Origin of the sequence: Kineococcus sp. R86509, from assembly GCF_042466365.1 — a bacterium.
In the GTDB taxonomy this organism is placed as follows: Bacteria; Actinomycetota; Actinomycetes; order Actinomycetales; family Kineococcaceae; genus Kineococcus.
The window spans coordinates 1,261,710-1,375,501 of record NZ_JAXHCE010000001.1 but is presented as its reverse complement, the minus strand read 5'-3'; the positions used below and the strand labels follow the sequence as shown (position 1 = coordinate 1,375,501).

113 protein-coding genes, 4 tRNA genes and 1 pseudogene (2 of these 118 cut by a window edge) are annotated in these 113,792 nt (G+C 73.0%); 55 read left to right on the top strand and 63 right to left on the bottom strand.

Features of this window, described 5'->3' with window-relative positions:
• The 4 genes in view from SJY07_RS06505 to SJY07_RS06490 are tightly spaced (at most 41 nt apart) and all read right to left on the bottom strand, a layout consistent with a single transcriptional unit that may run on beyond the window.
• Positions 1-1,629, bottom strand: partial view of a family 20 glycosylhydrolase gene (locus SJY07_RS06505; protein ID WP_380157852.1) — the 5' portion only. Its footprint begins 165 nt before the window's first position; 1,629 of the gene's 1,794 nt are visible here — the first part of the coding sequence; its start codon is at positions 1,627-1,629; its stop codon lies off the left edge, out of view.
• A 41-nt stretch (positions 1,630-1,670) separates the two neighbouring features.
• Positions 1,671-2,546 carry a carbohydrate ABC transporter permease gene (locus SJY07_RS06500; RefSeq protein WP_380157851.1) on the bottom strand — a complete coding sequence of 292 codons (876 nt, stop codon included), beginning with the start codon at positions 2,544-2,546 and terminating at the stop codon, positions 1,671-1,673.
• On the bottom strand, positions 2,546-3,532 hold the full coding sequence (locus SJY07_RS06495) for a carbohydrate ABC transporter permease (RefSeq protein ID WP_380157850.1): 987 nt from the start codon (positions 3,530-3,532) through the stop codon (positions 2,546-2,548). The genes SJY07_RS06500 and SJY07_RS06495 overlap by 1 nt, the downstream gene beginning before the upstream one ends.
• Before the next feature lie 39 nt (positions 3,533-3,571).
• Positions 3,572-4,864, bottom strand: a complete 1,293-nt coding sequence (locus SJY07_RS06490) for an extracellular solute-binding protein (protein WP_380157848.1) — start codon at positions 4,862-4,864, stop codon at positions 3,572-3,574.
• 224 nt (positions 4,865-5,088) lie between these two features.
• On the opposite strand from SJY07_RS06490, the gene SJY07_RS06485 reads away from it, so the two are divergent.
• A complete protein-coding gene (locus SJY07_RS06485) occupies positions 5,089-6,261 on the top strand; it encodes an ROK family protein (RefSeq protein WP_380157846.1) in 1,173 nt (390 codons plus the stop codon).
• A gap of 12 nt (positions 6,262-6,273) precedes the next feature.
• Complete coding sequence (locus SJY07_RS06480; protein ID WP_380157844.1) at positions 6,274-6,858, top strand: GNAT family N-acetyltransferase; 585 nt, start codon at positions 6,274-6,276, stop codon at positions 6,856-6,858.
• 21 nt (positions 6,859-6,879) lie between these two features.
• Here SJY07_RS06480 and SJY07_RS06475 read toward each other — a convergent pair whose 3' ends face one another.
• The 6 genes from SJY07_RS06475 to SJY07_RS06450 all read right to left on the bottom strand — a co-directional run bounded on the left by SJY07_RS06475 (position 6,880) and on the right by SJY07_RS06450 (position 11,302).
• Positions 6,880-7,386, bottom strand: a complete 507-nt coding sequence (locus SJY07_RS06475) for an HNH endonuclease signature motif containing protein (protein WP_380157843.1) — start codon at positions 7,384-7,386, stop codon at positions 6,880-6,882.
• A 244-nt stretch (positions 7,387-7,630) separates the two neighbouring features.
• The gene (locus SJY07_RS06470; RefSeq protein WP_380157841.1) at positions 7,631-8,047 is read right to left on the bottom strand and encodes a hypothetical protein; all 417 of its coding nucleotides are present in this window, start codon (positions 8,045-8,047) and stop codon (positions 7,631-7,633) included.
• A gap of 82 nt (positions 8,048-8,129) precedes the next feature.
• Positions 8,130-8,333: a hypothetical protein gene (locus tag SJY07_RS06465; RefSeq protein WP_380157839.1), complete on the bottom strand. Its 204-nt coding sequence runs from the start codon at positions 8,331-8,333 to the stop codon at positions 8,130-8,132.
• Positions 8,334-8,514: 181 nt separating this feature from the next.
• On the bottom strand, positions 8,515-9,468 hold the full coding sequence (locus SJY07_RS06460; RefSeq protein ID WP_380157837.1) for an LLM class flavin-dependent oxidoreductase: 954 nt from the start codon (positions 9,466-9,468) through the stop codon (positions 8,515-8,517).
• A 9-nt stretch (positions 9,469-9,477) separates the two neighbouring features.
• Positions 9,478-10,686: an MFS transporter gene (locus tag SJY07_RS06455; RefSeq protein ID WP_380157835.1), complete on the bottom strand. Its 1,209-nt coding sequence runs from the start codon at positions 10,684-10,686 to the stop codon at positions 9,478-9,480.
• Positions 10,676-11,302: a LysE family translocator gene (locus SJY07_RS06450; RefSeq protein ID WP_328295073.1), complete on the bottom strand. Its 627-nt coding sequence runs from the start codon at positions 11,300-11,302 to the stop codon at positions 10,676-10,678. The genes SJY07_RS06455 and SJY07_RS06450 overlap by 11 nt, the downstream gene beginning before the upstream one ends.
• A gap of 199 nt (positions 11,303-11,501) precedes the next feature.
• Here SJY07_RS06450 and SJY07_RS06445 point away from each other — a divergent pair, with 199 nt between their 5' ends.
• Positions 11,502-12,068 (top strand): manganese efflux pump MntP family protein, encoded by a 567-nt coding sequence (locus tag SJY07_RS06445; protein WP_328295074.1) that lies wholly within the window; start codon positions 11,502-11,504, stop codon positions 12,066-12,068.
• Positions 12,069-12,213: 145 nt separating this feature from the next.
• Entirely contained in the window at positions 12,214-13,356 is a 1,143-nt protein-coding gene (locus tag SJY07_RS06440) for a glutathione-independent formaldehyde dehydrogenase (protein ID WP_328295075.1), read from the top strand.
• A gap of 6 nt (positions 13,357-13,362) precedes the next feature.
• On the opposite strand, the gene trmB is transcribed toward SJY07_RS06440, so the two are convergent.
• Complete coding sequence (gene trmB, locus SJY07_RS06435) at positions 13,363-14,073, bottom strand: tRNA (guanosine(46)-N7)-methyltransferase TrmB (RefSeq protein WP_380157832.1); 711 nt, start codon at positions 14,071-14,073, stop codon at positions 13,363-13,365.
• 108 nt (positions 14,074-14,181) lie between these two features.
• Here trmB and SJY07_RS06430 point away from each other — a divergent pair, with 108 nt between their 5' ends.
• Together SJY07_RS06430 and SJY07_RS06425 are read left to right on the top strand one after the other, a co-directional pair.
• Positions 14,182-14,922 (top strand): sugar phosphate isomerase/epimerase, encoded by a 741-nt coding sequence (locus SJY07_RS06430; RefSeq protein ID WP_328295077.1) that lies wholly within the window; start codon positions 14,182-14,184, stop codon positions 14,920-14,922.
• Positions 14,919-16,016 (top strand): Gfo/Idh/MocA family protein, encoded by a 1,098-nt coding sequence (locus SJY07_RS06425; protein WP_380157829.1) that lies wholly within the window; start codon positions 14,919-14,921, stop codon positions 16,014-16,016. The genes SJY07_RS06430 and SJY07_RS06425 overlap by 4 nt, the downstream gene beginning before the upstream one ends.
• Before the next feature lie 21 nt (positions 16,017-16,037).
• Here SJY07_RS06425 and SJY07_RS06420 read toward each other — a convergent pair whose 3' ends face one another.
• Positions 16,038-16,652 (bottom strand): TetR/AcrR family transcriptional regulator, encoded by a 615-nt coding sequence (locus SJY07_RS06420; protein WP_380157827.1) that lies wholly within the window; start codon positions 16,650-16,652, stop codon positions 16,038-16,040.
• A 67-nt stretch (positions 16,653-16,719) separates the two neighbouring features.
• On the opposite strand from SJY07_RS06420, the gene SJY07_RS06415 reads away from it, so the two are divergent.
• Together SJY07_RS06415 and SJY07_RS06410 are read left to right on the top strand one after the other, a co-directional pair.
• Positions 16,720-17,190: a histidine kinase gene (locus SJY07_RS06415; RefSeq protein WP_380157825.1), complete on the top strand. Its 471-nt coding sequence runs from the start codon at positions 16,720-16,722 to the stop codon at positions 17,188-17,190.
• Between the two features lie 31 nt (positions 17,191-17,221).
• The gene (locus SJY07_RS06410) at positions 17,222-18,070 is read left to right on the top strand and encodes a DUF4097 domain-containing protein (RefSeq protein WP_380157823.1); all 849 of its coding nucleotides are present in this window, start codon (positions 17,222-17,224) and stop codon (positions 18,068-18,070) included.
• 9 nt (positions 18,071-18,079) lie between these two features.
• Here the strand turns inward: SJY07_RS06410 and SJY07_RS06405 are convergent, their stop codons facing one another.
• Both SJY07_RS06405 and SJY07_RS06400 read right to left on the bottom strand, forming a co-directional pair.
• Positions 18,080-20,281 carry a SpoIIE family protein phosphatase gene (locus SJY07_RS06405; RefSeq protein WP_328295082.1) on the bottom strand — a complete coding sequence of 734 codons (2,202 nt, stop codon included), beginning with the start codon at positions 20,279-20,281 and terminating at the stop codon, positions 18,080-18,082.
• 361 nt (positions 20,282-20,642) lie between these two features.
• Entirely contained in the window at positions 20,643-20,768 is a 126-nt protein-coding gene (locus SJY07_RS06400) for a hypothetical protein (protein WP_380157821.1), read from the bottom strand.
• A gap of 284 nt (positions 20,769-21,052) precedes the next feature.
• On the opposite strand from SJY07_RS06400, the gene SJY07_RS06395 reads away from it, so the two are divergent.
• Positions 21,053-21,604: a hypothetical protein gene (locus SJY07_RS06395; protein WP_380157819.1), complete on the top strand. Its 552-nt coding sequence runs from the start codon at positions 21,053-21,055 to the stop codon at positions 21,602-21,604.
• A gap of 46 nt (positions 21,605-21,650) precedes the next feature.
• Positions 21,651-22,565 (top strand): manganese catalase family protein, encoded by a 915-nt coding sequence (locus SJY07_RS06390; protein ID WP_380162192.1) that lies wholly within the window; start codon positions 21,651-21,653, stop codon positions 22,563-22,565.
• A gap of 65 nt (positions 22,566-22,630) precedes the next feature.
• On the opposite strand, the gene SJY07_RS06385 is transcribed toward SJY07_RS06390, so the two are convergent.
• The 3 genes from SJY07_RS06385 to SJY07_RS06375 form a co-directional block, all read right to left on the bottom strand.
• Positions 22,631-23,824: a zinc-dependent alcohol dehydrogenase gene (locus SJY07_RS06385; RefSeq protein ID WP_380157817.1), complete on the bottom strand. Its 1,194-nt coding sequence runs from the start codon at positions 23,822-23,824 to the stop codon at positions 22,631-22,633.
• On the bottom strand, positions 23,824-24,336 hold the full coding sequence (locus SJY07_RS06380; RefSeq protein ID WP_380157815.1) for a hypothetical protein: 513 nt from the start codon (positions 24,334-24,336) through the stop codon (positions 23,824-23,826). Before SJY07_RS06380 ends, SJY07_RS06385 begins: the two co-directional genes overlap by 1 nt.
• 107 nt (positions 24,337-24,443) lie before the next feature.
• A complete protein-coding gene (locus SJY07_RS06375; protein ID WP_380157813.1) occupies positions 24,444-24,632 on the bottom strand; it encodes an ATP-grasp fold amidoligase family protein in 189 nt (62 codons plus the stop codon).
• 558 nt (positions 24,633-25,190) lie between these two features.
• Between SJY07_RS06375 and SJY07_RS06370 the strand changes: the two genes are divergently transcribed.
• The 5 genes from SJY07_RS06370 (at position 25,191) to SJY07_RS06350 (ending at position 28,851) form a co-directional block, all read left to right on the top strand.
• Entirely contained in the window at positions 25,191-25,361 is a 171-nt protein-coding gene (locus tag SJY07_RS06370) for a hypothetical protein (RefSeq protein ID WP_380157811.1), read from the top strand.
• Positions 25,362-25,402: 41 nt separating this feature from the next.
• Positions 25,403-25,660: a hypothetical protein gene (locus tag SJY07_RS06365; protein WP_328295088.1), complete on the top strand. Its 258-nt coding sequence runs from the start codon at positions 25,403-25,405 to the stop codon at positions 25,658-25,660.
• Between the two features lie 100 nt (positions 25,661-25,760).
• Positions 25,761-27,986 (top strand): diguanylate cyclase domain-containing protein, encoded by a 2,226-nt coding sequence (locus tag SJY07_RS06360; RefSeq protein ID WP_380157808.1) that lies wholly within the window; start codon positions 25,761-25,763, stop codon positions 27,984-27,986.
• A 155-nt stretch (positions 27,987-28,141) separates the two neighbouring features.
• Positions 28,142-28,561 (top strand): Hsp20/alpha crystallin family protein, encoded by a 420-nt coding sequence (locus SJY07_RS06355; protein WP_380157806.1) that lies wholly within the window; start codon positions 28,142-28,144, stop codon positions 28,559-28,561.
• A gap of 11 nt (positions 28,562-28,572) precedes the next feature.
• Complete coding sequence (locus SJY07_RS06350) at positions 28,573-28,851, top strand: hypothetical protein (protein WP_328295091.1); 279 nt, start codon at positions 28,573-28,575, stop codon at positions 28,849-28,851.
• Between the two features lie 60 nt (positions 28,852-28,911).
• On the opposite strand, the gene SJY07_RS06345 is transcribed toward SJY07_RS06350, so the two are convergent.
• Positions 28,912-31,233, bottom strand: a complete 2,322-nt coding sequence (locus SJY07_RS06345) for a putative bifunctional diguanylate cyclase/phosphodiesterase (RefSeq protein WP_380157804.1) — start codon at positions 31,231-31,233, stop codon at positions 28,912-28,914.
• Between the two features lie 153 nt (positions 31,234-31,386).
• On the opposite strand from SJY07_RS06345, the gene SJY07_RS06340 reads away from it, so the two are divergent.
• The gene (locus SJY07_RS06340; RefSeq protein ID WP_328295093.1) at positions 31,387-32,985 is read left to right on the top strand and encodes a GAF domain-containing protein; all 1,599 of its coding nucleotides are present in this window, start codon (positions 31,387-31,389) and stop codon (positions 32,983-32,985) included.
• Between the two features lie 28 nt (positions 32,986-33,013).
• On the opposite strand, the gene SJY07_RS06335 is transcribed toward SJY07_RS06340, so the two are convergent.
• Both SJY07_RS06335 and SJY07_RS06330 read right to left on the bottom strand, forming a co-directional pair.
• Positions 33,014-33,595, bottom strand: coding sequence for a phosphoesterase PA-phosphatase (locus SJY07_RS06335; protein ID WP_380157802.1), 582 nt, complete (start codon positions 33,593-33,595; stop codon positions 33,014-33,016).
• A 49-nt stretch (positions 33,596-33,644) separates the two neighbouring features.
• The gene (locus tag SJY07_RS06330) at positions 33,645-34,043 is read right to left on the bottom strand and encodes a hypothetical protein (protein ID WP_380157800.1); all 399 of its coding nucleotides are present in this window, start codon (positions 34,041-34,043) and stop codon (positions 33,645-33,647) included.
• A 167-nt stretch (positions 34,044-34,210) separates the two neighbouring features.
• Here SJY07_RS06330 and SJY07_RS06325 point away from each other — a divergent pair, with 167 nt between their 5' ends.
• On the top strand, positions 34,211-35,290 hold the full coding sequence (locus SJY07_RS06325; RefSeq protein ID WP_380157798.1) for a LacI family DNA-binding transcriptional regulator: 1,080 nt from the start codon (positions 34,211-34,213) through the stop codon (positions 35,288-35,290).
• A 500-nt stretch (positions 35,291-35,790) separates the two neighbouring features.
• Here the strand turns inward: SJY07_RS06325 and SJY07_RS06320 are convergent, their stop codons facing one another.
• From SJY07_RS06320 to SJY07_RS06305, 4 genes are all read right to left on the bottom strand, one after another.
• Positions 35,791-36,153, bottom strand: coding sequence for a hypothetical protein (locus SJY07_RS06320; RefSeq protein WP_380157796.1), 363 nt, complete (start codon positions 36,151-36,153; stop codon positions 35,791-35,793).
• 246 nt (positions 36,154-36,399) lie between these two features.
• A tRNA-Lys gene (locus SJY07_RS06315) sits at positions 36,400-36,472 on the bottom strand.
• 107 nt (positions 36,473-36,579) lie between these two features.
• On the bottom strand, positions 36,580-36,753 hold the full coding sequence (locus SJY07_RS06310; protein WP_380157794.1) for a hypothetical protein: 174 nt from the start codon (positions 36,751-36,753) through the stop codon (positions 36,580-36,582).
• A 124-nt stretch (positions 36,754-36,877) separates the two neighbouring features.
• Positions 36,878-37,045, bottom strand: a complete 168-nt coding sequence (locus SJY07_RS06305; RefSeq protein WP_328295102.1) for a hypothetical protein — start codon at positions 37,043-37,045, stop codon at positions 36,878-36,880.
• A 138-nt stretch (positions 37,046-37,183) separates the two neighbouring features.
• On the opposite strand from SJY07_RS06305, the gene SJY07_RS06300 reads away from it, so the two are divergent.
• Positions 37,184-37,819 (top strand): hypothetical protein, encoded by a 636-nt coding sequence (locus SJY07_RS06300; RefSeq protein ID WP_380157792.1) that lies wholly within the window; start codon positions 37,184-37,186, stop codon positions 37,817-37,819.
• Between the two features lie 61 nt (positions 37,820-37,880).
• Here SJY07_RS06300 and SJY07_RS06295 read toward each other — a convergent pair.
• Both SJY07_RS06295 and orn read right to left on the bottom strand, forming a co-directional pair.
• Positions 37,881-37,956, bottom strand: a tRNA-His gene (locus tag SJY07_RS06295).
• A 100-nt stretch (positions 37,957-38,056) separates the two neighbouring features.
• Complete coding sequence (gene orn, locus SJY07_RS06290; RefSeq protein ID WP_328295104.1) at positions 38,057-38,677, bottom strand: oligoribonuclease; 621 nt, start codon at positions 38,675-38,677, stop codon at positions 38,057-38,059.
• Positions 38,678-38,743: 66 nt separating this feature from the next.
• On the opposite strand from orn, the gene SJY07_RS06285 reads away from it, so the two are divergent.
• The 4 genes from SJY07_RS06285 (at position 38,744) to SJY07_RS06270 (ending at position 43,872) form a co-directional block, all read left to right on the top strand.
• The gene (locus tag SJY07_RS06285) at positions 38,744-39,838 is read left to right on the top strand and encodes a PrsW family intramembrane metalloprotease (RefSeq protein WP_380157789.1); all 1,095 of its coding nucleotides are present in this window, start codon (positions 38,744-38,746) and stop codon (positions 39,836-39,838) included.
• A gap of 70 nt (positions 39,839-39,908) precedes the next feature.
• Entirely contained in the window at positions 39,909-41,852 is a 1,944-nt protein-coding gene (locus SJY07_RS06280; protein WP_380157787.1) for an ArnT family glycosyltransferase, read from the top strand.
• Positions 41,853-41,955: 103 nt separating this feature from the next.
• The gene (locus tag SJY07_RS06275; RefSeq protein ID WP_380157785.1) at positions 41,956-43,428 is read left to right on the top strand and encodes a malate:quinone oxidoreductase; all 1,473 of its coding nucleotides are present in this window, start codon (positions 41,956-41,958) and stop codon (positions 43,426-43,428) included.
• Positions 43,429-43,431: 3 nt separating this feature from the next.
• Positions 43,432-43,872, top strand: coding sequence for a YdeI/OmpD-associated family protein (locus SJY07_RS06270; RefSeq protein ID WP_380157783.1), 441 nt, complete (start codon positions 43,432-43,434; stop codon positions 43,870-43,872).
• Here the strand turns inward: SJY07_RS06270 and SJY07_RS06265 are convergent.
• Positions 43,869-44,276, bottom strand: coding sequence for a TIGR03618 family F420-dependent PPOX class oxidoreductase (locus tag SJY07_RS06265; protein ID WP_328295109.1), 408 nt, complete (start codon positions 44,274-44,276; stop codon positions 43,869-43,871). The genes SJY07_RS06270 and SJY07_RS06265 overlap by 4 nt on opposite strands.
• Before the next feature lie 257 nt (positions 44,277-44,533).
• Between SJY07_RS06265 and SJY07_RS06260 the strand changes: the two genes are divergently transcribed.
• The gene (locus SJY07_RS06260; RefSeq protein WP_380157780.1) at positions 44,534-44,749 is read left to right on the top strand and encodes a methylated-DNA--[protein]-cysteine S-methyltransferase; all 216 of its coding nucleotides are present in this window, start codon (positions 44,534-44,536) and stop codon (positions 44,747-44,749) included.
• On the top strand, positions 44,719-45,699 hold the full coding sequence (locus SJY07_RS06255; protein ID WP_328295111.1) for a GNAT family N-acetyltransferase: 981 nt from the start codon (positions 44,719-44,721) through the stop codon (positions 45,697-45,699). Before SJY07_RS06260 ends, SJY07_RS06255 begins: the two co-directional genes overlap by 31 nt.
• Before the next feature lie 7 nt (positions 45,700-45,706).
• Here the strand turns inward: SJY07_RS06255 and SJY07_RS06250 are convergent, their stop codons facing one another.
• Positions 45,707-46,576: a DUF5666 domain-containing protein gene (locus SJY07_RS06250; protein WP_380157778.1), complete on the bottom strand. Its 870-nt coding sequence runs from the start codon at positions 46,574-46,576 to the stop codon at positions 45,707-45,709.
• 157 nt (positions 46,577-46,733) lie between these two features.
• On the opposite strand from SJY07_RS06250, the gene SJY07_RS06245 reads away from it, so the two are divergent.
• Positions 46,734-47,429, top strand: coding sequence for a response regulator transcription factor (locus SJY07_RS06245; RefSeq protein ID WP_380157776.1), 696 nt, complete (start codon positions 46,734-46,736; stop codon positions 47,427-47,429).
• Positions 47,430-47,432: 3 nt separating this feature from the next.
• Complete coding sequence (locus SJY07_RS06240) at positions 47,433-48,797, top strand: ATP-binding protein (RefSeq protein ID WP_380157774.1); 1,365 nt, start codon at positions 47,433-47,435, stop codon at positions 48,795-48,797.
• A gap of 6 nt (positions 48,798-48,803) precedes the next feature.
• Here the strand turns inward: SJY07_RS06240 and SJY07_RS06235 are convergent, their stop codons facing one another.
• Complete coding sequence (locus tag SJY07_RS06235) at positions 48,804-49,259, bottom strand: low molecular weight protein-tyrosine-phosphatase (RefSeq protein WP_380162190.1); 456 nt, start codon at positions 49,257-49,259, stop codon at positions 48,804-48,806.
• A 156-nt stretch (positions 49,260-49,415) separates the two neighbouring features.
• Between SJY07_RS06235 and SJY07_RS06230 the strand changes: the two genes are divergently transcribed.
• A complete protein-coding gene (locus SJY07_RS06230) occupies positions 49,416-51,647 on the top strand; it encodes a peptidase M6 (RefSeq protein ID WP_380157772.1) in 2,232 nt (743 codons plus the stop codon).
• Between the two features lie 59 nt (positions 51,648-51,706).
• Here the strand turns inward: SJY07_RS06230 and SJY07_RS06225 are convergent, their stop codons facing one another.
• Together SJY07_RS06225 and SJY07_RS06220 are read right to left on the bottom strand one after the other, a co-directional pair.
• A complete protein-coding gene (locus tag SJY07_RS06225) occupies positions 51,707-53,401 on the bottom strand; it encodes a sodium:solute symporter family protein (protein WP_380157770.1) in 1,695 nt (564 codons plus the stop codon).
• Positions 53,398-53,691, bottom strand: coding sequence for a hypothetical protein (locus tag SJY07_RS06220; RefSeq protein ID WP_328295118.1), 294 nt, complete (start codon positions 53,689-53,691; stop codon positions 53,398-53,400). The genes SJY07_RS06225 and SJY07_RS06220 overlap by 4 nt, the downstream gene beginning before the upstream one ends.
• Before the next feature lie 206 nt (positions 53,692-53,897).
• On the opposite strand from SJY07_RS06220, the gene SJY07_RS06215 reads away from it, so the two are divergent.
• Entirely contained in the window at positions 53,898-54,122 is a 225-nt protein-coding gene (locus SJY07_RS06215) for a hypothetical protein (protein ID WP_380157768.1), read from the top strand.
• Between the two features lie 9 nt (positions 54,123-54,131).
• On the opposite strand, the gene SJY07_RS06210 is transcribed toward SJY07_RS06215, so the two are convergent.
• The 5 genes from SJY07_RS06210 to SJY07_RS06190 form a co-directional block, all read right to left on the bottom strand.
• Complete coding sequence (locus tag SJY07_RS06210) at positions 54,132-55,019, bottom strand: methyl-accepting chemotaxis protein (protein ID WP_380157766.1); 888 nt, start codon at positions 55,017-55,019, stop codon at positions 54,132-54,134.
• A complete protein-coding gene (locus SJY07_RS06205) occupies positions 54,998-55,120 on the bottom strand; it encodes a hypothetical protein (RefSeq protein WP_380157764.1) in 123 nt (40 codons plus the stop codon). Before SJY07_RS06205 ends, SJY07_RS06210 begins: the two co-directional genes overlap by 22 nt.
• Before the next feature lie 258 nt (positions 55,121-55,378).
• Positions 55,379-57,961, bottom strand: coding sequence for a hypothetical protein (locus SJY07_RS06200; protein ID WP_380157762.1), 2,583 nt, complete (start codon positions 57,959-57,961; stop codon positions 55,379-55,381).
• A 27-nt stretch (positions 57,962-57,988) separates the two neighbouring features.
• Positions 57,989-58,681: an esterase/lipase family protein gene (locus SJY07_RS06195; protein WP_380157760.1), complete on the bottom strand. Its 693-nt coding sequence runs from the start codon at positions 58,679-58,681 to the stop codon at positions 57,989-57,991.
• On the bottom strand, positions 58,678-59,481 hold the full coding sequence (locus tag SJY07_RS06190; protein ID WP_380157758.1) for an alpha/beta fold hydrolase: 804 nt from the start codon (positions 59,479-59,481) through the stop codon (positions 58,678-58,680). The genes SJY07_RS06195 and SJY07_RS06190 overlap by 4 nt, the downstream gene beginning before the upstream one ends.
• 59 nt (positions 59,482-59,540) lie before the next feature.
• On the opposite strand from SJY07_RS06190, the gene SJY07_RS06185 reads away from it, so the two are divergent.
• On the top strand, positions 59,541-60,098 hold the full coding sequence (locus tag SJY07_RS06185; RefSeq protein WP_380157756.1) for a hypothetical protein: 558 nt from the start codon (positions 59,541-59,543) through the stop codon (positions 60,096-60,098).
• A 49-nt stretch (positions 60,099-60,147) separates the two neighbouring features.
• Here SJY07_RS06185 and SJY07_RS06180 read toward each other — a convergent pair.
• A tRNA-Arg gene (locus tag SJY07_RS06180) sits at positions 60,148-60,223 on the bottom strand.
• Positions 60,224-60,508: 285 nt separating this feature from the next.
• Between SJY07_RS06180 and SJY07_RS06175 the strand changes: the two genes are divergently transcribed.
• Positions 60,509-60,934 (top strand): hypothetical protein, encoded by a 426-nt coding sequence (locus SJY07_RS06175; RefSeq protein WP_328295126.1) that lies wholly within the window; start codon positions 60,509-60,511, stop codon positions 60,932-60,934.
• Here the strand turns inward: SJY07_RS06175 and SJY07_RS06170 are convergent.
• Positions 60,931-61,830 (bottom strand): NAD(P)H-hydrate dehydratase, encoded by a 900-nt coding sequence (locus SJY07_RS06170; protein WP_328295127.1) that lies wholly within the window; start codon positions 61,828-61,830, stop codon positions 60,931-60,933. The genes SJY07_RS06175 and SJY07_RS06170 overlap by 4 nt on opposite strands.
• Positions 61,830-62,588, bottom strand: coding sequence for a histidine phosphatase family protein (locus SJY07_RS06165; RefSeq protein ID WP_380157754.1), 759 nt, complete (start codon positions 62,586-62,588; stop codon positions 61,830-61,832). Before SJY07_RS06165 ends, SJY07_RS06170 begins: the two co-directional genes overlap by 1 nt.
• Positions 62,589-62,744: 156 nt before the next feature.
• On the opposite strand from SJY07_RS06165, the gene SJY07_RS06160 reads away from it, so the two are divergent.
• The 4 genes from SJY07_RS06160 to SJY07_RS06145 all read left to right on the top strand — a co-directional run bounded on the left by SJY07_RS06160 (position 62,745) and on the right by SJY07_RS06145 (position 70,677).
• On the top strand, positions 62,745-64,433 hold the full coding sequence (locus SJY07_RS06160; RefSeq protein ID WP_380157752.1) for a PP2C family protein-serine/threonine phosphatase: 1,689 nt from the start codon (positions 62,745-62,747) through the stop codon (positions 64,431-64,433).
• A gap of 35 nt (positions 64,434-64,468) precedes the next feature.
• Complete coding sequence (locus SJY07_RS06155) at positions 64,469-68,149, top strand: hypothetical protein (protein WP_380157750.1); 3,681 nt, start codon at positions 64,469-64,471, stop codon at positions 68,147-68,149.
• Positions 68,146-68,346: a hypothetical protein gene (locus tag SJY07_RS06150; protein ID WP_380157748.1), complete on the top strand. Its 201-nt coding sequence runs from the start codon at positions 68,146-68,148 to the stop codon at positions 68,344-68,346. Before SJY07_RS06155 ends, SJY07_RS06150 begins: the two co-directional genes overlap by 4 nt.
• A gap of 243 nt (positions 68,347-68,589) precedes the next feature.
• The gene (locus SJY07_RS06145) at positions 68,590-70,677 is read left to right on the top strand and encodes a putative bifunctional diguanylate cyclase/phosphodiesterase (RefSeq protein ID WP_380157746.1); all 2,088 of its coding nucleotides are present in this window, start codon (positions 68,590-68,592) and stop codon (positions 70,675-70,677) included.
• Between the two features lie 8 nt (positions 70,678-70,685).
• On the opposite strand, the gene SJY07_RS06140 is transcribed toward SJY07_RS06145, so the two are convergent.
• Positions 70,686-71,390 carry an SAF domain-containing protein gene (locus SJY07_RS06140; RefSeq protein WP_380157744.1) on the bottom strand — a complete coding sequence of 235 codons (705 nt, stop codon included), beginning with the start codon at positions 71,388-71,390 and terminating at the stop codon, positions 70,686-70,688.
• A 92-nt stretch (positions 71,391-71,482) separates the two neighbouring features.
• Between SJY07_RS06140 and SJY07_RS06135 the strand changes: the two genes are divergently transcribed.
• Positions 71,483-71,704, top strand: a complete 222-nt coding sequence (locus SJY07_RS06135) for a hypothetical protein (protein ID WP_380162533.1) — start codon at positions 71,483-71,485, stop codon at positions 71,702-71,704.
• Between the two features lie 14 nt (positions 71,705-71,718).
• Here SJY07_RS06135 and SJY07_RS06130 read toward each other — a convergent pair.
• The 5 genes and pseudogenes from SJY07_RS06130 to SJY07_RS06110 all read right to left on the bottom strand — a co-directional run.
• A pseudogene (locus tag SJY07_RS06130) lies at positions 71,719-71,859 on the bottom strand (FmdB family zinc ribbon protein); the annotation flags it as partial.
• 85 nt (positions 71,860-71,944) lie between these two features.
• Positions 71,945-74,914, bottom strand: a complete 2,970-nt coding sequence (locus SJY07_RS06125) for a phosphodiester glycosidase family protein (RefSeq protein ID WP_380157742.1) — start codon at positions 74,912-74,914, stop codon at positions 71,945-71,947.
• A 21-nt stretch (positions 74,915-74,935) separates the two neighbouring features.
• Entirely contained in the window at positions 74,936-76,429 is a 1,494-nt protein-coding gene (locus tag SJY07_RS06120; protein ID WP_380157740.1) for a potassium/proton antiporter, read from the bottom strand.
• Positions 76,430-76,468: 39 nt separating this feature from the next.
• Complete coding sequence (locus tag SJY07_RS06115; RefSeq protein ID WP_380157738.1) at positions 76,469-77,437, bottom strand: glycosyltransferase family 2 protein; 969 nt, start codon at positions 77,435-77,437, stop codon at positions 76,469-76,471.
• A gap of 89 nt (positions 77,438-77,526) precedes the next feature.
• Positions 77,527-78,162 carry a 5-formyltetrahydrofolate cyclo-ligase gene (locus tag SJY07_RS06110; RefSeq protein WP_380157736.1) on the bottom strand — a complete coding sequence of 212 codons (636 nt, stop codon included), beginning with the start codon at positions 78,160-78,162 and terminating at the stop codon, positions 77,527-77,529.
• A gap of 168 nt (positions 78,163-78,330) precedes the next feature.
• On the opposite strand from SJY07_RS06110, the gene galU reads away from it, so the two are divergent.
• The 8 genes from galU (at position 78,331) to SJY07_RS06070 (ending at position 85,018) form a co-directional block, all read left to right on the top strand.
• Complete coding sequence (gene galU / locus SJY07_RS06105) at positions 78,331-79,263, top strand: UTP--glucose-1-phosphate uridylyltransferase GalU (protein ID WP_380157734.1); 933 nt, start codon at positions 78,331-78,333, stop codon at positions 79,261-79,263.
• Between the two features lie 13 nt (positions 79,264-79,276).
• The gene (gene glp, locus SJY07_RS06100; protein WP_380157732.1) at positions 79,277-80,557 is read left to right on the top strand and encodes a gephyrin-like molybdotransferase Glp; all 1,281 of its coding nucleotides are present in this window, start codon (positions 79,277-79,279) and stop codon (positions 80,555-80,557) included.
• Positions 80,557-81,030: a cyclic pyranopterin monophosphate synthase MoaC gene (moaC, locus tag SJY07_RS06095; protein ID WP_328295140.1), complete on the top strand. Its 474-nt coding sequence runs from the start codon at positions 80,557-80,559 to the stop codon at positions 81,028-81,030. Before glp ends, moaC begins: the two co-directional genes overlap by 1 nt.
• Positions 81,023-81,523, top strand: coding sequence for a molybdenum cofactor biosynthesis protein B (locus SJY07_RS06090; protein ID WP_380157730.1), 501 nt, complete (start codon positions 81,023-81,025; stop codon positions 81,521-81,523). The genes moaC and SJY07_RS06090 overlap by 8 nt, the downstream gene beginning before the upstream one ends.
• A complete protein-coding gene (locus SJY07_RS06085) occupies positions 81,520-82,122 on the top strand; it encodes a GNAT family N-acetyltransferase (RefSeq protein ID WP_380157728.1) in 603 nt (200 codons plus the stop codon). The genes SJY07_RS06090 and SJY07_RS06085 overlap by 4 nt, the downstream gene beginning before the upstream one ends.
• Before the next feature lie 111 nt (positions 82,123-82,233).
• Complete coding sequence (locus SJY07_RS06080) at positions 82,234-83,043, top strand: hypothetical protein (RefSeq protein WP_380157726.1); 810 nt, start codon at positions 82,234-82,236, stop codon at positions 83,041-83,043.
• Positions 83,044-83,134: 91 nt separating this feature from the next.
• A tRNA-Ala gene (locus SJY07_RS06075) sits at positions 83,135-83,207 on the top strand.
• 248 nt (positions 83,208-83,455) lie between these two features.
• Positions 83,456-85,018 carry a sugar transferase gene (locus tag SJY07_RS06070; RefSeq protein ID WP_328295144.1) on the top strand — a complete coding sequence of 521 codons (1,563 nt, stop codon included), beginning with the start codon at positions 83,456-83,458 and terminating at the stop codon, positions 85,016-85,018.
• A gap of 15 nt (positions 85,019-85,033) precedes the next feature.
• Here SJY07_RS06070 and SJY07_RS06065 read toward each other — a convergent pair whose 3' ends face one another.
• The 4 genes from SJY07_RS06065 to SJY07_RS06050 form a co-directional block, all read right to left on the bottom strand.
• Positions 85,034-86,239 (bottom strand): hypothetical protein, encoded by a 1,206-nt coding sequence (locus SJY07_RS06065; RefSeq protein ID WP_380157724.1) that lies wholly within the window; start codon positions 86,237-86,239, stop codon positions 85,034-85,036.
• A gap of 173 nt (positions 86,240-86,412) precedes the next feature.
• Positions 86,413-86,874, bottom strand: coding sequence for an acyltransferase (locus tag SJY07_RS06060; RefSeq protein ID WP_380157722.1), 462 nt, complete (start codon positions 86,872-86,874; stop codon positions 86,413-86,415).
• A gap of 14 nt (positions 86,875-86,888) precedes the next feature.
• Positions 86,889-87,740 carry a glycosyltransferase gene (locus SJY07_RS06055; protein WP_380157720.1) on the bottom strand — a complete coding sequence of 284 codons (852 nt, stop codon included), beginning with the start codon at positions 87,738-87,740 and terminating at the stop codon, positions 86,889-86,891.
• 58 nt (positions 87,741-87,798) lie between these two features.
• Complete coding sequence (locus SJY07_RS06050) at positions 87,799-88,725, bottom strand: hypothetical protein (RefSeq protein WP_380157718.1); 927 nt, start codon at positions 88,723-88,725, stop codon at positions 87,799-87,801.
• Between the two features lie 210 nt (positions 88,726-88,935).
• On the opposite strand from SJY07_RS06050, the gene SJY07_RS06045 reads away from it, so the two are divergent.
• From SJY07_RS06045 to SJY07_RS06030, 4 genes are read left to right on the top strand one after another with little or no spacing between them, the layout of a single operon-like run.
• Positions 88,936-89,775 carry a hypothetical protein gene (locus SJY07_RS06045; protein ID WP_328295149.1) on the top strand — a complete coding sequence of 280 codons (840 nt, stop codon included), beginning with the start codon at positions 88,936-88,938 and terminating at the stop codon, positions 89,773-89,775.
• 7 nt (positions 89,776-89,782) lie between these two features.
• Positions 89,783-91,132 carry an O-antigen ligase family protein gene (locus SJY07_RS06040; RefSeq protein WP_380157717.1) on the top strand — a complete coding sequence of 450 codons (1,350 nt, stop codon included), beginning with the start codon at positions 89,783-89,785 and terminating at the stop codon, positions 91,130-91,132.
• Positions 91,129-92,202: a glycosyltransferase family 4 protein gene (locus SJY07_RS06035; protein WP_328295151.1), complete on the top strand. Its 1,074-nt coding sequence runs from the start codon at positions 91,129-91,131 to the stop codon at positions 92,200-92,202. The genes SJY07_RS06040 and SJY07_RS06035 overlap by 4 nt, the downstream gene beginning before the upstream one ends.
• Positions 92,199-93,197: a polysaccharide pyruvyl transferase family protein gene (locus SJY07_RS06030; RefSeq protein ID WP_380157714.1), complete on the top strand. Its 999-nt coding sequence runs from the start codon at positions 92,199-92,201 to the stop codon at positions 93,195-93,197. Before SJY07_RS06035 ends, SJY07_RS06030 begins: the two co-directional genes overlap by 4 nt.
• On the opposite strand, the gene SJY07_RS06025 is transcribed toward SJY07_RS06030, so the two are convergent.
• The 5 genes from SJY07_RS06025 to SJY07_RS06005 all read right to left on the bottom strand — a co-directional run bounded on the left by SJY07_RS06025 (position 93,176) and on the right by SJY07_RS06005 (position 97,288).
• Positions 93,176-94,063, bottom strand: a complete 888-nt coding sequence (locus SJY07_RS06025) for a glycosyltransferase (protein WP_328295153.1) — start codon at positions 94,061-94,063, stop codon at positions 93,176-93,178. The genes SJY07_RS06030 and SJY07_RS06025 overlap by 22 nt on opposite strands.
• The gene (locus SJY07_RS06020) at positions 94,056-95,660 is read right to left on the bottom strand and encodes a lipopolysaccharide biosynthesis protein (RefSeq protein ID WP_380157712.1); all 1,605 of its coding nucleotides are present in this window, start codon (positions 95,658-95,660) and stop codon (positions 94,056-94,058) included. The genes SJY07_RS06025 and SJY07_RS06020 overlap by 8 nt, the downstream gene beginning before the upstream one ends.
• A 144-nt stretch (positions 95,661-95,804) precedes the next feature.
• On the bottom strand, positions 95,805-96,896 hold the full coding sequence (locus SJY07_RS06015) for a nucleotidyltransferase family protein (protein ID WP_380157710.1): 1,092 nt from the start codon (positions 96,894-96,896) through the stop codon (positions 95,805-95,807).
• Between the two features lie 59 nt (positions 96,897-96,955).
• Positions 96,956-97,114, bottom strand: coding sequence for a lasso RiPP family leader peptide-containing protein (locus SJY07_RS06010; protein ID WP_380157708.1), 159 nt, complete (start codon positions 97,112-97,114; stop codon positions 96,956-96,958).
• 24 nt (positions 97,115-97,138) lie between these two features.
• Positions 97,139-97,288 (bottom strand): hypothetical protein, encoded by a 150-nt coding sequence (locus SJY07_RS06005; RefSeq protein WP_328295157.1) that lies wholly within the window; start codon positions 97,286-97,288, stop codon positions 97,139-97,141.
• 190 nt (positions 97,289-97,478) lie between these two features.
• Here SJY07_RS06005 and SJY07_RS06000 point away from each other — a divergent pair, with 190 nt between their 5' ends.
• Entirely contained in the window at positions 97,479-98,369 is an 891-nt protein-coding gene (locus tag SJY07_RS06000; protein ID WP_380157706.1) for a hypothetical protein, read from the top strand.
• Here SJY07_RS06000 and SJY07_RS05995 read toward each other — a convergent pair.
• Genes SJY07_RS05995 through SJY07_RS05975 form a run of 5 tightly spaced genes read right to left on the bottom strand, consistent with a single transcriptional unit; the run spans position 98,323 to position 103,032 of the window.
• Positions 98,323-99,513: an asparagine synthase-related protein gene (locus tag SJY07_RS05995; RefSeq protein ID WP_328295159.1), complete on the bottom strand. Its 1,191-nt coding sequence runs from the start codon at positions 99,511-99,513 to the stop codon at positions 98,323-98,325. The genes SJY07_RS06000 and SJY07_RS05995 overlap by 47 nt on opposite strands.
• A complete protein-coding gene (locus SJY07_RS05990) occupies positions 99,510-99,917 on the bottom strand; it encodes a hypothetical protein (RefSeq protein ID WP_328295160.1) in 408 nt (135 codons plus the stop codon). The genes SJY07_RS05995 and SJY07_RS05990 overlap by 4 nt, the downstream gene beginning before the upstream one ends.
• 1 nt (position 99,918) lies before the next feature.
• Positions 99,919-100,194 carry a PqqD family protein gene (locus SJY07_RS05985; RefSeq protein ID WP_380157703.1) on the bottom strand — a complete coding sequence of 92 codons (276 nt, stop codon included), beginning with the start codon at positions 100,192-100,194 and terminating at the stop codon, positions 99,919-99,921.
• Between the two features lie 43 nt (positions 100,195-100,237).
• A complete protein-coding gene (locus SJY07_RS05980) occupies positions 100,238-102,133 on the bottom strand; it encodes an ABC transporter ATP-binding protein (RefSeq protein WP_380157701.1) in 1,896 nt (631 codons plus the stop codon).
• Positions 102,134-102,147: 14 nt separating this feature from the next.
• Positions 102,148-103,032: a glycosyltransferase gene (locus SJY07_RS05975; RefSeq protein WP_380157699.1), complete on the bottom strand. Its 885-nt coding sequence runs from the start codon at positions 103,030-103,032 to the stop codon at positions 102,148-102,150.
• Positions 103,033-103,116: 84 nt separating this feature from the next.
• Between SJY07_RS05975 and SJY07_RS05970 the strand changes: the two genes are divergently transcribed.
• Positions 103,117-104,118: a glycosyltransferase gene (locus SJY07_RS05970; protein WP_380157697.1), complete on the top strand. Its 1,002-nt coding sequence runs from the start codon at positions 103,117-103,119 to the stop codon at positions 104,116-104,118.
• Complete coding sequence (locus SJY07_RS05965; RefSeq protein ID WP_380157695.1) at positions 104,115-105,278, top strand: glycosyltransferase; 1,164 nt, start codon at positions 104,115-104,117, stop codon at positions 105,276-105,278. Before SJY07_RS05970 ends, SJY07_RS05965 begins: the two co-directional genes overlap by 4 nt.
• Before the next feature lie 21 nt (positions 105,279-105,299).
• On the opposite strand, the gene SJY07_RS05960 is transcribed toward SJY07_RS05965, so the two are convergent.
• Positions 105,300-106,535 carry a glycosyltransferase family 4 protein gene (locus SJY07_RS05960; RefSeq protein WP_380157693.1) on the bottom strand — a complete coding sequence of 412 codons (1,236 nt, stop codon included), beginning with the start codon at positions 106,533-106,535 and terminating at the stop codon, positions 105,300-105,302.
• Entirely contained in the window at positions 106,532-107,164 is a 633-nt protein-coding gene (locus tag SJY07_RS05955; RefSeq protein WP_380157691.1) for a dTDP-4-dehydrorhamnose 3,5-epimerase family protein, read from the bottom strand. Before SJY07_RS05955 ends, SJY07_RS05960 begins: the two co-directional genes overlap by 4 nt.
• A gap of 123 nt (positions 107,165-107,287) precedes the next feature.
• Between SJY07_RS05955 and rfbD the strand changes: the two genes are divergently transcribed.
• From rfbD to SJY07_RS05935, 4 genes are read left to right on the top strand one after another with little or no spacing between them, the layout of a single operon-like run.
• Entirely contained in the window at positions 107,288-108,157 is an 870-nt protein-coding gene (gene rfbD, locus SJY07_RS05950; RefSeq protein ID WP_328295168.1) for a dTDP-4-dehydrorhamnose reductase, read from the top strand.
• A gap of 54 nt (positions 108,158-108,211) precedes the next feature.
• Positions 108,212-108,697 (top strand): hypothetical protein, encoded by a 486-nt coding sequence (locus SJY07_RS05945; protein WP_328295169.1) that lies wholly within the window; start codon positions 108,212-108,214, stop codon positions 108,695-108,697.
• Complete coding sequence (locus SJY07_RS05940; RefSeq protein WP_328295170.1) at positions 108,694-109,827, top strand: HTTM domain-containing protein; 1,134 nt, start codon at positions 108,694-108,696, stop codon at positions 109,825-109,827. Before SJY07_RS05945 ends, SJY07_RS05940 begins: the two co-directional genes overlap by 4 nt.
• Positions 109,824-111,275 carry an NAD(P)/FAD-dependent oxidoreductase gene (locus SJY07_RS05935; RefSeq protein WP_328295171.1) on the top strand — a complete coding sequence of 484 codons (1,452 nt, stop codon included), beginning with the start codon at positions 109,824-109,826 and terminating at the stop codon, positions 111,273-111,275. Before SJY07_RS05940 ends, SJY07_RS05935 begins: the two co-directional genes overlap by 4 nt.
• A gap of 1 nt (position 111,276) precedes the next feature.
• Here SJY07_RS05935 and rfbA read toward each other — a convergent pair whose 3' ends face one another.
• Complete coding sequence (gene rfbA / locus SJY07_RS05930) at positions 111,277-112,152, bottom strand: glucose-1-phosphate thymidylyltransferase RfbA (protein WP_328295172.1); 876 nt, start codon at positions 112,150-112,152, stop codon at positions 111,277-111,279.
• Positions 112,153-112,173: 21 nt separating this feature from the next.
• Between rfbA and rfbB the strand changes: the two genes are divergently transcribed.
• Complete coding sequence (gene rfbB, locus SJY07_RS05925) at positions 112,174-113,163, top strand: dTDP-glucose 4,6-dehydratase (protein WP_328295173.1); 990 nt, start codon at positions 112,174-112,176, stop codon at positions 113,161-113,163.
• Positions 113,164-113,244: 81 nt separating this feature from the next.
• Here rfbB and SJY07_RS05920 read toward each other — a convergent pair whose 3' ends face one another.
• A protein-coding gene (locus SJY07_RS05920; RefSeq protein ID WP_328295174.1) for a glycosyltransferase crosses the window boundary here: on the bottom strand, positions 113,245-113,792 show its 3' portion. The gene runs 394 nt beyond the window's last position; the window shows 548 of its 942 coding nt (coding positions 395-942); its start codon lies off the right edge, out of view — the gene reads right to left on this strand; its stop codon occupies positions 113,245-113,247.

Genomic DNA, 113,792 nt, shown 5'->3' with positions numbered 1-113,792 from the left:
GTCGCTCTCGCGGGCCTGCAGGACGCGGACGGCGAACTCGCTGAGCCGCAGCGCCTGGGTGAGTTCGCGCAGCACGACGTCCCCGTCGGAGGCGGCGGGTTCCGCGGTGCGCAGGTCGAGCAGGCAGTCGGTGAGGATCCGCTGCGCGGCGGTCAGGGCGTCCGCGCTCGGCACGGCCCACGGCGCCAGGTCGTCGGTCTCGCGCAGGGCGAGGACCAGCGGCGAGGCGTTGAGCACCGGGGTGCCGAGGACGTGGCAGACCTTCCCCGCCCGCACGAGGACGTCGCCGGTCACCCCCCGCGGGTCCAGCAGCAGCCGCTCGTCGAGGACCTCGGCGACGTCCAGGTCGCGGTTGCTCTCCAGCGACCACGACACCGCGCCGCCGAACAGCACCGGGCCGAAGGCGACCGACGGCGGGTCCCAGTGCCCGTGGTCACCCCAGGAGGTGTTCAGGTACCCCTGCGCGGAGTTCGCCAGGCCGACCTCGGCCGCGTCGACCATGTTCCCCAGCGCGTTCTCCCACCGGCCGAGCAGCGAGTTCCAGTTGCTGGCGCCCGGGGCGACCCAGAACGGGATGCCCGCGTCGAGCAGCAGCTTGGCGCGGTCGCGGAACCCGTCGCGGAGCTTGGTGACGTCGACCCCGAGGCTGCGCCACTCCTGGACCTGGTCCGGCTGCGCGGCGTCGACGACCTCGGCCAGCAGACCGGGGGAGTCGTACTGCCAGACGACGGGGATCGCGCCGGCGGGGACCTTGTCCATCAGTTCGGGGTGGTCGCCGAAGACGTCGGCCCAGAACTCCACGGTGTAGCCGCGGTCCAGCCAGGGCTGCATGACCTCGGTGACGTAGTCGAAGTACACCGTGCCCAGGCCGACCTCCTCGGCCCGCTGGCGGCTCTTGCCCTGGCCGAGTTCCCACGGTTCGTCGGCACCGATGTTGATGCGCTTCGTCCGGAAGTTCGGGGTGACGTCCTCGAGGAGCTCCTGGACGAACGCGGCGTTCTCGGAGGTCGGTTCGACGGTGCTCGGCGGGCGGTGCTGGCCGCGCATCGTGAACCCGTCCTCGTTCTCGGCGCGCTTGAGGTGCTCGGGGACCTTGAGGAACCGTTCCATGTGTCCGAGGGTGTTCTGGTTGCAGACCAGTTCGATGCCCTTGGACGCGCACAGCGCGTCGAGCCACTGCAGGTCCTCCGCGGTCAGCGGGGAGGCGTCCTGCCAGACGGCCTGCTGGCCCGTGAACGCGTAGGTGTGCTCGGTGTAGAGCTCGAGGGAGTTGATGCGGGCCAGGTCGAGGACCTCGACCCACCGGGCCAGGGTGCGGCGGGTCGGTACCCGGTCGCGGCTGACGTCGAGCATGAAACCGCGGACGGGGAAGTCCGGGTGGTCGGTGATCGAGTAGCTCGTCGTCGCGAAGTCGCGGTCCGCGCGCAGCTGGTCGAGCGCGGCGAGGCCGTAGCGCAGACCCGCGGCGTCGGAGTGGGTGAGCGTGACCCCCTCCGCGGAGGTCTCCAGGGAGAAACCCTGAGCCGGGACCGAGGCGTCGAGGACGACGCGCACGGGTGCGTCGATTGCCGGGCCGACGCCGGTCTGCACCGACAGCGTCTTCGGGCGGGGGAAGGGGGTGACAGGCACGGGGGAGCTCCAGGTCGTGGGTGGTTCGGGGAAGGCGGGCGTCAGCCCTTGACGGCGCCGGCGACCATGCCCTTGGTCATGGCGTTCTGGACGAGGATGAAGACGATGAGGACGGGCACGGCGACGAGGGTCGAACCGGCCATCACACCGGCCCAGTCGGTCTCCTGCAGGTTGGAGGAGAACGTCTTCAGCCAGACCGGTAGGGTCAGCCGGTCGCCCGAGGCGAGGATCACGAAGGCGAGGGTGAACTCGTTCCACGCGACGAGGAAGCCGAAGACGCCCGTCGCGACGAGACCGGGCCCGAGCAGCGGGACGGTCACCCGGAAGAACGCGCCGAACCGCGAGCAGCCGTCCATCATGGCCGCCTCCTCGAGCTCGACGGGGACCCCGTCGACGAAACCCTTCAGCATCCACACCGTGAACGGGACGATGAGGCCGACGTAGAGCAGCGACAGGCCCGGCACGGAACCGAGCATGCCCCAGCCGTCGAGCATCCGGTACTGGGAGATGAAGAGCGCCTCGGCCGGGATCATCTGCACGACGAGGACCCCGACGAGAACCGCCCGGCGACCGACGAAGGAGAACCGGCTCAGCGCCACCGAGCCGAGGACGGCGGCCAGCAGGGAGACGGCCACGGCCAGGAACGTCACGGCCGCGCTGAAGCCGAGCGATCGCCAGAACAGGGAGTCGTGGAAGATCTGCTGGAACGCGTGCACGCTCGGGTGGATCGGGGCCAGCAGCGGTGGCGTGTCGCGCAGCCGGTCGGCCGGCATGAGCGCCGAGTTGATCATCCAGTAGATCGGGAAGGCCCAGATGAGGGCGAGCACGATCGCCACGACGTTCCACACCGCGCGGTGCTTGTTCTTGGCCGACCGCGTCGTGTCGAACAGTCGGGGGTTGTCCGTGGCCGTTGCCATCAGAGGTCTCCCTGCTTCATGAGGGTGCGCATGTACCGGAAGGTCAGGACGAGGACGAGGAGCAGCATGACGGTGGCCAGGGCGGAGGCGACGCCGTAGTTCCCGCCGCTGATGCCGGTCTCGTAGACGTAGGTCCCGAGCAGGTTCGTGGCCTTGTTGTTGCCCGCGCTGGACTGCAGGACGTTGATCTGGGTGAAGACCTTGAGGTCCCAGATGATCTGCAGCATGAAGAGCAGCAGGACGACCGGCTGGATGATCGGGAGCACCACGGAACGCAGCCGGGTCCAGCCGTTGGCGCCGTCGAGCTGGGCGGCCTCCAGGACCTCCTCGTCGACCTGGTTCAGGGCCGCGTAGGTGGACAGCGTCACCAGCGGCGCCGACGTCCAGATGACCGCGATCGCGGCGATCGCGAAGAAGCTCCACGGGCTGCCCGCGAGCCAGGAGTAACCGCGGAAGCTCTCCAGGCCCATCGAGGTGAGGATCCAGTTCAGCAACCCGTAGCGCGGTTCGACCAGCCACTTGTAGACGGTCAGGGCCGCGAGCGGCGGCATGGCCCAGGCGAGGACCAGGGCGATCTGCAGGGCGATGCGCGGGACGACCGAGAGTTGCTGCATCAGCACCGCGAGCGCGATGCCGACCCCCATCGTGAGCACGGCGCAGACCGCGCAGAACGCCACGGAGCGCGCGACGACGGTCCAGAAGTAGGAGTCCGTGAGGATCTGGGTGTAGTTGTCGAGACCCACCCACGTGGGCGGACGGCCGAACTGCTGGGCCAGCCCGAACTCCTGGAAGGACATGATGAACTGCTTGACCATCGGGTAGCCGAGGGAGACGACCACGAGCACGACGGGCAGGACCAGCAGGAGGTACGGGACCACCAGCGAGCTGCGACGACGCCGCGGTCGGGACCGACCCCGGCCCGGGGCGGGAACCCCCGGAGCGAGGGTCGGTGCGCTGCTGACGCCGGCGCTGAGCTGATCGGACACCACGGTTCTCCTCCTGCTGGTCCTCGAGATCTCTTCGGGTCAGCTCTTGTTGAGCGCGTCCGCGATGGTCTTGTCCACGTCGGCGGCGACGGTCTTGACGTCCTCGCCCTTGGCGATGCGCACCCAGAAGTCGCGGGGGACGTTGTTGCCGTCGAGGACGCCCCACTGCGGGGAGTTCGGCGTGAGGACGGAGTTCTCGATGATCTCCTGGGCGATGGAACCGGTCGGGCCGGTCAGCGCGGAGGCGAAGGAGGTGCGGCCGGGGATCCAGCCGCCGATCTTGGCCATGTCGGTCATGAAGTCGTCGCCGTACATCAGCTTCATGAGCGACTTCGACAGGTCGACGTTGTGGTTGTTCGCCGAGATGCCCAGGCTCGAACCGCCGGAGAACGTCTTGCCGATGCTGCCCGGGGTCAGACCCGGGAGAGCCAGGACGCCGACCTTGTCCGCGTCCCACATGGCCTGGTCGATCTTGGCCGAGGCGACGTTCAGGGCGCTGTACATGCCGATCTTGCCGTCGTTGAACAACTGGTACGCAGCCTGCACGTTCTCGTTGGAGTCGAGGGCGTACTTGGTGGCGTTGAGCATGAGGTCCTGGACCTGGGCCAGGGCGGCCTGCGAGCCGGGGTCGGACAGCATGCCCTTCCAGGTGTCGCCGTCCTTCTCGGCGTACTGGCCGTCGTGGGTGAACAACCAGCCCTCGTTGGTGTGCGGGTCGGCGCCGGGGAAGTAGATGCCGGAGAAGTCCGGGTTCTTCTCGGGGTTCGCGGTGTTCAGGGCCTTCGCGGCGGCGACGAGTTCGTCGAGGCTGGTCGGGACGGCGATGCCGGCCGCCGCGAACAGGTCCTTGCGGTAGTAGTACACGCGGGCCCCGGCGTACATCGGGGTGGCGTAGAGCTTGCCCTCCCACGAACCGGCGTCGATGAAGCTCTGGATGAGGTCGCTGCCGCCGAGTTCGTCCTCCATGTCGGAGATGTCGAGCAGGGCGCCGACCGAGGAGAACAGCGCGACCTGGGTGTTGCCGAACTCGACGACGTCGGGGCTCTCGTCCTTGCTGGCGAGGCTGGTCTGCAGCTTGGAGACGATGCCGTCCCACTGCTGGACCTGGATGTTCAGGGTGGCGCCGGCGTTCTCGGCCTCGAACGCCTTCTTCAGCGCGGCCTGCGTCTCGTCGGGGACGGAGTCCTGCATGAACCAGACGGTGAGGGACTTGCTGTCCCCCCCACCGCCGGAGGTGCCGGAGGAGGAGCTGTCGCCGCCGCAGGCGGCGAGACCGCCGAGGAGGGCGGCGCCGGAGGCGCTGGCGAGCAGGGATCGCCGGGTGAGGTTCATGGGGCGGCAACCTTTCGAGGTCCGGAGCGACGGTGCAGGACGGTGTTGGCGGTCGAGCAGGTGTGCTGGACGGGCGACGAGCGTTCGACTCTGCGTTGAGTCTCGACACCCCGGCGTTCGCGTGACAAGTGTTAGGACACCTGCTTAACAAGAATGTAACCCTCCCTGCCCATCTCGTGAAGGGGGACTTGCCGGGAGATTCGTAGGTAGGGGAAACTAATCGGGTGACCCTCCCCGCGGTGCCCGTCCCGACGCCGCACCCGACGCGGTGGCGCGCCTCCGCACGGGGCCTGCGGCCCAGCGCGAAGGTCCTGCCCTCCCACGCCCGCGCGCACAACCGCTCCGTCGTGCTGGGGCTCCTCTTCCACGAGGGGCCGGTGTCGCGCGCCGACCTGGCCCGGGCCACCGGCCTCACCCGGGTGACGGTCTCGGAGATCGTGGCGGACCTGCTGACCGACGGGCTCGTCGCCGAGCTGGGCCTGCGGCCGGAGGGACGCGTCGGCAAGCCCGCCATGATGGTGGGGTTGCGCTCGGCGGAGCACCACGTCGTCGCCGTCGACCTGCAGCGGCTGCCCGCCGCCCGCATCGCCGTCCTGGACCTGTCGGGGGCGATCGTCAGCGAGAGCACCACCGACTTCACCGGCCTCCGCGGCGAGGACGCCGTCACCGCCCTCGACGGACTCTGTCGCGAGGTGATGGCCGCCGCGGGGCAACGAGTCGTCGGGGTGGGGATCGGGACCCCCGGCATCGTCGACGAGACGGGGGGCGTCGTGGAGTCCTCCCGGCTGGGCTGGACGGGCCTGCCCCTGGGTCAGCGCCTGTCCGCGTCCCTCGGGGTGGGCGTCCACGTCGCCAACGACGCGGACACCGCGGCCCTCGCCGAGTTCACCTACGGCGAGGCGTCCTCGTCCGGGTTCATGACGGTCGTCGTCGGTCAGGGCGTCGGGGCGGGACTCGTCCTCGACGGCCGTCTCGTCCGCGGGCACCGCCTCGCGGCGGGGGAGATCGGACACCTCACGGTGGACCCGAAGGGCGAACCCTGCGAGTGCGGTCGGCGGGGCTGCCTCGAGACGATCGTCGCCCCGACCTACCTGGCGCGGACCCTCGAGGGGCGGAGCCCGGCCCGACGGCGGACGGCGCTGCGTGACGCCGGTCGTCGCCTGGGTGCGGTGCTGGCCCCGATCGTCGCCGCCCTCGACCTCGAGGAGGTCATCCTCACCGGGCCGGGAGAGCTGCTCGACGGCCCCCTCCTCGAGGCGGCCCGCGAGACCGTCGACGCCACGTGCCTCCCCTCCGACGCCGGAGCGCCGCAGGTGCGGATGGCGGAGCTCGGCGCCAACGGCGTGCTGCAGGGCGCCGCCGCCCTCGTGCTCTTCGGCGAGTTCGGCTTCAGCTGACAGGCTGGGGCGGTGAGCGAACCCCTCGAGGCCGTCACCTGGCCGCTGCACACCGAGCGACTCCTGCTGCGCCGCGCCACTGCCGCCGACGAGGACGCGCTGTGGAGCTACCGCCGCCTGGTTGAGGTCAGCCGCTGGGGGTCGTGGCACGCGCAGGACCGCGCGGACTTCCACGCGATCCTGCTCCCGAGGTTGCGTGACCAGCTCGTCGTCGAGCACGAGGGTCGTGTCGTGGGCGATCTCATGGTCAAGGTCGAGGACGCGTGGGCCCAGCGCGAGGTGCGCGACCGTGGCCGGGATGTGCAGGCGGAGCTCGGGTGGGCCCTGGCGCCGGCTGCGACCGGCCAGGGGTTCGCCACCGAGGCGGTGCGGGAGGTGATCCGAACGTGCTTCTCGGACCTCGGCCTGCGCCGTGTCACGGCCAACGCCTTCGCGGACAACGAGGCCTCGTGCCGGCTCGCCGAGCGGGTCGGGATGCGTCGGGAGTCGTACTGCGTCGGCGAATCCCTGCACCGTGACCTCGGGTGGGTCGACAGCGTCGGGTACGCCCTGCTCGCGAGCGAGTGGGTGGGACGCACGTCCGGCCCCGCAACGTGATCGCTGCGGGGCTGTCGTGTCTCAGAACGGGGGATGGTCGGGCAGGCTCGGCCAGAGTTCGGTGGGTTTCCCGCTTCGGGCCGCGATCCGGGCTAGCTGGGCTCTGGTGGCTTCGAAGACGTACTGGGTCTTGAAACGGTGGTGGCCCCGGCAGTACGCGCGGAGGTTGTTCGCGGTGGTCTGACCTTCCGGCCAGGGGATGGCGTGGTCGAGGTCGCAGTTGACGGCGGGGACGTGGCAGCCGGGAGCCTGGCAGTACTCATCGCGGGCGGTGATGAAGCGGCGCATCGCGTCGGTGATGGCGTAGGCCTTCGCACCGATGTCGATGACGTCACGGGTGCCGGGAGATTGGACGACCTTGCGCCACATCGCGCCGGTGGTGGTGGCGAGTTCGCGGGCGACGTGGGCCGGGACCGCTCCGAGGCCGTCGACGGTGGCTTCCTCGTCGTCGAGGCCGAGGAGGGTGGTGGCGTCGATGCGGACGTGGACCTGGACCGACGTCGCGGGGCGGTGGGTGCGCTCGATCACCGCGGGTGAATCAGCGGTGGCAGGTGCGCTGGGATCCGAGAGGGCTGGGACGGCGCGGTCCATGGCGTCGGTGAGCATGTCGACGATGACGTCGCGGACGCGTTGGCCGTGGGAGCGGGTGTCGAGGAGGCCGGCTTTCTTGGCCGCGTCGGCGGCCTGGTCGGCAGCGGCGTTGGTGTGGGCGACCAGTCGCAGGGCGAAGGCGGTGGGGGCGGTGAACCCGAGGTGGCTGTTCAGGCCGTCCTCACACGGGGTGTCCGATGCCGCGGGGGTCGTCGTTCTTCTCCAGGACGACGGATTCGTAGCCGGGCGTCAGTTCCCGGACTTTCCGGGAACACTTGATACCTAATTTCCGCCCGGTCAGGCCGGTTTGGGCGTGGTGGACGGCGTCGGTGAGGTAGTCGTCGAGGGCGGCCGCGTAGGCGTCTCCGTGCAGGAGTTTCTCGCCCTCCTCGGCGGTGGTGTCGATGACGCGTCCGTCGGGGTCGATCTCTTCGGTGAGGGTGGCGGTGCGCGCGCTGAGGCGTTCGGCGTGGTCTTCGATGGTGCGGGCCTGGTAGCGGGTGACGGTTGCGTCGGCGACGGCTTGCCAGAGGGCGCGGTGGTCGTGGCCTCGGCGCCAGGCGTTGTGGATGGTGGCGCGGGCGCGGTCGAAGTCCATGCCTTCGTCGCGGGAGTACTCCTCGGCGACGAGGTCGACGGCGGCTTCCCAGCGGTCGAACCCGGTTCCTGGAGCCAGCGCGCTAGCGCTGGAGGATGGTGACCCCGTGGTCTTGGAGTTGGTCGAGGTCGGGGTGGGGGGAGTCGTGGACCATGGTGACGGCGTCGGCGACGCCGAGGTAGAACAGGGCGTGGGCGGCGTCGGCGAAGCGGCGGTACTTGCCTGGGAGGCCGAAGGCGACCCCGGTGGGGTCCTCCTCAGTCCGCTCCGCGAGCGCTGCCGTCATGTCTTGATTCTACCGCGTTCGATCCTTTCGAACAAGACAAACGCATTGTGCTGCAACGCTTTCACTGAGTCATGCAGATGCTGGCCCTTGATGGATCCGGCGCTCGACCTCTAGACGGCGAACCGCTGTGCAGAGGCGAACAGCACGGGCCGGTGCCGGAGCGTCCCGACGATTCCGCCGCCTACTGCTGGAGCGGCAGGATCGTGGCGAGGGAGTCCAGGGCGCCCAGACGGTCCTCGCCGACGGGGAAGAACGACACCTCGTCCAGCCCGGCGGCCTCGAGTTCCGCGATCCGGGAACGGATGCGTTCGGGCGTTCCGACGAGGGCCAGGTCGTCGACCCACTCGTCCGGCAGGCGGCGGGTGAACTCCTCGGCGTCGGCGCACTCGGCGCGCAGCGCGTGGAGTTCCTCGGCGTAGGCGGAGGGGGCGACGTGGGCGGCGGCGTCGGGGGCACCGACCCACACCAGGCCGGGGCGCACCAGGTCGCGCGCCCGGGCGGGGTCGGCGTCGACCGCGGTGAGTTCGTAGCCGATCAACCGGTGGCCGGGCGCGTCGCCGATCTGGGAACGGGCGGCGCGGGCGTACTCCGGCGTGACGGGTTCGGCGAGCAGGGTCGCGTCGAGGTGCTCACCGGAGATCGCGAGCGACTTCGGTCCCCGCACGCCGGCGGCGACGGCGGGGGGCACGGCCGGCGGTGAGTCGAGGCGGACGCCGTCCAGGTGCACGTAGCGGCCGTCGAGGGTGACCGTCTCCCCGTGCAGCAACCGTCGGACGGCGGTGGCGTGCTCGGTGAACGACGTGAGGGGGCTGGCCCCCCACGCCCCGGCCTGGCGCATCCAGCCGGGGACCCCGTGGCCCAGGCCGAGGGTGAAGCGGCCGGGGAAGAGGTCGGCGAGGGTGGCCGCCTCCATCGCCGTGAACACCGGGTTCCGCGCCGCGGCGGGGGCGATGCCCAGCCCGACGTGGATCCGGCTGGTGATCGCCAACGCGGCCGCGGCCTGGGCGAACCCACCCCGGAACCCGAGGTCCTCGATCACCCAGAGGGTGTCGAACCCGAGCTCCTCGGCGCGGCGGGCGAAGGGCAGGACGTCGGCGACGGGCAGGTCGCGGGGGAGGGTCACACCGGTGTGCACGCCCCGAACCTACCGGTCGGCGGGTCGGGCCACGGACCGGGCGAAGAACGCCGAGATCGCGACCATGACGAGCACCACGAGGATCGCGGACCGCAAGCCGGCGTGCTGGCCGACGAACCCCAGCACCGGCGGTCCGACCAGGAACGCGGTGTAGCCCGCCGTCGCGACGGCGCTCACCCGGCGGGCCGCCCCGACCGGGTCGTCACCGGCGGCGGAGAGGGCGACGGGAAAACCGAGGGCCGCTCCGAGACCCCACAGGAGCACCCCGGGCACGGCCACCGCGATGCCCGGGGCGAAGGAGACCAGCCCGATCCCGACGACGGCCGAGCACGCGGAGGCCAGCACCACCGGCGTCCGGCCGAACCGGTCGAGGAACCAGCCGCCGCCGAACCGGCCGACCGCCATCGCGCCGCCGAAGGAGGCGAACACCAGCGCTCCCGTCGTCGCGCTCAGCCCGAAACCGTCGACGACGATGAGCGGCAGCCAGTCGCCCGCCGATCCCTCGGCCAGCGCCATCCCGAGCACGATCACCCCGATCGCGATCGTGCGGGTCTCCCGCCACACCCCGAGGAAGCTCCGCGCCGCGTCCGCGAGGGCGAAGGGGTGCGCGCCGCGTGGTTCGACGCCGGTGGCGGCGGGGAGCCCACGCACCAGCCACACCGTCGTCGCGGTGGTCAGCACCGCCATCCCCAGCAGGTGGACGAGCACCGGGAGGTGGGTCGCCGTGGCCAGCAGTCCCAGCAGCGCGCCTACGCACAACGCGAGGCTGTAGGCACCGTGCAGGCTCGGGACCACGGTGCGCCCGACAACGGCCTCCAGAGTGATCCCCTCCACGTTCAGCGCGATCTCCCCGGACCCCATCCCGAAGCCGATGGCCGCGAGTCCCAACGCCACCAGCCAGCCGAAGCCCACCGTGGCCCCGACGGCGACGACGGCCGTCCCGCAGGAGAGCGTGAGCAGTCCGGTGCGGACGACCGCGCGGGCGCCCGACCGTGCGACGTAGCCGCCGCCGATCGCGATCCCGACCATCGAGCCGACGGACATGCCGGCGATGACGACACCCATCTGCGCCGTGCTGGCGTGCACGAGGTCGCGGATCGCGGGGGTCCGTGACGCCCAGCTCGCCATCGTGAGTCCGCTGCACGCGAAGGCGGCCACGAGCGACGCTCGCCAGCGCGTGGTGCCGAGGCCCTGCTGCGTCGCCACGTCAGCGGGCACTGACGACGGTGCCGACGCCGAACGCGGTGAGGACCGCGGCGCTGATCCGGTCCAGCGCTCTCGTGACCCGTGGGCGGCGGATCCAGCCGACCGCACGAGCGGCGACGTGCGCGAGCACCGTGAGGTAGGTCAGGGCGACGACCGCCTCGAGCGCGCCGAGCAGCAGGGTGGCCCGGACGGTGTTCCCCGCCGGGACGAACTGGGGGACGACGGCGAGGAAGAACAGGCCCACCTTGGGGTTGAGCACGCAGGAGACGAGGCCGGAACGCCAGGCCCGGGCCAGTCCCGCCCCGTGCTCACCGTCCACCGCCGGACCGTCGCCGCGGGCGGTCCGGCGGCTCTGGACGAACGTGCGGATCCCCAGGTGGACGAGGTAGAGCCCGCCCAGCACCTTGACCACCTGGTAGGCCTGCGCCGACCGTTCCAGCAGCGCCGCGAGACCAACCGCGACGGCGGTGGCCCAGACCATCGCCCCCACCGCGGACCCGAGTGCGGTCGCCACGCCGGTGCGGGCACCGTGCAGGCTGTGCCGCAGCACCAGGAACGTGTTCGGCCCGGGGGTCAGTTCGAGGAGCAGGCACAGGGCGCAGAACGCCAGGACGGACTCGAGTGTCACCGCCTCATCCAACACGGCCCGGAGGGGCGTCGGCCACCAGCAGCTGCAGGGTCACGCGGTGATCGAGGTTCGGTGCGGCGAACTCCCGAGGGCGGTGGTTCCGTCGTCCGGTGGCCGGGACACCGGTCGGGAGAGTTCATCAGCCCGTGGAACCCGTTCGGCTGCAAGGGAATCCGGCCTGTTGTGCCATGCTGGCGACGTGTCCCTGCTGACGTTGCTGCTCATCGCCCTCGGTGTCTCGGCCGACGCCTTCGCCGTCGCCCTGGGCAAGGGGCTGCACCTGCGCAGGCTCACCCGGCGCGACGCGATCTCGATCGCGCTGGCCTTCGGGATCTTCCAGGCGCTGATGCCGGTCGTCGGGTACCTGCTGGCGCGCAGCTTCCGCGGCTACATCACCGCGTGGGACCACTGGATCGCCTTCGGTCTGTTGAGCCTGATCGGCGGCAAGATGCTGTGGGAGGCCATCACCTCCGGTGCCGACGACGAGGCGGACGCGGAGGGGATCGAGCTGCGCGAGCTCCTCGTCCTGTCGTTCGCGACGAGCATCGACGCCCTGGCCGTCGGCATCAGCTTCGCGTTCCTGGACGTCTCGATCGTCCCGGCCTCGATCCTCATCGGGGTCGTCACGGCGGTGATCTCGCTGCTGGGCGTGCACATCGGCCACCGGGCCGGGGTGAAGTTCCGCAGGCCCGCCGAGATCGCCGGCGGCCTCGTCCTCATCGCCATCGGGGTGCGGGTCCTGCTGGACCACCTCGGCGTCCTCTGAACGGGGTGGCTGCGCGTTCAACGAGCGTTCCCCGGAGTCCGCTCCTACGGTCGAGGAGCACCAGGACGACCGCGGAGTCCTCGAGACCCGGTGGACTCCCTGGTGCCCCAACGCGCAGCACCGCACCACCACCCAGGAGGTTCCAGTGAAGGCACTCGTCTACAACGGCGCGTTCGACGTCTCGGTCCAGGACGTCCCCGACGCCCGGATCGAAGCACCCACCGACGCCGTCGTCCGCATCACCTCGACGAACATCTGCGGTTCGGACCTGCACATGTACGAGGGACGCACGGACATGGAGACCGGGCGGGTGCTCGGTCACGAGAACATGGGGATCGTCGAGGCCGTCGGCGCCGGCGTCGACCGCATCAAGGTCGGGGACCGGGTCAGCCTGCCGTTCAACATCGGTTGCGGCACGTGCGAGACCTGCGTCGAGGGGAAGACCGGGTTCTGCCTGCGCGCCAACCAGGCCGGGACCGCCGGTGCCGCGTTCGGGTTCGCGGCGATGGGGGAGTACGCCGGGGGGCAGTCGGAACTCCTGCGGGTCCCGTGGGCCGACTTCAACGCCCTCGTCCTGCCCGCCGGGACGGAGAAGGAACTCGACTACACGATGCTGTCGGACATCTTCCCGACCGGCTGGCACGGGGTGCAGCTGTCGGGCTTCCAGCCCGGTGACTCCGTCGTGGTCTGGGGTGCCGGCCCCGTCGGGCTGATGGCGGCGCACAGCGCGCGGATCGCCGGTGCGGCGGAGGTGTTCGTCGTCGACGCCAAGCCCGACCGGTTGAAGCTCGTGGAGAAGGCGGGTGCCACCCCGATCGACTACTCCGCCGGGGACCCCGTCCAGCAGATCATGGACGCCACCGGGGGCCGGGGGACCGACCGAGGGGTCGACGCCATCGGCTACCAGGCCCACGACACGAGTGGGGAGGAGGACGCGTCGATGGTCCTCAACCAGCTCGTCCAGGTCGTGAAGGCGACCGGCGGCATCGGCGTGGTGGGCATCTACCTGCCGCAGGACCCGGGGGCCAAGGACGAACTGTCCCGGCAGGGGAAGATCGCCTTCGACTACGGGACGTTCTGGTTCAAGGGTCAGACGATGGGCACCGGCCAGTGCAACGTCAAGGCCTACAACGTGAAGCTGCGCAACCTCATCACGGCCGGTGTCGCGACCCCGGGGTTCATCGTGAGCCACGAGCTCGACCTCACCGCCGCGGCGGAGGGGTACCAGAAGTTCGACCAGCGCGAGCAGGGCTGGACGAAGGTCGTCCTGCACCCCTCCGGCGTGTGAGCTGACTCAGACCGGGCGGCGGGCCAGCAGGTCCGTCACCCGGTGGCCGAGGCGCAGGCCGCGGGCCTCGAACCCGGTGATCGGACGCCAGTCCGGACGCGTGTCGATGCCCGCGGTCTCCACGACCAGACCCGGTTCCGCGGAGAGCACGGCGAGCATCTGCTCGGCGTAGGGCTCCCAGTCGGTCGCGCAGTGCAGGAGGCCGCCGGGGGCCAGGCGGTCCGCGACCAGGGCCGCGAAGTCCGGGCCGACGAGGCGGCGCTTGTGGTGCCTGGGCTTGGGCCAGGGGTCGGGGAAGTAGACCCGGACGCCGGCGAGGCTTCCCGAGGGGATGCGCTGGTGCAGGAACTGGCGGCCGTCGGCCTCCAGCACCCGCACGTTGTCCAGGCCGCGCTCGTCGAGCCCCAGCAGCAGACCGGCCACCCCCGGGGTGTGCACGTCGGAGGCGATGACGCCGGTCCCCGGGTCCGCCTCGGCCATCGCCAGCGTGCTGGCCCCCATCCCGAACCCGATCTCGAGGACCACGGGAACCTCCGCCCCGAAGAGGGCGGCCAGGTCCAGCAGGTCTTCTCCCTCGGGGACCGCGTAGCGCTCGGCGAGGTTGTCCAGGGCGACCTGGCGGGTGATGCCCATCCGGCCGCGGCGGATCTTGTAGGAGCGCTTCGTGTCGTCCGGGGGACCGGGCGTCGCAGAGGCGTCGGTGGGGGTCGAGGGCACGGCTCCATCATCCGGCATCGGGCGGCCCACCAATACCTTCCACTGGAAAGTTCGACGTGTACCATCAGGCGCGAGCCATCACCGTCCACAGAACGAAGGAGTCCTGAGGTGTCCCGGAAACCCTCCGTCCAGCTGTACTCGGTCCGCGAAGCGGTCCAGTCCGACCTGGCCGCCGCCGTCGCCCGTCTGGCCGAGATCGGCTTCGAGCAGGTCGAGCCGTACGGCTTCCACCAGCGCACCGCCGACTACGCGGCAGCGTTCAAGGCCGCCGGCGTCAGTGCCCCGTCCGGCCACGCGGCCGTGATCGACTCCGAGACCCCGGAGGCGATCTTCGAGGCCGCCAACGCGCTCGGGATCACCACCGTCATCGACCCGTTCGTCCCGACGCAGCGCTGGCAGAGCGCCGACGACGTGGCGCGCCTCGCGGAGCGGGTCAACACCCTCAGCGCCCTGGCCCACGAGTACGTCCTGGACTTCGGCTACCACAACCACCAGTGGGAACTGGAGAACACCGTCGACGGCCGACCGGTGCTGGAACTATTCGCCGACCAGCTCGAACCCGCCGTCGTGCTCGAGGTCGACACCTTCTGGGCCACCGTCGGCGGCGCCGACACCCCGGCCCTGCTGAAGGCCCTGGGGGACCGCGTGCGGTTCATCCACGTCAAGGACGGCGCCAAGAGCACCGACACCTCGCTGCAGCAGCCCGCGGGTCAGGGTGACGTCGACGTCGCAGGCATCCTCGCCGCGGCTCCCCAGGCGCTGCGGGTCGTGGAGTTCGACGCCTACGCCGGCGACGTCTTCGACGGCATCGCGCAGTCGCTGGCCTGGCTGAAGGAGAACGACCAGTGAGCCGCGTCGGTGTGGGCATCATCGGGGCGGGGAACATCTCCACCCAGTACCTGGAGAACCTCACGAAGTTCCCCGACGTCGAGGTCCGCTTCGTCGCCGACATCGCCCTGGACCGCGCGGCCGCGCAGGCCGAGGCGTTCGGGGTGCAGGCGTCCGGGACGGTCGAGGAACTCCTCGCCCGCGACGACGTCGAGATCGTCGTCAACCTGACGATCCCGGCGGCGCACGCCGAGGTCGGCCGTCAGGTCATCGCCGCCGGCAAGCACGTCTGGAGCGAGAAGCCCCTCGCCCTCGACGCCGAGTCCGGGCTGGCGCTGCTCGCCGACGCGCAGAAGGCCGGCCTGCGGGTCGCCTGCGCGCCGGACACCGTGCTGGGCGCGGGGATCCAGACCGCGCTGCGCGCCATCGCCCGCGGCGACATCGGCGAACCGCTGTCGGCGACGACGATGTTCCACGTCCCGGGGCCGGAAGCCTGGCACCCGAACCCGGACTTCCTCTTCGCCCACGGCGCGGGTCCGCTCTTCGACATGGGGCCGTACTACGTGACGACCCTGGTGCACGCGTTCGGGTCCGCGAGCCGGGTCCAGGCCGTGTCGTCGCGGTCGGTGGCCACGCGCACCATCGCGACCGGCCCGCGGGCGGGGGAGACGTTCCCCGTCGAGGTCCCGACCCACCACGCCGCGCTCATCGAGTTCGACGGTGGGCAGTCGGCGCAGTCCACGTTCTCCTTCCAGCACGCGCTGCCGCGGATGGGGTTCGTCGAGGTCAACGGGACCGAGGGCACGATCGTGCTGCCCGACCCGAACACCTTCGAGGGTGATTCCACGCTGTGGCGCAACGGTTCCCAGGAACCCGAGACGGTCACCGCCGTGGGTTCGACCTTCGGGCGGGGTTCCGGTGTCCTCGACCTCGCGCGGGCCATCCGCACCGGTGGCACCGAGCGCGCCTCGGGTGCGGTGGCCGCCCACGTCCTCGACGTGCTGCTCGCCGTCCGCGACGCGGCCGCCACCCGCAACGCCGTCGAGATCACCTCGACGGTCGCGCCCGTCGCGCCGCTGGCCGAGGACTGGGACCCCTCGGCGTCGACCCTCTGACGTCGAGCCCCTGACCCTGTCCTAACCCGGCAGGAACCGTTCCAGCAGTTCCAGGGAACGGCGCACGTCGACGGTCTCCGGGTCCAGCAACCACTGGACCTGGAGACCGTCGGAGGCGGCGATGACGAGCGATGCGGCGTCGGCCGCGTCGATGTCCGCCGGCGTGCGTCCGGCGGCCTGGGACTCCCGGATGCGGTGGACCAGGTCCTCCCGGACCCTCCGGAACCGTTCGTCGATGAACTCCCGGGTCGCGGTGTGCTGCCGCTGCAGCGCGTCCGCGGTCAAGGTCGAGTAGAGCTGCACCAACCCGGGAACCTCGCGGTTGCGGTCCGCACTGCGGGCGATGTCCTCGACGGCACCGACGCCGTCCTCCTCGGGTTCACCCTCGACCCGCTGTTCGTGGGCGCGGTAGACCTCGATGAGGAGTTCGTCCCGCGACGCGAAGTAGTGCCGCAGCGCCGTGTGGGAAACCCCGATCGCCTCCCCGACCGAACGCATCGACGCGCCGTCGACCCCGTGTTCGGCGAAGAGTTCGATGGCCCGGTCGAGGATCTGCCGGCGGCGTTCGACGCCCTTGCGGTACGGACGGACCGGGGTGCGGAGTTCGACCCCGGCGTCGTCCGTGCTGTCTGCCACGCGGACATGCTACGGCGACGGCAGGTGGGGTCTTGCGGTGGTGTCATCGTAGTGTCACCATGACGTCATGGAGCTCGATCCCTACGTCGACAGCGTGCGTGAGAACCTCCTCGCCTCGGCCGGGATCGGGGGCGAGGAGCTCCGGGTGCCGGTAGAACGGCTCGCCGCGGCGTTGGACGCCGCGGTCCGGCTGGCGCTGCTCGAGGCGCTCAGCGACGCCGTCGGCGAGGTCTCCCGGGACCTCGTCCCCGGCGGGGTCGAACTCCGGTTGCGCGGGCGATCGCCCGAGTTCGTCGTGACGTCGCCCGTCGCGACCCCCACCACCGCTCCCGTCGCCGCTCCCGTTACCGAGGAGACCGGCGACGAGGGGGCGACCTCCCGCACCACGCTGCGCCTGCCCGAGAACCTGAAGGTCCGGGTGGAGTCGGCCGCGGCCGCCGCGCACCTCAGCGTCAACTCCTGGCTCGTCCGGGCCATCGGTTCGGCCGTCGACGCGCCGGCGTCGAGCGGTGGTTCCTTCCACGGCTGGGTCGGATAGCCGCCCCCGCCCCCACTCCCGGAGGTGCAGTGTGTCCACGTACGAAACTCCCGACGCCATCGCAGCGTTCATCGACGTCGGGGTCGCCCGCGTCGTGATCGTCGCCGGAGACCTCCCGCGGACCCGCGTCGAGGTCGCCCCCAGCGATCCGCAGCGTCCTGCCGACGTCGCCCTGGCGTCGGACAGCCGCACCGAGTTCAGCGACGGCCGCCTGCGGGTGGTCGTCCCGCGGCGCAACCGGGTCTTCGGCCGCACCGAGTCCGTCGACGTGCACGTCGAACTCCCGACGGGTTCCGCGGTCGCCCTGCGGTCCCGCTACGGCGACGTCGTAGTGCGCGGATCGTTGGGCCGCAGCCGGTTCGAGGTCTCCTACGGGGACACCACGATCGAGCGGACCGGGGACCTGCACCTCCAGACCCCCCACGGGGTCGTCGAGGTGGGGACCGTGGACGGCGACCTCGACGCACGGACCGGTCACGGCCGGACCCGCATCGGGCGGGTCACCGGCACGACGACCCTGCGCGGGACGCACGGCGACGTGGAGTTCGGGACCGTCGAGGGTCCGCTCACGGCGAAGCTGTCCGGTGGGTTGTTCGTCGCTCGTGCGCTGGCGTCGGTCGAGGCCGGCAGCGCCTACGGCGTGGTCCGCGTCGCGGAACTCCTGGGCGCGGGCGCGCGCATGACGACGAGCTACGAGGGGATCGAGGTCGGGGTTCCCGCCGGGACGGCGGCGTGGCTGGACGCCGAGTCCCGGCACGGCACCGTGCGGAGCGAACTGACCTCCCGGGACGCGCCCGGGGACCACGACCGCAGCGTCGAACTCCACCTGCGCAGCGGGCACGGCGACATCCTCGTCCACCGGGCCGTCGCGGGCAGGTGAGCCGGCGGCTCAGACCGTCAGCGCGAGGACGGCGATGTCGTCGCCTTCGGAGCCCAGCCGCTCGAGCAGCCAACTGCACAGTTCGTCGAGGTCCTCGGGACCTTCCCCCAGGGCTGCGGCCAGGCGGGTCAGCCCTTCGGTGAGGTGCTCCCCACGACGTTCGACCAGACCGTCGGTGTAGGCCAGCACCGTGGAACCGGGAACCAGGTGGTGCTGCGTGGTGGTGCGGTGCTGGGCGCTGACCCCGAGGAGGAGGTCGTGGTGCTCGTCGAGGAACGTGACCCGCCCCGCCGGGTCGCGCACCAGCAGCGGGGGGTGCCCGGCGCTGGAGTACGTCATCGACCAGCCGCCACCGGAGCCGGGTTCCAGACGGGCGTAGGTGAGGGTCGCCAGGGTGCCGATGCCGAGTCCGGCGAGGAGTTCGTCGACGCGTTCCAGGACGCGTCCGGTGTCGGGGCCCGCCGCGGCGTCCCACGCGCAGGCCCGCAGGAGTCCCCGCAGGTGGCCCATGGCGGCCGCGGCCATGACGTCGTGGCCGACGACGTCACCGATGGCCAGGCCGATGGCCCCACCGGGGAGGGCGATGAGCTCGTAGAAGTCGCCGCCGACCTGCGCCCCGGACACCGCCGCGCGGTAGCGGGCAGCCGCGCGGATCCCGGGGATGGTGGGGAGGGAGGGCAACAGACTGCCCTGCAACGTCTCCGCGATGGTGTGCTGCTGCTCGTAGAGCCGGGCGTTGTCCAGGATCAGGCCGGCGCGGCGTCCCAGGTCGACGGCGATCTCGAGGTCGTCCTCGGTGTGGCGTGGGGACGACGCGCTGCGGACGAGGACCATGACGTCGCTGCTGCCCCGGCGACCGGGCAGCGTGACGAACAACGCGGACGCGGCCCCCAGGGTGTCGCTGAGGTCCAGGACGGCCGGGTCGGTGACCCACCGTTCCCGTTCGGCGCGGTGTCGTGGGCTGTCGTAGTCGCTGACCCGACGGGCGGAGGCACCCTGCAGCAGCGTCTGCTGGGGCGGGCCCGCGACCAGCGATCGACGCAGTGCGGTGACGTAGCGGTCCACCTCCCCGGTGCGCGCGGGATCGACGTGGCGGCCCATGGCCGTCTCGATCCTGTCCCGCTCGTCGGCGGTGAGGAGCAGGGCCCAGTCGGCCAGGCCGGGGACGACGAGGTCGAGCAGTCGTTGGCGGCAGGCGGTCACGTCGAGGGTCACCGCCAGCTGACTGGTGGCTTCGGCGAGGAGGGCGAGCCGGCCCTGAGCGGCTTCGGCGGCCGCGCGGGCCTCCTCGGCCTCGAGTCGGGCACGTCGCTCGGCGGCCAGCGCCCGGTCGCGGTCCTCACCGGCCACGACGCTGGCGGTGACGTCGACCTGGATGCCGACGTAGTGCGTCAGGTCGCCGGTCGGACCGTGGATGGGGCTCAGCGAGAGCTGGTTCCAGAACGCGGTGCCGTCCTTGCGGTAGTTCAGCACGATGACCGTCTCGTCGCGTCCGGCGTCGACCACCTCGCGCATGAGCGCGCGGGCGGCCGGGTCGGTGCCCTCACCCTGGAGGAAGCGGCAGTTGCGTCCGACGCTGTCCGCGAAGGAGTAGCCGGTGGCCGCGGTGAACGCGGGGTTGACCCAGACCAGCGGGCGGTCCGGTGCGACGGCGTCGGCGACCGTGAACGAGAGACCCGTCGAGAGGACCGCCTGCTCCCGCAACGCCGTCTGCTGCTGGGCGGCGCTGGTGGCGGCCTGCACGGCGGCCTGCTCCCGGAGGGGGAGGAGCACGACGAGGGCGTGGTCCGCGAGCATCGGCGCGTCGACCATGGGCAGGGCGACGACCCAGAGCGGTTCCTGGCGTTCGCCCAGCTCACTGACCCGGGCGGCCGAGACCGCCTGACCCAGCACCGGCTCGGACCGGGCGATGCGCGACAGGGGGTGGGTGCCGTCGGAGAGCGGCGCACCGTCGACGTCGCGCAGCTGCGCGGCGGTGGCCCAGGCGTCGATCTCCAGGGGCAGGCGCACACCGGGGGCGAGCTGGTCGGCGACGGTGTTGGTGTGCACGACCCGACGCGACGTCAGCTCCACGAGGAGCACGGCGGCGGGGGCGTGACCCACCACCCGGGTGATCTCCGCGGCACGACCCGAGATCGGCCCTGGCGTCGTCTCGTCGCCCGGGGTGCGACCCGGGAGGTGGGACTCCTCGGTCCTCGGCTCGTCCGCCACGTTCCTCCGTTCAGGCCCCGGTGACCCAGGACAGCGAACCATCCTACGCAACCCCGGCAGGTGGTGCGGGCACGAGACGTGGCGCACAGGTCGGGACCGCGGGACGTGCGTAGTCCCCGTGGTCGAGCAGTCGACCGTTTCCCGATCCGCGCCGCGGGCCGGCAAAGCCCCGACACCTCGGCGGAGACCCCGTACCCCGACGTCGTCGCGGTGGCACTCAGCGAGAACCTCCAGGCCGCCGTGCAGTACTCGTGGACGGGACCGCGCCGTCGACGGCGAACCGGAGCCGGGTGATGAGTTCCCGGGTCTGCGTCGAGGGTTCACCCTGCAGGCCTCTCCTCCACCCGCCCCCGGTCCGTGCTCACCGACCGCCGTGGCGCGGGTCGTCCGCGGTGTTCAGGGGTACGAGGTCCGCGCTGCCCCCGTGGTCGGTGGTGGCCCCGGAGACGAAGCCGAGCACCCCGACGACCAGGGGCGTCATCGACACGGGGGAACGGTGGACGGAAAGACGGAGGTCGTGGTTCGGGTCGCGCTCGTGGGGTTCTCCGGACGCGGAGCCGGAACTCCGAGGGAGGCGTCCGCCGTGCGTTCGACCTGGTTCCACGCCACGTCGCGGTTCCAGATGCGCTCGGCCGGAGCAGGGGGGAAGGTTCATCGTGATCGCGCTTCGCGATCGCCGGTGGAGCAGCGCGCCGAACGCCCGACGGGCGGGCGCTCTCACGTGCCCGCCTGGATCCCGGTTCGACACCAGGTCTCAGGAGAGGTACGACGATGGCAGGACGCCAGACGTTCATCAGGACACTGCACGATGCGGGGCTCGCCGCGTGGTTCGGCGGCTCGCTGTTCGGAGCGGTCGGCCTGAACGGAGCCGCAGCGGCGGCCACGGACCCGTCCGAACGCACGAAGATCGCCTCGGCGGGGTGGGCCAAGTGGGCGCCCGTGAACGCGGTCGCGCTCGCGGCCCACACCGTGGGTGGCATCGGACTCATCGCCGGCAACGCCGGCCGGGTCACCGCCCAGAAGGGTGCCCGTTCCAACACCACGCTCAAGTCCGTCCTCACGCTCGCCGCCATGGGGGTCACGGCCTACTCGGGCCTGCAAGGCGCCAAACTCGGCAAGAACTCCCCGGCCCCCGCCCACGGGGCGACGGAACCCTCCGCGGCCACCCCCGAGGACGTCGCCGCGGCCCAGCGGCGGTTGAAGGTCCTGCAGTGGTCCATCCCCGCGCTGACCGGTGTGCTGCTGGTGATGACTGCGCAGCAGGGCGAGCAGCAGAAGCCCTCGCAGATCGCCAAGGGGATCCTGGCGAACGTTCGCACCTGAGCCCCGTCCGAGCGGGGACACGCACGCACCCGACGCAAGAACCGCACTGCACCGGAGGAGACGATCGTGTACCGACACACTCTTCGCCATGAAGTTCCAGGAACTGCTCGGTGGGCAGTTCGGTGAGATGACCGTGATGATGCAGTACCTGTTCCAGGGGTGGAACTGTCGTGTCCCCGGCAAGTACAAGGACATGATCATGGACATCGGGACGGAGGAGATCGGCCACGTCGAGATGCTCACCGTGATGCTGGCCCGTCTCCTCGAGGGCGCTCCGGGGGAGGCCACCGACAAGGCCGCCGCCGCGAACCCGGCCCTGGCGGCCGTGCTCGGAGGCATGAACCCTCAGCACGCCATCGTCTCCGGCGGTGGCGCCCGGCCCACTGATTCCCTCGGGAACCCGTGGAACGCCGGGTACATCGTCGCCAGCGGGAACCTGCTGACCGACTTCCGCTCCAACGTCTCCGCCGAGGCCCAGAGCCGGCTGATGACGAGCCGGATCGCCGGCATGACCGACGACGCGGGCGTCAAGGAGATGCTGGCCTTCAACCTGGCCCGTGACACCTACCACCAGCAGCAGTGGCTGCTGGGGATCCAGATGCTCATCGACGACGGCTACGTCGACAGCCAGATCGAGCAGTCGAACGGCGAGTGGGAGGACAAGGACGCGGCCCACGTCCTCTACACCGGCACCGAGGGGAGCCGGGCGGGTGAGGGGATCTGGGCCACCGGGAACAGCCTCGTCGACGGTGAGCCGCTGCGGGCCGAGGAACTCCGCCCGCTGCCCGACGACCAGGGGAACCTCGACGACGGGATCCTGCCGGCGCCCGACCCGAAGCAGTTCGTCACCTACGACGGCAACCAGGGTCCCGGGAAGCCGGGAACGGGTGTCGGCGCGCACCTGCAGGGTGCCCAGAACGTCGTGACGAAGGTCAAGGACGCCCTCACGGGCGACCACTGAGGAACGGGTGAACGGAGCGAGGACCGGCCCCGCGGGTCGGTCCTCGCTCGTGTCCCGGGTACCGCTCAGCGACCGGTGGCGACCACGGGAGCGGGGGTGAACACCGCCCGCAGGCAGCCGTCGGTCTTGTGCTTGAACACGTCGTACCCGCGCACCGAGTCCTCCAGGGACATCGGGTGCGTCGCCAGGAAGCTCGTCTCCAGTTCCCCCGAGGCGAGGTGGTTCAGCAACCTCGGGACGTAGCGCTGACCGTGCTGCTGCGCGGACCTGATCGTGAGCCCCTTGTTGAGCACGACTCCGGTCGGGAAGCTGTCGGTGAGCCCGTAGACCCCGAGGACGGCAACCGTGCCGGCCTTGCGGACGGCGAGGAGGGCCTCGCGCAACGGTGTGGCCCGGTCCGTCTCCAGGCGCACGGCCTGCTTCGCGCGGTCCACCAGGTTCTGCACCCCGGTCCCGTGCCCCTCCATGCCGACGGCCTCGATGACGGCGTCCGGGCCCCGCCCACCGGTGGTCTCGCGCAGGAACTCCTGCACGCTGTCGACCTCGCTGTAGTCGAGCGTCTCGGCGCCCACGCGGGTGCGGGCCAGTTCGAGACGCTCGGGCAGCCGGTCGACGACGATGACGCGTTCCGCCCCCAGCAGCCGGGCCGAGGCGGCGGCCATGAGCCCGACCGCACCCGCGCCGAAGACGGCGACGGTGTCACCGGGGGAGATGTCGCAGAAGTCGGCGCCCATGTACCCGGTGGGAACCGCGTCGGAGACGAAGAGCGCCGACAGGTCGTCCACCTCGGGCGGGACCGTGAAGCAGTTCACGTCGCCGAACGGGACCCGGATGAACTCCGCGTGCGACCCCGCGTACCCGCCGAACGGCTGCGTGTAGCCGTAGATCCCGCCCGACGGGTAGCCCAGGACGGGTTGTTGCGCGGCGGCGTGCGGGTTGGTGGTGTCGCAGAGGGAGTAGAGCTCCCGGTCGCAGTACCAGCAGTTCCCGCACGCGATGAACGACGGGACGACGACGCGGTCACCGACCCGGACCCGGGTGACCCCGGGCCCGACCTCGACGACCCGGCCCATGAACTCGTGACCGAAGACGTCACCGGGGAGCATCCCCGGCAGGTAACCGTCGATGAAGTGCAGGTCCGATCCGCAGGTGCTGCTCAGCGACACCTGCACGACCACGTCACGCGGGTTCACGATCGCCGCGTCCGGCACCGTCTCGACGGCGAGGTCGTTGACCCCGTTCCAGACCAGGGCCCGCATCAGCGCTTCCCGTCCCGTCCGCTGGGAACGTCTCCCAGGGTGGGTGCCTCACCGGTCTGCAGCAGGGCCCGGAGGCGGTAGAGCATCGTGAAGCCCAGTCCGCCGCCGACCTCGCCCGTCCCGGCCGGAACCGTCAGACGCAGGACGACCTCCGCTCCGAGACCCTGCGGTGCCGGCCACGCCTCGACGGTCACGAGGGGTTCGTCCGGGTTCTGCGCCGGACCCCCGCTGAAGACGACGCGGTTCGGTTCGGCGTGGGCCTGCGTCTCGATCGTCGTGTCCGCGACGGTCCAGGCGTAGACGCCCGCAGGACCCCGGTGCACGCTCCCGGCGGGAGAAACCATCGTGTCGAGCACGTCGGGATCGAGGCAGGCCCGGAGGACGTCCTCCACGGTGCGCGCGATGGTCAGGGTCTGCTGCTCGGTGGTGCCGCCGCCGTCGCGGTGCAGGAGGGTCCGCGTCGCCGCGGAAGCGGCCCGCCGGGCCAGGTCCTGTGCTCTCGTCGTGTCCATCGACCGTCCGTCCTCGTTCGTCGGAGGTTCGGAACGCCCGCTGCTCGACGGCCCACCTGAGGTGCACCCACTCTGGCCGAGCCCGGATCGCTGCGCACCTCCTGCGCTCAGCGGTAGCGCCGGGGCACCGTCCACGGGGCGTCGAAGACCGCGTCGAACTCCGCGGGGTGGAAGGGGCTGTCGCCACCGGCGGGGTAGTTCGTCAGCTCGCCGAAGACGATGCGGTCAGGGAGGTGGTAGAGGTCGACCCGGACGAAGTCGGTACCGGACGCGAGCCGGTCCGCAAGGTCGATCATCTCGCCCAGTCGCGAGGTGGAAGTCCTGCGCGCGAGCTCCGAACCGGCCGGAGTCGACCTGGACGAAGTGGCACCGTCCGTGGAACGCGAAGAACTCGTCGTCCGGGGCGGCACCTGTCCGTAGACCCACTCCCGGTTCGGCCCCTGGCCGTGGAGTCGGCTCGTCCAGTGCTCCCCGATCGCCACGAGGCCGCCCCCCTTGGGCGTAGACCCAGCTCCACCGGGCCTGCGGGAGCCGGGCCTGCGCAGGAGCCTCCGGTGAGACGACGACGACGGCCCCGCTGCCGTGGGTGGGTTCGACGACGTACTCGGGGGGGAGCGCGAGCGAACGCAGTTCGGTGGGGTCGGTCAGGACCGCGAACGCGCGGGGGAGGTACTGCTCGCCGGCGACCGCCGCGAGGTGTTCGCGCACCGCGGCCCTGTCCGCGAACGTGACGAGCAGAGGACGGTGGTCCCGCAGCAGCCGCCACCCCCGCACCAGTCGACTGCGTTCGCGCCAGCAGGGCCGGGGTTCCCGAACCGCCCAGCGCGATGGTCCGGTGGTGCTTCGACGTCCCCGTGGCCGGCCATGAGTTCGACGTGGTCCTGACGAACCCGCCCGGCGTCCCGGCGGACTCCGGGATGGTCGCGAGCCTGCTCGACGATCGCCTCGGTGCGCACGTGGTGCGGGCCTGGGTGCAGGACCGCTCGGTCCTCGTGCGACCGCTCGAAGGAGCGCTCCTCCGATGATCCACGCTGCGGTCCACCGAGGTGCGGTCGAGGATGTCCGCATGAACGCTGTGGACGATCTTCGTGCGTGGAAGGTGCTGGCCCCCGCCGGGTTGCTGGCCGTCGGGGCGGGGGTCTCGGTGGTGAGCGACGCGGCGGGTCGTCGCGGGCGACGGGCCCCCGCGCTGCAGTGGTTCGCCGAGGGCACCGTGGGCCTCGTGCTGCTGAACGGGGGCCTGAGCCTCTTCGGCGAGGCGGTCAAGCGCCGAGCCCTGCACGACGTCGCCGCCCGGACCGGCGGGGCGCCCGGTCCACGGTGACGACGTTGCGGCGTTCGGGGGACGACCCCTGGGGAAACCGGCGCCCGCTGCCGATGGAGACGGGGTGTCGACCGTGCTCTCAGCTGCCACCATCCACGACGTGATCGCCGCCAACTCCGTGCACAGCGTGTTCCAGCCGATCGTCGACCTGACGACCGGTGTGGTCGTGGCCTACGAGGCGTTGGCCCGCGGGCCGGTCGGACCGCTGCACCGACCCGACGACCTCTTCGCCGCGGCGAGGTCGGCCGGGGTCCTGGCCGAACTGGACCAGGCCTGCCGGGCGGCGGCCTTCCGCGGCGCGATCGAGCACTCCCTCGTCGCCCCGCTCACGTTGTTCGTCAACGTCGAGCCGGAGGTCCTCGACACCGCGCCGCTGAGCGACCTGCTCGCCCTCGCCGACGGTGCCCCCGGGGACCTGCGCGTCGTCGTGGAGATCACGGAGCGCGCCCTCGCGGCCCGTCCGGCGGAGCTGTTGCGCACCGTCGCGCGGATCCGCGAGATCGGCTGGGGCGTCGCGCTCGACGACGTGGGCGCCGACGCCATGTCGCTGGCCTTCATGCCCCTGCTGCGCCCCGACGTGGTCAAGCTGGACCTGCGGCTGGTGCAGGAACGTCCCGGTCCGGCCGTGGCCCAGATCATGAACGCCGTCAACGCCTACGCCCAGTCGACCGGTGCGTGGATCCTGGCCGAGGGGCTGGAGGACGAGCAGCACCTCATGACCGCCCGGGCCCTCGGGGCCCGGTTGGGGCAGGGGTGGATGTTCGGCCGCCCGGCGTCACCGCCACCACCGGCGCTGGCCGTGGGGCGGTTGCCGCTCCTCGACCCCGTCGTGACGGTCGCCCCCCAGGACACCTCTCCCTTCGCCGTGCTGCCGACGGGAACAGAACTGCGCCGCTCGCCCAAGCCGTTGCTCATCGAGGTCAGCAAGCAGCTGGAACGCGAGGCGATGCGCCTGGGCGACACGTGCGTCGTGGCCTCGACGTTCCAGGAGGCCCGTCACTTCACCCCGGCCACCCGCAGTCGCTACCTGGACCTGGCCGACCGCGTCGGGTTCGTCGCCGCCTTCGGCGAGGACCTCCCCACCGTCCCGGTGCCGGGGGTCCGCGGGGCGACGCTGGCCCCGGAGGACCCGGTGCGGGGGGAGTGGGACGTCGTCGTCCTCGCCCCGCACTTCGCCGTCGCCCTGCTCGCGAGGGACCTGGGCGACCAGGGCCCCGACACGGAGCGGATGTTCGAGTACGCCCTGACCTACGACCGCGACACCGTGATCGCCGCCGCGCACTCCCTGCTCTCCCGGGTCGTCCCGCGCACCGCCGAACCGGTGCTCCGGGGTGACGTCGTCCCCGCGCCGCCCCGGCGGACGGTGACGCCCGCCCCGGTCCACCGAGGCGGTCTCCGCGGTGCGGAGGACCTGTTGGAGCGAGCCCTGAGCGCCACGAGCAACGGCGTCACCATCGCCGACATGAGCCGGCCCGACCACCCGCTGATCTACGTCAACTCCGCCTTCGAGGAGTTGTCCGGGCTGCGTTCCGAAGAGGTCCTGGGGCGCAACTGCCGCTTCCTGCAGGGAGCCGACACCGACAGTTCCGTCGTCGACTCCATCCGGTCGGCGATCGCCGCCGGGGAGGAGTGGCGGGGTGTCGTCCTGAACCACCGCGGCCCCGGACGGACGCCGTGGTGGAACGAGATCCACCTGGCCCCCGTCCTCGACGAGACGGGGCGCGTCGTGCAGTACATCGGCGTGCAGAACGACGTCACCGACCGGGTGGTGGCCCAGCGTCAGGTCGAGACCGAGCGCGCCAAGGTCCGCGAGCACGTCGCCCGGATCGAGCAACTCGCCTACACCGATCCCCTCACGGGGTTGGCGAACCGACGGCGCATCGAGGAACTCGTCGAGGCCGCCCTGTGGACCGCGCGCCTCGGAGACACCACCGTGGCGTTGCTGTTCTGCGACCTCGACGGTTTCAAGGCCGTCAACGACGACCTGGGCCACGCGGCCGGTGACGACCTGCTGGTGCACGTGGCGGGTGAACTGCGCCGTTCGTTGCGTCGCGGCGACCTGCTGGCGCGCCTGGGTGGTGACGAGTTCATCGTCGCTCTCACCGGGCTCGAGGTCGCGACCGCGACCGAGACGGCCGCTCAGGTCGCGGCGACCCTGGCGGAGCGGTTGTCCAACCCGGTCCGGCTGGGATCGGGAGAGGTCTCGGTGGGGGCCAGCATCGGCGTCGCGACCTACCCCCGGCAGGGGGAGACCTTCGCGGGACTGCTGCGCGCGGCGGACCACGACATGTACCGCGTCAAGGACACGCACCGCGGCGCGCGCTGAGTCCTGACACCTGCTGCACCGCAGCCGAACACCTCCATTCCAGGGGTTGCGCGCCCCGGGGTGGAGTGCTATGAAAACTGTGTCCGGATCGGTCGAACCGATCCGTCGACGGTTGGCAGCGCATCTGGTTCTCGAGAGACCCGGAGGTGGTGGACATGCTGATGCGCACTGATCCCTTCCGAGAGTTCGACCGCCTGGCTCAGCAGGTGCTGGGGACGACGGCCCGGCCCGCGGCGATGCCGATGGACGCCTGGCGCGACGGCGACGAGTTCGTGATCGAGTTCGACCTGCCGGGGTTGGATCCGGCGTCCGTCGACCTCGACGTGGAGCGCAACGTGCTGACGGTGCGGGCGCAGCGACCGGTGTCGGAGGGCACGGGCGAGATGCTCGCCGCGGAGCGCCCACGGGGCGTCTTCAGCCGGCAGCTGATCCTCGGCGACAACCTCGACACCGAGCGGATCGAGGCCGCCTACCGCGGCGGCGTCCTGCGTCTGCGCATCCCGGTCGCGGAGCGGGCGAAACCGCGACGCATCGAGATCGCGACCGAGGACGACCAGCACGCCCTCACCTCCTGAGGGGGGTTCCCGTGGACACTGCGATGCGGGGGAGCGACGACGCCTTCGCCGCCGTGGTCTCTCTCCTGCAGGAGTGGGTCGACGCGGAGTTCGCGGCGGTGGTCGCCACCTGGGACGAGGACGACGGCGACGACATCGGCGGGCACGGCTGCCGCTGCGTGACGGGCGCCGCCCCGGAACCGGGCGGGACCGACCGCGGCGCGGGCGAGGATCACCGTCACCCCCACGCCGTCGACGCGGGAGAGCGTGCTCTACCCGGGCGGCGGGTGCGCTCTCCTCCGTGCTGCTGAACGCCCGGGTCCGTCCCGTTCCGTGAGGGGCGGGACGGACCCGAGCGTGCCGTGGCCGGACTAGCGTTCGGCGCCGACGACCCGCTGCGTGAGCCACGTGTCGAACTCGTCGGCGGGCAGCGGACGGGCGTGCAGGTAGCCCTGTGTCTCGTCGCAGGCGAGCGCCGCGAGCGCTGCGAGGGTGGCTTCGTCCTCCACCCCCTCGGCGACGACCCGGAGCTGCAGGGCGTGCGCCAGGTTGATGGTGTTGGCCACGATGGCCGCGGCGCGCGGGTCGCTGAGCAGGTCCATGGTGAAGGACCGGTCCAGTTTGAGTTCGCTGACGGGCAGTTGTCGCAGCTGGGTCAGGGAGGAGTAACCGGTTCCGAAGTCGTCGATGCTGACCTGCGCTCCCAGCGCCCGCAGACCTTCGACGACGGAGAGGCTCCGTTCCGGCTCGCGCAGCAACGCCGTCTCGGTGACCTCCAGGACCAGTGAGGTGGCGGGGACGCGGTGGTGGGTCAGCAGCGCGTTCACGGTCGCGGGGAGGGAGGTGTCCAGCAGGGTTCCCGCGGCGAGGTTCACGGAGACCCGGACGTGCAGGCCCTCACGGTGCCAGCGGGCCTGCTGGGCCACGGCCTGCTCGAGCACCTCGCGGGTCAGGGCGTCCATCAGCGCGTGCGACTCCGCCAGGGGGAGGAACCGTCCCGGCATCAGCAGGCCCAGGACCGGGTGCTGCCAGCGCACCAGCGCTTCCACGCCGGCCAGTTCTCCTGTCGTCGCGACGAGTTGCGGCTGGTAGTGCAGGCGCAGTTGTCCTCCGGTGATCCCCTGGCGCAGGTCGGCCACCATGGACAGCAGGCCCCGGGTCTCGCCGTGGCGGGCGGAGTCGTAGGTGGTGCAGCGCAGGTCGTTCCGTTTCGCGTCGTACATCGCGGTGTCGGCCCGGCGCAGCAGCATCGCGGCGTCGACGGATCCCTCGCCACCGGGGGAGTCCGACGTCGGCCAGTGCGCCCGTCCGACGCTGAGGTCCACGTGCACGCTCATCCCGGCGAGGTGGAAGGGTTCTGCGAAGGCCTCGTCGAGCGCGCCCAGCACCGCCTCGCCCTGCGCCCCCGCGTTGCTGACGATGGCGAACTCGTCACCGCCGAGTCGACCGAGCACCGTCGCCGCCGGGAGGGCGGGTTGCACGCGTTGGGCGACCATGCGCAGCAGGTCGTCACCGGCGCTGTGGCCCAGCCCGTCGTTGACCTCCTTGAAGTGGTCGAGGTCGAAGACCACCACCTGGAGGCCCGGCTCACGGGTCCCGGGGTGGGCCAGGGTGTGGTCCAGCTGCCGCACGATCGCGCGGCGGTTGGCGATGCCGGTCAGGTCGTCGGTCAGGGCCTCCTCCCGGCTCGCGGCCAGTTGGGCGAGTTCTCCCGTGTTGACCAGCAGGCGGACGCTGGAACCCAGGACACCCGCCAGGCCGACGACGGCCAGGATGCCGGGAGCGCCGGTGGCGACGACCGTGACGGCGGTGCCGAGACCTGCGAGGACGACGACGAAGGACCCGACGGTGGACTTCACCGGGTCCGAGGACTGGGTCGGCACGAACCGCACCGGGAGGATCGCCGCCGTGGACAGGGCCAGCAGACCCAGGGCCCACACCGGGAGGGACCAGGCCGGGCGGGTGACGCCACCTCCGGCGAGGGCGACGAGGCCCCCGGCGCCGGCCAGCAGGTACGCGGCGGTCACCAGCCACAACCGGACGTCGCGGTAGAGCCGTCCGGTGAAGGCGGCGGTCAGCGCGGCCACCACCAGGACGATCACCGCGGAGTCCTGCACGAGGAGCACCTGCCGGAGCCCGGGGAGCGACGTGAGCAGCCCCCCTCCCGCGGCGTGTCCCTGGGGTGTGGTCCAGACCAGCACGCTGCCCAGGACGGCGGTCGCGACGAGGAGCGACGCGCACCCGTTGAGGAGGTCGTCGGGGTCGACGCCGGACCCGTGCCGGCTCCACCGGACCAGGGCCCGGTAGGCCAGCGGGAAGGTCAGGACCCCGCAGACCCCGGCCGGCACCTCGGCCAGCGGAGCGGTCCGGGGGACGACCGCGACGACGACGGTGACGACCGCGCCCATGCCGTAGAGGAGGCAGCCGAGGCTGAACATCCGCCAGACCGACCGTTCGGCGGTGGCCCGGCGGGCCCGCCACCGCACGATCCACCAGGTGGCGGCCAACGCCGTGAAGGACAGCGGGAGCGCCAGTGCGGACCGCACGCCGGCCGGGTCGGGCCCGGAGACGGTGAGGAACAACCCGATCGCGGAGACGGCGAGCACCCCCAGGGCCCCTCGGGGCAGGATCGTCCTCCGGAGGGAGGCGAGGGCACCCGGGCGCGAGGACGGCACGTTGTCACTTCGGCTCACCGGGGGGCCCACCTGAGACCCACCGTCCGTCGGAGGGTGGAGTTCCCCCGGCCGGGTGAACGTGCGTGAATCGTTCAAGGGGCGTCGTCGCGATTCCGATGCTCGGACGATCCACTACGTGGTGGGCGTCACCTGCAGAGGAGCCTCGACACCGTGTTCACGAACCCGCGACCGCAGCCGACCCGGAGGGGGAAGGCCGCCACGATCGCGGCGCTGACCCGTTCCGCGACCGACAGCGCTGCCGACGTCGAGGCGATCACCGAGGTGCTGCGCGCCCTCTCGACGGTCACTTCCCCGCAGGAGGCGGTCCGCATCGCGTTGGACACGGTGCGCGACCGGTTCGGCTGGGCCTACGGCTCCTGTTGGACGCTGGAGGCCGACGGTGACCGTGGGGAAGGTGTGCTGCGCTTCGCCCAGGAGTCCGGCGACGTCGGCGCGGAGTTCCGGGAGATCTCCTCGGTGGCGTCCTTCGCCGAGGGCGAGGGGTTGCCGGGGAGGGCGTGGCGTGCCCGCGACCTGGTCTTCGTGGCGGACCTGGCGCAGGTTCCCGACTGCGTCCGCGCCCCGGCCGCGCAACGAGGCGGGGTGAGGTCCGGGGTGTGCTTCCCGATCGTCGAGCAGGGCCGCGTGGTGGCCACCATGGACTTCTTCACCACCGAGGAGCTGGTCCCGTCACCGGGCCGGCTGGCCTCGTTGCGGGCGGTCGGTGTCCTGGTCTCCGGTGCTCTCGAACGTGCCCACGAGACGGTGCGGCAGGAAAAGGCGACCCAGGACGTCGACGCGGTCTCCGCCGTCGTCCGCGAGCTGACGACGGCTCGCGACGAGCAGACGGCGCTGCGCACCGCCCTGGCGACGATCCGGCGCGAGTTCGACTGGCAGTACGGGTCCTTCTGGCGCCTGGACGAGTCCGATCAGCGGAAACCGGTCCTGCGGTTCGAGCTGGAGTCCGGCGACGCCGGGGAGGAGTTCCGCGCGGTGACCCTGTCCGCGTCCTTCGCCCGGGGCGTCGGCTTGTCGGGCCGGACCTGGGCCGCGCAGGACCTGGTCTTCGTCGAGGACCTGGGTGAGATGACCGACTGCGTCCGCGCCCCGGCCGCGCAACGTGCCGGGGTGAGGTCGGGGGTGTGCCTGCCCGTCCTCGTCGGGGGTCGCGTGGTCGGGACCATGGACTTCTTCGCCACCCGCACCCTCGTCATGTCCTCGAGCCGGGAGAGCGCCCTGCGCAACACCGCGTTCCTGGTCGGTCAGGCGATGGAGCGCTTCGCCGCCGGCACCCGGTTGCACGACGCGGGTGGGGAGCTGCTGTCCTCGATCGCGGAGGTGGAGCGCAACGTCACCTCCGCCGCGGGGGTCGCCGCCCGGGGGGAGGCGCTGGCCACGGAGGCCAACGACCAGGTCGCGGCGTTGGGGCGGGCCAGCGCGGAGATCGACGAGGTGGTGCGGGCGATCCAGTCGATCGCCGCCCAGACGAAGCTGCTGGCCCTGAACGCCTCGATCGAGGCGGCCCGAGCTGGGGAGGCCGGCAAGGGTTTCGCCGTCGTGGCGAGCGAGGTGAAGGAACTCTCCGGCCAGACCGAGCGCGCCACCGACGACGTGGCGACGAAGGTCGCCACCATCCAGGACCGGGTCGCGGCCGTGGTCACCTCGTTGGCCGGCATCCACGCCGCGGTGGAGGAGATCAACCAGACCCAGTCCCTCATCGGTGGCGTCCTCACCGAGCAGGAAACGACCACCCGCGCCGTCCTGGCCTGAGCCTCCGACCTCGCACCGGAACAGGACGTCAGCGCGTCGCGAGGACGACGGCCACGGTAGCGAGGACCGCGCCGACGCCGGTACCGGCGACGACCTGGGCGGGGGAGTGGGCCTGGACGCGCACCCGGGCCAGGGCGACGAGCGGGACGGCGAGGAGGACGGGGAACCACACGGGGAAGAAGCCGACGACCACGACGGCGGAGGCCGTCGCGACCATCGCGTGCAGCGAGATCTTCCAGAACCTGGACACGGCGAAACCCACGAGGGCGCAGGACGTCATCAGGCCCAGGAGGATGAGCGAGGCCGGGGAGGCGTCGATCAGGACGAGCAGCCCGGCGGTGAGGACGGTCAGGCCGGCCACCATCGCCATGAGCTTCGGTCGGTCCTCGCGGTTGCGGACGTGGTGGTCCTCGTAGCGTCCGCGACGGACCCCGACCGCGACGACGGCGTAGGGCACGACCGCGCAGACCAGGGTGACGAGGAGTCCCGTGAGGACCCCGCGCCAGAGCGGGGTGGTCGTGGCGGCGGCGATGAGGACGGGCATGACCGCGGCCAGGACCCAGGGCGCGAGGACCTCGCTGACGACCACGGCCCAGCGCGTCGTGCTCATCGTCACCGGTCCCCTGCCTCGTCGTGCGAGTCCCCGTGGAGCGCTCGTGTCAGGCGATGTCCCCGACGCGCAGAGCTCGGGTGATCGACTGGGCGGTGCTCGACGTCCCGTACCAACGGCGGGCCTGACGGAGGTGCGCCGACACGGCGGCGAGGTCCAGTCGCAGGGCAGCCGCTGCCTCGGAGGCCGAAGCGCCCTGGCAGATCAACTGCAGGATCGTCGACTGGAGGACCGGCGGAGGTGTGGCGTGGGCGCCGCTCTGCTCGCGCAGGCCCCACTCCGGTGCGACGGTCGGCGACGTCAGGCACTTGATGGCCAGGTGGTCGTCGACGACCTGGATCCCTCCGTCCCGGTGCACCCGCCGGATCAGTCGGCTCACGTAGGGCCGGGCGGCGGGGTCGATCTCGGTGACGCGCTCGAGGTGACGAGGGGCGTCCTCGGGGTCCATACGTCCACCTCCGTGGTGGTGCACAGTCTCGGGGCATCCGTGCTCGTGCTCACCGTGCGCCGAGCGGTAGGCCGGTGACTACCGTCCCGCCACCGTAGCGTGTTTGCGCGAACATGAACACGGACTCCTCCCCACCTCTTCAGCCTCCGGGTGGCAGCATGGCCGTCGTGCCCCCGCCCGGATCCGAGGAGAGTGCCCCCGTGCCGGGCGCAGCGCCCGCGAGCCGCCGCCGCCGACCGAGCATGGCCGACGTCGCCACTGTGGCCGGGGTGTCGGCCCAGACGGTGTCGCGGGTCTCCAACGGCCGCGAGAACGTCGACCCCCAGACGCGGGAGAGGGTGCGCGAGGCCATGGCCGCCCTCGGCTACCGCGCCAACTCCGCCGCCCGGTCCCTCGCGACCGGATCCTTCCGCAGCATCGGAGTCATCGCTTCGACGTTGACCACGTTCGGGGCGCAGCAGGCCCTGGACGGGGTGGCCGACGAGGCCCGCCGGTTGGGGTACGACGTGATGCTGATGCCGCTGAAGGCACCGTCGCCCGAGGAGATCAGCGGAGCGGCCGACGTCATGTCGGGCCGCCACAACGTCGACGCCATCGTGGTCTGCGTCGAGTCCGGGGTGGTGGAGTCCCTCTTCGGCGGGCTCCACGTCGACGTCCCGATCGTCGTGACGGACGGCGGCGCCCGACATCCCCGCTTCACCACGGTCGACAGCGATCCCGAGCCCGGACTCCGAGCAGCCCTGACCCACCTGATCTCCGGCGGGCACACCCGCATCTGGCACGCCGGCGGACCACCGGACTCCCACAGTGCGATCCACCGCCGCCAGATTTGGGAACAGGTGCTGCGCGAGCACGGGCTCCCGGCGCAGACCTGCCTCCTGACGAACTGGTCCAGCGAGTCCGGTCACGCCGCAGGACTCCTCGTGGGCGCGGCGACTCCTCGACCGACCGCGGTGGTGTGCGCCAACGACCAGACCGCCCTGGGGCTGGTCCGGGCCCTGACCGACCTGGGGGTGCGGGTACCCGACGACGTCAGCGTGGTCGGCTTCGACGACGTCGAAGCCGCACGGTTCTCGGTACCCCGGCTGAGCACCGTCCGTCACGACATCCAGGAGGTCGGCCGCCGGGCGGTCAGGACCCTCATCCAAGAACTGTCCCCGGGGACCGAGGTCGGTCCGCTCGGGCTGGTCCCCTCGGTGTTCGTCGACCGCGAGAGCACCGCGCCGCTGACCGGTCCGAACCTCTGACCGGGGACGTCAGTCGACGAACACGGCGATCCCGTCCGCAACCCCGGAGTGGCTTCGAGCTGCTCCCGGTTCTCGACGAGGCCTTGATCGCCGTGACCAGCGGCGACCCGGACGAGGCTCGGGAACGGCTCGCCGAGGTCGCCCGCCGTTTCAACGGGCAACCGCCCGGTTGTCGCGTCAGCTCTGCGTACCCGGGTCGGAGCAGGTGTCGGTCACCGCGGTCGAGCACGCGAGCACGGTTCGCCGCGCTGCCTTCACCGGATCTCTGGCGGCCCGGTTGGACGAACGGCAGCACGAGGACGGGTTAGGCCCCACGTCACAGTGTTCCAGCACCTGTCGTTGCGGTCCCGGCGCAGCAACCGGAAACTGCGTGACGTCGCCGCCGACGTCGTGGCCGACCTCTGAAACCTGGTTCGAGGGCCGCGCCCCCGAACTCCTGCGTACTCCCCGTTCACCCGGGGAGGGCGTGGCGCCGATCACGAGGTTCACGAGGGTGACCATCACCGCTGCGATGGAACCGGATCCGGCGCCCGGGAACCCGCGGTGAGGAACCACGTCGCCCCGCCGCCGAAACCGAGGCCCCACTGGACCTGGCTCGCGATGCCGGCTTCGTCGACCACGGGGGCGATGCAGGTGCAGAGGACGTGGTGGGCCAGGAAGGAACCGCCCATCACGGCGAGGATCGTGAACACCCCGGGAGTTCCCCGGAGGACGTCACGGCGTGCGCGATCGACATCGCTCGCCCCTGCTTCGACGGCGAAGTCGTTGGTCACGGCGATGACGAGGTCGGCGACCACGAAGGCCACCAGCGCGATCGCGAGGGCGTAGACCGTGACCGTCCGGCCCGCGACCGCCTCGGTCACGTCCAGGGATCTGGCGATGTCGGGCAGGAGGCCGGCGGGGACCTCGAGGCCCGGTTCCCGGGCCTGCTGGCCGCGGTCTTCGCCGGGGGTGTCGACAGGCGAGGTGCTCCCGTCCTGATCGCATGATCTGCGTCACACGAACCGCGGCTCGCGCCGCTGGGTTGGGGGAGAACGACAAAGGATCCCGGCTCCGTGAGGAGCCGAGATCCTGTGCTGCAGATAACGATCCCTGCAGATAAAGCCGAGTGCGCCATCCTGGACTCGAACCAGGAACCCGCTGATTAAGAGTCAGCTGCTCTGCCAATTGAGCTAATGGCGCAACGAGGTGAACTCTACCAGTCACCTGGCCGTGCCACGAAATCCGGTCCCCGGGGGAGCGAGAGGGGGCGCGCCCCCGGGAACCCGGACCTCGTGCGGTGCGCAGGATCAGTCCTGCTTCCACCACTCCTCGTCGGGCAGGCCCTCGGACTCCAGCAGCTCCGCGGAGTGCGGGCCGTCGGGCGAAGCCATGTCCATGATGAGCGACAGCGGGATGTGCTCGAAGAGCATCTCCATCACCGGCTCGCTCATCGCGTCCGCCTGGGTCTTGTCGTGCGTCATGCGTCCTCCCGAGGATCGACACCCCCCGCGAACAGGGGACGCACATGTGTTCGTCGTCCGTGAGCCCTTCCTTGAGAGTCCGCCCGGGCGGAGGACCCGTCCGGCGCAGAGTTCCGGGGCAGGGTCACCGCGCGTGCAACGGTTCACCCCGGTGGGTGCCGAAGGCGCTGGGCTGAACGCGTCGACCGTGCGACTGCTCACGGCGCACGGCCACGACCGCGGCGATCCGTCGTCGCCGGCGCCGGGTGGCGGCGGCGTCGAGCGGGTAACGGGTCAGCACCGGAGCGGTCATGATCACACCGTAGGGAGCGGCCGGGGGCGGCACATCACCCTCGCGCCGTAGCCGGGCATCACCCCCTGGGATGACCCCGGGCGACGTCCAGGGGGCAATCAGGTGGCCGACCGCCCACCACCGGAGCACAGTGGGTAGGTGCGCAGCGAGGGGCGGTGGGGGATCGACCTCACCATGCCCCAGTCGCTGCTGCTGGCCCTGCACCTGCGCGACGCAGCGGGCCTGCAGCCCCCGACCTCGCCCCTGCTGCCCGACCTCCCGCCGCTGGACCCGGTGTCCATCCCGCTGCACACCGCGGGCGCCGACGTCGCCGGCCTCGAGACCGCGGGACGGCAGTGGGCCACCTGGTGGGCCCGGTCCTTCCCCGGCGGGGCCGACGCCCTCACCTCGATCCTGCCGCCCCGCTACCCGGGACTGAACGGGATGCCCGAACTGCGCGGCCTGGCCGAACTGGGGATGGACGACGCCGTCACCTGGTGCGCCCGCGCCCGCGAGGTGGAGAAGCGCATCATCACCCGCACCGCGACGGCGCTGTTCGAGACCAACCTGCTCACCGACGTCGAGCACGAGCTCGGACGCCGCATCCGGCCGTTCTTCCTGCAGGTGATCGTCCTGCCCGTGGCCGGCTCGCACCACTGGGACGTCGTCGGCCAGCCGGTCATCTCCCTCGGCCTGCGAGCCGACCGGGACGCCTACCTCGTCTGGCTGCGGGAACAGCTGATCGGGATCGGGCACGCGCGGTTCGGGGTCACCGACCGCACCGAACGACCCTGACCCCCCGCTGACGCGACCGGGAACGACGAAGGGCCCCGACGACGTCGGGGCCCTTCGCACGTGGGGTGAGTGACGGGACTTGAACCCGCGACTTCCTGGACCACAACCAGGTGCTCTACCAGCTGAGCTACACCCACCACGGCACGCTCGACCGCTGCGCGGCTCACGTGACGGGTCGAGGATACACGGGCGTCGGACTGCTCCGGGACAGGATTCCCGGCGCACCCGCCGAACGGGTCAGGCCTGGGGTTTGAGCTCGAACTTCGCGCCCGCGGCCTTCGCCGTCTCGGAGTCCGGGCCGGGGTCCGCCACGAACAGCACCTCGCGGTAGTACTTCAGCTCCTGGATGCTCTCGCGGATGTCCGCGAGCGCCCGGTGACCGCCGTGCTTGCTCGGGGTGTTGAAGTACACCCGCGGGAACCAGCGCTTGGCGAGTTCCTTGAGCGAGGACACGTCGATCAGCCGGTAGTGCAGGTGGTCCGTCAGCTGCAGCATGTCGCGGGCCAGGAACGCGCGGTCGGTGTGGACCGAACTGCCGGCCAGCGGCGCCTTGCGGGGCTCGGGGACCCACTTCCGCACGTACTCCAGGACGATCTGCTCGGCCTCCGCCAGCGTCTTGCCGTGGGGGATCTCGTCGAGCAGCCCGGAGGAGGTGTGCATGTCGACGACGACCTTGTCCATGTCGACCAGCGTCTCCGCGGGGGGCTTGATGACCACGTCGACGCCGTCGCCGAGGACGTTGAGGTCGGCGTCGGTGACCAGCACGGCCACCTCGACGAGTGCGTCCTCGGTCAGGCTCAGCCCGGTCATCTCGCAGTCGATCCAGACGATGCGCTCGGTGACCTTGTCGTTGCTCACGGGCTCAGACTAGAGGTCCGCCGGAGCAGGAGGAGCGGGTGACGGGCCAGCCCTTACCCTCGACGCATGTCGGCGCCGCGCGTCCGCGCGTCCGCGCTGCTCCCGTTGAGCGTCCTCGTGCTCGTGGTCTGCGGGCTGCTCAGCCTCACCGCGGTGACCATGGAGGTCGGCCTCCGGGGGGTGCTGCCGGGGCTGGCGCTGGCCGCCGTCCCGGTCGGCCCGGTGCTCGCGACCGTCCTCTGGCTGGACCGCCACGAGGCCGAACCCCCGCACCTGCTCGCCTTCGCGTTCGGCTGGGGCGCCTGCGTCGCGAGCCTGGGCGCGCTCGTCCTGAACACCGGGGTGTCGCGGTTGCTGGACCGCTCGGTGGGGGACGTGACGAACACCTCCGTCTTCGTCGCACCGGTCGTCGAGGAGACGCTCAAGGGGCTCGGGGTCCTGCTGCTCCTGCTCAAGCAGCGCCGGCAGTTCGACGGGGTCGTGGACGGGATCGTCTACGCGGCGTTCGTCGGGGTCGGGTTCGCCTACCTGGAGAACGTCCTCTACCTCGGCCGCGCCCTGGGGGACGACCAGCCGGCGTCGCTGGTGGTGGTGTTCGTGCTGCGCTGCCTGGTGTCGCCCTTCGCGCACCCGCTGTTCACGATGGCCGTGGGGGTCGGGTTGGGGGTCGCGGCCCGCCACCGCCGGGCCTCGTGCCGCGTCGGGGCGCCGCTGCTGGGGCTGCTGGTGGCCGCCGTGCTGCACGCGCTGTGGAACGCCAGCGCGGGGTCGGGCACGGCGAACTTCATCGAGGTCTTCCTGCTGCTGCAGGTCCCCGTGTTCGCCGCGGCCGTGGCGGTGGCGCTCGCGGCCCGGGTGCGCGAGGCGCGGCTCATCGGTCGCCACCTGCAGGTCTACGTCCGGACGGGGTGGCTGGGGGAGGCGGAGGTCGCGATGCTCGCCTCCGGCGCCGGGCGGCGGCGGGCGCGCTCCGTGGCCTCCGGCGCCGGGGGGCGGGACGCGGTGCGGGCCGTGCGCGACTTCCAGGAGACGGCGACGGAACTGGCCTTCCGGCGCGACCGGATGCGGCGGGGGACGAGCGCGTCGAGCCCGGAGGAGGAGCTGGAACTGCTCGAGCGGCTCGCGGTGCAGCGGACGGCGGTGCTGGGGCTGCTGCCGTAGGGCCCAGGCTCACGGGCCGTTCACAGCCGGTCCTGGGCGGGACGGCAAGGTCGTGGCCGAACGTCTCGGCATGACCACCACCACGACGGCGCGCGGCGACGCGGGCACGGGACCGGCCGCGCCGCCCACGGGGCGAGCCCACCACCCGCACTGGGTCCGCTGGGCGACGATCGCGCTGCTGGCGGCGACGGGCGTCCTCTACCTCGTCGACCTCTCGGCCTCCGGCTACGCGAACAGCTTCTACGCGGCGGCCGTGCAGGCGGGGTCGCAGAGCTGGAAGGCCTGGTTCTTCGGCTCGATCGACACCCAGAACTTCATTACCGTCGACAAACCGCCGGCCTCGCTGTGGGTCAGCGGGATCGCCGCGCGCGTCTTCGGGTTCAGCAGCTGGTCGCTGCTCGTCCCGCAGGCCCTCGAGGGGGTCGGCGCGGTGTGGCTGGTCAACGCCGCGGTCCGCCGCTGGCACGGGCCGGTCGCCGGCCTGATCGCCGGGGCGGCCCTCGCCCTGACCCCCGCGGCCGCGCTGATCTTCCGCTTCGACAACCCCGACGCGCTGCTCGTGCTGCTCATGACCCTCGCGGCCTACTGCACCGTGCGGGCGACGGAGAGGGCGTCGTGGAAGTGGCTGGCCTGGGCCGGGGTCGCGATCGGGTTCGCCTTCCTCACCAAGATGCTGCAGGGCTTCCTCGTCCTGCCCGGTCTGGCGCTGGTCTACCTGTGGGCGGCGCCGACGGGTCTCGGCAGGCGCGTCCTGCACCTGCTCGGGGCGGCTGCCGCGGTCGTCGTCGCCGCCGGCTGGTGGGTCCTCGCGGTCACCCTCTGGCCGGGGGAGAAGCCCTACATCGGCGGTTCCACCGACGGCACCGTCATGGACCTCGTCCTCGGCTACAACGGCCTCGGGCGCATCCTCGGCTCCGACGGCAACGGCGGGGGCGGCGGGATGTCCGGCGGGACGCCGGGGTCCAGCTTCGGCGGTACCGCGACCTGGCAGCGCCTGTTCTCCTCCGAGATGGGCAACGAGATCTCCTGGCTGCTGCCCGCGGCGCTGCTCGCCCTGGTCCTCGGGCTGATCGCCCGGGGTCGCGCACCGCGCACCGACCTGCAGCGGGCCTCGCTGATCATGTGGGGCGGCTGGCTGGTCGTCTCCGGGCTGACCTTCGCCTACATGGAGGGGACCGTCCACCCGTACTACACGGTGGCGCTGGCCCCGGCCGTCGCGGCGCTCGCCGCCGGTGGCGGGCAGGTCCTCTGGGCCGCTCGGACGCGGATCCTGGCCCGGGTCGGCCTCGCGCTGGTCCTCGCCTCGGCCAGCGTCTGGGCCTTCGTCCTGCTGCACCGCAACGGGACCTGGGTGTGGGCGGGCTGGCTGCTGATGCTGGTGACCGTCGCGCTGGCGACCGGGTTCGTCGTGACCCCGGTGCGGATGCGCAGGCTCGCGATCGTCCTGGTGCTCTCGGGCACGATCGTTGGCCTGGGCGGGTCGGCGTCCTACGCGGTGGCCACCGCGGCCACCGCGCACACCGGGTCCATCCCCACCGTCGGGCCGTCGGGCGCTGCGGCCGGCGGCGGCACGGGCGGTGGTTTCGGCGGGGCCGGTGGGTTCGCGGGGCGGACCCAGGACGGCAGCACCGGCCAGGCGCCGGGTGCGGCGACCACCAGCAGCGACCTCGTGACCCTCCTGCAGGACGCGGGCACGACGTGGGCGGCAGCGGTGTCCGGATCGCAGTCGGCGGCCTCGCTCGAACTGGCCAGCGACACCGCCGTCATGGCGATGGGCGGCTGGAGCGACGACCCGACCCCGACGCTCGCGCAGTTCCAGCAGTACGTCGCCGACGGCGACGTCCACTACCTGGTCGGTGGTGGCGGGATGGGTGGCGGCAGGCAGGACGGCGGCAGGGACTCCGACGTCACGAAGATCCAGGAGTGGGTCGCGGCGAACTACACCGCGCTGACCGTCGGCGGGCAGACCGTCTACGACCTCACACAGCCGCTCAGCTCGGCCACCACCAGCTGAGCGAGAGCTACCTCACACTGGGGCGCCGCCCGGACTCCCGGGCGGCGCCCCGGTACGTCCAGGTCGTAACCTTCGGTGGTCCGACGATCTCCTACCAACGAGGGTGAGTCTCGTGCCCGCATCGAACCGCTACGACGCCGTGCTCATCGGGGGCGGGGTCATGAGCGCCACGCTCGCGACGATGCTGGCCGAGGTGGAGCCGGACTGGAAGGTCCTGGTCCTGGAGAAGCTCGACACCGTCGGGGCCGAGAGCTCGGACATGTGGAACAACGCCGGCACCGGCCACTCCGCGCTGTGCGAGCTGAACTACACCCCGGCCACGGCCGACGGCGGGGTCGAGATCAGCAAGGCCGTCGCCATCAACGAGCAGTTCCAGTTGTCGCGCCAGTTCTGGTCCCACCTCGTCGAAGAGGGTGTCCTCCCCGACCCCCGCGACTTCATCAACTCCGTCCCGCACATGAGCTTCGTCCGCGGCGGCGACGTCGAGTTCCTCCGCGCCCGCCACGAAGCGCTGAGCCGGCACCCGTTGTTCGCGGGGATGGAGTGGGCCGAGGACCAGGCCACGATCGGGGAGTGGGCCCCGCTGCTCACCCAGGGCCGCGGTGCCGGGGAGAAGGTCGCCGCGACCCGGGCCGACGCCGGGACGGACGTCGACTTCGGCTCCCTCACCAAGCAGTTGTTCACGGGGGCCGCGAAGGCGGGCGTGGAGCTCCTCACCGGGCACACGGTCAAGGACCTCCGTCGTCGTGGTTCGGGCTGGACCGTCGTGGGGGCGAGTTCGACCGGGAGCTTCGAGATCGCCACCCCGTTCGTGTTCGTCGGTTCCGGCGGTGGAGCGCTGCACCTGCTGCAGCGCAGCGGGATCCCCGAGGGCGAGGGTTTCGGCGGGTTCCCCGTCAGCGGCCAGTGGTTGCGGTGCACGAACCCCGACGTGATCGCCGAGCACGGGGCCAAGGTCTACGGGCAGGCCGAGGTGGGGGCGCCGCCGATGTCGGTGCCGCACCTGGACACCCGCTACGACCACGGCCGGAAGGCCCTGATGTTCGGGCCCTACGCCGGGTTCTCGCCGAAGTTCCTGAAGCAGGGTTCGCTGCTGGACCTGCCGCTGTCCGTGCGCCCGCACAACCTGCTGCCGATGCTCGCCGTGGCCCGCGACAACGTCTCGCTCATGACCTACCTGGGCAAGCAGATCGTGCAGTCGATGGACCAGCGCCTCGACGCGCTGAAGATCTTCTACCCCGACGCCCGCGCCGAGGACTGGGAGCTGCTGACCGCGGGTCAGCGGGTCCAGGTCATCAAGAAGGGCAAGCGCGGCGGGGTGCTGCAGTTCGGCACCGAACTCGTCCACGCCGCCGACGGTTCCGTCGCGGCGCTGCTCGGTGCCTCCCCGGGGGCCTCGACGGCCGTCGAGGTGATGCTGCGGCTGCTGCGGCAGTGCTTCCCGGCCCACCAGGACCTCTGGCGTTCCCGGCTGGAGGCGATGGTGCCCTCCTACGGCACGAAGCTCTCCGACGACACCGACCTCCTCACGAAGACGCTGTCCCGCACCAGCGACGTCCTCAAGCTGGCGGCCTGAGCCGTGACGGTCTCGTTCACCGCGACCGTGGAACTGCACCGCACGACCGCGACCGGGATCGAGGTCCCGGCGGAGGTCGTCCAGGCGCTGGACGGCGGAAAGCGGCCGGCCGTTGTCGTCACCTTCGCGGGGTACAGCTACCGCACGACGGTCGGGGTCATGGGCGGCCGCAGCCTCGTCCCGATCAGCGCCGAGGTGCGGGCGGCGTCGGGGGTGGCGGCCGGTGACGAGCTCGAGGTCACCCTCGACCTCGACACCGCACCGCGCACGGTCGAGGTACCGCCCGACCTCGCCCGGGCCCTCGAAGGGGCCGGTCTGAGCGCCGCGTTCGAGGCGCTGTCGCCCTCGGCCCGCAAGGCGCACGTCACCTCCGTCGAGGGGGCCAAGGCGGAGGCGACGCGCCTGCGTCGCGTCGAGAAGGTCGTCAGCGACCTCTCCCGCTAGTCGTTCTTCACCGCACCCCAGCCGTGCCAGTTGCCGATCTCGACGATGACCGTCACCCGCGGGCTGTCGCGGTTGGGGTAGGGGCGACCGGTGTAGTGGGTGGAGACCCGGTCGATGTCGGCGAGGTCGGTGTCGTCGCGGACCTCCACGACGTCCCCCTGCACGCTGACGTGGGTGTACCAGTCGCCCTCGGCCAGCGCGGTCAGCGAGACCTTCGGGTTCGCCTTCAGGTGCCGCAGCCGGGCGCGGCTCGCGTCGAGGTTCAGCAGCAGCCTGCCGTCCTCGAACAGGTACCAGGTCGCGACGGTCACCGGGTGGCCGTCGGGGTGGATCGTCGCCATGACGGCCGGGTTCGGCTTCGCGAACAGCGCCGCGACGTCGTCGGGCAGCGGGGGCTTGGGCACGGTTCCTCCAGTGGTGCGCGGGTGGGACGCTGAGCACCGTACGACACCGTCCGCGGGGAGGAACCTGGTGCGCTGGACCGTGCTCGCCCCGCCGGACCCGCCGAACGCGACGACACCGCCTTCGACGACGACGACGTCGCCGGCCAGCTCGCGGAGTACTTCGCGGGGCAGCGGCGCTGCGCGAGATCCCCTACGGCGAGACGTCGACGTACGGGGCCGTCGCCTGACGCCTCGGCGGGGTCGGGCACGCCCAGGCCGTGGGGGTCGCGAACGGTCGCAACCCGATCTCGATCGTCGTGCCCTGCCACCGCGTCGTCGGTCACGACGGGGCGCTCGTCGGGTACGCGGACGGGTTGTGGTGCAAGCGCTTCCTGCTCGTCCTGGAGGAACCCGCCGCGGACGACGCGGGGCGCCTGTTCCAGGACGTGGTAGTCCTGGGACCGTGCTGCCCGGTCTCTCCTCGCGTCCGCTGACCCTCGACGACGTGCCCGCGTGGTGGCGGCTGGAGGAACGTGCCGCCGCCCTCGACCACCCCCACTCCCGGGAGGGCGAGGCGTCGTTGCGCTCCCGCCTGGTCGGTGAGGGTTTCGACCCCGCGCGGCAGAGCACCGGGGGTTTCGACGAGGCCGGGGAACTGCGGGCGCTCGGCTGGCTCGGACTGCGCCTCGGGGACACCGAGCACCTGCGGCTGCACTTCACCGGGGTCGTCGACCCCGCCTGGCGCGGGCGGGGCGTGGGTCGCGAACTGCTGGCCTGGGCCGAGGCGACCGCCCGGGAGCGGACGGCGTGGCGCCGCGCCGACCTCGGGCGGGACGTCCCCGCCGCCCTGCAGGTGTGGGCCGCCGACGACCGCAAGGACCTCGCCCGCCTCTGCGCCGCCGGCGGACTCGGCGTTCGGCGCCACTTCAGCACGATGCGCCTGGACCTGCGTCCCGGCGTGCCCGACGCCCCCGAGCCGCCCGCGGGGTACCGCCTCGTCCGGGTGGACGAGCACGGCACCGAGGGGTTGCGGGAGGCGCACAACGAGGTGTTCGCCGACCACTGGGGTTCGCAGCCGCTGACCCCGGCGGACTGGTCGCTGCTCGTCGTCGACAACCCCACGTTCCGGCCCGCGTGGAGCTACCTCGTCCTGCACGGCGAGGAGATCGCCGGGTACGCCGCGGTGCACGCCCACGAGGACGACTGGCCGGCGCTCGGTTTCGGCGAGGCCCACCTCGACACCCTTGGGGTGCGACGCACCCACCGCGGGCACCGGCTGGCCGGGGTCCTGCTGGCCGCCGTCGCCCGCCGCGCCGCCGAGGTCGGACTGGCCGCGGTGGCCCTCGACGTCGACACCGAGAACCCCTCCGGCGCAGTGGGTCTCTACGAACGCGCCGGGTACGTCCGGGCCCACGGCGCGACGCTGCACGCCAAGGCCGTCTGAGCGGGCGTCACGACCCCGTCGTGGGCGCGGCCGAGGTCGTCGGCGCCGCCGGCGTCGAGCCGTCCGTCGAGGGGGCGCCGGGCGATCCCGCCGGCGGGGTGGGTGCGTCGGTGCCCGGAGCGGGCGGGGCGGGCGCGTCGGCGCCGGGAGCAGGCGGGGTGGGAGCTCCGGCCGGCGGGGTCGGCGGGGTCGGCCGGCCGACCTCGACGCGGGTCGCGGTGAAGGATCCGTCGGAGGACACCGCGGAACCGGCGGCAGCCTCGGCGTGCACGTGCTGCCCCACGACGATGGCGGACGCGTCGGCGGCGACGCCGTCGGCCAGCACCTCGGCACCGGCCACGTCGACGACGGCGGTGCGTCCGTCGGGCCCGCTCAGGGTGACGGTTTCGCCGTCGACGGCGGTCACCTCACCGTCGGCGCGCAACGGTTCGACGACGACCCGCTGCGCGGCACCGCCTTCGCTGACGAGGTCGGCGTGCACGTGCTGGCCCACGGTGAGGGCGGAGCGGTCGGCGCTGCCCTCGCCCAGGCCGGGTCCCCGGTCGAGGACGACGGTCGTGTCGTCGTCCAGGGTCACGGTCGCCGTCTCACCCTGGGGGCCGGTGACGACGAGGGTGTCGCCGTCGAGGCTCGTGATGGTGCCGTGGGCGTGCAGGCCGTTGTCCACAGCCGGGCCGACGGGGCCGGCGGGACCCACGGGCCCCGCGGGGGGCGCCGGGACGGTCCCGCTGGTCGCCGAGGGGGATGCCGAGGGCGTCGGGGTCGCGGTGCTGTCGGCGAAGGCGGTCGCGCTGGCGCCGGCCACGGCCGTGGCGGCGACGAGGGCGCCCAGCGCGGTGCGTCGCAGTCGAGCACGGGTACGGGGGGTGTTCGACACGGTGTTCCTCCAGTCGTCCGGGGTCTCTCCCCGGTCGAGACCACTGGACCCGGTGGACCTGAAGTCGACCTGAAGCGCCGCAGCGGTCGCGGTCTTCTTCAGGCGCGCTTCAGGCCCCGGGCTGGCTGCCGGCCCCGGCCTCTGCGATGTTCGGCGGGTGCTCCCCGCTGCCGTCCGCGTCCTCTTCGTCGAGGACGACCCCCTCATCGCGGAATCGGTCGCCGCCGCGTTGACCGGAGCGGGGATGGTGGTGCGCAGCCGCGCGGACGGCACCGACCTGCCGGCCGTGCTCGACGCGTTCCGGCCGGACGTCGCCGTGCTCGACGTCATGCTCCCCGGCGAGGACGGGCTCTCGCTGGCCCGCCGGGTCTGCGTCCCGCGCGACGTCCCGGTCGTCTTCGTCACCGCGCGCGACGCCGTCGACGACCGGTTGTCGGGGTTCGACGCCGGCGCCGACGACTACCTCGTGAAGCCGTTCGCCGTCGAGGAACTGCTCGTCCGGCTGCGGGTCGTGCTGCGTCGGGCGGGCCGCACCCCCCAGGTCGTGCAGGTCGACGACCTCGTCCTGGACGAGTCCGCGGCGGTCGCGGTGCGCGCCGGGGAACGTCTCGACCTGACGGCCACGGAGTTCAAGCTGCTGGCCCAGCTCGTCCGCCACCGCGGACGCACGCTGTCGAAGCTGCAGCTGCTGACCCAGGTCTGGGGGTACGAGCACTACGACCAGAACCTCGTCGAGGTCCACGTGAGTGCGTTGCGTCGCAAGCTGGAGGAGCACGGGCCGCGCCTCGTGCACACCGAACGCGGGATCGGTTACGTCCTGCGGGCCGACCTCGCACCCCGCCGGGACGGGTGAGGCGTGCGCACCGTCTCACTGCGCCGGCGCGTCGTCGCCGTGTCCGCCGCCGTCGTCGTCCTGCTGCTGCTCGCCGTCGGGGTCTTCGTCGACGCCGACCTGGGCTCGCGGCTGCGCGACGACGCCCGCGCCCGACTCGTCGGGCTGGCCGACCTCGGGGTCCAGCTCGACGGGGTCGTCGACGACCAGACCCTGGTGAACCGCCTCGCCACCGCCGGGGCATCGGCGGAGCTGCAGACCGACGGGGGCACCGTCGTGGGGCGACCGGGTCCCGGTGCCGGCCCGGCGGCGGGTCCCCCCGGCCCGGCTGCCGCCGCGCCCGGTCCCGCGGCCGACGTCGTCGAGGACGGGGACCTGCTGCGGGTCGAGCGGGAGCTGGGCGACGGGCGGGTGCTGGAGGTGACGACCTCGCTGCGCCCCGTCGAGGACGCCCGGTCGCAGTTCCGGCGCTCGATGCTGTGGGGTGGGGCCATCGGCGTCGTCGTGGCCGTCCTCGCCCTCTGGTTGCTCCTGGGCCGGGCCCTCGTCCCGCTGGACACGATGACCCGCACCGCCCGGTCCATCGCCGCCGGCGACCGCGGCCGACGACTGGCGCCGGACCGGGCGGGAACGGAACTCGGACGGGTCGCGGTCGCCTTCGACGAGATGCTGGACTCCCTCGAGGGCGCGGAGTCTCGCGCCTCGCAGGCCCGGGACCGGTTGCAGCGCTTCCTCTCCGACGCCGCCCACGACCTGCGGACACCGCTGGCCGCGGTGGTCGCCGCCGCGGAACGGCTGCTGCTCGACAGCGGCTCCCGCGAGCAGCGCGAGGAGGCCGCGGTGCGGATCGTGCGGGAGGCCCGCCGCGCGGGCCGGTTGGTGAGCGACCTGCTCGCGGTGTCGCGGCTGGAGGAGGTCCGCCCGCATCCGTCGCCGCTGGACCTCGCCGACGTCGTCCGCACGGCCGTCCACGACGCGGCACCCGGGGCGCCCGTGGAGGTCCGGGCCGCCGCGGTGCCCTTGCGCGCCGACGCCGAACACGTGCGGCGGGTCGTGGTGAACCTCCTCGCCAACGCCCGCGTCGCCGCGCCCGGGGGACGCGTCGTCGTCGTGGTCGACCGCGCCGACGACGGCCGCTGGGGACGAGTCGTCGTGGCCGACGACGGGCCCGGCATCGCCCCCGCCGACCGAGAACTCGTCTTCGAACGCCTCGTCCGCCTCGACCCCTCCCGCACCGGCGACGGGGGAGCGGGGCTCGGGTTGTCGATCTCGCGCGGGCTGGCCCGCGCCGCGGGCGGGGACCTGCGCTGCGCGGACCCCGACGACCCGACGCTGCCGCCGGACCTCCCGGCCGGCGCCGTGCTCGTCCTCACCCTGCCCGCGGGCTGAGGCGGGTCAGAGCATCCGGCGCACGTGCTCCACGACGGCGTCGGCCGCCGCCTCGACCTGTTCCAGGGTCCGCTCGAAGTCCTCGCGGCCGCCGTACCAGGGGTCGGCCATGTCCGGACCGGACCCCTCGGCGCCCGGTTCGAACGACCGGTACAGCCGGACCTCCGCGTCGGGGTCCCGGCTGCGCAGCCACTGCGCGTGCCGGGACGTCATGGCCAGCAGCAGGTCCCGGTGCGCGATCTCGTCGACCGTGACCTGGTGGGCCCGGTGGGTGGGCACCTCGTAGCCGTGTTCGCGCAGCACCGCCGCGGCGCGCCGGTCGATCGGGTTGCCGTCCTCCTCGTCGGAGATGCCCGAGGAGTCGACCACCACCCGCTCGGCGAGCCCGGCCGCAGCGAGCCGGTCACGCAGGACCACCTCGGCGATCGGGGAACGACAGATGTTGCCCGTGCAGACGGTCATGATGCGCAGAGGATCGGTGCTCACCCGCACAGTCTGTCGAACTCGACCGCCGCGTCCCCTTGTGGGCTGGCTGTGAGTGGTGAAAGCTCACAGCGCGCACAGGTCGTGACCCTTCCGGGGGAAGGGTCACCCGTGCCACGACCCAGGAGGAGATTCATGGTCCACCCCTCGCGCGGCGGCCGACTGGCCCTGGCCGCCCTGTCGGTGACGGCGCTCGCGATCCCGGCGTCGGCGACCGCTGCCTCGGCCGAACCGTCCCTGCTGTCGGTGCCGCTGGCCTCCGACATGACGCTCGTCGACGGGAACTACAAGGACGGACGACCGCTGCCGCTGACCTCCCAGGCGGACGTGAGTGCCGCGCGGACGACACTGTCCGCCCCGCAGACGCGCAGCGGCGGTGGGGTTCGGGTCGGTGACGAGAAGGACTGGCCGTCCCTCATCGACGGCGGCGTCACCCCCGACGGCGAGGTGTTCGACACCGCCATCGACGTCCGCGGTTACACCCTCAAGGGTCTCGGCGACCACATCGAGGTCTGGGTCGCCGACGACCTCAGCTTCCCCGAGGGCGACTGCCGCAACACCCTCTCCGACGGGGCGCTGACGTCGGTCACCGACGCCCAGGCCCAGAGCTTCGCCGACGAGTTCGACGACAACATGCTGCCGAAGGAGTCCGAGGCGTTCTCGGTCGCTCCCGACCGCGACGGGTCGAACCAGGTGTTCAGCTCGCTCTTCCCCGACGGCACCTACCCGGCCGACTACTGGGACGGCGAGGGGGACCGGACCGTCGCGCTCATCGACAACGTGCGCGACCAGAACTACTACGACCCGACCAACGTCAACGGCCGCACCTACATCGGCGGGTTCTTCTACTCGACGTTCAACGAGCTCCTCGACCGCAACGTCATGACCATCGACGGGTTCGACTGGCTGCACCGCACCGGCACCAACCCGCCGGACGACTCCGACGACCCCGCCTACCAGGCCTGCGCGGACTTCCTGCAGCGTCCCGGCCTCGGTGAACCCCGGGTGCGCAACTACGAGGGCACCTTCGCCCACGAGTACCAGCACCTGCTGCAGTACTACACCGACTCCGACGAGGTCAACTGGGTCAACGAGGGGCTCTCGGACTGGGCGCAGACCCTGGTCGGCTACGTCGACCCGTCGGTCCCGCTGGACGACCCCACGGCCGACAGTCACCTCTCCTCGTTCTTCGGCTGGAACCCCACGCAGAGCTTCGGCGGCCCGGAGCAGTCGATCACCCAGTGGGGTGACCAGGGCGCTCCGGAGACCCTCGCGGACTACGGTGCCACCTACGCGTTCATGCTCTACCTCGCCGACCACTTCGGTGGTGACGAGTTCATGAGCGCCCTGCACAACGAACCCGCGAACGGGCTCGCCGGTCTGCAGAAGGTCCTCGACCAGTTCGGCTACGACGACGACGCCCTCGACGTCCTGCACGCCTACCTGGCCTCCAACGCCGTGGACGCGGCGATCGACGGCGGGGCGAGCGTGAAGCACGGGAACGCCGCGGACCTCACCTCGGGCGCGCTGTCCGGGATGGTCAACTGGGACACCCCGCAGGCCTACGACTCGCCCGGGGCCCCGGTCAACGGCGCGGACTACGTGCGGCTGCGCAACCTCGACGGCTACCTCTCCGACGGTTTCGTGAGCTTCGTCGGGGCGAGCAACTACCCGGTCAGCCCGGTCGAGTGGACCTCCGAGGACGGGAACCTCACTTCGGGCAAGGGTGACAACCTCGACCGTGCGATCGTGCGTTCCGTCGACGTCCCCGCGGACGACCCGACGATCACGCTGGACCTCGCCCTGGACACCGAGGAGGGCTACGACTACTTCTACGTCCAGGTCTACGACGAGGCGACGGGGACCTGGGTCAACCTGCCCACCGCCGACGCCGACCCCACCACGGGCGGGCTCAGCGGCGTCGTCAACGGTGAGACCGTCTTCGACGCCTCCTCGGTGGCCGGCCGGACCGTCGACGTGGCCCTGCGCTACGTCACCGACGGCGGGGTCTCCAACCCCGGCGTGACGGTGAAGTCGGTCCGTGTCGGGGGGAACGAACTCCCCGACGCGATGGACCTCTCGACCTGGCAGTCGCTGACCCAGGCGCACCCGATCCCGGTGGCGGGCTGGACGGTTCAGCTCGTCGGGTACTCCGGCGACCAGGTGTCCGTGGTGAAGCTGCCCGTCGTGAAGGCCCCCTGGGGCTGGACGACGGTCGCTCCGGTCTCGCTCGTCCTCGGGTTCACCCCCGACGTCGCCGCGGTGCTCGTGACCGCGGACGACCCGACCGAGACGGCGCCGTCCTACGCGCCGTACCAGATGTTCGCCAACGGGATCCTGCAGCCCGGCGGTGGTTCGGGCGCCTGAGCCCGGACGCAGGACGGCCCCGGAACCCTGCGCGGGTTCCGGGGCCGTCTGCGTGCGGGTCAGACGATCGCGAAGAGCACGTACCCGCCGACGGCCAGCACCAGCACGATCGTGGCGAGGACCGTCGGGTTGCGGTACCAGCCGGCCTCGCGCGGGACGGCACGCACCGAGGCGGGGGTGAGGGTCCAGACGAGGCCCTTCAGGTCCGCCTCCGGTTTCGGCGTCCCACCGCGGGAGACGAGCCAGCCGACGAGCACCGCCACGACCGTGGCGACGCCGCCGCCGAGGAAGCTGGAACCCTGCCCGGACAACGAGATCACCCCGACCTGGTTCAGCACGAACACGGACACCGCGCTGAGCGTCCCCGAGAGCAGACCCCAGAAACCGGCCGTCCCGGTGAGCTTCTTCCAGAACAGGCCGAACGCGAACACCGCGAACAGCGGGACGTTGAAGAACGAGAACAACGTCTGGATGTAGTCCATGATGTTGCTGAACCCGGCGGCGATGAACGCGGTGCCGATGGCCAGCGCGGTCCCGACGACGGTCACGACGCGGCCGACCTTGAGGTAGTGCGCGTCATCCTTGCCCGGTCGCAGCCAGTCCTGCCACAGGTCGTAGGTGAAGACCGTGTTGAAGGAGCTGACGTTCGCGGCCATGCCGGCCATGAACGCCGCGAGCAGGCCGGCGAGCGCCACCCCGAGGAAGCCGTTGGGCAGCAGTTCGCGCAGCAGCAGCGGGACGGCGTCGTTGTAGGTGACGTCGCTCGGCAGGCCCTTCTTGAGGCTCTCGATGCCGGGGATCAGGACCGCGGCGATCATGCCGGGGATGATGATGACCAGCGCGATGAGCACCTTGGGGATGGCTGCGATGAGCGGGGTGCGCTGCGCCGCGGCGGCGTTGCGGGCGGAGAACGCCCGCTGCACCTCGGTGAAGTTGGTCGTCCAGTAGCCGAAGCTGGTCACGAAACCCAGGCCGAGGACGACGCCGAACGTGGAGCCCACGGCGCTGCCGATCCCGGTGAGGTCCTGGGCGGGGAACGCCTGCAGCATGTTCTGGCTGCCCTGGTCGGTCAGGCGCGAGACGAGCCCGTCCCAGCCGCCGACGCGGTGCAGGCCGACGAGGGTGATGGGGACCATCGTCACGACGATGACGAAGAACTGCAGGACCTCGTTGTAGATCGCGGCGGAGAGGCCACCGAGGAACGTGTAGGCCAGGACGATGACGCCGGCGACGACGATCGCCAGCCACGTCGGCCAGCCCAGCAGGGCGTTCACGACGATGGCCATCGCGTAGAGGTTCACGCCGGCCAGCAGGACGGAGGCGATGGCGAACAGCAGGCCCTGCAGGCGCTGGGTCTTCGCGTCGAAGCGGCGGCCGAGGAACTCCGGGACGGAGCGGACCTTCGAGCCGTAGTAGAACGGCATCATCACCAGCGCGAGGAACACCATCGCCGGGATCGCGCCGATCCAGTAGTAGTGGAACGCCTGCTCACCGAACTGGGCGCCGTTGGCGGCCTGGCCGAGGAGTTCGGTGGCGCCGAGGTTGGCGGAGACGAAGGCGAGTCCGGTGACCCAGGCGGGCAGGCTGCGACCCGAGAGCAGGAAGTCCAGGCTCGAGGAGACGCTGCGGCGGGCGATGAGGCCGATGCCGAGGACGATGAGGAAGTAGAACCCGACGAGCAGGTAGTCGATGAGGTGGGCGTCGATGCGCAGGTTCGACGCGGTGGCCACGCTCGTCACGAGGGTGGCGCTCACTTCGCGTCCTCCCCGTCAGGGAGGTCGGTGGCGTCGGTGGCCGGCGTCTCGGCGTGGAGCGGTTTCGCCACGGTCCAGCCGATGAAGAGCGCGGACAGGACCAGCATGCCGATCCCGGTCCACAGGTTGAGGTTGATGCCGCCCGTCTTGGCGCGGTCGGCGTCGGTGAACGACACCAGTCCGTAGATGAGGCAGACCACGCCGTAGACGGCGAACAGGCCGCCGATCACGGTGCGGATGTCGAAGAGGAGGTCGGCTTTGCCGTCGCCCCCCGTGCGTCGTGCAGACACGAGTCAGCTCCAGTGCAACGTTGAAGGATCGGCGGATACCTTTGCATGAGGCAACCGTTGCCACCCAACCGGGGTCTTGTGTGACGGGCGTCACATTGAGTCGACCGTGAGCTTCCGGGATCCAGGCACTCGACCACTTCGAAGACCGGAGGAGACGTCGAGCCGCAGGGGCTCGTGGAGGAGGCGGAGCAGTGGGGGACGATCGGATGAGTCGCGAAGCGGCCGCGTCGCGCGTCGCGTCGTGGACGGCCGACGAGGTGGACGTCCTGCGCGCCGTGGCTCGGGGACTCCCCGCGAGCGTCGTCGCGGAGCGCCGGCAGAGCACCCTCGCCCAGGTCGGTGCCACGCTCGCCTCGGCCCGGGGAAAGGTGTCCGTCACCTCGACGCAGGCCGCGATCGGGCTCGCCCGGGCGGCCGGACTCCTGGACTGACGGCGCAGGTCAGCGGGCCGGAACCGCTTCCACGCGGGACCGCAGACCGTCCACGACCGCGACGAGACCGGCCGGCGCCGCCGTGGCGGAGACGTCGAACACGATGCCGAGGTCGTGACCACCCGTAACGGTCCTGACCCGCGCGACGGCGCCCGCGAGGTCGAGGGTGCCGGTGCGGTGGGGCCAGTGCACGACGACGCGGGTGCCGACCCCGACGCGCTGGGTCGACGCGGTGGTGACCCGCGCGCCTCCGAGCCCCAGGTCCAGCGCCGTCGCGGGGTTCTCCCGGCCCTCGACGCGCAGCACGACGTCCTGCTGGCAGGGGAACCGCGAGACCCGGCGCCACTCCATGGTAGCCGCGAGATCACCCATCTGGTGGGCGCCGTCAACGGCTGCGGCCACCGATCCCTGCAGCCGCACGAGTGCGTCGCGCTGCTGGTCGGCGACGGAGCGCAGGCCGGCGGCGACGTCGTCGATCCCGGCGACGCGTGCCTGCACGGCGCGCAGGCTGCAGAGCACGGCGTGGGCGTCGGCCTGGACCGTCGTCACCGTCGTGGAGATCTCGTGGGTCGAGCCGGCCGTCGTCGCCGCGAGGTCCTTGACCTCCCCGGCCACCACGCGGAAACCGTCGCCGGCAGCCCCGGCCCGGGCCGCCTCGATCGTGGCGTTCAGGGCCAGCAGCTTGGTCTGGTCGGCGACCCGGTCGGCCTCCGACCTCGCCGTCGCGGTGTCGAGGTCGGCCCGGGCGGCGGCTGCGCCCCGCTCGGCGGTCACCGACAGCCAGGCCAGCGCGGCCGTGCCGCACGCCGCGGCCACCACGGCGAGGAGGGCCGCGGTGAGGGCGAGCGGCCCGTCCAGCAGTGCGTGCGCGCCGCTCAGGACGAGAGCGGGAGCCATCCCGAGCAGCGCACGACCTCGGCGCCGCGACCGGCGAGGACGGCGACGAACGGCCGCAACGGGACCGGGGCTCCGGCCACGGTCGGGCTCTGCTGGGGCATGCGTCGGTTCCCGTCGGGTGGACCTGCCGTGCGATCGACGGCCGTCGACCCGGATCGTGCATCGGCGTTCAGGGGGCCGGGATCGACCGTCCGACCCCCGGAGGATCACCCTTCCTGCCTGCCCGGGCGGGTGCGGTACCTCCCACCGAGACAGGCCGCCGACCGCCGTCCCGGTCCAGCAGGCACGCGCTGGTGATCTCCCGGCCGCGACCGCACCGACGACGAGGACCCCCACGTCCCGGGTGGGACGGGTGGCGGTCAGTTGATCTTGAGCCCGGCACCGCGCATGCGCTTCTTGCTCCGCTGCACCGACTCCTTGAACGCCCGGATGACCTTGATCCCGCGGCGACGGAAACCGATGACGTCCATCGCGCCGTCGAGCAGCGCCTGCTCCTGCACCTCCAGCCCCAGGCGGGCGAACGTCAGGGCGACCGCGGCGTCGACGACCGCGGGCGGGGTCTGGTCCACGTTGGGGTGCCCGCCGTTCAGACCGGCGAGGAACTCCGCGACCCTCGTCTCGGCGTCCGCGGCGGAACCGAGACCCCGGGGCAGCTCAAGTTCGGCGGGTTCTTCGACGGCGGGTTCTTCGACGGCGGGTTCTTCGACGGCGGGTTCTTCGACGGCGGGTTCTTCGACGGCGGGTTCTTCGACGGCGGGTTCTTCGACGGCGGGTTCTTCGACGGCGGGTTCTTCGACGGCGGGTTCTTCGACGGCGGGTTCTTCGACGGCGGGTTCTTCGACGGCGGGTTCTTCGACGGCGGGTTCTTCGACGGCGGGTTCTTCGACGGCGGGTTCTTCGACGGCGGGTTCTTCGACGGCGGGTTCTTCGACGGCGGGTTCTTCGACGGCGGGTTCTTCGACGGCGCGGTCCAGGTCGGTGAACCGGGCGAGGGCGTCGGTGATCCGGCGGGTCGTCCCGCGCGGATCCCGGAACCAGTCGAGGGCGGGAACCGTGAGGTGGCCCACGCGTGCATCCGCCAGCCGGGCGGGACGGGCGATCTCGCGGTCGCGCACCGTCCCCAGCGCAGCGTACGCGGGACCGTCCAGGTCGACGGCGAGGGCGGGGAGCTCGCCGGTGCGTGCGGCCACGACCAGGTCGACGGCACGACCGGCCACCACCTCACCCGTGGTGACCGCCACCGTGCCACGCAACGCCGCGGCCAGGGACTCGCGGAAGGTCTCGATCGCGGTGGTGGCGACGACCGCCGGCCACCCGAGTTCGTGGGGTTCCACCGACCGGACCGTCCGAGTCCAGACGGAACCCGGGTCCGCTGCGCCGGTCGAGCGGACCACGACCAGTTGACGGGCCCGACCGGCCAGGTCCAGCACGCGGGCGGTCTCGAACTCCTGCGCGTCCACCACGACCAGGACGTCGTACCCGCCGTCGGGTGTCGCGGTGCGGGCCGGGCGGACGGTGCCGTCGGTGACGGCCGCCCTCAGACCCTCGGCGGCACGGATCCGTCGTCCCGTCGCCAGCTCGCGCAGCTCCCGCCCCGGGTCGACGGAGGGTCCGGTGGTCCGTTCCTCGGTGAGCGCCCGCAGCCACACCGCACGGACGAACTGCCCGACGTCGGCCGCGGAGGCGCCCGTGGGCAGCCCCGAACGGAGTTCGTCGAGCTCGGGGGCACCGATCGGCAGCGGCTCGCGCACCGGGGTGTCCGTCAGGGACTCGGCCTGCTCGGCCAGGGGGACGAACTCCGCCACCTCGAACTCGTCCAGGTCGGCCGGGACCCCGGGGAGCGCGCCCGCCGCCGTGCGCAGCGACCGGCGGACGAGCTCGACCTGGCCGGCGAGGTCGGCGCGGACCGGCCAGGCGGCCGGTGCGCCCGAGGACTGCTCGGCCCACGCGTCCTGCAGCACCTGCAGCGCGTCGACGTCGGCCACCCCGAACGCACCGTCGTGACGCAGGCCGGCGAGGCGCTTCACCTCGCGGCGGCGGTCGCGTTCCTCGCTGCTCAGGAAGGAGCGCTGCGGGCGGGTCAGGACCTCACGGGCCCGGGCCAGGTCGGTGCGGAACGCCGCCGGCAGGTATGTGCTCCGGGCCGCCTCGACGCGGCCGAGCAGTTCCAGAGCACGGTCGACGTCGGCGAGGGTCCGGGGACGGTGCCAGGCCAGGTCGAGCACCAAGCGCTCGGTCAGCGAGGTCAGGTCCCGCAGCTGGGTGGGGAGCGCCGTGACCGCGGCGACCTCGTCCTCCGAGCGCCCGGCGAGCGGGTCCGCCGCTGCGCCCGTCCCGCCCCGAAGGGCCTCCGCGATGCCCTCCCGAGCCCTCGCGGACCACGTCGCTGCCCCCGGCTGCAGCGGTGGGTGCACGTGCTGGGCCCGGAGGGCGACGAGCTCGGCCACCGCCTCGAAGAGGCTCGGAGCACCGTCCGCCACCGGCTCGGGGGGTCGGGCCGCGCGCTGTTCCAGCTCCGAGACCAGGGCGGCCCAGCGCTGCGGGTCGTCCGCGACCGCGACGGGCAGGGGGGCCGGAGTCACCCCGTCCAGCAGCGGGACACCGAGCGCCGACACCTCCGTGGCGACCCGCGCGGCGGAGGAGCCGGCGAGCACGCCGACGTCGGCGCCGTGGGCGAGCAGCACCGCCAGCAGCCCGGCGACGAACGTGGCCGCCTCCTCGCCCGCGTCGACGGCCACCGGCCCGCCGCCCAGGACGGCCCCCACCGCGCGGCTGTGCCGGGACGTCGCGCTCTCGGGGAGCAGGTCGAGCCAGGACGCAGCGTCCGGTCCCTCGTCCGGCACGCGCAGCACGGGGACCGCCGCGTCGCTGCGCAGCGCGTCCAGCAGCTGGGTGTGCAGGGCGGCGTTCGGGACGTGGGGGGCGTACGGGTCGGAGCTCACGTTCGGAAAGTACCGGGCGGAGCGGGGTCACGGCTCGTGCGGGCGTCGACCAGGGCCGCTGAAACCGTCGACGGCCCGCACCACCGCCGCGTGCAGGTCCGCGTCGCCGAGCGGGCGGAAGTGCCCGTCGAGGGGGAGCTCCACCTCGACGGCGCCGGTCAGGGCCGGGGTCGCCGCGTCGCGGGGGACGTGCGGGTCGAACCTGGGACGCAGGGCGACGATGCGGGAGTGCGAGCTCACGTCCGCGGCGAGTTCGCGCAGGGCGGGGTCGCGGGGGGACAGCCTGCGGACCGGACGGGCCGGGAACCAGGTGGCGTAGCGGGACCCCGCGAACGGCGTGGCGAAGGTGACGATCCCGGCGATGCGGTCCCCGGCGAGGGGGAGGGCGGCCTTGGCGATGAGACCGCCCTTGGAGTGGGCGACGACGACCACGTCGTGCAGGTCGAGCGCGTCGAGCCGGTCGGCGACGAGGTGCGCGGCTACGTCCACGTCGGCGGAGTTCGTCCCGAGGCCCGGGACGACGCGGACGGGGTGACCGGCCCGGTGCAGGGCGTCGCCGAGTTCGCGCAGGACGGCCCAGCCCTCCCAGATCCCCGGCAGCAGCAGGACCGGCGCGCCCGTACCGGACCCCCACCGCCCGGGGTCGGGAGGTGCGAGGAACGCCCGGGCCTGGGCGGCGACGATCCATGCGTAGTCGGCGACGCGGGCCCGGAGGCTCACTGCTGCACGAGGTCTGCGAGGTGGGCGTGGACGTCGCGGGCGTGGTCGAAGACGACGGAGTGCGCCGCGCCGGGAACCTCGGCCCAGCTGCCCCGGCGTGCCCTCCCGGCGAGCATCTGCGTCCAGACCTCCGGGGCGACGGCGTCGTGACCGCCGCGCAGGACGAGGACGGGGACCTCGAGCAGGCCGATCCGGTCCTCGATGGGGTAGCGCATCATTGCGGGCAGCGTGTGCGCGAACCAGCGCCACCCGCAGCGCACGTAGCCCCGGATCGACATCGACCGCACCGCCGCGGGTTCGAAGACGGCCGACTGCAGCAGTCGCCACCCCTGGCGCGCGACCGAGCGTTCGTCGGAGTTCACCGGCGGACCGATGAGCGCGACGTGCGCGGCGATCCCCGGATCCTGCACGGCGGCCTCCGTGACGACCTGCGCACCCATCGACTGCCCGATCAGCAGGACGCGGGACATCCCCTCGCGTCGGACCCAGGACGCCACGAGGGCGCCCAGGTCCTCGGTGGAGAGCGGGTGGTCCGGGTGCGGAACGCCGGCGAAGCCGGGGAGTTCGAGCAGTCGGACGGTGCCGAAGCGGGCCAGGACCAGCGCGAGCCGCTGGAAGTAGGCAGAGGACACCCCGAGCCCGTGGATCAGCACGACGTCGTGGCGCTCGTCGGGGCTGAGATCCTCGGTCTCCGCGATCCACATGGTCCAGGTGCGCAACCAGACGTCGTCGTGCCGGAACCGGTCGATGCGCACGGTCAGGCCGTCGGGCATGTCGGCGGGGGTGAGGCGGTGGGGCACGCCGCATCCTCCCGCGCCCCTCGGCGGCGGGCTGCGGTGACCTCGCGGAGGATGGCGGGGTGGAGGAGGAACCGGTCGTCCTGGGGGCCGTCGGGATCCGACGTGCGGTGGTGACCGCGGTCGGGGCCCTCGTCGTGGTCGGGGTGCTGGGTTGGTGGAACCCGTGGGGGGTCGCGGGGGTCGTCGGCTACGTGGGTGGCTACGTCGTCCTGGCCGCCCTCTGCGTCGTCTGGTCGGTGCTGGTCCACCGCGCCGACCGGGTCCGGTTGGAGGCGGAGGCCGTCGTCGTCGTCCGCCGGAGCGGGGAGACCTCCTACCCGTGGGCCGAGGTGCTCGAGGTGTCCTGGTCGACGACGACCTGGCCCTACGCCGGCAGCGGTCCGGTCCTGCGCCTGCGCGGCGGGGCCTACGACACCCCCGGGCCGAACGCCCCGGCGCAGATCGCGAGCCTGCCCGTCTTCGGACGCGGTGCCGCGGAGAGCGTGGCGCTGCTGCGGCGGGCCGCCGAGGTGCACGGCGTCACCTACACGCCGAAGCTCCTCGAACTCATCACGACGGGGAAGCGGAGCCCCCGGCTCCCGGGGGAGCGGCGCGATGCCCGTGGCGGGTCCCTCTGAGTCGCGGGGGACCGGGGCGCGACGGGTGACCGCACGGCGATCACGGACCTGGTGCCCCCAGCAGGATTCGAACCTGCGACACACGGTTTAGGAAACCGATGCTCTATCCCCTGAGCTATGGGGGCGCGGAGCAAGCCTACCGGGGGAGGGACCGCGCGCCGCGGCGTGGTTCCGGGACCGCGCCCCACTGCGTCCGACCTCGTCGAACTACGACAGAGCGTCGTTGGAAACCTCCTGCGCTGCAAGCGAACGCAGAGGGCTCCCGGTGCCCCCGTGGTCACCGCTGCCCCGAACAGGTGCCTAGACTCAAGTCGTACAGAACAGCGACCGATGGCCTCACTGGTTGTCGGTAACGAGTCGACGGGGACTCCGGCACCAGGTCGATGTCGTCAACCGAGGAGTAACCGGAAATGCCCGCCACCCAGCTCCGCAACGACTCGCGCGCCACCCTTCGCGGTGACGTCCCCGCTCAGCGCCGCGCCCCCCGCCAGCAGGCCGCCGTCGCCGCCCTCGACGCCGCCCTCCAGGAGTCGGGCTGCATCCTGGTCTCGACCACGGTCGTCGAGACCGGCTGCACCATCGCCTTCTACGACGCCCGTTCGCTCGGTCGGGCCGTCGACGTGATCGCCTCCGCGGCCACCGCGTCCGGCGACACCGCCCTTGCCGCCCGCGCCCGCCAGCAGGGCGCGGACGCGTGGAAGGTCACCGCGCAGCCGCAGACGTGGGACGCCGCCGAAGGCGACCCCCGCGCCTGCGACATCCGGTCCTCCACCAGCTGGCGCCTCGACATCCCGCTGAGCGACCTGGTCCCCAGCGCCGCCGCGCTGCTCGCCTAGACCTCGATCTCCGCGAGGACCGGCGGCACCTGCGCCGGCAGCTCGCGGGCGAGGAACCCGAGACGGCCCACCGAGCTGGCCAACCGGTCACCCGCACGTCCGTGCAGGTGAGCGGCCCACACGGCCGCCTGGACGGGGTCCGCGCCCCGTGCGCACAACCCGGTGACGATCCCCGCGAGGACGTCACCGGACCCGGACACCCCGAGACCGGCACCGCCGGAGGGGTCGCGCCAGCACCGACCGTCGGGAGCCGCGATCCACGACTCCCCGCCCCCGGCCGCCACGGCGCACCGGCTGCGACGGGCGAGCTCGACCGTCGCCCCGGCCACGTCCCGCTCCACCTCCTCGGGCTCGGCGTCCAGCACGATCGCCAGCTCCGACAGGTTCGGGGTCAGCACCGCGCCACCCTCCAGGTGGTGCAGGAACGTGACGTCCGCGGTCACCGGCGCCAACCCCAGGGCGTCGAGGACGACGACGGTGCGCAGCCGGGGGACGAGCTGCGACAACAGCGACCGCACGTCCTCCTCGCCGATCGCCCCGACCCCCAGCAACGCCGCGTGGGCCCCCTCGACGAGCTCGGACAGCTCACCACCCTCGGCCCCGCACGCCGGGTCGATCCCGCCCTCGCCCGTCTCGGGCAGGGGCAGCACCAGCGCCTCCGGGAGGGCGATCCCCATCGGGGCGGCCGTCGTCGTCGTCGTCGCGACCTGCAGCTTCCCCGCTCCGCACCGCAGGGCCGACTCCGCGGCCAGCAGGACCGCACCCGGGGTCCGCGTGCTGCCACCGACCACGACCGTCCGACCGCGGGACTCCTTCCCGGTACCGGGTGGTGGCAGCGGCCACTCGCGCAGGACCGCGGAGGTCACCGTCACCGCCCGGTCGGACGCGTTGCTCATCAGGACCTCGGTTCGTCGTCGACGTCGTCATCGGTCACCTTCACGTCCGCGACGGCCCGCGTGTCACCCGCCGCCCGCAGCTCCAGACCGCCGGGACCGGCCGCGTAGGAGGTCACCGAGCAGTTGGCCAGCGGGTGCTCGGCGTCGATCGCCAGCAGGCTGCGCTCGTCGAGACCCTCCAGCACCAGCCGGAAGTTCATGATCACCGCCTGGTGGGACACCAGGAGTACCCGCCGGCCCGGGTGCTCCTCGCGCAGCGAGGACAGCACGCTGCGGACCCGCAGCGCGACGTCGCACCAGCTCTCACCGCCCGGCGGGCGGTAGTAGAACTTCCCGATCCGCTGCCGGCGGGCGGCCTCCTCGGGGAAGCGGGCCCGGACCCCGGCGCCGGTCAGCCCGTCCCACCAGCCGAGGTCGCGTTCCCGCAGCCGCTCGTCGGTCCGCGGGGTCGCCACGTCGTGGCCCGCCTCCCGCGCCGCGTCGACGATCGCGAGCGCCGTGCGGTGAGCCCGCTCGTAGGGCGAGCAGACCACGACCTCCGGCGGCGAGGGAGCCTCCGACGCCGTCGCCAGCCAGTGGCCGACGGCCTGGGCCTGGGCGCGACCGAGGGGGGAGAGCGGGACGTCGGCGTCCCGCTCGGCGATGTCCACCACCTCGGAGCGCGTCGCGTAGGCGTGCGCGTCGGCGAGGTTCCCCGTGGACTGCCCGTGACGGACGAGGACGAGTTCGGTGGGCCAGGGGCGGTCGGGAGCGATCACGGCTCCACCCTCACCCGCCCCGCGCCCCGGTGCCTCCCGAGGACGGCTCTGACCCCTCCGGTGGACGGGGATGACGGGAACGGGGGTGGGGATGACAAGGTGTGACCCACCCACGGCGGTGATCGTCACCGTCACGGGCCGGGCGAGGGGGTAGCCGTGACGAGGACGTGGCACCGCCTCATGACGCGGACGTCGCTGCAGCGACGGGTGTCCGTCATGGGGCTGTCGTTCCTCGTCGTCGTGCTCGTGCTCACGCTCGTCCTCGCGTGGAGCCTCATCGCCTCCGCCGTGCAGTCGCAGCCACGCCCCGTGGAGAGCGAGTTCGAGGGCGGCTTCCGCACCCGGGTCAGCGCCTTCCAGGACGACCTCGTCGCCGCCCAGACGGCGCACCAGCTCTACATCACCTCTGACACCGCGAGCTTCCCGGGCCGCACTGCGGACCGCGAGGCCGCGCTCGAGAAGTACGACCGCGACCGGGCGGCCCTCGTCTCCGACCTGTCGCGCAAAGACCCGCCGGACGCTGTCCTGACGACCCTCGGGACGAAGGTCCCCCGCCAGCTCGTGGTCGTGCTCGACCAGGCGGCCCAGTGGCGTCAGGTCATCGACACCCAGGCCGGTTTCAAGCAGCGCGCGGACCAGGCGGGGCTCAGTGGCTCGATCGTCAACGCGCCCGCTGCTGCGGCGTTCTCTTCGCTTTACGGCGATCTCGAGGCGCTGCGCACGACGCTCGACGACCGGCGATCCACCGCGGTCCGGGAGTTCCGGGGTGAGCGCAACCAGTTCCGGTACGTCCAGTTCCTCGTCGCCGCCATCGCCCTGCTCCTCGTGCCGCTGGCTCTGTACCTGGTGCGGCGTTGGGTGATCCACCCCCTCGGCTCGCTGTCCGAGCAGCTGGTGAAGGTGGGCGAGGGGGACCTGCAGACGCCCATCGCGCTGCCCGGCCCGCCCGAACTCGCCGCCGTCGCCGCGTCCGCGGAGATGATGCGCAAGCGGATCCTCGACGAACTCGCCGACGCGGTCTCCGCCCGGGAGGCCCTCAAGCAGGGGCAGCCGCTGGTCGCCGAGGTCCGCGACCAGCTGAGCGCCCACGAACTGCCCGTCGTCGTCGGCTGGTCCTCCGCCGCCGCGCTGCGCCCGGCCGAGGGGCTGCTCGCCGGCGACTGGTACGACGTGCTCCCCCTGCCCGACGGCCGCTTCGCCGTCGTCGTCGCCGACGTCTCCGGCCACGGGGCGCGCGCCGGGATCGTCGCCATCCAGCTGAAGCGGCTGCTCGAGGCGGCCCTGCACCTCTCACCCGAACCCGACCTCGCGCTGGCCATGGCCGCACGCGTCTTCTCCGACGAGGCCGAGCGGTTCGCCAGCTGTGTCGTCGTGGTCGTCGACCCCGACTCCGGCACCGTCCGCTACGCCAACGCCGGGCACCCCGCGCCCCTGGTGCTGCGCCGCGACGACTCCGTCGCCGGCGGGGTGCGGGTGGTCACCGAACTCGAACCCACCGGCCCGCTGCTGTCCTGGCTGCACCTGGACGTCCCCGGCAGCTGGCACACCGAGACGGCGTCCATGGCCCCGGGCTCGTTGCTCGTCGTCTTCACCGACGGCCTCACCGAGGCCCGGCCCACCGGCAGCACGGAGGAGCTCGGCATCGAAGGAGTCCTCGCGGCGCTGGGCGAGCTGCCGGAGCTGACCCCGCAGGCCCTCGTCGACGAGGCCCTCGACGTCGCCCGTCGCTACAGCGGTGGCCGGGCGCGCGACGACGTCACGCTGGTGGCGCTCTCCCGCGGGTCCGTGCTCACGTCCGCGGGCGTCCCGGCCATGCGCGACGGCACGCACGAGCCCCACGCCTGAGCGGATCACGGCGCGCGGACGCCTATCGTTGGTGTGTGACACCTTCCCCCGCGATCGGCCCCGACTCGACACGTCGGCGCTGGTGGGCGGAGGCCGAGGTCCTCGGCGGCACGTCCGGTCTGCTGGACTGCCCCGTCGGCACCGACGCCGTGCTCGACCTCACCACCGCCCACCCCTCCGGACTCGCCCAGCTGCTCGCCGGTGGTCCCGCCCCGCTGTCCAGCCTCGTGCGCGAGGCCGGTGCCTTCGCCGAGGCCCGCCGCCGGGCCCGGACCACCCACCGCGTCGCCGGGGCGCTCCTCGCCCAGCGCGGCACCCGATCGCTCGCCGTCGCCGTCGGCACGGTGGGGTGGTCGCTGGCGGGGGAGAGCAGCGCCGATGAACTGGCCGAAGGGTCCGTCCCGGTCCTGCGCACCCCCCGTCGCACGCCCGTCCTGCTGCGCCGCTGCACGGTGACCCCCTCGACGGAGGCCCTCGACGACTTCGTCGTCCAGCTGGTCCCCGAGGTGATCGTCAACCCCGTCCTCGTCCGCGTCGCCCGCGACGAGCTCGGCATCGCGCTCGACACCCGCCGCATCGCCTCCGCCGTCGGCGCGCACTGGGGCTTCGACCCCAACCCCGCCATGGACGAACTGCGCCGTCAGCTCGCGGGCACCACCGGGCTGCGGGTGGAGCGCCGGTTGGTGCTCGCCACCTTCGCGGACCCCGGCGCCGACCTGCTCGCCGACCTGCGTCGCCGTGGCGCCGTGGTGCGCGACCACCGGATCGTCTCGGCGCTCGCCGCCGGGCAGCCCGTCGAGCCCCCGGAGGACGACCCCCGGGCCGTCGTCGTCCCCGCCGACGAGATCGGCATCGCCCTCGACCCCGCCCAGCGGCGCGCCGTCGACGCGGTGCTCGCCGGCGGCGACCTGCGCCTGCACGCCCCGACGGGGACGGGGGCCACCCAGGTCGCGGCGGCCGTCATCGCCGCGACCGTCGCCGCGGGAGCGCGCGTGCTGCTCGTGGCCGACTCCGCCGCCGACCGTCGCGCGATCGACGAACGCCTGCGCGACAACGGCTTCGGACGGCTGGTGCTGCACCTCGTGGCCGACCTCGACCCCCGGGCCGGCGAGACCGACGCCCGCGACCAGGTCGCTGCCGCCCGCCGCGAGGTCGCGGCCCGCGACGCCGCCGAGCGTCCCTCCGGTGCGCTGCCCGACGTCGCCGGGCCCGCCCGCGCGCTGGAGGACCACGCCCAGGCCATGCACCGTCCCCGCGCGCCGTGGGGGGTCAGCGTCCACGAGGCCATGGAGTCGCTCGTCGCCCTCGGCGAGCGCGACGTCCCGCCGACGACCTCCCGTCGGCTGCGGGGTGAGGACCTCGCCGCGTGCTCCCGCGAGGACGTGACGCGCTGGTCGGGCGTCCTCGAGGAGGCCGTCGACCTCGGCGCGTTCACCGTCGGGCCGGGCAGCACGCCCTGGGCCGGAGCCCGGCTGCGCAGCGACGAGACGGCCGCGCAGGCGCTGGCCCGCGTCGACGGGCTCGTCGGGGTCCGGCTGCCCTCGGTGCGCGCCCTGCTCGCCACGGTCTGCGACGCCGCCGGTCTGCGGGGGGCGTCCTCGGTGTCCGAGGCGGCGGAACGCACCGACCTGCTCGACGGCGTCCGCACGACCATCGGCCGGTTCGGGCCCGAGATCTTCGCGCAGTCCCTGGGGGACGTCGCCGCGGCGACGGCGACGCCGCAGTGGCGACGCGAGCACGAGGTCCGCCTGGGGTTGCTGACCCGGTGGCGGTTGCGCCGGGCGGCCCGGGCGATGCTCCGCCCCGACGTGACCGCCGGGGACTGGGCGACGCTGCACGACTGGCTGCAGCAGGCCCGCAGCCAGCGGATGCGCTGGCAACGCGCCTGCGTGCGGGACAACCCGCCCGCGGTGCCGGCCGACCTGGACGCCCTGGTGGCGGCCGTCGACGACCTCCGTCACGAGCTGGAGGCCCTCGGCGAGGTTCTGCCGCCCCGTTCCTGGGCCGAGCTCGGCGCGGACTCCCTCCTCGAGGTCCAGCTCCCCGAACTGACGGCGCTGCTGCGCCGCCTCGTCGCCGACGCCGCGGCCCTGAACACGCTGCCCCGGCGCACCGTGCTCCTCGAGGAGCTCACCGCCGCGGGCTGGGGTGGTCTGCTCGAGGACCTCGAGGCGCGCTGGGCGGGACCCGGCAGCCTGCACCTGCCCTCCGAGGTGGAGGCGGCCTGGTGGGCCGGGATCCTCGACACGATCTCCATGACCGACCCGCTCGTCGGGACGGGGGAGGCGGGATCGCTGCGCCGGGCCCGCTACGAGCTGCAGCTCGCCGCCGTCGCCGGACGGGGCCTGCGTGCCGCCGCGGTGCGCTCCGCGCTCGACGCCCGCAGCACCTCCGACCACGAGGTCCTGCCGGTCACGGCGATGTCCGCGGCCGGGGTCGCCGCGCTGGCCGACCGCGTCGAGGAGGCCGACCTGCTGGTCGTCCTCGGCGCCCAGGCCACCACCACGGCCGCCGTCCTGCCCGCGCTCTCCCGCGGTCGCCGGCTGCTCGTCGTCGGCGACCCCGCGCTGCCCGGTCCGGCCGACGTCCTCACGGCGTCGGAACGCCAGGACGAGCCGCAGGCCAGCAGGGTCAGCTTCTTCGCCGACACCGAGGGGTTGCTCCCCACCCTGCAGCTGGACCGCCAGCACGCCCTCCTCGACGACGGTCTCCTCCACGACGTCCCCGCGGGACTGGCTGCGGTGCAGGAGGTCTCGTTGCCCGGACCCGGGCTCGACGCCCGGGCCGTGGCCCGCACCTCGCACCGTCCGCCCGGTGCGCGCCGCGGTCCCGACGCGCTCGTGGACCTCGTCGCCGACCGGGCCCTCGCCGCGCTGCGCGCCCACCCCGAGGAGTCCCTCGGGATCGTCGTCCCGGACGCGGCGGGTGCGGAACTCCTCGCCGACGCCGTCCGTCGCCGCGCCCTCGCCGAGGGACTCCCGCTGGCCGTCGGACGGGAGGCGCTGCTCGTGGCGACCCCGGCCCGCTGGGCGGGGGAGCGGCGCGACCACGTGCTCGTCGTCGCCGACGCCGTCCTCAACGGCGCGGGCCTCGGGGTGGCGGGCGACCCCGTCGCCGGCCGCGCGCAGGTCTGGATGGCGCTGACCCGTCCCCGGCTGCGCACCACTCTCGTGCTCGACGACTCCGGCTGGTCGGCCGAACAGGGCGCCGACGACGTCGCCACCCAGGCCCGTCGGATGCTCGCCCGCCTCGCGCTGTCCTGGGAGGAGTACCCCGAACCGCTCGAGCGTCCCGGCGCCTCGGCCCTCGTGCGCTCGCTCGCCGCGGCGTGCCGGGCCCTCGGGTTGCCCGTGGAGTGCGGGGTCGGGGCCTCCCGCCGGCTGGCGATGGTCGTGCGCGACCAGCGCGCCCGGGCCGGGGTGGGTCCGGGTCTCGTGGTCGAGGTCGACGACCCGGCGTGGGCGGCGGCCGGTCTGCTGGACCGCGAGGTCGACGGGCCGACGGAGTTCGAGCGTCGCGGGTGGCGCTACGTCCGGGTCCTGGAGTCCGACGTCTTCGCCGACGTCGACGCCGAGGCCGACCGGATCGCCCGGCTCTGGCGCGAGGCGCTCGCCGACACGGGACACGACCTGCCCTGGGTCGTCGACGTCACGGACCCGGGCGTGGAGTTCGACCTCGTCGCGGGTGTCGAGGACGTCGCGCGGGACGCGTCGTGATCCCGCGCGACGGCGAGCCCACCGAGTCCACCGAGTCCGTCGAGCCCACCGCACCCGAGGTGCCCGCGGAGCCGCGGGAGGCGCCGCTGGAGGACGAACGGTCCGGCGACGACCGCGACGAGGGCTGGGGCGAGCGGTCCGGCGGCGGCTTCGACGACGACTGGTACCTCTCGCAGCGCCCTCCGCACTGGGACTGACCGCACGCTCGTCGTTGCGCGAACGCACAGCGGGTGATCATCCACTCGCTGTCCGGCAGCTGTGGATGACTGCGCGCTCAACCAGAATGACGCTGGGTCGAAAGTTGGGATTCGACGGCCTCCGGGACTTCTGCACAGCGCCCGCCTGCACCCATCATGGGCGCGGAACCTCGACCGGTGTCCCCCGGACGGGGGACGACCACGACACGTGGACGGTCCCTCGAGGACGGCGGAAGGTGGAGGATGCAGCGCTCGTCGGCCACCCTCGTGGCCCCACGCCCGGTCCCCGTCCCCGCCGGCCGTCCCGCCGTCGGGGTTCCTGCCGGCGTCCAGGACGTCGTCGTCGTCGTGCTGGCCCTCGCCGTGGTCCTCGCGGCCGTCCTCCTCGGAGCGCGCTCCCCGGCCCCCTGGCACGCGTCCGCCTTCTCCTTCGTGCTCGCCCTCGTCGTCCTGGTCGCGGAGTCCCGGTCGGTCACCCGCCGCACCTGCGGCGCCGACGTGCTGCCCGTCTCCTGGGGCTTCCTCGTCGCCCTCGTCGCCCTCGGGCCGTTGTCCCTCGCCCTGGCCGTCCGTGCCGTCCCCGCGCTGGTGCGTGACGTGCGCCGAGGCCGGGGGCCTCGGGCCCTCGTCGCCGGGATCGCCACCTCCGTGGTCGGCGTCCTGGTCTGCCACATCGTCATCGGCGCGCTGGTGGGAGCCGACACCGCCTCGGGGACCACGCTCCGATCGCCCGAGCAGTGGCCTGCCGTCCTCGCCGGTGGGGCCGCCGGACTCGCCGCGCAGGGCCTCGTGGGGCTGCTCTCCCGCCGGGTCCTCACCCGCCCTCCCCGCCGACCGCTGCGCACCGGTTCGGCCTCGGGCGCGCTGCTGTCGCTGGCCGTGATCGCCTCGGCTCCCGTGCTCGCCGTCAGCGCCGAGGGCGGGCCCTGGCTGCTGCTGCTCGTCTGCGTCCCCCTCGGCGTCCTGCTCGTCAGCGCGGTGCTCGCCCGGCGTCACGAACGACGCGCCGCGGTCGACGACCTCACCGGCCTGCCCAACCGCGAGGCCCTGCTCACCGCCACGGCCCGCGCGCTGCGTGGGGTCGGAGGCGGTGCCCGCGGCGGCCCGGGCCTGCTCGTCGTCGACCTCGACCACTTCAAGGACGTCAACGACACCCTCGGCCACCCCGTCGGTGACGCGCTGCTGCGCGAGGTCGCGGAACGCCTCGTCGCCCTGGCCCCCTCCGACGCCGTCGTCGCCCGCCTCGGTGGCGACGAGTTCGGTCTGCTGGTCGTCGCCGCGGCCGACGCGGAGGCGCTCGCCGCGGCCGTCGTCGAGGAGATGTCCCGGCCGCTGCGGGTGGGCGACCTGCAGGTCCTGCTCCCCGCGAGCGTCGGCGTCGCCCTGGCCCCCGAGCACGGGACGAACGCGCCTTCCCTGCTCAAGAGCGCCGACGTCGCGCTCTACCAGGCCAAGGAGGTCCGCGGCCGGTACCGCACCTACGCGGGCCGGCACGACGTCAACAGCGTCGAGCGGCTGCGACTCCTCGGGGACCTCGGCCGCGCCGTCGACCGCGGTGAGCTCTACGTCCGCTACCAACCGCAGATCGACCCGCGCACCGGGGTCGTCGTCGGGGCCGAGGCCCTCGTCCGCTGGCAGCACCCCGAGCTCGGCGCCGTCGCCCCCGACCGGTTCATCCCGCTCGCCGAGCAGTCCGGCCTCGTCGCCGACGTGACCGCCGTCGTCCTCGACCAGGCGCTGGCCGACGTGGCGCGCTGGCGCGCCGCAGGGTTCGGCCCCACCGTGTCGGTCAACCTCTCCGCCCGCCTCCTCACCGACCACGACCTCCTCGCCCTCGTCGCGGGGGCGCTGCACCGCCACGGCGTCGACGCCTCCGCGCTCGTCCTCGAGGTCACCGAGACCGGGATCGTCTCCGACCCCGAACGGGCCGGGGCCGTGGTGCGCCGACTGCGAGCGCTGGGCTGCGGGGTCGCCGTCGACGACTACGGCACCGGCCAGTGCTCGCTCACCTACCTGACCGACCTCGACGTCGACGAGCTGAAGATCGACCGCAGCTTCGTCACCGGGATGACCGTCGACCGCGCCCGCAGCGTCATCGTGCGCTCGACGATCCTCATGGCCCGTGAGCTCGGCCTGCGCGTCGTCGCCGAAGGCGTCGCCGACGCCCCCACCCAGCAGGTCCTCGCCGATCTCGGCTGCCACGTCGCCCAGGGCGAACACGTCGGCGACCCCATGTCGGCCGACGACGTCCTCCGGATGCTGCGCCGCCGGGTACCGCGACCCACCGGTGCCGTCGTTCCCGCACGTTCGCCGCTGGCCCTGGAGTCCTGAGCGGGCCCTCACGTGCCACGCACCGCGACGACGGTCCGACCCGCCGCTGCCGTCAACCGCGTCGCCGTCGCCGCCTCGACCGCGACCAGCACGCTGCTCCCCGTTCCCGGCATCCCCGTCGAGGACCCGCCCAGCAGCCCGTCACCCGTCGAAGCGGTCGGTACCCGCAGCACCACCACGTCGCTCGCGATGCGCTCGGCCCCCGTCGCCGCACCCGTGACCGGGTCCTCGGTGCGGGCCAGGACGTCCACGTGCACCCCGGGCCCCAACCCGGCCAGCAGCGCCGGGTCGCCGACGTCCACGGTCACGGCCAGGGTCCCGGCCGGCTGGGCGACCAGCAGCGAGGCCTGCGCGGTCCGGGTGTCGGTGAGCACCTCACCGGTGCGGACGGCGCTCGCGAGCACGGCCCCGGTCGCCGCCGACGGGGTGAGCAGCCCGCCGGGCAGGGTGTCCGCCGATCTCTGCACGCTGCGGACGTCGGAGGGTCCGAGCAGCGCACCCACCGGCAGGTCCCGGGCGGCCACGAGGGCGGTGACCGTCGTGGGGGCGGGGGGAGCGAGGGTGCTGACGGCGATCCCGCCCGCCGCCGCGACGAGACCTGCGGCCAGCCACCGCCGGGTCAGGCGACGACGGCGGCGGGCGCGGGGCCCCTCGGCGCGCTCGGCGGGCGGGTCCGGCGTGGTGACGGCCGGGCGGAACGTGGTCGAGGGCATGGGCGGACGCTAGGTCCGCGCCCGGACGCGACAGGGCCCGCCGGCGGTCGGCTGTGGACGACGACCGCTGCGGCGGGCCTGTGGAGACCGCGGTGGCTCAGGCGGCGGAGCTCGACCTGCTGCTCGAGCTGCCCGACGAGCTGCTGGAGCCGGAGCTGCCGGAGCCGGAGCTGCTGGTGCTGCCGGTACCGGTGCTGGTGGAGCTCGTGCTGGTGGAGCTCGACGGCGTGCTCGAGCCGGTCGACTCCTTGGGCGTGCTGCTGCTGGACGAGCTCTCCGAGGACGTGGACGAGCTCCGGGAGTCGTTGCGGTAGAAGCCGGACCCCTTGAACACGATCCCGACGTTGTTGAACAGCTTCCGCAGTTGACCGGAGCACTCGGGGCAGACCGTCAGGGTGTCGTCGCTGAAGGACTGGCGGACCTCGAAGGAGTGTCCGCACGACTGGCAGGCGTAGGCGTAGGTGGGCACGCTGTCTCCGTAGCTCCTGGACCCCGGCTGGCACTCGGGGAGTTCGAGTGCCAATGGTACTCGGCGCGCGGGGCTCCCGTGGAGCTCAGCGCACGTCTCGCTCGTACCGGTCGACCAGCGGACCCGACGGCTGGAGCCGCAACCAGCCGTCGTCGGTGCCCGGAGCCGCCGCCCGCGCCGTCGCGGGGAGGCCGGCCCGGTCCGCGGCGACCGAGAGCACCGCGGCGTTCGCCGTCCCCATCCGCAAGACCTCCTCGTCGCGCCGGACCGCTGCGGGGGCGCCACCCTCGACGACGGCGACCCGCACACCGCGGGCCCGCAACGCCTCCGTCCACCGCCCCAGCAGCACCGACTCGTCGGGGTCGGTGAGGGGACCGGCGCTCACGAGCACGACGCTGCGCGAGGCCGCGCCCGCCGCCGCGAGGTCGTCGCGCACCCGGGTCAGGGCGTGGGCGTCAGCGCCGCGGATCGTGCCCGCCCGCGTGGCCAAGCTCACGAAGCGCGTCCCCGCCACGTCGACGGCGGTGGCGGGCGGTCCCGTCGAGGAGAGCCCGCCCGCCGCCGGCGTCCCGACCTCACCGTCGCCGGCGATCCAGTTCCAGGACACCGTCGGCGGCAGGCTCCGGGCCAGCACGGCCCGCACGAGGTCGACGTCCTGGGCCGTCCCGGGGGCGGCCGCCGAGCCGACGACGTCACCGGCGAGCAGGACCCGTTGCGCGCCGCCGGCGACCACGCGGCGGAGTTCGCCCGCGAGATGCTCCGCGGAGGAGGGACGGGCCGCGCTCACCGACGTGCCCGAGACCACCGCCACGCGGGTGGTCCGGGGGCCCGTGGCCGCCGGCGGTCCGAGTGCCGGGTCCGGTGCGCCCGATCCGGTGGTGGAGGCCGGCGGAACCGTGGCCTGCAGGACCGCGACGTCGAGCGATCCCGCCCGGCGCGCGACCATCGAGGTCTGGGCGAGGTAGATCCGTTCCAGGGCGACCGAGCGGGCTCCCGCCGGGACCGCGACGCGCACGGTCCGCCACCCGGTGAAGTCCACGCGGGAGGCGAAGGTGACCGGGCGGAGCGCACCGTCGACGACGAGCTGCCCGCGCAGCCAGCCGCCCTGCCCGTCCCCCCTGACCTGCAGGACGACCTCGCGACCGCCGCTCGGCAGCGGCAGCGGGGCCCGCGCCACCAGGGCCGCCGTGCTCGTGCCCGCCGGCTGTCCGGTGAAGTCGTAGTCCAGGCGCAGCGCCGCCGCGACGCCGGGGAGGTCGGGGAGGTTGGGGACGTCGACCCGGCGGAGCGAGGCGGTCGCCCGGGTCGCGCTCGGCGTCCAGCCCGTGGGGTCGTCGAGCGCGTCCAGCAGGACGGGACGGGTGCCGACCGCGACCCTCGCGGTCGAGGTGAGCCCCGCGGCGCTCATCCGCAGGTCGACGCTCGTGGGACCGGCGGTCAGGGCCGTCAGCCGCAGCCGACCGTCGGGGAGGGGCTCGGCCCGCAGCGCGGCGGGGTCGGTGGCGACGGTGACGTCGGCGGCGCTGAGCGGCGCCGAGCGACCTTCCGCGTCGCGGCCCATGAGGGGCACGTCGGCGACGGCCCCGGGGCCGTCGAGGACCGTCGGCGTCTCGAGGTCTACCCGGCGCAGGGGGTTCAGGACCTCGACGTCGAGGGACCCCACCGCGCCGCCGAGGGAGGCGTGCAGGGAGGACAGGCCCGGTGCGGTGCCGCGGACCCGGGACCCCTCGACCGTGGCGACCGCGCCGTCCGTGCTGGTCAGCACCGGGGTCCCGGGGACGGGGGCGCCCGCGGAGTTCACCGGGACCGCCGCCACGAGACCGGTCAGACCGGGGAACAGGCGGGTCGGGGACCCGTTGCCGCGCAGCACGACCGAGACGGCGACGGGGGGCGCCGCGGCGGGGACCAGGCCGATGGCGTTCGCGACGGAACGTGCGGCGCCGTCGGAGGGGACGGCCACCTCGCTGACTCCCGCCTCGCCCGGTCGGCGGGCGACGAGCTGGGCGGAACCGCCGCCGTCGAGCATGACGGCACCGCGGGCGCCGGCCTGGACCATCCGCTGCGCGGTCTCGACGGCGGTCACCCCGCGCGAGCGGGAGGTGCCGCCGTCGATGGTCAGGAGCAGCAGGTCCCCGCCCGCGCTCCACCCGATAGCGGTCCGGGCGCGCAGGGCCGCCCAGGTCGGGTCCGTCGTGTCGATCGCCGCGACCGCCCCGTCGCGCACGAGTTCGAGGCGGGCGCCGAGGGCGAACCCGCGGGAGCCGGGGGTGAGCGCGTCGTCGCGGACCTGCAGGTCGGTCGTGGCGGGGGTGCCGAGCGCGGTCGCGGCCAGGGCGGTGGCGACCGTGCCGGTGGCGACGAGGACGAACCCGTCCCCCGGGACGGGCGTCGGGCCGGGGGGACGGACCGCGCTGACCCGACCCGAGCGGACCTCCAGCTCGATCCCGGTGGGCGCGGTGAGGGCGCGGTCGCCGCTGCCCCAGGTCGGGGTGAAGAGGGCGAGGGAGTCGGCCGGGACGGTGCGGGTCCCGAGCGCGGCCAGCGGGAGGCTCCGGCCGCCGAGCGATGCGCTGCCCTGCAGCAGGACCTGTCCGAGGCGGCCGACCCAGCCGCTCGCGCCGGCGTCGACGCCCACCGCGGTCTGCGGCTGGGCGTCGGCCTTGAGCGGGGTGCCGTCGAGGACCACGGGTCCGTCCGGCGTGCCGGTGCGGTCGATGTCGAAGAAGTCGCCGTTGACGGCGGCGACCGCGCCGGCGGCGGTGGCGAGGTCGCCGGGGGTCCGGGGGGAGGAGAGGTCCTGCTGGAGCAACCGCGGCGTGGTGGTGGAGCCCGCGCTCAGGCGCAGCAGGGAGCTGCGGACGGGGCCGGTGGCGTCGAGGGTCGTGCGGCGTTCGAGGCTCACCCCGGGGGCGATGCTCTGCTGCTCCGTCGAGACCTCGACGGAGTCGACGGGGTCGAGGGGGTCGGCGAGCGCCGGTGCGGCGGCCGCGGTGGTGAGCAGAGCCCCGAGGAGGGTGGTGCACACACCGAGGGCGACGTTGCGGAGGGCGCGCATCGCCTCACCGTAGTCGGGAGGTCACTCTCTGTGGTGCCAGTCGGCGAGCTTCCCGTGCCGGCTGATCGCCTGCAGCCGTTCCTCCACCGCGGAGCGTTCGGCGGTCGCGGTGACCACCAGCAGGTCGTCACCGTGACGCAGGACGGTGCGCGGCTGGGGCACGAAGGTCGCGCCGTCCCGCGCGACCAGGCTGACGTTGGCCCCGCGCGGCAGCCGCAGCTCGAACACCTCCACGCCGTGCAGCCGTGACGCCGGCCCGACCCGGACCTGCACCACGTCCGCGGACAGGGTGCCCAGCGGTGACACCTCGACGTCGAGGTCCTGCGTGGGGGTGGCGGAGATCAGCCCGAGCCGCCGGGCCAGGGGAGCCAGCGTCGGGGCCTGGACCAGGGTGAAGACGACCACCAGGACGAGCACGAGGTCGAACAGCCGCTCGGAGCCGGGGATGCCGGCGACCACGGGCACCGTCGCCAGGACGACCGGGACGGCCCCGCGGAGACCCGCCCAGGACAGGAACACCAGGTCCGGCCGGGGCATCCGGAACCCGACGAGGCTGACCAGGACCGACAGCGGACGCGCGAACAGCGTCAGGACGAGCCCGACGAGCAGGGCGTCGACGAGGGCTCCGGGGAGCCGGGAGGGGCTGGCCAGCAGGCCCAGCATGACGAACAACCCGATCTGGGCCAGCCACCCGAAGGCCTCGGCGAAACCCCGGGTCGCGTGCCGGTGCGGCAGGCGCGCGTTGCCCAGCACCAGACCGCACAGGTAGGTGGCGAGGAACCCCGAGGCGTGCAGCACGTCGGCCACCGCGAAGGCCAGGACGGTGAGGGCCAGGACCGCGACCGGGTACAACCCGGAACTCGGCAACGCGGTGCGCCGCAGCAACAACGCCCCCGCGGCCCCGATGCCGACCCCGAGCAGGGTGCCGAGGGCGAGTTCGAGGACCGCCTCGCCGGCGAAGAACCACCAGGCGTGCTCGTCGTGTCCGCCCGCGACCTCGGTGAGGGCCAGCACGGCGATGACGACGGGGGCGTCGTTGAGTCCCGACTCGGCCTCGAGCAGCCCGGACAGCCTGCGCGGCAACGGCACCGATCGCAGCACCGAGAACACGGCGGCCGCGTCGGTGGAGGACACGACGGCGCCGATGAGGAACGACACCGGCCAGGTCGTGTGCAGCAGCAGGTGCGCCCCGCAGCCGACGACCCCGATCGAGACGAGCGTCCCTCCCGTCGCCAGCACCCCGGCGGGGGCGATGACGCCGCGGATCGTCGACCACCGCGTCGTCAGCCCGCCTTCGGCCAGGATCAGGACGAGGGCCCCGTAGCCGAGGACCTGGGCGATCTCCGCGTCCGCGAAGGGGATCCCCAACCCGTCCTCGCCGAGCACCAGCCCGAGGGCGAGGTAGAGGAGGAGGGAGGGGAGCCCGGTCCGGGCGGCGAGCCGGACGGCGAGGACGGCGAGGAGGAGGACCCCGGAGGACAGCAGCAGGATGCGACTGAACTCATCCAGGGTCATGCGGCACCGTAGCGCGTCGGTCGCGGCACGGGGCGGTGATCAGCTGGTGGTGCTCGGTTCCCGGTCGCCGGTCAGGTCGACCCGGGTCGGCCAGCCCTTGCCCCAGTCGGCGCGTTCGTTCCACAGCGGCCGCCAGGTCTCGCCACGGCGCAGGACGACCTCGCCGACGGAGCGCAGCGCGACCCCCGCGGTCAGCAGTCCGACGCCGGCCCTGGCCCGCCCCGGCGTCCAGTGCTTGATCGCGTACTCGGCCTTGCCGCGCAGCAGGAGTCGCTGCTTGGCGGTCTTGGTCGAGGACGACTTCCCGCCGGCGTGGACGACGACGGCCGCGGGGGTGATGGCCGGGTGGAAACCGGCGTCGGCCGCGCGCCGGTTGAGGTCGGCGTCCTCGCCGTACATGAAGAACTTCTCGTCGAAACCGCCCAGGGCGCGCCAGGTCTCCGTCGTCGCCATGAGGAAGGCGCCGCTGATGATGTCGACGTCGCGGACGCTGTCGCGGTCCCAGTGGCCCATCGACTCGGGGTCGAAGAGCGAGCTGCGCTTGAACGCCGTCGAGAGCCCGGTGGCGTAGCAGAACCAGCTCCAGAGCGAGGGTTGCGCGAAGCAGCTCGTGAGCGAGACGGAACCGTCGGGGTAGAGGACGCGGCCGCCGACGATCCCGCGGGTGGGGTCCTCGTCGAGGAACGCGAGCAGGGCGTCCACGGCCCCCGGCTTGATCATCGCGTCCGGGTTCATCAGCAGCACCGTCCGGCCGGTGGCCATCTCGGCGGCGCGGTTCACCCCCACGGCGAAGCCGAGGTTGTCGGGGGAGAAGTGCGTGCGCAGCTCGGGGGTGGTCTCCGCGCGCTCGCGCAGCAGCTGCTTCGTCTCCTCGCCCGAGGCGTTGTCGAAGGCGATGACCTCGAAGGAGGCCCGCGGCCTGGACTCGCCCGTGAGGGAGTCCAGGCACTGGGCGATCCACTCGGGGGCGTTGTAGGTGATCACCAGGATCGACACGTCCACACTCATGGCCAGGCGCTCCTCTTGACGTTCCGTATCGGTCTGGTCACCGTCGACGCGCGCACAGTGAACCACGAACCGCTCCGGGGCCGGGAGTCTCAGGCCGCCAACCACAACCAGCGGGACGGGGTGACGACGGCCTGGACGAGCCGGTCGTGGGGGAGCACGGGCAGCGGGCTGACCGCGGCGTCGAGCAGTTCGTCGTCGTGCACGACGGCCAGCACCGGCACCCGCGCCGGCACCCGCGCCAGCGCCCGGTCGTAGCTGCCCCCGCCCTGCCCGAGCCGGCGGCCGGCGGTGTCGACGGCGAGCGCCGGGACGACGACGAGGTCCACGGAGGCGACGGCGTGCGGGCCGAGCGGGCCCAGCGGAGCGGGGGCTCCGCGACGCGGCGCGCGCAGTTCCCAGTCGAGGTCACCGTCCTCGAGCAGGACGGGCAGCAGGACCTCGACGTCGTGGCGGCGCAGTTCGGCGAGCAGGGTCCTCGTCCCGGGTTCACCGGTCGTCGAGGAGTAGCAGGCGATGCGGCGGGCGCCGGCCAGCAGCGGGCAGCCGGTGAGGACGCGGGCGACCGCGGTGTCGACGGTCCGGGCGGTGTCGGCGTCCCGTTCGCGCCGTCGTGACCGGATCCCGCGGCGCAGCCGGCGCTTGCGGGCCTCGACCTCGAGGACGTCCACGGTGACGGACAACGAGTCGACGACGAGGTCGTGGCCGGTGTCGGGGGTGGTGGGCACGGCGGCTCCTGGTTCGCACGGACGACGCGACGATTGTTTCGCCGGGGCGTCCTCCCTCCGAGTTTGCCTCGCCGCGGGCCAGAAGGGAATGCGGCGCGCGTCGTCCCCTGACGGCCCAGCTCCGCAGCGGGCAGTGCACGACCCGGGACGGGCGGTAGCCTCCGGGCCATGACTGAACGCGACGAGCGTCCCGGCCGCACGGTACGCAAGGCCGTGATCCCCGCCGCCGGGCAGGGAACGCGCTTCCTGCCGGCCACCAAGGCGATGCCCAAGGAGATGCTGCCGGTGGTCGACACCCCGGCCATCCAGTACATCGTCGAGGAGGCCGTGCGCGCGGGCCTCACGGACGTGCTGATGATCACGGGCCGCAACAAGCGGTCCCTGGAGGACCACTTCGACCGCAACGTCGAGCTCGAGGTCGGCCTCCAGGCCAAGGGCGACCAGGCCAAGCTGGCCCGGGTGCAGGAGTCCACCGACCTCGCCCAGGTGCACTACGTGCGCCAGGGCGACCCGAAGGGCCTGGGCCACGCCGTGCTCGTCGCCGAGCAGCACGTGGGTGACGAACCGTTCGTGGTCCTGCTCGGCGACGACATCGTCGACGCCCGGGACCCGTTGCTGGACATCATGATCAAGGTCCGTGAGGAGCGCGGCGGCAGCGTCGTCGCCTTCATGGAGGTGCCCCACGACCAGATCCACCTCTACGGCTGCGCGGTCGCCGAACCGACCGAGACCGAGGACGTCGTGAAGGTGTCCGGGCTCGTCGAGAAGCCGAAGACGGAGGAGGCCCCCAGCGACCTCGCCATCATCGGCCGCTACCTGCTCGACCCGGCCGTCTTCGCGGTGCTGCACGAGACCGCGCCCGGCAAGGGCGGCGAGATCCAGCTGACCGACGCCCTGCAGGTCCTGGCCCAGGGCGAGGGGCCCGGCTACGGCGTGCACGGGGTCGTCTTCCGCGGCCGTCGCTACGACACCGGCGACAAGCTCGACTACATCAAGGCCGTCGTCCGGCTGGCGAGCGAGCGCAAGGACATCGGGGCGGACCTGCGTGAGTGGCTCGGCGAGTACGTCGCGTCGGGTGCGGGGGCCAGCACCTCAGCGTGACAACCTGTCGCAGGTGAGTGTCGAGACCCTGACCACCGTCGCGGCGCACCGGGCGGCGTGCCTGGACCTGGTGCGGCCGCTGCCGCCGCTGGACCTGGCGCTGCGCGACGCCCTCGGCTGCGTGCTGGCCGAGGACGTCGTCAGCCCGCGGCCGCTGCCCGCCTTCGACAACTCCGGCATGGACGGCTACGCCGTGCGCCTGCGCGACGTCGCAGGCGCGACCGAGGAGACCCCGGTGGGTCTTCCGGTGGTCTCCGACATCGCGGCCGGCCGGGCCGATGCCGTGCGCCTGACGAGCGGGACGACCGCCCGGATCATGACCGGGGCACCCGTCCCCGCGGGCACCGAGGCGATCGTGCCGGTGGAGTGGACCGACCGCGGCGTCAGCCAGGTGCTGATCCGCCAGGTGCCCGTGATGGGCCAGCACATCCGTCGCGCCGGCGAGGACGTCGTCGCCGGGACGCTCGTCCTGGAGGCCGGGACGCGGCTGGAACCCCGCCACATCGGCGTCCTCGCCGCGCTCGGGCGGGCCCGGGTGCGCGTGCGCCCGCGGCCGCGGGTGGTGGTCGTCTCGACCGGGACCGAGGTCGTGGAACCCGGTACGGCGCTGGCCCGCGGGCAGTTGCACGACGCCAACGGCTACCTGCTGACCGCGGCGGCCGAGGAGGTGGGCGCGCTGGCCTTCCGGGTCGGGGTCGTCTCCGACGACGCCCGCGAACTGGCCTCCGTCCTCGACGACCAGCTCGTGCGCGCCGACGTGATCGTCACCTCCGGCGGGGTCAGCGAAGGCGCTTACGACACCGTCAAGGAGGTGCTCTCCGGCCCCGGGGAGCACTCCGTCCGCTTCGACCGGGTCGGCATGCAGCCCGGGATGCCGCAGGGCCTGGGGACGCTGGGCGAGAACGCCGTCCCCGTCTTCACCCTGCCCGGCAACCCGGTCAGCTCCTTCGTCTCCTTCGAGGTGTTCGTCCGTCCTGCGTTGCGGCGCATGCTGGGAGCCGAGGGGCCCGACCACGAGCGGCCCCACGTGCGGGCCGTGGCCGGGGCGCGCTGGACCTCGCCCCCGGGCAAGGAGCAGTACGTGCGCGCGGCCTGGACCCGCGACGCCGAGGGTCGCTTCGTGGTCGAGCCCGTCTCCGGCCACGGCTCGCACCTGGTGACCGGGCTGGCCCGGGCGACGTGCCTCGTCGTCGTCCCGGTCGGCACCTCCGTCGTCGAGGTCGGTGACGAGGTCGAGTGCGTCCTCCTCGGCCCGTTGCCCGGAGTGCCCGAGGCGCCGGGAAGGATGTCCTGATGGACCGTCTCACCCACCTCGACGACGCGGGGCACGCGCGCATGGTCGACGTCTCCGCCAAACCCGTCACGGCCCGCGAGGCCCGCGCCGAAGGGTTCGTCCGCTGCTCGCAGGCCGTGCTCGACCTCATCGCCGAGGGCGGTCTGCCCAAGGGCGACGCCCTGGCCGTCGCCCGGATCGCGGGACTCCAAGCGGCCAAACGCACCCCCGAACTCATCCCGTTGGCGCATCCTGTTGCCGTGCACGCGGTCGAGGTCGACATCACCCCCCGGTCGGACGGGGTGCGGATCACCGCCGCCGTCCGCACCGCGGACCGGACGGGGATCGAGATGGAAGCGCTGACCTGCGTGGTCGTCGCGGGGCTGACGTTCGTGGACATGGTCAAGGCCGTCGACCGGCGGACCGTCCTCGACGGCGTCCGGGTCACCGCCAAGAGCGGTGGACGGTCGGGGGACTGGAGCGTCGATGACTGAGGCCAGGGCGCTCGTCGTCACCGTCTCCAACCGCGCCTCGGCCGGGGTGTACTCCGACCGGTCCGGCCCGATCGTCGTCGAAGGGTTGCGGGAGAGCGGGTTCCTCGTCGACGGGCCGCTCGTCGTCCCCGACGGCGACCCCGTCGAGGAGGCGCTGCGGGACGCGGTGGCCGCCGGGTACGACGTCGTCGTCACCAACGGCGGGACGGGGCTGAGCCCGCTCGACCTCACGCCCGAACGGACGCGACGTGTCCTGGACTACGAGGTTCCCGGTGTACCGGAGGCGATCCGGGCCTACGGGGTGGCCCACGGGATCCCGACCTCGGTGCTGTCGCGGGGGATCGCGGGCGTCGCCGGCCGGACGTTCGTGGTGAACCTGCCCGGCTCGCCCGGCGGCTGCAAGGACGGTGTCGCGGTGCTGCAGGGTTTCCTCGTCCACGCCGTCGACCAGCTGCACGGTGGGGACCACACCCCTCCCGGCGGGTCCCGGTGACCCCGACCTGGCCCGTCGAACTGCGCGAGGGGGCCGTCCGCCTGCGGCCGCTGCGCCGCGGTGACGCCTCGACGTGGCGCCGGGTCCGCGCCGCGAACGCCTCCTGGTTGCGGCCCTGGGAGGCCACGAGCCCCGAGGGCAGCGGGCCGGCGCCGACGTTCCCGCAGATGGTCCGGGGTTTCTCCCGCGAGGCCCGCGCCGGACGGATGCTGCCCTTCGTCGTGGAACTCGACGGGAACCTCGTCGGTCAGATCACCGTCTCCGGGATCACCTGGGGGTCGCTGCGTTCCGCCCACGTCGGGTACTGGATCGACCAGCGCGTCGCGGGGCGCGGAACCATCCCGATCGCCCTCGCCCTGGTCGGGGACCACTGCTTCAGAGCCCTTCGGCTGCACCGGATCGAGGTGAACATCCGGCCCGAGAACGCGGCGTCGCTGCGGGTGGCGGAGAAGCTCGGGATGCGCGACGAGGGACTGCGCAAGGCGTTCCTGCACATCGACGGTTCCTGGCGCGACCACCGGACGTTCGCGATGACGGCGGAGGAGGTGCCGGAGGGTCTGCTGAACCGCTACCGGTCCTCGCGCGGGGCCCGCCACTGAGCCGTGCGCGGGGCCGTGCGTGGGGCCGTGGGACGGTCCACCGCAACTCCACCGCGCGACACGCCCGGACGTGCACGATCTTCCCGGTCGTGAGCCCTAGCGTTGCGTTTCGTGCCCGCCAGCAGTCTCATCTTCCTCGTCATCATCGTCCTGTGGGCTGCCTACCTCGTCCCCGGCGCGATCAGGAAGCACCGACGGGTCGCGTCGGCGAGACAGGCCGACCGCGACTCGCAGGCGATGCGGGTCGTCGTGCGCAGGAACTCCGCCCCGGTGGGCCAGGCCCTCGCGGCCGCCGCGGTGAACGCCGCCGTCCTCGGCGCCTCCAGCCGCCCCGTCCTCGGGGGGGCCGGGAGCCCGGCCCTCCCCGCGGCGCCGTCGGTGTCGGTGTCGAGCCCCGCTCCCTCGCTCGTCCGTGCGGCTCCGTCGGCCCCGTCGTCGCGCACGGTCTCCGCCGTGGTCACCCGGCGTCGTCGGCTGCTCGGCACCGTCGTCGGTCTCACCGTCCTCGGCTGGCTGACCGTGCTCGTCGGCCTGGCGCCCTGGTACTCCGGTGCCCTCCCGACGCTCGGGCTGCTGCTGGTCGTCGCTGCGTTGTCCCGCCACGGTGCGGCGAGGTCGGCCCGCCCCGTGTCCGCCCCCTCGCGCGTCAGCGAGGTCACGCAGGTCACCGCGGTCCTGCCCGTCCTGCGTCCGAGCGCGCCGACCGTCCCCGTCCAGCGGGAGCAGAAGCCGTCGCCCCTCGCCGGCGACCGCAGCTGGCAGCCCGTGCCCGTGCCGCTGCCGACGTACCTGCTCAAGGACAAGGCCCCCTTCGTCGCACCGCCGTTGCCCGCGGTCGCCGTCGCGATGGAGGAGTGGGAGGACGAGCTGGTCACCCGGGTCATCGACCTCCGCGACCACGCGAGAGTCGTCAACCAGTAGCTCCCCGTGGTCCGAGGCGGGGTGCGGGACTGGTAACCTCTTCTCCGTTGCCGCGTCGTCCGGAACTCCGGGTGCGACGAGGGAACGGCAAGGGGCTGTGGCGCAGCTGGTAGCGCACCTCGTTCGCAACGAGGGGGTCAGGGGTTCGAATCCCCTCAGCTCCACCCTTGGGTACGAAGGCCCCCACCGGGTTCCGGTGGGGGCCTTCGTCGTTCCGGGGTGGTCGCGGCTCGTGCGGCCCAGACGTGCACCCGCTGTGAGGGGCTTGCGGCGAACGGGTGACCCCCGGCTACCATGGGTGGTGTCAGCTCATCCGTCCGTAGTGGTGTTCCGCCGTTCGGAGCGTCCGTTCGGGTGACTGGCGTCCCACACCGTCGTGGGGTTCCTGAGCGGACTCACGACGGGGGAGGTCATGGCGACTGAGGAAGTGCGGCTCCTGCCGACGCAACAGCGTCGGCTCATCGAAGCTGACGCGAAGAGCAGGTCCGGCGACGTCAGCCAACCGTTCCTGCCGCGCTCCCGGCGTCGACCGGTTCCCTCACGCCCCCGGGACGGACGTCGTCCCGTCTGGCAGCGCGAGTACGTCCGCACGATCGTCGTCGCCGACCTCCTCGCGGCCGCCCTCGGTGCCCTGCTCGGCTGGGCCGTCCGCTTCGGTGACGTCGATCTGCACGTCGGGACCGCCAGCGGGATGTCCGTCGCCTGGACCATGGCGCTGCTCCCGCCCGTCTGGGTGCTGGCCATGCTCTTCTTCCGCGCCTACGAGCCGCGCTTCCTCGCGGTCGGGTCGGAGGAGTTCCAGCGGGTCCTGCTGGCGGGGACGACCGTCGTCGCCCTCGTCGGGACGGCGTCCTGGGCCTTCGACCTCGACGTCGCCCGCGGGTTCGTCGTCGTGGCCCTGCCCAGCGCCGGCCTCCTCACCGTCCTCGCCCGCCTCGGCGTCCGCCACTTCCTGCACGTGCGCCGCGCGGCGGGGGAGTGCATGCAGTCGACGCTCGTCGCCGGTCACCCGGCCGCCGTCGCCGCCCTCGTCCGCCAGGTCCGTCGCCAGACCGACCACGGCCTGCGCGTCGACGCCGCGTGCACCCCGGGCGGGGTGACGTCACCGGAACTGCAGGACCTCGGCGTCCCCGTGCTCGGCTCGCTCGACGACATCGCTCCTGTGACCCGGGCCATGGACGCCGACGTCGTCGCCACCCTCACCTGTCCCGAGCTCGACGGCCCGGTGCTGCGCCGCCTCGGGTGGGAGCTCGAGGACACCCGGGCCGACCTCGTCGTCGCGCCGGCGCTGACCGACGTCGTGGGGCCCCGGGTCGTCATCCGCCCCGTCTCCGGGCTCCCGCTGCTGCACGTCGACCGCCCGGAGCTGCGGGGGATCCGTCACCTCGGCAAGACCGTCCTGGACCGCGGCAGCGCCGCGGCCGGGCTGTTCGTCCTGACGCCGCTGTTCCTCGTGCTGGCTGCGCTGATCAAGCTCGACTCGCCCGGACCGGTGTTCTTCCGCCAGACCCGCGTCGGCCGCGACGGCCGCGAGTTCTCCATGGTCAAGTTCCGCTCGATGGTCACCGACGCGGAGAAGCTCCTCATCGACCTGCGCACCGAGTCCGAGGGCAACGGGCTGCTCTTCAAGATGCGCCGCGACCCGCGCGTCACCCGCGTCGGGGCGTTCCTGCGGCGGTACTCCGTCGACGAGCTGCCCCAGCTGTTCAACGTCCTCGGCGGGAGCATGTCGTTGGTCGGGCCGCGGCCGCCCCTGCCCGCCGAGGTCGCCGAGTACGGCCACGACCTGCGGCGTCGGCTGCTGGTGAAACCCGGACTGACCGGCCTGTGGCAGGTCTCGGGGCGTTCCGACCTCGACCTCGACGAATCGACCCGCCTCGACCTGCAGTACGTCGAGAACTGGTCGCCGGCCTTCGACCTGATGATCCTCGCCAAGACGGCGAAGGCCGTGTTCGGCGGGCGCGGGGCGTACTGACCCCGCCGGGCAGGGTCAGCGCGGGTCGATCGTGACCGCCGCGCCGGTCCAGCCCAGGACGTTGCCCGTGAAGACGATGTCCTTGTTCGTGGGCGCGACGATCGCCCCGTAGCGGCTGTTGTCGTCGAAGGTGTTGCCCTTGACGACGAGACCGGAGATGTTGGCGTCGCTGCGGATGTTGACGGTGTAGGAGCCGCCGCCGAGGAAGTTCTTCTCGATGAGGACGTTCTTCAGCGACTGCTGGCCCGTCTCGGTGCCGATCATGATGGCGGAGTTCAGTGGGTCGCCGTTGTTGGACGGGTCGAGGGTGTTGTGCCGGATGACGACGTTGGCGCCCGAGGTGGTCTGCATCGCGTCGGAGTGCAGGCTGTCCTCGCGGGACATGTCGTGGATCCAGGAGTCCTCGATGGTGACGTTGGTGCCCCAGCGGGCGCCGTCGGCCGAGCCGTGGAGGTTCACCCGGCGCAGGGTGTAGTTGCCCCAGCCGATGCCGACGTCGGTGCCGGTCGCGTCGATCTCGGAGTCCTCGATGACGAGGTTCTTCGCGCCGTCGGCGACGTTGATCGCCAGCTGGCGGCCCTTGCGGTTGCAGACGATCTTGCTGTTGCGGATGGTGACGTTGCTGGCCTTCACGACGAGGCAGCCGTTGATCAGGACGCCGTCGATCACGGTGCCGTCGGCCGTGATGGTCAGGTCGCCGGTCTGGCTGCGGGCGGGAGCGCCGCCGCGCAGGCCGGTGGTGAAGGCGTTGGGACGGCCGTCGCCGTACTGGGCGCGGGCGGTGCGGGTCGGGCGGTCGACGGTGGCGCCGCTGCCGGAACCGAGGTTGGTGGAGGGGTCGACCACGCGGAGCGACTTCGCGACGCTGCTGCTGCTCTTCCCGCTCACCATCTTCGCGGTGAGGCTGATCCGGCCGGCGAAACCGGACAGGTCGACGGAGGTGGTGGCGGCCCAGTCGCCGTCGGCCAGCTGCGCGGCCTTCGCGGCGGCGCTGACGACCTTGCCGGAGACCACGTAGGTCACGGTGTCGAAGGCCTTGGGGGAGCGGGTGGTCATGTCGACCGTGCTCGCGGGGACGCGGGCGTTGTTCACGGAGGTGCCGTTGTAGGCGATCCACGGCGAGGAGCTCGCCGCCAGGGCCGGCGCGGGGGTCGAGGCGATGACCGCGGCGGTGCCGAGCACGGCCAGGGCGCTGCGCCAGGTACGTCGGGTGGTGAGCACGTGGTGCCTCCGCTGGGGTGGTGTCTCGAAGAACGTTGTCCTTCAAGGCATCGGGTCGCGGAGCACGCCACCGCCATCCCCTCAGCGGGTGACGCGAACGGGTCGCCGGAGGCCGGTTCGCGTCACCCTCCGTGAGCCGTTGCGTCCAGCCGGGCGCAGACGTCACCCACCGCTCACGAAGCCGGTGCGGGTTGCTCCTTCTGGAGCCGTCCGTACGGACCGACGGTGATGTCGCTGCGGATCACCTTCGCCGGGGACCCCGCCACGATCGAGTGGGGCGGGACGTCCTTGGTCACCACGGCACCGGCCGCGACGATGGACCCGTCGCCGATCGTGACCCCCGGCAGCACGATCGCGCCGGCCCCGACGAAGCAGTTCCGTCCGATCCGGGTGTGCGTCTTCTTCGCCCGCGTCATGTCGTGGGCCAGGACGATGGCCTCGAGGGCCACGTAGCTGCGTTCCCCGACGTGGATGCCCCGGGGGAAGGTCTTGTCGAACTTCGCAGAGAGGCTGAACGTCGCGGTGGGGTGGATGTCCATGCCCCACACGCGGGTGAAGACGAAGCGCTTCGTCCCCACGAGGCCTTGGCGCAGCCAGCGCAGCTTGTTGAGGGAGCGTCCGGGTGGGGTGGGCACGAGGGGCCTCCAGGTCAGGCGGTGGGCGTGGGTCGGGAGGTCGTGTCGCGGTCCCAGGCGACGTCCGTGCCGGCGGCGAGCCGCCGGCGGGCGCGGAGCCGGGTCAGCAGCCCCACCGCCGCGTAGACCGGGACCGCCGGCCACACCGCGGGGGAGGTGAGCAGGCGCCGACCGGCCGAGGCCGGGGCGGCCTGCGACCCGCTCGAGGAGGTCTGGGCGTGCTCGGCGACGCTGAAGCGGGCCCGGGTCTTGATCGCCAGCAGGGCCTCGAGCGTGCGCGGCGGGTGGACGGTGAACCGCGTCCCCGCGACCCCGACCCGCTCGCCGGGGGTGAAGAGGGACCGGACGAAGGTGTCGTCGCCCGTCGCGGCCGGGAAGCGGCCGAAGCGCGCGCGTCCCGCCGCGGACAGCACGTAGACCCCGGAGCCGATGAGGTCGTCGGTGACGTAGGGGAGCGCGGTCCACACCTTGTAGTACGCGCGCACCACCCAGGAGGAGTGGGTGACGTCGACGTGCAGGCGCGGGGCGGCCGCCAGGGCCGGGCCGTCGCGGACCACGTCGAGCACGCGGCGCAGGTCGTCGGCGTCGAGGGTGATGTCGGCGTCGAGGTAGGCGCGGGGGAAGGTCGTGGCCGCCGCGTCCCCGAGGTCGAGGGCGTTGGCCTTGCCGGGCACGTCGGTCTCGACGACGGTCACGCCGTGGGCGCGGGCGCGTTCGGCGGTGTCGTCCGTGCAGGCGTTGGCGACGACGACCACCTCGAGGTCGCCGCGGGCGAGGTCGAGGCGCTGCAGGCAGCGGTCGATGACCGCGGACTCGTCGTGCGCCGGGATGACGACGCTGCCGGCGGAACCCACCCGATCGCTCACGCGCGCACCGTAGCAGTCAGGCCACTCAGGGTCGCCTGGCTACGACGAACGGGTGAAATCAGGGCCGGACTTCCTTGATCTTCGTCGTCGTCCCGCGGAGGTTGTTGGAGTCGTCGACGTCCACCTTGTCCTCGGGGGCGATGAGCGGTCCGTAGCGCGCCGACGTGCCGAAGACGTTGTCGCGCAGCACGATCCCCGAGATCCCGGCGTCGCTGCGGACGTTGATCGTGTAGTTGCCGCCGTCGAGGTAGTTGTCCTCGATCGTGATGTCGGAGAGCGTGCCGCTGTCCGCCTCCGCCCCCAGCTGGATCGCCGAGTTCAGCACGTCGCCGGTCGAGGTCTCGGTCGGCATCAACGTGTTGTGCCGGACGACGATCCCGGTGCCGCCGTTGGCCTGCAGGGCGTCGCTGTGGAAGTCGTCCTTGCGGACCATGTCGTGGATCCAGCTGTCCTCGATCGTGACGCCGCCACCGAGCCGGGGGCCGTCCTGGACGTCGTGGACGTTCACCCGGCGCAGCGTGTAGCCGCCCCAGCCGATGGCGACCTCGCTCGTCCCGGCACCGTCGATCTCGGAGTCCTCGATCACGATCCCCGTGCGCGAGCCCTCGATGACGATCGCGCGCTGCTTGCCCCCGCAGGTCAGCTTCACGTTGCGCACCACCACGTCGCTGGCCTTGATGGAGAGGCAGCCGGTGATGTTCAGGTTCTCCACGACCTGCCCGTCCCGGTCCGCCGTGACCGGTCCCGAGTCCGTGAGCGCCGTGCCCAGCGGGACACCGGTGTTCTGCGGCCCGGGGTAGCCGTCGGGGATGCCGAGCCCACGGGCCTGCTGGGTGAGGCGCTCGCGCTGGGCGGCGTTGCGGTCCTCCGAGGTCGACGACCGGTCCGTGGAGGCGCCGCCGGAGCAGGCGGTCAGGGCCAGGGCCAGCGTGGCCAGCACCGGTCCGAGGAGTCGCAGGGGACGGGACGGGGGGAGCGGGAACACGGTCACCTCTCGAGCGCGGACCTCGTCATCAAACCACGGCGCCGAGGCCGCCCGATCGGCCCAGTCACTGGGGATGTTCGCTACGGACAGGTGATTGTGCAATGCTCTGCGTCGTCCAGCAGAGGAGCCGTTCGGCGGAACGACGCTCTCTTCCCGGCCGAACGATCCTCCGACCGGACCTGTGTGCTCGAGAGGCCGAGGAGACCGCCTGTGACCATCGGATCGCTGTCCAGGGTGCTGCTGCACCGCTGGTACCTGACCATCGTGGTGCTCGCGGTCGTCGTGTACTTCGCCCGTGGCGCCTGGAACCAGGCCGAGCCGGAGTACCAGACGTCCACGACGTTCCTGGTGACGCCGAGCGTCGCGCTCTCCACGCCGAAGCCCGAGCTCCCGCAGGGGACGCAGCCCGGCCCCAGCAACCCGTTCTCGCTCTCCGGTGGCGCCACGACGCTGGCCCAGACCATCTCGACGTCGCTGAACACCGACAGCCTGCAGGCCGGGTTCATGGCCCCCTTCCCCGACGCGCAGTTCAGCGCGGCGGAGGCCTCGAGCACCTCGGGCAGCAAGACCTTCTTCACCGTCACCGCGGTCACCGCGACCCCCGACCAGGGCGGAGCGGTCCTGCAGGCGGCCCTGGGTGCCGCGGCGCAGAACCTGCTCGACGTCCAGCACGCCGTCCAGGCGCCGGACAACGCGCTCTTCATCGTCATCCAGTCGACCCCGGTCAACGGGCCGGTCGAGAGCTACCCCGACCGGGCCCGCGCCGTCGGCGCCGTCGGCCTGGGCGGTCTCGTCGCCGGGATCGTCGCCATCGTGCTGGTCGACCTGATCCTCTCCGGGATCGTCGGGGCGATCCGTCGCCGCCGTGACCGGGCGGCGGGGCGCAGTTCCACCCCTGGGACCGCGGTCGTCGACGGCGCGCCGCTGAGCACGGAGGACCCCGCGGCGGTCGGGAGCACGGGCGAGGAACCTCGCATCGACGTGCGTGAGTCGAACGGGTCCAGCCGTGAGTCGCGCGAACGCGCGAGCTCCGCCGGCCCCCGTCCCTGATCCCCGCGTGAGCCTGGCCACGATCGGGCGCTCGGTCGCCCGCACCATCGCGGACCCTACGCGGCACGTCCCCCACCGGCCCCGGCCGGTGCGCGTGTCGTGGCTGCCGGTCGCCGTGATCGCCTTCGCGTTCCTCGTCCCGGGCAACTTCGTCGTCCCCGGGCCGCTGCGCTCCAACGGCAGCCCCGCACGCATCTTCTCGCTGGTCTGCCTGGCGCTGGCGGTCCTGACCTTCGTGGCCGCCTCGCGTCGGCGCAGCGACGACGACGCCCCGCGCTGGTCCGTGGTCGGGGGCGCGATCGCGCTCTACCTCGGCGCGGCGACGTGGAGCTACGGCGTCGCCGTGATGCACCCGCTGGACGCGGGGCAGTCCGCCGGTGCGCTGCGCTCGCTCATCGCGGTGCTCGGGGCCGCCGGGGTCGCGCTCTACGTCTGGATGCTCGTGCGCGACCGCGCCGACATGGACCGCATCCTCGGCTGGATCGTCGTCGGGGCCACGTTCTCCGTCCTCGTCGCGCTCGCCGGGATGGCCGGGCTGATCCCCGGCTGGGCCTCGATCGCGCGGATGAGCGGACTCGTCGAGAACACCGCGACCCTGCGGGAGCTGAGCCGACTGGACTTCACCCGGGCCCGGGGGACCAGCGAGCATCCCATCGAGTTCTCGCTGGCCACCACCGCGGCCCTGCCGCTGGCCCTGCACTACGCCCGCTACGCGCTGACCCGCACCGCCCGCGGCTGGTCCGCGGTGGCCTCGGTCCTGCTCGTCGTCGGGGTGCCGCTGGCCGTCTCGCGCACCGCCGTCCTCGGGGTCGTCATCGCCCTCGTCGTGGCGGTCTCGATCTGGCCCGCGGTGCAGAAGTTCGTCGCCGCGCTGGTCGGGGCCGCGGCCGTGGTCGGTTTCTTCGTGCTCGCGCCGGCCCTCGTGCAGTCGCTGGTGGAGATCTTCACGACCGCCCAGGAGGACAACTCCGTCACGGGCCGCCTCGACGACTACGTCGTGGTCGAGCAGCTGTTCCGGGCGAACCCGGCGCTCGGTCTGGGCATGGGCGTCTACCGCCCGGACACCGGCGGGAACTACCTCGACAACACCTGGCTGAACACGATCATCGGTGGGGGTGCGGTCGGGACCCTGGTGTTCGCCGCGCTGTTCCTGCTGGCTGCGGGCGTCGCCTGGGACCGCAGCCTCATCGGCTCCGACCCCGCGCACCGCAGCCTGAACCGTGCGCTGCTCGCCGTCCTCGCGGTGGTGCTCATGGGCTCGCTGACCAGCGACCTCACCTCGTTCCAGCAGCCCACGCTGGTGTTCATGGTCGTCCTCGGGGTGCTCGCGTCCCGGGCCGGGAAGGGAACTCCGTGACCCCGCGGCTGCTGGTCCACCTCCACCCCGCCCCCGACCGCGACATGGTGAACCCCTACCTGTCGATGCTCGTCGCGGGCTTGCGCTCCGAGGGTGTCGAGGTGGTGGAACTGGGCACCCGGGAGTTCGACGACACCTCCGTCGTGCACGTGCACTGGCCCGAGATGCCCCTGAACGCGGCGAAGCTGCAGTGGACGCTGCGGCGGCTCAAGAACCTCTTCGCGGCCCTGGTGAGCGCCCGTCGCCACGGTGTCCCGGTCGTCTGGACGGTCCACAACCTGCGGGCCCACGACGGTCGGCGGCCGGCTCTGCAGCGACTCCTGTGGCAGGTCTTCCCCCGACTCGTCGACGGGTGGATCTCGCTGTCGCGCAGCGGGATCGAGCCCACCGAGGTCGCGTTCCCGGCGCTGCGCGGCAAACCCCGGGCCGTCGTGGCGCACGGCACCTACGCCGGCGTCATCGGACACCCGGACCGCTCGGCGTCCCGCTCCGGGCTGGGGCTGCCGCAGGAAGCCAGGATCCTGGGACTGGTCGGCCGCATCAAGCCGTACAAGGGGGTCGAGGACCTCGTCGACGCCGTCACCGCGAGCACGGACGAGGACCTGCGCCTCGTCGTCGGCGGGGGGTGCGACAACGCGGCGCTGCGGTCGCGGCTGGAGGCGGTCGCCGCGCTCGACCCGCGGATCACGTTGCTGCTCGAGCGGTTGCCGCAGGAGCGGGTCGACGCCGTCCTCGCCGCCTGCGACCTCGCCGTGCTGCCCTTCCGGGCCGTGTTCAACTCCGGGTCCGTGCTGCTCTGCCTCAGCGCCGGTCGTCCCGTCCTCGCCCCCCGCACGCCCGTCTTCACCGAGCTCGCCGAGCAGGTGGGACCGGGATGGCTGACGACGTTCGACGGCGAGCTGACCACGGCCGTGCTCGAGGACGCCCTGCGGCGGCTGTCCCGTGCGGGGGCGCCGGACCTCTCCGCCCACGAGTGGCCGGCCGTCGCGGCGGCGCACGTGGAGTTCTACGAACGGCTGCGCCACCGGGCCGAGCAGACCACCGACCAGTTCTCCGGAGGAACGCGATGACCGCCGACGCGGCCACCCACGTCAACGGCCTGCGGGAGCAGTTGCTCTCCACCCTGCGCGAGGTGCTGCCCGACGCGCCGCGCTGGACGGCGTTGGACTACCCCATGCACTTCAACTGCGGGGACGCCGCGTTGCACCTCGGTCTCGAGGCCGCCGCGGCGCACCTGCAGCGGCCGGTCGTGCGCGTCCTGGACCGGGTCTCGTTCCGGCCGCACCTGGTGGACCCCGGTTCCCTCATGGTGATCCAGGCGGGGGGCAACTTCGGCGGGCTCTACCCGACCCACCACAAGCTCCGGATCCGCGTCCTGGAGCAGACCAAGGGCCGCGACCTCGTCCAGCTGCCGCAGTCGATCGAGTACGTGGACGAGGCCCACCGCGAGGAACTGCGCCGCGCCGTCGGCGAGCACGGTGCCTTCACCCTGCTGGTCCGCGACCGGCGCAGCCACGAGATCGCCGTGCGCGACTTCGACTGCCCCGTGCACCTCGTGCCCGACCTCGCCTTCGCGCTGGGGCCGTTGCCGCGGCGCGCGGCCGTGGTGCCGCGGGTCGTGCAGGCGCGCACCGACAAGGAAGCCTCTCTCGACACGGTGGCGGGCGAGACCTTCGACTGGTTGCAGGCCCCCGCCACCAGTCGGTCGGCCCTGATGCTCCGTCTCGGCAAGCGGGTCAACGCCCAGCAGCGGCGCACCGCCTCGGATGCGCTCGCCACCGTCAACCGCCGCGTGCTGCACGGCCTCGCGCAGGCCAACCTCGACCGGGCGGTCGCGCTGCTCTCGCGCGGGGAGCAGGTCGTCACCGACCGGCTGCACGGTCACGTGCTCTGCACCCTCCTGCAGATCCCGCACGTCGTCGTCAACGACAAGTTCGGGAAGATCCGGGCCCTCTACGACACCTGGACCGCTCAGGACCCCACCAGCGCCTTCGCCGCCGACTGGGACGGGGTCGAGGGCGCCCTGGCCTCGCTCGCAACGCCTCAGCCGACCCAGCAGCGGTAGGTCCGGGCCCCTTCGAGACGCCCCAGCAGCGTCGCGGCGCGGCAGATCCACCGGCCGCGCTGAGCCTCGTCGCGGGCGAGGTGGTGGGCGTGGCGCACCAGCCACTTCGCCTCGCGCGCCGAGCGGGAGGGGCGGCTGGGCCGGGCTCCCTGCTCGCGGAAGTCGCGCAGCAGCCGGGCTTCGCTGCGGGCGTAGTGCCGGAACTGACGCGCGGTGCCCCGCAGGTCGGTGCGGTAGCGGTAGTGCACGACTGCCCCGGGGGCGAGCGCGAGCTCGTGCCCCGCGAGCTGCAACCGCCAGCTGAAGTCGACGTCGTCGCCGCCGGCCACGTACGTCTCGTCCCAGCCGCCGACGGCGAGGGCCGCGTCGCGGTGGACCGCGAGGTTGCAGCCGACGGCGTAGGGCAGGAAGTCCAGCTTCGTCGGGAGCCGTCCCGCGGGTGGACCGGGTCGCCAGGTCGTGCGGATCGCGTCGTTGACCTGCGTGGTCTCGTTCACCCCGCCCACCACCGTCGCGTCGACGGCGGCCGCGACCAGGGCCCGCAACCACCCGGGGACCACCTCGTCGTCGGCGTCGCACACGGCGACGAGGTCGGCGCGGGCGGCCCGCAGGCCGGCGTTGCGGGCCGCGGACACCCCGCGGACGGCGGAGGCGTCCACCCAGTGCAGGTCCAGCCCGAAGGTCCGGGCCCAGTCCGGGACGCGCTCCCGCAGACCGTCGCTGCTGCCGTTGTCGGCGAGGAGGACCTCGAAGGGCGCCCCGAGGTCCTGCTGGGCCAGCGCCTTCAACTGCGCGTCGACGACGTCGACGACGTTCAGGCAGGGCACGACCACGCTCACCACCGGGCTCACCACGGGATCAGCCACGCGACACCTGCTTCCCGTCACGAACGTCCGCGACCCCGGCGGGGGAGTTCTCCTCGAGGCTGGTCTCCAGCGTCTCGCCGTCCGGGGCGTCGCCCGCGGGGTTGGCGACGGCGCCGGGTTCGGGCGGGGACGCGGCGTTCTTGCGACCGCCGCCACGGAGGCGGCGCAGGTCGCCGCCGAACTCGCGGACGACCGGGCGGGCGACCAGCAGCAGCGCCGCCAGGTAGACGACGCCGGCCGTCACCGCCGCGACGAGCAGGCTGGCCCACGTCGGCAGCCCGCCGGTGAACTGCAGCTCCAGCACCACGACCCCGGCCATGATCAGGGCGGCGAGCAGGACACGCATCGGCTGGACCAGGCAGCGGTAGGGGACCCCGGCGACGCGGTGCAGCACGATCTGACGGATCGGCAGGAACACGGCGGTCCGGGCGAAGAGGGCCAGCGCGACCGCGACGAGGCCGTGCGAGGCGGTCAGGGCGGTGAGTCCGAGGTGGGTCGCGACGATGACGGCGACCAGGACGATCTCGGGACGGAGCCGGTTGATCGCCACGACGACCTGACGGTCGAAGTAGCTGAACACCCCGAGGACGGCGGTCAGCGTCGTGATCTGCGCGACCGTCGCCGTCGTGGCCCACTGCTTCCCGAGGAGGAAGGGGATGAGCTCGGTGCTGGTGACGGTCAGGAACAGCATCGCGGGGAACATGACCATCCCCGCCGCCGTCATGCTCGTCTCGTAGGCGCGGTAGAGCCGCGGGCGGTCGTCCTGCAGCTTCGCGAAGGTCGGCGTCGTGACCGAGCTGATCACCGAGGAACCGGTCTCCTGGATGATGCGCATCAGGCGCGTCGCCACCGACCAGTAGCCCAGCGTCGTGGCGCCGGAGATGCCCGCGAGGACGAACTCCTCACCCCGGTCGCGGGCCTGGATCAGCAGGTCGATGCTCAGCAGCTTCGTCCCGAACGAGAGCATCGCGCGCGACGTCGCGGGGTGGGGCAGCTGCTTCGGGAACCAGTGGGCCGAGGTCCAGATGATGACGACGCTGATGAGACCGCGCAGCAGGGACTGCGCGACGAGGGCCCAGACGCCCGCGCCCATCAGCGCGAGGACGATCGCGACGACGGAGCCGCTCACGGTGGCGATCGTTCCGCGCACGGCGAGGGACTTGAACCGCATCTCCCGGCGCAGCAACGCGGTGGGGACGCTGTTCAACCCGGTCAGCACGACGCCCAGGGACAGGACCCTGAGCACGGGCGCGAGGGCGGGTGTGCCGAAGACCGCCGACACGGGGGTCGCCAGCAGGGCCAGGAGGGCGGCGAGCACGACGGCGATGCCCATGCTCGTCCAGAAGGCGGTGCTCCGCGTGCGTTCGTCCAGGTCCTTCTGCCGGACGATGAACGTGGCGAGGCCGGAGTCGCTGAGCAGGGTCAGGACGCCGATCACGGACATCGCCAGCGCCACGAGACCGAACTCCGCCGGCTGCAGCTGTCGTCCGATGACGATGAAGGCCCCGGCCGTGGTGGCCCGTACCGTCCAGATCTGGATCGCCGACCAGAGGACGCCGTGGGCGGCCTTGGTGCGCAGTGACGGGGTGGCGCTCACCGGGTGAGCCTCCGGAACGTGTGCGGACGCGTCTTCCTCACGTCGTGGTCTCCTCCTGCCGAGTCGGGTTCGGTCCTGCGGTTGCCGGACCACCAGACATCAGCGTGTGGCGCGACGGAACTTACCGTGCGTTGCTGCAAGACCTCAACGAGTGGTGTCGTTCACCACATCGAGGAGGTAGCCCTCGCGTTCCGCGACGACCACGTCGCTCAGCGCTGCTGGTCCCGCCGGAACGGCGGGCCGGGGAGCGGACGATCGGGCGAGGCGGCGCCGAGCCTCCGAGACCAGGACGGTCGCGCTGGTCCGGCCCGTCCCCGACGTGCTCTGGTAGAGGACCGCCCCGTTGCGCGCCGCGTCGCCGACCACGTGCGGGGGGCGCACCGTCGTCACCGCCGCGCCGAGCGCGAGCCACGGCGAGGACCCCGAGAGGACGCGCAACGTCCGTCGGGGGACGGGCGCGTCCAGCACCTGCCGCGCTCTCCCCAGCGCGAGGGCGACCGCGAGCCCGGTACCCGCCGCTGCGGTGGTCTCGCGGAGTCGCTCCCAGTCGGCCCCGGAGCTCGCCAGGCGCAGGTCGTAGGACCACAGCAGCCGCCACGCCCCGGACAGGCAGGCGTGCAGCGCGAGGTGGTGCAGCTGGTCCGTCGCGTCGAGCACGGGGGCCCGGGTGCCGAGCAGGGTGACGTCGCGGGTGCGCTCGAGCATCGCGTCGACGTCGACGGTGAAGCGCCGGCGACGGGAGGGGCGGTTCACCAGGTGCCAGTGCAGGTCGAGGAAGGTGCCGTGCGGCAGGGCGACGGCGATCTCGCCGGCCCGGGCGGCGCGGATGCCGGCCCAGTCGGGGTCCATCGCGCGGGCGCCGACCGACTCCAGCGCGCGCAGGGCGTCGCCGAAGGCGGCGGGGGAGACGAGGACGTCGAGGTCGTGGAACTCCCGCGGTGCGCCGGCGTGGACGGTCGCCGCGACCGCGGGGCCCTTCAGCACGGCCCAGGGGAAGCCGGCGAGGGCCTCGGCGACGAGCTTCAGGTCGAGCTGGACCGGGAGCTGGCGTCCGGCCTGGGCGAACACGCTCGGCCGGGTCGCGGCGCGCAGGTGCGCGACGGCGGCGGCGTCGTCGGCGTGCTTGAGCAGGTGGTCCAGGGAGGGCCCGATCCGGTGGTGGTGCACCACCTCGGCGAGCACCTCGGTCTCGACCCCGGTCGGGTCGGCGGCGATGGCGCGCAGGCGGTCACGCACGAAGGTCCCCGCCGCGCGGACGCGGTGGGGACCCCTGGTGCTGCGCGGAGCGTCGGTGCTCAGCTCGGGATCGAGCAGTCGCAGGAGGAGACGGAGTAGAGGCCCTTGCCGGCCAGGAAGTCGCCGTCGCTCTTCTGCCCGTACTGCTTGCCCGAGAGCGTCAGGTCGGCGAGCGAGCCGAGGGTGGTCAGGGTGGGGGCCTGGTAGGGCTGGGTCACGGGGTCCTCCTCAGGAGCGGGGCGTCAGGAAACGGTGTACAGCGTGGCGGTGCTGCCGTCGTCCTCGCAGAGGAAGTCGCCGTCGCTGCGCGTGCCGAACTTCTTGTTCCGCAGGGTCAGCTCGGCGAGCGATCCCAGCGTCGTGAGGCGCGGAGCGGTGTAGTGCTCGGCCATGGTTGCCTCCTGAGGCATCGCGGTCCAGCGGTACGTGGTGGCGGTGCGTCCGAAACGTGACACTCGGTCCATCGGACGTTACTGCACCTGGGGCATCCTTGGGCACTCTTCGTCAAGATCATCTCAACGGAGAGTAGGGATCTTCCCGGGTGGTGCGGCACGTGCGGGAACGGGCTGCTTGTCTTCTCCCATGACCACCACCTCCGGGGCACCCGTCGCCTACGGACTCGCCCTGCCCGACCTGCGCGGGGCCACGCACCTGCTGCACCCCGCCCGTGGCGACGAGACCCTCTGGCGCATCGAGCGCACCCGGGTCGAGGGGCGGACCCCCGTGGAGACCGCGGTGGACTCCCGGCGGGCCGTGCTGGGGATGGACGGCGGTGACGTCGAGATCGACCGCGCGTCCGCGACGACGACGTTCCGGGCGAGCACCCTGCCCACCGACCTCGAGGTCGTGCACCCCCACCTGGCCTCCACCGCCGTCACCGTCGCCCACTGGACGGGCCGGATCGCCCTGCACGCCGGTGCGGTCGTCGTCGACGGACGGGTCTGGGCGGTGCTGGGGGAGCGCGGGGCCGGCAAGAGCACCGCGATGTACTCCCTGGTGGGTGCCGGCTACCCCCTGGTGACCGACGACGTCCTGGTCCTCGACGGCGCCCGGGTGCTGCCCGGGCCGCGCTGCATCGACCTGCGCCGTCCCACCGCCGAGCACTACGGGGTCGGCGAGGACATCGGCGTCGTGGGCCGTCGCCGGCGCTGGCGGGTGGAACTGCCCGGCAGCGGCCGGGACGACCGCCTCGACCACGACCTGGAGCTGGCGGGCCTCGTCCACCTGGCCTGGGGCGACCACCTCGCCGTCACCGAGGTCCCCCTCGACCAGCGGTGGCCGGCCCTGCTGGAAGGTCTGGCGCTGAAGCTCCCGCCCGCCGACCAGCGCGGGATGCTGCGGCTGCTGGCCCTGCCGACGGTGCGGTTCCAGCGTCCGCAGCGCTTCGCCGAGGTCGACCGGGCGGCGCACACCCTCGGGCGCGAGCTCAGCCGGTGGGGTGCACGGCGAGCCACGCCTGCTGCAGCAGGGTGAGGGTGTGCAGGTCCGGGGCCGGTGAGCTCCACTGCGCGTGCAGCGCCTGCGGGTCGACGAGGTCGGTGTCGACCCCGCTCCCGGTCCAGCCGCGGGCGAACTCCGCCGCCGGTCCGGCCCAGAACGCCCCGTTGAACCCGGCCTTCGTCTCACGGGTGAGGAGTTCCCGCGGCAGCAGGTCGCCGAAGTGCTCGAGCAGTTCCCCGCTGCGACCGCGGGGGCCGGACCAGCCCCAGGTCGCCGCGGCCGCGACCAGCACCGGAGCCGCCGCGAAGGGGTGCTCGACGACGACGTCGTGGGCCTGCGCCATCCGCTGCTTGGCCCGGCGGGGGAGTTGCAGGACCCGCCCGGGCCACGTCCACGTCGCGGCGGCGACGTCCCAGCGCAGCGGCTGCGCCGCGGCGTCGAGGGCGTTGGCCCGCCGCAGTTCCCGCGCGGTGCCCGGGCGCAGCCAGTCGTAGTCGAGGTCGAGGTGGCGGCCACCGCGCCGGGCCCGCCACGACCTCGGCGCCGCGGCCGAGAACCCGAGGTTCGGCAGCGAACGCCACCGCATCGGCGCACGACGGGCCGCGACCCGCACGACGGGGTAGCGCGAGACCTGCGAGAAGAGCTCGTCGCCGCCGATCCCGGTGAGCACCGACCCCCCGCGGGCCGCAGCGAAGACCGGTTCGTGCAGGTGACCGTTGAACGGGGACAGCACCCCGTCGCGCCGCAGGACGGTGCGCGCGTGCGGGCCCAGGACGTCGAGCTCGTCGGTCCACGTCGGGCGCTGCCACTCCTCCAGGCCGAGGTGGCGCACGACGAGTTCCTGCCAGTCGTCCTCGTGGGAGTCCGCGACGGCCGGGAAGCGGTGGGAGTAGGGGACCGGGTCGGCCAGCCCCTCCCGCCGGGCGACCGAGGTCGCCACCGCGAGCACGGTGGAGGAGTCGCGGCCGCCGGAGAAGCTCACGACGCACGGAGCGCGCTGCAGCGCGGGCAGCACGACGGTCTCCACCGCGGTGCGCAGCGGTGACGGACCCCGCGACGGCGTCCGGGGGAGCAGGGTCAGGGGCTCGACCCCGGGCTGCGGCCCGAGGGGCATGCCCCAGGTGCTCTCCAGCGGGGTCAGCCGCAGCAGCGGGTCGTGCGGGAGGGCCGAGGTCACCGCAGGGCCGGGACCCTCGTCAGCTCGCGGTAGGTCGCGCTCTCGTCCTCGTCGTGCCCGTCCAGCCAGGCGTGCGCCGCGAAGCCGTCCGCCACCGAGGCGGCGACGACGATCTCGTGGTGCTCACCGTGGGCCGTCAACCAGGCCTGCACGACGAGGCAGCGCTGCAGGCAGGTCGCCCCGCGCCGGCTCAGCACGGCCTCGACGGCGGCCAGGGCCTGGGGAGGCAGATCCCTCGGGGGGACGACCCGGGTCCGCAACCCGTCCTCGGGCAGCACCCTGCGCACCGTGCGCAGCGAGCGGTCGGCCCACCACGCCGCGCTCAGCCCCCCGCCGCGGGCCAGGCGCAGCCGCCGGCCGACCCGGCGCCCGGTGCGACGCAGCGCCCGACGGGTGGGGTGCACGTCAGGTCGTCCGCAGCAGCGGGGCGCAGGAGTCCAGGAAGGCCTCGAGGTCGGCCTCTGCGCGCTCGGCGGGGACGTCGAAGGTGTCGGTCAGCCGGACCAGCAGGTCCGCCCGCGTGGTGCCTTCGACCAGGAGCGGCCACAGCGTGACCCCGGCTCCGGACACCGCGTGGTAGGTGGAGGTGGCGGTGTCGAGGACGACGATCTGGTCGTCGACCTCGTTCCACGCCAGCTCGTCCGCCCGGACCGCGACCAGTGACTGAACCTGTTCATTCACGAGCACAGAGTAAGTGCAGGACGACTCTGTGGCAGCGCGATCCTCACTGCGCTGCGTGACGCCCCGCGCTCCCCGGGGGCAGGACCTCCGTCTGGTACGCCTGCGCCTGCAACGTGTAGAGCTCCGCGTACAGCCCGCCCCGGGCCAGCAGCTCGTCGTGGGTCCCGGTGTCGTCGACCCGTCCCTCGCGCAGCACCACGATCCGGTCGGCCTCGCGCACGCTGGAGAACCGGTGCGAGACGAGGACGACCGTCCGCCCCGCCATCAGCTCGCGGATCCCGGCGAAGAGTTCCGCCTCGGCGCGGGCGTCGAGGGCGGCGGTGGGTTCGTCGAGGATCACCAGGTCCGCCCCGCGGTAGAACGCCCGGGCCAGCGCCACCCGCTGCCACTGCCCGAGCGAGAGGTCGACCCCGCCGGGCAGTTCCGCGCTCAGCGGTGTCGCGTAGCCCGCCGGCAGCCGCCGCAGCAGGTCGTCGGCACCGGCCTGGCGGGCGGCCGCCGGCACCGCGGAGGCCTCGTCGCCGCGCCCGGTCCGGCCCACGGCGATGTTCTCCTGCCCGCTGAACTGCCACTGCACGAAGTCCTGGAACACCACCGCGATCTGGTCGCGCACCGAGGTCTCGTCCAGACCTGCGACGTCCTCGCCGTTCCAGCGCACCGCACCGGAGTCCGGTCGCAGCAACCCGGCGATCAGCTTCGACAGCGTCGTCTTCCCCGACCCGTTCTCCCCCACCAGGGCGACGACCTCACCGCGCCGGACCGACAGCGAGACCCCCTGCAGCGCCGGCCCGCCACCCTGCGGGTAGCCGAACACGACGTCGTCGACCCGCAGTTCCTCGAAGGCACCGGCCGCCGGTCCCGGTGGGCGCGCGGCCTCGGCGCCCAGCTCCAGGAACCCGTGCAGGTCGTCCAGGAACAACCCCGACTCCAGCACGTTCCCCACGCCGCTCGCCAGCGTCTGCAACCGCGACGCCAGCAACGGGGCCGCCGCACCGGCCGCCCCCGCGTCGGCCAGCGTCATCCGGCCCGAGTCCACCAGCCACAGCAGGATCGCCACCGTCGCGACGACGCTCGCCGCGGTGAGCACCTGGGCGAGCAGCGTCAACCGCATCCGCCGGCCGACGTGCGCCGTGAGGTCCTGCTGGTAGCGGTCGAGCAGGTCGTCGTAGCGCTCCCGGAGGTCACCGGCCAGGTCGTAGGCCCGGACCTCCTTGGCCTCGCGGCGACCCGTCAGTGCGGAGCGCACGTAGGTCCGGACCCGGTAGGCCGTCGCCTGCCCGACGGCGAAGTCGAACTCGAGGCGTCCCCCGCGACGGGTGAGCAGGAGCAGCGGGACCCCCGCGAGGACCAGGACCGGCAGCAGCACGGGCTGGATCGTCCAGAGGGCGATCACCAGCCCGACCGACCCCACGAGACCACCGAGGATCCCCACGAGGCCCTGGGCGACACCGACCGGGCGCGACACGGCGTTCGTCGTCACCCGTTGCAGCCGGTCGTAGAACGCGGGGTCGTCGAAGCGGTCGAGGCCCACCCGGGTCGTGGTGTTCAGCACCCGGTCCCAGACCGCGCGCTGCACGGCCTCCGAGAGCAGCCGCATCCGCTGCCCGCGCACCGCCCCCGCCAGCCCGGCGAGCAGGCTCACCCCGGCCAGCGTCACCAGCGGGCCCGCGGCGGCCCGCAGCAGATCGCCTTCAGCGCCGCTCGTCGCGCCGCTCGCCGCGCCGCCCCCACCGCCCAGGACGCGGGTCAGGGCCTCGCGCCCCACCAGCACCTGCACCGCGACCAGGGCCGACCCCAGCAGCTGCACGCCGAAGATCAGGACCAGGTCGCGGCGACGGGCGCTCCAGCACAACCGCAGCGCCTCGACCACCAGCGTCGGCAACGACCCGAGCCGGCGCCGACGGGAACGGCGCTCGCGGGCGATGCTCACCGCGTCCACGCGGCCGGCGGTGCTCAGCGGTACTTCACCGCCGCCGCAGCCCGTCCGTAGCGCATGTAGAACGCCCCGACGACGTAGGCCGCACGACTGCGGGGCCCCGAGAGTTCCCGGGCCCGGAGCGCCCGCAGGACGGCGCCCACCGGGGGGGCGAAGGCCTTGAGCGACAACTCACCCGGCGGGTTCTCGCCCGCGCGGACGCGCAACTGCCGGCCGTGCTGGACCCGGCACAGCTTCTTCCACGCCTGCGCGTAGGACTCCCGCGCGGGGTGGGCGACGACGGCGTCGTCGACGTAGGTGAGGGGGAAACCCGCGGCCACGGCCCGGCCGCACCACTCGGCGTCCCCGCCGGAGGGGAGGTCGGCGTTGAACGGGCCGACGACGTCGAGGACCTCGCGCGGGACGACGATGTTCGCGGTCACCGCGAAACCCCGCGGGACGGTGCGGTCCTGGCGGAAGGCGTTGACGACCTCGAAGGCCTCGACGGGGTGCGGGCGGGTGTCGTCGCGGGCGTAGACGCGGACACGGCCGGCGACGACCTTCGCGCCGGCCTCGATCGCCCGCAGCGCACCCGAGACCCAGCCGGGGTCGGGCAGGGTGTCGGAGTCGGTGAAGGCGAGCACGTCGCCCTTCGCCACCGCGAGCGCCGCGTTGCGGGCGGCGTAGGAGCCGGGGCGGGTCTCGACGAGGAACTCCACCCGGGGGTCGAGGTCGGCGACCTGGCGCTGCGGGCGGGCGGAACCGTTGTCGGCGACGATCACGTGCAGCGCGTCGGCCGGGTGGTCCTGGGCGAGGACGGCGCGGACGCAGTCGATCAACCGGGGATCGTCCTTGGTGGGGACGATGACGTCCACGGACCTGGGGTTCGGGATGTTCGTGGACCTGGGGTTCGAGCTGTTCACGGGGTCGTCGCTCCTCTCGCTCGTCGCCGCATGGTTGCACACGCTTCGTTGCGCTCAGATGACCTGGCGTAGCATCCTCGCGCCGTGACCCCGCCCGATCAGACGACCCGTGACCCCTCCGAACCCGGCCGTCTCCCCGGGGGCCTCCCGAGGGTCTCCGTCGTCGTCCCCGTGCACGACGGCACCGCCCTCCTGCGCACCTGCGTGCAGGCCCTCCTCGCGCAGGACTACCCGGGCGACCTGATCGAGGTCCTCGTCGTCGACAACGCCTCCACCGAGGACGTCGCCGCCGCGTTGCCGCCCGACCCCCGGGTCCGGCTGCTGCACGAACCGGTCCCGGGTTCCTACCGCGCCCGCAACGCCGCCCTGCCCCACGTCCGCGGGGAGGTCGTGGCCTTCACCGACGCCGACTGCCGGCCGCACCCGGACTGGATCACCCGGGGGGTGGCCGCGCTGCGTTCGCAGCCCGACGTCGCGATGGTCGGCGGCCGCGTCGACCTGGTGTTCCGGGAGGGGCACCCGGTGACGGCCTGGGAGGTCTACGAGGCGGCGCACGCGTTCCCGCAGCGCGACTACCTGGCCAAGCAGCACTTCGCCGTCACCGCCAACGTCCTCACCTGGCGCACGACCCTCGACGAGGTCGGGGGTTTCGACGCCCGCCTCGCCTCCCGCGGTGACGCGGAGTGGGGCCAACGGGTCGCGCGCAGCGGTGGGAAGCAGGTCTACGCCGACGACGCGGTCGTCGACCACCCGGCCCGTGCGACGTGGAAGGAGATGTGCGGCAAGACGTTGCGGGTGGCCCGGGGCCGTCGCGACGTCGACGTCTCCCGTTCCCGCGGCCGTCGCCACTTCCTCGGTGTCGCCGCGGCCCACGTCCGGCTCGGGGTGGTGGGCCTGGCCCGGCCGGCCGCGGCGAAGGAGTTCCGCCCGACCCCTGCCGCGACGCTCCGCTACGTCGCGGCGTACTCCACCGCGCGTGTCCTGTTCGTCGGGGTGAACCTCGCGACCGGTCTGCGCCCCCGGTCGGGACCGCGCAGCGTCGAGCTCCCCGAACCCGTCGTGAACTCCCAGGAGGTGGGCCGGTGAGCGGCCAGGACGTGGTGTTCTACGGCAGCAGTCCCTGGGACGAGACGTGGCTCACCGAGCACTACCTCGCCGAGGCGTTGAGCCGTGACGGTCGGGTCCTCTTCGTCGACCCGGCGTTCAGCGTCCTGACGGTGCTGAAACGCAGGCGCGGGGTGCAGGCTGTGCGCGGCGTCGTGGAACTCCTGGCCGCTCCGACGCGGACCGAGGGTGAGGTCACGGTCGTGCGCACCTCGTCGCTGCCGAAGAAGGAGAACGCCCTGGTCCGCCGCGCCTCGGCGCCGTGGCGACGCGCGCAGGTGGCGCGTGCGGTGAAGGCGGCCGGGCTCGACGTCGGCGTCGTGGTGACCGCGGCGGCCTTCGACGACAGCACCTGGATCCCGCGCGGCGCGGTGAAGGTCGCCATCGTCAAGGACTGGCTGGAGGCCGGTGCGCACCTCACGGGGTTGTCGGCGCAGGTGATCCGCGAACGCCAGCGACGCACCTGGGAGATCGCCGACGTGGTCTGCGCGATCTCGACGCGCCTGGTCGCCCGACTGGCCGAGGAGGGGGTCACGGCCCGCCTGCTGCGCCACGGGTCCCTCGCGGGACGTTTCGGATCGACTGCGACGCAGGCGGTTCCCGAACCCCTGGAACGTTTCCCGCGGCCGCTGATCGGGGCCGTCGGCCGGGTCGACTCGCGTTGGGACCACGCCGCGCTGGCCGAGGTCGCCGACCGGAACCCCGGGGGTTCCGTCCTGCTCATCGGCCCGGTCAGCCAGCGGATCGACCGCGCGGAGCTCGACGCCCTGCTGCGGCGCCCGAACGTCCACCTGCTCCCGCCGGTGCCGAACACGGAGGTTCCCGCCTGGGTCGAGGCGCTGGACTGCAGCACCGTCCCCTACGTCGACGACCCGTGGCAGCAGTACGCGTCGCCGCTGAAGATCTGGGACTACCTGCGCGCCGGGACCCCCATCGCGGCGACGGGCTGCCCGGCGCTGGGGGAGTTCCCGGAGGGACTGGTGCACTTCTCGCTGCCCTCGCGCGACCTGCCGAAGCTCGTCGAGGCCGCGCTCGCGGAACCCGCCCGGACGCGCGCGGAACGCCGGACCTACGCCGCGGCGAACACCTGGGACGACCGGGCGGCGCAGTTGCGCGAGATCGTGGCGGAGACCGTCCGCTGACCCGTCGTCGTGACCCGCGGGTCAGGCCGGGTGGCCGGCCTGCGGGTGACGGGGCAGGAAGTCCGGCAGGTCGGTCACGTCGGCCGCGAACGGGCCGCCGAGTTCCAGACCGCGCACCAACCGGGCGGCCAGCGCCGACCAGGTGAACAGGGGCGAACGGGCCGCGGCCCGGGCTCCTGTCTCGGCCGCGGTGACGGGGTCGGCGAAGCGCAGCATGGCCGCGTGGACGGCGTCGGTGTCGGTGGGTTCCACGACGACCCCGCCGTCGCCGATGAAGTCTGCGGACCCCCCGTTGGAACCGCCGATGCTGGGCAGCCCGGCGGCGGCGGCCTCGGTGAACACGACTCCGGCGGGTTCGTACAGCGACGGCATCACGAAGCAGGTGGCGTCGTCGAACAACTGCTGCAGGCGGGCCCGCCCGGCGGGTTCCCGGCGCGGGATCCTCCCGTGCGTGCGCACCCCGGGGGCCGAGATCGGCGGGTGCCCGCCGACGACGTCGAGGGTGGCGTCGGGGTGCACCGCCCGGACCCGCGCGAACGCCTCGAGGACGCGCGGTCCGTTCTTGCGGGTGAAGTCCAGCCCGACGAAGAGGTAGCGCGGGGGCGTCTGCTCGCGCGCCGGGGTCCGGGGTCGTTCGTGGGTCCCCGCCCCGACGACACGGACGTGCTCGGCGGGGACGCCGTAGTCCTGCTCGGCGGAGTCCGCGGCCCAGCTGCTGGTCATGCAGCACGTCGTCGCGGAGCGGTAGACGCGCGTCTGCAGCGCGAGGCGGGAGTCGACGTCGCGGCGGCGCATCGTCTCCCAGTTCACGTAGGGGTAGCGCAGCGCCTGCGCGACGGTCATGTCGTCGTAGACGACCCGGGGCAGCGCCGTCCGGACCTCGTACCCGCCGCCGAGCTGGACGACGCCGTGCAGGCCCTCGAGCCGGTCGAGGCGTCGCTGACCGGTGACCGTGCGCCCGGCGGCCAGGTGCGCCCCGACGAGGGCGGCGCTGTAGCCGCGCTGGAACCGCTCGCGCGCAGGGCGTCCGGCGCCGCCGCCGCGGTGCAGCGGGGCCAGCGCGGCCGCCGCGTAGCGTTCGACCCTCGCCCCGGGCCGGACGTCGAGCGGCACGACGTCGACCCCCCAGCCACGCAGGCCCTGCAGCACGCCGTAGGGCGTGCCCGAGCGCACGGTCGGGTCGGTGGCGTCGCCGGGGAAGAGGACGGCCAGCCGCAGCCCCCGCAGCGGCTGGTGTTCGGGGTGCTCGGCGGTCACCGGTCCACCGCCTCGCCGCGCAGTCCGGCGACGTGGGCGGCGACGACGTCGGCCTGGGGCAGGGCGCCCGCGGCCAGTGCTTCCGCGAGCGAGGGGGCCTGCTCGTCCTTGCCGGACAGCGTCAGCTCCAGCGGGCGGCCGTCGCGCCCCTGCGTCGGCCACGCGATGGCGAGGTCCGGGTCCAGCGGGTGGATGCCGTGCTCGCGGTCGGGGGCGTAGCCCTCCGAGCACAGGTAGACGACCGTCGAGCCGTCCGCGAGGGAGAGGAACGCGTGCCCGAGCCCCTCGGAGAGGTAGACCGCGCGGCGGTCCACGTCGTCGAGCAGGACGGAGTCCCACCGCCCGAACGTCGGCGAGCCGACCCGCAGGTCGACGATCACGTCGAGGACCGCGCCGGCCGCGCAGAACACGTACTTCGCCTGTCCCGGAGGGACATCGGCGTAGTGCACACCGCGCAGGACCCCGGCCGCCGAGACGGAGCAGTTCGCCTGGGCGAGGTGCAGGCCGTGGCCGAGCGCGGCGGTGAAGGCGGGTTCCTTGAACCACTCCATGAACGTTCCCCGGTCGTCGCCGAACTGGCGGGGGGTGATCTCCCAGGCGCCGGGGATGCTCAGTTCGCGTGTCTGCACGTGGCGGACCCTATCCGCTCGTCCGGAGCAGACGGAGGGCTGTGCGTGACATCACGGTCACCGTAGGGTGTCGCCCGAGAACGCCCGGGGCCGGGAGTTCCGAACTCAGGAACGGGGGACCGCGTGCGCTGGATCGTGGCGGGAGCGGGCGGGATGCTCGGCACCGACGTCGTGGAGGTGCTGCGCGCGGCGGGGCACGAGGTCGTCGGGCTCACCCGGGCCGAGGTCGACGTGACCGACGTCGAGGCCTGCCGTCGGGCCGTCGGGGCCGTGGGGGCTGCCGACGTCCTGGTGAACTGCACCGCGCACACGGCCGTCGACGCGGCCGAGTCCGAGGAGGGTGCCGCGTTCGCGGTGAACGCCGTCGGAGCCCGGAACCTGGCCCTGGCCGCACGGGACGCCGGTGCCCGGTTCCTGCACGTCTCCACCGACTACGTCTTCGACGGCGAGGCCGACGAGCCCTACGCCCCCGACGCGCTGCCGACCCCGCGCGGAGCCTACGGACGCACCAAGGCCGCGGGGGAGTGGGCGGTGCGGGCCAGCGGGGCCGACGCCCTGGTCGTGCGGACGGCCTGGCTCTACGGCGAGCACGGAGGGTGCTTCCCCAAGACCATGGTCACCGTCGGGCGGGCCCGCGGGGCGCTGTCGGTGGTCGACGACCAGGTCGGGCAGCCGACCTGGACCCGGGACGTGGCGCAGCTGCTGCTGCGGCTCGTGGCGGCGCAGGCCCCGGCGGGGACGTACCACGCGGTGGCCGCGGGTCGGTGCTCGTGGTTCGACTTCGCCGGTGCGGTGCTGGCCTCCGCCGGCCTCGACGCCGTGGAGCTGAAACCCACCACGAGCGCGGAGTTCGTGCGTCCGGCCCCTCGTCCGGCGTTCTCGGTCCTGTCCACCGCGAACCTGTCCGGGGTGGGGGTCGAGCCGATCGGGGACTGGCGCGAGCGGTGGGACGTCGCCGCAGCGACCGTCCTGGCCGACGGGGAAGTTCTCTAGAACTTCTTCCCGAAAAGCGGGGTGTGACGCACAGTCGCGTCCTATGGTCGGCGCGTGACGAACTCGCCCTCCGCGTCGCCCACCCGGCGTCGCGCGGTCCGTACCGTCTTCGTGCTCGCCCTGTGCGCGCTCCCGGTCCAGGTGGTGGTCCGGGAGGTCGTGGGGGAGCCCTACCCCGGTCTCTACCAGCCCTCGTTCGGGGGTGTACCCCTGACGGGGGGCGAGGCGACGACCACCGACGCGGTGGTCACGCTCGACTACGCCGACGGACGCACCCGGGCGATGTCCATGGCGGATGCGTTGCCGCCCACCGGGATCCTGCCGCGGTACGTCTTCAGCCGGGGTTTCCGCGACCAGGCCACCGCCGACGACCCGCGGACGGTCGCGTGGTTGCGGGAACGCTTCGCCGACGACCCCGGCGGTCCCGTCACGGGTTTCGACGTCCAGTGGCAGCAGGTCGGCTACTCCGTCACCGACGGCTCCCGCCGCGTCCTCTCCGAGGGCCGGCACGTCCACGTCGACCTCGGGGGAGCGCGGTGAACCAGCTCGGAGCGGTCTTCGACCGGTGGGTCTCCCGCGGCGACGCCACCCCGCGCGACCTGGGGATCTACCGCATCGTCTTCGCGCTGCTGATCCTGCTGTCCCCCCCGAGCTTCCGCTGGGTCTCCCAGTTCCCGGACTCCTTCGTGAACGGCCCGGCCGGACCGTTCGCGTTGCTGCACAGCGTCCCCCCGGACGGTGTGCTGCTGGGCCTGGAACTCCTGGTCGGGACCTGCGCGGGGTTCCTGCTGGTGGGGTTGTTCACCCGCACCGCCTCGATCGTGCTGGCCCTCGCCCTGGTGGGCGGGTACGGGACCGTCTACAGCCTGGGCAAGATCGACCACACCATCTTCCTCGTCATCGTCCCGGTGCTGCTCGCGTTCGCGCGCTGGGGCGACGCGCTGTCGGTCGACGCCCTGCGACGGGGGGCGGGCGCTCCGGTCGCCGAGACCCCGCAGTGGCCGCTGCGCCTGCTCGCCCTGCTCGTCGGCCTGGGGTTCCTGACGGCCGCCGTCCCGAAGGTGCTCAGCGGCTGGCTGGACCCGCGAACCCATGCGGTGCAGGGAGTCATGTTCACCCAGTACTACGTCAACGACCGGACGGACCTGCTCGCCGGACACTTCATCGGTCTGCACGACGGGGTCTTCTGGGAATCCGTCGACGTCGCCACCGTGCTGCTCGAGGGCCTGCTCGTGCTCACCGTCCTGAACTGGCGCTGCTGGCGGGTCGGGATCGCGATCGCCTCGCTCTTCCACCTCGGCGTGCTGCTGATGATGAACATCGGGTTCTCCGGCAACGTCGTGACCTACGCCGCGTTCGTGCTCTGGGCCCGGTCGCCGCTGCTGCGGCGGGAAGTCCCCCGGGCCACTGCGGCGCAGCGCCTGGCGGCCCGCCCCGGATCCGCCCGGATCACCCCCGTCGCGGCGGGGGTGCTCGCCCTGGCGCTGGGGGTCGGCGCGGTGCTGCGCCCGGAGGCGTGGGCGGTCCCGCGGCTCAACCAGGTCGTCGTCGTGGTGGGCGCGGCGCTCGCGCTCTGGTACCTGGTGCACGTGGCCAGGGACCTGCTCGGTCGCCTCGGCGGTGGCCGTACGGTGAGCGTCGTGGACGAATCCGCCGGAGTCAGACCGTGATCGGACGCGCGACCGTCGTCGGGGCGGGACCCAACGGGTTGTCCGCGGCCGTGCTGCTGGCCCGCGCCGGGTTGGAGGTCACCGTCCTCGAGGCCGCCGACAGCATCGGCGGTGGGGTCCGCAGCGCGGAACTCCTCGGCCCGGGGGTCGTCAGCGACCTCGGGTCCGCCGTGCACCCCTTCGGCGTGGCGAGCCCGTTCTTCCAGAGCCTGCCGCTGGAGCGGCACGGTCTGCGGTGGCTGCACGGCCGCTACCCACTCGGCCACCCCCTCGACGACGGCCCCGCCGGGCTGCTCGAGGGCGACCTCGACGCGACGGCGCGGGAACTCGGCCGGGACGGCGCCGCCTGGAAGGCGCTCTTCGCCGGGCCCGTGAAGCACTGGGAGTCCCTCGTCCCCCAGGTCATGGGTCCGCTGCTGCGGGTGCCGGCCGACCCGTTCGTGCTCGGCGGGTTCGGGGTGAAGTCCGTCTGGCCGGCGAACCTCGTGAACCGCACGCTCTTCCGCGAGGACCGGGCCCGGGCCCTGTTCGCCGGGATGGCCGCGCACGCCCTGCAGCCGCAGAGTCGTCCGCTCACGGCGGCGTTCGGGATGCTCTTCGGGGCCGCGGCCCACGCCACCGGGTGGCCGGTGCCCCAGGGGGGCGCCCAGGCCATCGCGACCGCGCTCGCGGCCGAGCTCGCCGAGCACGGGGGCACCGTCCTGCTGAACCACCCCGTGCGGACCCTGGGGGACCTGGAGGTCGCCGGGACCGCGGACGTGACGCTGCTCGACCTGACCCCGCGCCAGCTGTTGCGCATCGCCGGCACCGCGCTGCCGCCCCGCTACGCGGCGCAGATGCGGCGCTGGACCTACGGCGCGGGCGCGCACAAGGTCGACTACCTGCTCGACGGGCCCGTCCCGTGGCGCGATCCCCGGCTCGCCGGGGCCGTCACGGTGCACCTCGGCGGGAGCGCGGCGCAGGTCGCGGCGGCCGAGGACGACGTCGCCCGCGGCCGCCACCCGGACCGGCCCTTCGTGCTCGTCGCCCAGCAGGACGTCGCCGATCCCGGTCGGGCACCGGCTGGGCAGCACGTGGTGTGGGCCTACGGGCACACGCCGCAGGGGTCGACCGACCGCGGCACGGGGGAGCGGATCGACCGCCAGTTCGAGCGGTTCGCGCCGGGGTTCCGTGACCGGGTCCTCGCCCGGGTCGAGACGACGCCGGCGGCGTTGGAGGAGCAGAACGCCAACCTGGTCGGGGGCGACGTCGGGGGCGGTGCGCTGACCCTGCGTCAGCAGGTCTTCCGGCCCGTCCTCGGTCTGGACCCGTACTCGACCCCGCTGGAGGGGGTCTACCTGTGCTCCTCCGCGACCCCGCCCGGCGGCGGGGTCCACGGCATGTGCGGTTTCCACGCCGCCACCCGGGCGCTCACCGACCTCGCCCGGCGGCGCCGCACCGGCCGCTGACTCAGGCGTGCCGGCCGCGGGCCAGCAGTTCCAGCAGGTAGCTGCCGTACCCGCTCTTGACCATGGGGCGGGCGCGTTCCTCGAGCTCGGCGTCGTCCAGCCAGCCGTGGCGCCAGGCGACCTCCTCGGGACAGCCGATCTTGAGCCCCTGACGGGCCTCCAGCGTGCTGACGTAGTTCCCGGCGGCCAGCATCTGGTCGAACGTCCCGGTGTCCAGCCAGGCCGTCCCGCGTGGCAGCACCTCGACCTGGAGCTGACCGCGTTCGAGGTAGGTCCGGTTCACGTCGGTGATCTCGAGTTCCCCGCGCGGGGACGGTCGCAGGGCCTTGGCGATCTCGACGACGTCGGAGTCGTAGAAGTAGAGCCCGGGGACGGCGAAGTTGCTCCTGGGGGCGGTGGGCTTCTCCTCCAGCGACAGCGCCTGCCCGGCGTCGTCGAACTCCACGACGCCGTAGGCGGTGGGGTCGCCCACCCAGTACGCGAAGATCGCGCCGCCCGTGAGGCCGTCGAAGCGGCGGAGCTGGTTGCCCAGTCCGGGGCCGTAGAAGATGTTGTCCCCCAGGACCAGGCCGACGGTGTCGGAACCCACGAACTGGTCCCCGATGACGAACGCCTGGGCGAGACCGTCGGGAGAGGGCTGGACGGCGTACTGGAGGTTCACGCCGAACTGCGAACCGTCGCCCAGCAACCGCCGGAACCCGTCGGCGTCGTGCGGGGTGGTGATGACCAGGACGTCCCGCACCCCGGCCAGCATCAACGTCGAGAGCGGGTAGTAGATCATCGGTTTGTCGTAGACCGGGACGAGCTGCTTGCTGACCCCCCGGGTGATGGGGTGCAGTCGCGTGCCGGATCCACCGGCGAGGATTATTCCGCGCATGACACCGTAGTATGTCGGTCCATGAGACTTCTGGTCACCGGCGGTGCAGGTTTCATCGGCAGCCACTACGTGCGGTCCGCCCTGACGGGGGTGCACGGGGCCACGGGGATCGACTCGCTCGTCGTCCTGGACAAACTGACCTACGCCGGCAACCCGCGCAACCTGGACCCGGTGGCCGGTGACCCCCGGTTGGAACTGGTCGAGGCCGACATCACCGACGCGGCCGCGGTCGACGCGCTGATGGCCCGCGCGGACGTCGTCGTGCACTTCGCCGCCGAGAGCCACGTGGACCGATCCATCGACGGCGCAGCGGGTTTCGTCCACACGAACGTCGTGGGGACCCAGGTCCTGCTGGACGCCGCGGTGCGTCACGACGTCGACAAGTTCGTGCACGTCTCCACCGACGAGGTCTACGGCACGATCCCCGAGGGTTCCTGGCCCGAGGACCACCCGCTGGAACCGAACAGCCCCTACTCGGCCTCGAAGGCCTCCAGCGACCTGCTGGTGCGGTCGTTCCACCGCACGCACGGGTTGCCGGCCTGCATCACCCGTTGCTCGAACAACTACGGCCCGTACCAGTTCCCCGAGAAGGTCATGCCGTTGTTCATCACGAACCTGATGCGCGGCGGGACGGTTCCGCTCTACGGCGACGGCCTCAACGTCCGCGACTGGTTGCACGTCGACGACCACTGCCGCGGGATCCAGCTCGTCGTCGACGGAGGTCGTCCCGGAGAGGTCTACAACATCGGCGGGGGGACGGAACTCACCAACCGTGAACTCACCGAACGGATCCTCGAGGCGTTCGGGGCCGGCTGGGAACGCGTCCGTGAGGTCGAGGACCGCAAGGGGCACGACCGCCGCTACTCGGTCGACATCTCGAAGATCTCGGCCGAACTCGGCTACACCCCTCAGCACTCCTTCGACGAGGGTCTGGCCGAGACGGTCCAGTGGTACCGCGACCACGAGGCCTGGTGGGCCCCGCTGCTCGAGAAGGTCTCCACCGCGAAGTGAGGGGAGACCCGGAGGTCGATTCCCCCCGCGGGTCATCGACCTCCGGGTCGGTTCCGGGTGACGCGGACGTCACGGTGGAACTCAGAGAGCCAGCGGCCGGGCGTCCTCGCGGAGGTTCACGACACTGCTGGCGGCCAGCACCAGGTCTTCCGGGGTGACCGCGTCGGCCTCGCGCACGACGGCGAGGCCGCGGTGCTTGAGCATGTCGGCGATCTGTTCCTGGTGGTCGTCGATGTGCTCGGAGAACTCGGCCCGCCGCGGGATGAGGACCGGCAGCTTCCCGGCCCCGAGGGCCTCCAGGGCGACACCCGTACCGGCGTGGGCGATGACCAGGTCGGCCTCGCGCATCGCCGCCGACAGTTCCTGGGCGGGAACCGCGGGACGGGGGTCGAGCACCGGCAGGCCGGTGGTGTCGGTGGTCCCGGTCTGCCAGAGGACCTCGGCTCCCAGGTCCTGCAGGAGCGGGGCGATGCTCTCGACGAGACGGCGGAAGCCGTAGGTCCGGGAGGTCCCGAGGGAGACCACGACCTTGGACACCTTGCGGCGTTCCGGCAGCTGCTCCGGCTCCCAGCCGTCGAAGACCGAGCCGGCGTACTTCCACTTCTTGGAGGCCCAGGAGGCGTTCTGGG

Bases quoted from the DNA above. Each gene is read 5' to 3' on its own strand.
- SJY07_RS06500 (WP_380157851.1), bottom strand. From the start codon at position 2,546: ATGGCAACGGCCACGGACAACCCCCGACTGTTCGACACGACGCGGTCG.
- SJY07_RS06490 (WP_380157848.1), bottom strand. From the start codon at position 4,864: ATGAACCTCACCCGGCGATCCCTGCTCGCCAGCGCCTCCGGCGCCGCC.
- SJY07_RS06470 (WP_380157841.1), bottom strand. From the start codon at position 8,047: ATGGACTTCGACCGCGCCCGCGCCACCATCCACAACGCCTGGCGCCGA.
- SJY07_RS06465 (WP_380157839.1), bottom strand. From the start codon at position 8,333: ATGACGGCAGCGCTCGCGGAGCGGACTGAGGAGGACCCCACCGGGGTC.
- SJY07_RS06415 (WP_380157825.1), top strand. From the start codon at position 16,720: ATGGAGCTCGATCCCTACGTCGACAGCGTGCGTGAGAACCTCCTCGCC.
- SJY07_RS06395 (WP_380157819.1), top strand. From the start codon at position 21,053: ATGGCAGGACGCCAGACGTTCATCAGGACACTGCACGATGCGGGGCTC.
- SJY07_RS06385 (WP_380157817.1), bottom strand. From the start codon at position 23,824: ATGCGGGCCCTGGTCTGGAACGGGGTCAACGACCTCGCCGTCGAGACG.
- SJY07_RS06380 (WP_380157815.1), bottom strand. From the start codon at position 24,336: ATGGACACGACGAGAGCACAGGACCTGGCCCGGCGGGCCGCTTCCGCG.
- SJY07_RS06375 (WP_380157813.1), bottom strand. From the start codon at position 24,632: ATGATCGACCTTGCGGACCGGCTCGCGTCCGGTACCGACTTCGTCCGG.
- SJY07_RS06365 (WP_328295088.1), top strand. From the start codon at position 25,403: ATGAACGCTGTGGACGATCTTCGTGCGTGGAAGGTGCTGGCCCCCGCC.
- SJY07_RS06355 (WP_380157806.1), top strand. From the start codon at position 28,142: ATGCTGATGCGCACTGATCCCTTCCGAGAGTTCGACCGCCTGGCTCAG.
- SJY07_RS06335 (WP_380157802.1), bottom strand. From the start codon at position 33,595: ATGAGCACGACGCGCTGGGCCGTGGTCGTCAGCGAGGTCCTCGCGCCC.
- SJY07_RS06330 (WP_380157800.1), bottom strand. From the start codon at position 34,043: ATGGACCCCGAGGACGCCCCTCGTCACCTCGAGCGCGTCACCGAGATC.
- SJY07_RS06310 (WP_380157794.1), bottom strand. From the start codon at position 36,753: ATGACGCACGACAAGACCCAGGCGGACGCGATGAGCGAGCCGGTGATG.
- SJY07_RS06305 (WP_328295102.1), bottom strand. From the start codon at position 37,045: ATGACCGCTCCGGTGCTGACCCGTTACCCGCTCGACGCCGCCGCCACC.
- SJY07_RS06285 (WP_380157789.1), top strand. From the start codon at position 38,744: ATGTCGGCGCCGCGCGTCCGCGCGTCCGCGCTGCTCCCGTTGAGCGTC.
- SJY07_RS06280 (WP_380157787.1), top strand. From the start codon at position 39,909: ATGACCACCACCACGACGGCGCGCGGCGACGCGGGCACGGGACCGGCC.
- SJY07_RS06235 (WP_380162190.1), bottom strand. From the start codon at position 49,259: ATGACCGTCTGCACGGGCAACATCTGTCGTTCCCCGATCGCCGAGGTG.
- SJY07_RS06230 (WP_380157772.1), top strand. From the start codon at position 49,416: ATGGTCCACCCCTCGCGCGGCGGCCGACTGGCCCTGGCCGCCCTGTCG.
- SJY07_RS06215 (WP_380157768.1), top strand. From the start codon at position 53,898: ATGAGTCGCGAAGCGGCCGCGTCGCGCGTCGCGTCGTGGACGGCCGAC.
- SJY07_RS06210 (WP_380157766.1), bottom strand. From the start codon at position 55,019: ATGGCTCCCGCTCTCGTCCTGAGCGGCGCGCACGCACTGCTGGACGGG.
- SJY07_RS06205 (WP_380157764.1), bottom strand. From the start codon at position 55,120: ATGCCCCAGCAGAGCCCGACCGTGGCCGGAGCCCCGGTCCCGTTGCGG.
- SJY07_RS06175 (WP_328295126.1), top strand. From the start codon at position 60,509: ATGCCCGCCACCCAGCTCCGCAACGACTCGCGCGCCACCCTTCGCGGT.
- SJY07_RS06170 (WP_328295127.1), bottom strand. From the start codon at position 61,830: ATGAGCAACGCGTCCGACCGGGCGGTGACGGTGACCTCCGCGGTCCTG.
- SJY07_RS06145 (WP_380157746.1), top strand. From the start codon at position 68,590: ATGCAGCGCTCGTCGGCCACCCTCGTGGCCCCACGCCCGGTCCCCGTC.
- SJY07_RS06140 (WP_380157744.1), bottom strand. From the start codon at position 71,390: ATGCCCTCGACCACGTTCCGCCCGGCCGTCACCACGCCGGACCCGCCC.
- SJY07_RS06125 (WP_380157742.1), bottom strand. From the start codon at position 74,914: ATGCGCGCCCTCCGCAACGTCGCCCTCGGTGTGTGCACCACCCTCCTC.
- SJY07_RS06120 (WP_380157740.1), bottom strand. From the start codon at position 76,429: ATGACCCTGGATGAGTTCAGTCGCATCCTGCTGCTGTCCTCCGGGGTC.
- SJY07_RS06115 (WP_380157738.1), bottom strand. From the start codon at position 77,437: ATGAGTGTGGACGTGTCGATCCTGGTGATCACCTACAACGCCCCCGAG.
- galU (WP_380157734.1), top strand. From the start codon at position 78,331: ATGACTGAACGCGACGAGCGTCCCGGCCGCACGGTACGCAAGGCCGTG.
- moaC (WP_328295140.1), top strand. From the start codon at position 80,557: ATGGACCGTCTCACCCACCTCGACGACGCGGGGCACGCGCGCATGGTC.
- SJY07_RS06090 (WP_380157730.1), top strand. From the start codon at position 81,023: ATGACTGAGGCCAGGGCGCTCGTCGTCACCGTCTCCAACCGCGCCTCG.
- SJY07_RS06070 (WP_328295144.1), top strand. From the start codon at position 83,456: ATGGCGACTGAGGAAGTGCGGCTCCTGCCGACGCAACAGCGTCGGCTC.
- SJY07_RS06030 (WP_380157714.1), top strand. From the start codon at position 92,199: ATGACCGCCGACGCGGCCACCCACGTCAACGGCCTGCGGGAGCAGTTG.
- SJY07_RS06005 (WP_328295157.1), bottom strand. From the start codon at position 97,288: ATGGCCGAGCACTACACCGCTCCGCGCCTCACGACGCTGGGATCGCTC.
- SJY07_RS06000 (WP_380157706.1), top strand. From the start codon at position 97,479: ATGACCACCACCTCCGGGGCACCCGTCGCCTACGGACTCGCCCTGCCC.
- rfbA (WP_328295172.1), bottom strand. From the start codon at position 112,152: ATGCGCGGAATAATCCTCGCCGGTGGATCCGGCACGCGACTGCACCCC.
- rfbB (WP_328295173.1), top strand. From the start codon at position 112,174: ATGAGACTTCTGGTCACCGGCGGTGCAGGTTTCATCGGCAGCCACTAC.